Annotated in this window: 106 protein-coding genes and 1 riboswitch (2 of these 107 cut by a window edge); of the genes, 76 read left to right on the top strand and 30 right to left on the bottom strand. The window is 71.4% G+C overall.

Annotated features, from left to right (window positions below):
• Both IF54_RS0122485 and IF54_RS0122490 read right to left on the bottom strand, forming a co-directional pair.
• Positions 1–171: the 5' end (the start) of a DUF349 domain-containing protein gene (locus IF54_RS0122485; protein ID WP_030321472.1), read on the bottom strand. Its footprint begins 1,059 nt before the window's first position; the window shows 171 of its 1,230 coding nt (coding positions 1–171); it begins with the start codon at positions 169–171; its stop codon lies off the left edge, out of view.
• Between the two features lie 135 nt (positions 172–306).
• A complete protein-coding gene (locus IF54_RS0122490) occupies positions 307–1,125 on the bottom strand; it encodes a peptidylprolyl isomerase (RefSeq protein WP_020138077.1) in 819 nt (272 codons plus the stop codon).
• Between the two features lie 180 nt (positions 1,126–1,305).
• Here IF54_RS0122490 and IF54_RS0122495 point away from each other — a divergent pair, with 180 nt between their 5' ends.
• Together IF54_RS0122495 and hisS are read left to right on the top strand one after the other, a co-directional pair.
• Entirely contained in the window at positions 1,306–2,019 is a 714-nt protein-coding gene (locus IF54_RS0122495; RefSeq protein WP_030321475.1) for an MBL fold metallo-hydrolase, read from the top strand.
• Positions 2,020–2,030: 11 nt separating this feature from the next.
• On the top strand, positions 2,031–3,293 hold the full coding sequence (hisS, locus tag IF54_RS0122500; protein WP_030321477.1) for a histidine--tRNA ligase: 1,263 nt from the start codon (positions 2,031–2,033) through the stop codon (positions 3,291–3,293).
• A gap of 148 nt (positions 3,294–3,441) precedes the next feature.
• On the opposite strand, the gene IF54_RS0122505 is transcribed toward hisS, so the two are convergent.
• From IF54_RS0122505 to IF54_RS0122520, 4 genes are read right to left on the bottom strand one after another with little or no spacing between them, the layout of a single operon-like run.
• Positions 3,442–4,068 carry a response regulator gene (locus IF54_RS0122505; RefSeq protein ID WP_030321478.1) on the bottom strand — a complete coding sequence of 209 codons (627 nt, stop codon included), beginning with the start codon at positions 4,066–4,068 and terminating at the stop codon, positions 3,442–3,444.
• Positions 4,068–5,303, bottom strand: coding sequence for a sensor histidine kinase (locus tag IF54_RS0122510; RefSeq protein ID WP_234439034.1), 1,236 nt, complete (start codon positions 5,301–5,303; stop codon positions 4,068–4,070). Before IF54_RS0122510 ends, IF54_RS0122505 begins: the two co-directional genes overlap by 1 nt.
• Positions 5,261–6,106, bottom strand: coding sequence for an ABC transporter permease (locus IF54_RS0122515; protein ID WP_030321480.1), 846 nt, complete (start codon positions 6,104–6,106; stop codon positions 5,261–5,263). The genes IF54_RS0122510 and IF54_RS0122515 overlap by 43 nt, the downstream gene beginning before the upstream one ends.
• Positions 6,103–6,969 carry an ABC transporter ATP-binding protein gene (locus tag IF54_RS0122520; RefSeq protein WP_030321482.1) on the bottom strand — a complete coding sequence of 289 codons (867 nt, stop codon included), beginning with the start codon at positions 6,967–6,969 and terminating at the stop codon, positions 6,103–6,105. Before IF54_RS0122520 ends, IF54_RS0122515 begins: the two co-directional genes overlap by 4 nt.
• Positions 6,970–7,114: 145 nt before the next feature.
• On the opposite strand from IF54_RS0122520, the gene IF54_RS0122525 reads away from it, so the two are divergent.
• From IF54_RS0122525 to rpsD, 3 genes are all read left to right on the top strand, one after another.
• Entirely contained in the window at positions 7,115–7,777 is a 663-nt protein-coding gene (locus IF54_RS0122525; RefSeq protein WP_030321484.1) for a vitamin K epoxide reductase family protein, read from the top strand.
• Between the two features lie 46 nt (positions 7,778–7,823).
• Entirely contained in the window at positions 7,824–9,179 is a 1,356-nt protein-coding gene (locus tag IF54_RS0122530; protein WP_030321485.1) for a replication-associated recombination protein A, read from the top strand.
• A gap of 283 nt (positions 9,180–9,462) precedes the next feature.
• Positions 9,463–10,077, top strand: a complete 615-nt coding sequence (gene rpsD / locus IF54_RS0122535) for a 30S ribosomal protein S4 (RefSeq protein ID WP_020138086.1) — start codon at positions 9,463–9,465, stop codon at positions 10,075–10,077.
• Between the two features lie 31 nt (positions 10,078–10,108).
• Here the strand turns inward: rpsD and IF54_RS41345 are convergent, their stop codons facing one another.
• Positions 10,109–12,493, bottom strand: coding sequence for an ATP-binding protein (locus IF54_RS41345; RefSeq protein WP_030321488.1), 2,385 nt, complete (start codon positions 12,491–12,493; stop codon positions 10,109–10,111).
• Positions 12,494–12,643: 150 nt separating this feature from the next.
• Between IF54_RS41345 and IF54_RS0122545 the strand changes: the two genes are divergently transcribed.
• The 13 genes from IF54_RS0122545 to nusB all read left to right on the top strand — a co-directional run bounded on the left by IF54_RS0122545 (position 12,644) and on the right by nusB (position 25,760).
• A complete protein-coding gene (locus tag IF54_RS0122545) occupies positions 12,644–13,072 on the top strand; it encodes a DUF948 domain-containing protein (protein ID WP_030321490.1) in 429 nt (142 codons plus the stop codon).
• A 10-nt stretch (positions 13,073–13,082) separates the two neighbouring features.
• Positions 13,083–13,424, top strand: coding sequence for a hypothetical protein (locus tag IF54_RS0122550; RefSeq protein WP_030321493.1), 342 nt, complete (start codon positions 13,083–13,085; stop codon positions 13,422–13,424).
• Entirely contained in the window at positions 13,424–16,096 is a 2,673-nt protein-coding gene (gene alaS, locus IF54_RS0122555) for an alanine--tRNA ligase (RefSeq protein ID WP_030321495.1), read from the top strand. The genes IF54_RS0122550 and alaS overlap by 1 nt, the downstream gene beginning before the upstream one ends.
• Positions 16,096–16,560, top strand: a complete 465-nt coding sequence (gene ruvX, locus IF54_RS0122560) for a Holliday junction resolvase RuvX (RefSeq protein WP_030321497.1) — start codon at positions 16,096–16,098, stop codon at positions 16,558–16,560. The genes alaS and ruvX overlap by 1 nt, the downstream gene beginning before the upstream one ends.
• A 122-nt stretch (positions 16,561–16,682) precedes the next feature.
• Entirely contained in the window at positions 16,683–18,428 is a 1,746-nt protein-coding gene (gene mltG / locus IF54_RS0122565) for an endolytic transglycosylase MltG (RefSeq protein WP_030321499.1), read from the top strand.
• A 68-nt stretch (positions 18,429–18,496) separates the two neighbouring features.
• On the top strand, positions 18,497–19,336 hold the full coding sequence (locus tag IF54_RS0122570) for a shikimate dehydrogenase (protein ID WP_030321500.1): 840 nt from the start codon (positions 18,497–18,499) through the stop codon (positions 19,334–19,336).
• A 239-nt stretch (positions 19,337–19,575) separates the two neighbouring features.
• Positions 19,576–20,760: a chorismate synthase gene (gene aroC, locus IF54_RS0122575; protein WP_030321502.1), complete on the top strand. Its 1,185-nt coding sequence runs from the start codon at positions 19,576–19,578 to the stop codon at positions 20,758–20,760.
• 26 nt (positions 20,761–20,786) lie between these two features.
• On the top strand, positions 20,787–21,269 hold the full coding sequence (locus IF54_RS0122580; RefSeq protein ID WP_051135604.1) for a shikimate kinase: 483 nt from the start codon (positions 20,787–20,789) through the stop codon (positions 21,267–21,269).
• The gene (gene aroB, locus IF54_RS0122585; protein WP_030321504.1) at positions 21,266–22,357 is read left to right on the top strand and encodes a 3-dehydroquinate synthase; all 1,092 of its coding nucleotides are present in this window, start codon (positions 21,266–21,268) and stop codon (positions 22,355–22,357) included. Before IF54_RS0122580 ends, aroB begins: the two co-directional genes overlap by 4 nt.
• Before the next feature lie 234 nt (positions 22,358–22,591).
• Positions 22,592–23,515, top strand: coding sequence for a Pro-rich N-terminal domain-containing protein (locus IF54_RS0122590; protein WP_078852077.1), 924 nt, complete (start codon positions 22,592–22,594; stop codon positions 23,513–23,515).
• A gap of 83 nt (positions 23,516–23,598) precedes the next feature.
• Entirely contained in the window at positions 23,599–24,705 is a 1,107-nt protein-coding gene (locus tag IF54_RS0122595; RefSeq protein WP_030321509.1) for an aminopeptidase P family protein, read from the top strand.
• 51 nt (positions 24,706–24,756) lie between these two features.
• Complete coding sequence (gene efp, locus IF54_RS0122600; protein WP_020138098.1) at positions 24,757–25,323, top strand: elongation factor P; 567 nt, start codon at positions 24,757–24,759, stop codon at positions 25,321–25,323.
• Between the two features lie 2 nt (positions 25,324–25,325).
• The gene (gene nusB / locus IF54_RS0122605) at positions 25,326–25,760 is read left to right on the top strand and encodes a transcription antitermination factor NusB (protein WP_030321510.1); all 435 of its coding nucleotides are present in this window, start codon (positions 25,326–25,328) and stop codon (positions 25,758–25,760) included.
• A gap of 208 nt (positions 25,761–25,968) precedes the next feature.
• Here the strand turns inward: nusB and bldD are convergent, their stop codons facing one another.
• On the bottom strand, positions 25,969–26,469 hold the full coding sequence (bldD, locus tag IF54_RS0122610; RefSeq protein WP_003956405.1) for a transcriptional regulator BldD: 501 nt from the start codon (positions 26,467–26,469) through the stop codon (positions 25,969–25,971).
• 254 nt (positions 26,470–26,723) lie between these two features.
• Between bldD and pyrR the strand changes: the two genes are divergently transcribed.
• The 14 genes from pyrR to IF54_RS0122680 all read left to right on the top strand — a co-directional run bounded on the left by pyrR (position 26,724) and on the right by IF54_RS0122680 (position 43,289).
• Positions 26,724–27,299, top strand: a complete 576-nt coding sequence (pyrR, locus tag IF54_RS0122615) for a bifunctional pyr operon transcriptional regulator/uracil phosphoribosyltransferase PyrR (RefSeq protein WP_030321512.1) — start codon at positions 26,724–26,726, stop codon at positions 27,297–27,299.
• An 81-nt stretch (positions 27,300–27,380) separates the two neighbouring features.
• Positions 27,381–28,358: an aspartate carbamoyltransferase catalytic subunit gene (locus IF54_RS0122620; protein ID WP_030321514.1), complete on the top strand. Its 978-nt coding sequence runs from the start codon at positions 27,381–27,383 to the stop codon at positions 28,356–28,358.
• A gap of 5 nt (positions 28,359–28,363) precedes the next feature.
• Positions 28,364–29,650 (top strand): dihydroorotase, encoded by a 1,287-nt coding sequence (locus tag IF54_RS0122625; RefSeq protein WP_030321515.1) that lies wholly within the window; start codon positions 28,364–28,366, stop codon positions 29,648–29,650.
• Entirely contained in the window at positions 29,647–30,225 is a 579-nt protein-coding gene (locus tag IF54_RS0122630; protein WP_030321516.1) for a hypothetical protein, read from the top strand. Before IF54_RS0122625 ends, IF54_RS0122630 begins: the two co-directional genes overlap by 4 nt.
• The gene (gene carA, locus IF54_RS0122635; protein ID WP_030321519.1) at positions 30,222–31,376 is read left to right on the top strand and encodes a glutamine-hydrolyzing carbamoyl-phosphate synthase small subunit; all 1,155 of its coding nucleotides are present in this window, start codon (positions 30,222–30,224) and stop codon (positions 31,374–31,376) included. Before IF54_RS0122630 ends, carA begins: the two co-directional genes overlap by 4 nt.
• Positions 31,369–34,677, top strand: a complete 3,309-nt coding sequence (gene carB, locus IF54_RS0122640) for a carbamoyl-phosphate synthase large subunit (protein WP_030321524.1) — start codon at positions 31,369–31,371, stop codon at positions 34,675–34,677. The genes carA and carB overlap by 8 nt, the downstream gene beginning before the upstream one ends.
• Before the next feature lie 70 nt (positions 34,678–34,747).
• Complete coding sequence (locus IF54_RS0122645) at positions 34,748–35,848, top strand: quinone-dependent dihydroorotate dehydrogenase (RefSeq protein ID WP_030321526.1); 1,101 nt, start codon at positions 34,748–34,750, stop codon at positions 35,846–35,848.
• Positions 35,845–36,690, top strand: a complete 846-nt coding sequence (pyrF, locus tag IF54_RS0122650; RefSeq protein WP_030321527.1) for an orotidine-5'-phosphate decarboxylase — start codon at positions 35,845–35,847, stop codon at positions 36,688–36,690. The genes IF54_RS0122645 and pyrF overlap by 4 nt, the downstream gene beginning before the upstream one ends.
• Before the next feature lie 301 nt (positions 36,691–36,991).
• Positions 36,992–37,315: an integration host factor gene (locus IF54_RS0122655; protein WP_003977346.1), complete on the top strand. Its 324-nt coding sequence runs from the start codon at positions 36,992–36,994 to the stop codon at positions 37,313–37,315.
• 36 nt (positions 37,316–37,351) lie between these two features.
• Complete coding sequence (gene gmk / locus IF54_RS0122660) at positions 37,352–37,909, top strand: guanylate kinase (protein ID WP_030321530.1); 558 nt, start codon at positions 37,352–37,354, stop codon at positions 37,907–37,909.
• 51 nt (positions 37,910–37,960) lie between these two features.
• Positions 37,961–38,233 (top strand): DNA-directed RNA polymerase subunit omega, encoded by a 273-nt coding sequence (gene rpoZ, locus IF54_RS0122665; protein ID WP_003988945.1) that lies wholly within the window; start codon positions 37,961–37,963, stop codon positions 38,231–38,233.
• A 99-nt stretch (positions 38,234–38,332) separates the two neighbouring features.
• The gene (gene coaBC / locus IF54_RS0122670; RefSeq protein ID WP_030321531.1) at positions 38,333–39,535 is read left to right on the top strand and encodes a bifunctional phosphopantothenoylcysteine decarboxylase/phosphopantothenate--cysteine ligase CoaBC; all 1,203 of its coding nucleotides are present in this window, start codon (positions 38,333–38,335) and stop codon (positions 39,533–39,535) included.
• A gap of 240 nt (positions 39,536–39,775) precedes the next feature.
• Complete coding sequence (gene metK / locus IF54_RS0122675) at positions 39,776–40,984, top strand: methionine adenosyltransferase (RefSeq protein WP_030321533.1); 1,209 nt, start codon at positions 39,776–39,778, stop codon at positions 40,982–40,984.
• Positions 40,985–41,138: 154 nt separating this feature from the next.
• Positions 41,139–43,289, top strand: a complete 2,151-nt coding sequence (locus IF54_RS0122680) for a primosomal protein N' (protein ID WP_030321534.1) — start codon at positions 41,139–41,141, stop codon at positions 43,287–43,289.
• A gap of 57 nt (positions 43,290–43,346) precedes the next feature.
• Here the strand turns inward: IF54_RS0122680 and IF54_RS0122685 are convergent, their stop codons facing one another.
• Positions 43,347–43,754 carry a hypothetical protein gene (locus IF54_RS0122685; RefSeq protein ID WP_030321536.1) on the bottom strand — a complete coding sequence of 136 codons (408 nt, stop codon included), beginning with the start codon at positions 43,752–43,754 and terminating at the stop codon, positions 43,347–43,349.
• 122 nt (positions 43,755–43,876) lie between these two features.
• Positions 43,877–44,428: a hypothetical protein gene (locus IF54_RS0122690; RefSeq protein ID WP_030321538.1), complete on the bottom strand. Its 552-nt coding sequence runs from the start codon at positions 44,426–44,428 to the stop codon at positions 43,877–43,879.
• Between the two features lie 267 nt (positions 44,429–44,695).
• Here IF54_RS0122690 and fmt point away from each other — a divergent pair, with 267 nt between their 5' ends.
• Both fmt and IF54_RS0122700 read left to right on the top strand, forming a co-directional pair.
• Positions 44,696–45,628 carry a methionyl-tRNA formyltransferase gene (gene fmt, locus IF54_RS0122695; protein WP_030321539.1) on the top strand — a complete coding sequence of 311 codons (933 nt, stop codon included), beginning with the start codon at positions 44,696–44,698 and terminating at the stop codon, positions 45,626–45,628.
• Between the two features lie 152 nt (positions 45,629–45,780).
• Positions 45,781–47,217 carry an RsmB/NOP family class I SAM-dependent RNA methyltransferase gene (locus tag IF54_RS0122700; protein WP_030321542.1) on the top strand — a complete coding sequence of 479 codons (1,437 nt, stop codon included), beginning with the start codon at positions 45,781–45,783 and terminating at the stop codon, positions 47,215–47,217.
• A gap of 21 nt (positions 47,218–47,238) precedes the next feature.
• Here the strand turns inward: IF54_RS0122700 and IF54_RS0122705 are convergent, their stop codons facing one another.
• The gene (locus tag IF54_RS0122705; RefSeq protein ID WP_030321544.1) at positions 47,239–49,401 is read right to left on the bottom strand and encodes an MMPL family transporter; all 2,163 of its coding nucleotides are present in this window, start codon (positions 49,399–49,401) and stop codon (positions 47,239–47,241) included.
• A 134-nt stretch (positions 49,402–49,535) separates the two neighbouring features.
• Here IF54_RS0122705 and rpe point away from each other — a divergent pair, with 134 nt between their 5' ends.
• The 5 genes from rpe (at position 49,536) to IF54_RS0122730 (ending at position 55,143) form a co-directional block, all read left to right on the top strand.
• Positions 49,536–50,222, top strand: coding sequence for a ribulose-phosphate 3-epimerase (gene rpe, locus IF54_RS0122710; protein ID WP_030321546.1), 687 nt, complete (start codon positions 49,536–49,538; stop codon positions 50,220–50,222).
• Positions 50,223–50,300: 78 nt separating this feature from the next.
• Positions 50,301–51,344: a sugar-binding transcriptional regulator gene (locus IF54_RS0122715; RefSeq protein ID WP_030321547.1), complete on the top strand. Its 1,044-nt coding sequence runs from the start codon at positions 50,301–50,303 to the stop codon at positions 51,342–51,344.
• Between the two features lie 237 nt (positions 51,345–51,581).
• A complete protein-coding gene (locus IF54_RS0122720) occupies positions 51,582–53,024 on the top strand; it encodes a GuaB1 family IMP dehydrogenase-related protein (protein ID WP_030321549.1) in 1,443 nt (480 codons plus the stop codon).
• 198 nt (positions 53,025–53,222) lie between these two features.
• Positions 53,223–54,680, top strand: coding sequence for an amino acid permease (locus IF54_RS0122725; protein WP_030321551.1), 1,458 nt, complete (start codon positions 53,223–53,225; stop codon positions 54,678–54,680).
• Between the two features lie 10 nt (positions 54,681–54,690).
• Entirely contained in the window at positions 54,691–55,143 is a 453-nt protein-coding gene (locus IF54_RS0122730) for an Lrp/AsnC family transcriptional regulator (protein ID WP_020138123.1), read from the top strand.
• Here the strand turns inward: IF54_RS0122730 and IF54_RS0122735 are convergent.
• Together IF54_RS0122735 and IF54_RS0122740 are read right to left on the bottom strand one after the other, a co-directional pair.
• On the bottom strand, positions 55,136–55,594 hold the full coding sequence (locus IF54_RS0122735) for a hypothetical protein (RefSeq protein WP_030321553.1): 459 nt from the start codon (positions 55,592–55,594) through the stop codon (positions 55,136–55,138). The genes IF54_RS0122730 and IF54_RS0122735 overlap by 8 nt on opposite strands.
• 15 nt (positions 55,595–55,609) lie before the next feature.
• Positions 55,610–56,350: a GntR family transcriptional regulator gene (locus IF54_RS0122740; RefSeq protein ID WP_030321555.1), complete on the bottom strand. Its 741-nt coding sequence runs from the start codon at positions 56,348–56,350 to the stop codon at positions 55,610–55,612.
• Positions 56,351–56,577: 227 nt separating this feature from the next.
• Between IF54_RS0122740 and IF54_RS0122745 the strand changes: the two genes are divergently transcribed.
• The 8 genes from IF54_RS0122745 to IF54_RS0122780 all read left to right on the top strand — a co-directional run bounded on the left by IF54_RS0122745 (position 56,578) and on the right by IF54_RS0122780 (position 65,990).
• Complete coding sequence (locus IF54_RS0122745; protein ID WP_030321556.1) at positions 56,578–57,732, top strand: ABC transporter substrate-binding protein; 1,155 nt, start codon at positions 56,578–56,580, stop codon at positions 57,730–57,732.
• Positions 57,729–58,625, top strand: a complete 897-nt coding sequence (locus tag IF54_RS0122750) for an ABC transporter permease (RefSeq protein WP_030321558.1) — start codon at positions 57,729–57,731, stop codon at positions 58,623–58,625. Before IF54_RS0122745 ends, IF54_RS0122750 begins: the two co-directional genes overlap by 4 nt.
• Entirely contained in the window at positions 58,613–59,425 is an 813-nt protein-coding gene (locus IF54_RS0122755; RefSeq protein WP_030321561.1) for an ABC transporter permease, read from the top strand. The genes IF54_RS0122750 and IF54_RS0122755 overlap by 13 nt, the downstream gene beginning before the upstream one ends.
• A 3-nt stretch (positions 59,426–59,428) precedes the next feature.
• Positions 59,429–60,496, top strand: a complete 1,068-nt coding sequence (locus IF54_RS0122760; RefSeq protein WP_030321563.1) for an ABC transporter ATP-binding protein — start codon at positions 59,429–59,431, stop codon at positions 60,494–60,496.
• 76 nt (positions 60,497–60,572) lie between these two features.
• Complete coding sequence (locus IF54_RS0122765; protein WP_030321564.1) at positions 60,573–61,982, top strand: HAD-IA family hydrolase; 1,410 nt, start codon at positions 60,573–60,575, stop codon at positions 61,980–61,982.
• 105 nt (positions 61,983–62,087) lie between these two features.
• Entirely contained in the window at positions 62,088–63,311 is a 1,224-nt protein-coding gene (locus IF54_RS0122770) for an MFS transporter (RefSeq protein WP_037820404.1), read from the top strand.
• 115 nt (positions 63,312–63,426) lie between these two features.
• Positions 63,427–64,215: a carbon-nitrogen hydrolase family protein gene (locus IF54_RS0122775; RefSeq protein ID WP_030321567.1), complete on the top strand. Its 789-nt coding sequence runs from the start codon at positions 63,427–63,429 to the stop codon at positions 64,213–64,215.
• Positions 64,216–64,289: 74 nt separating this feature from the next.
• Positions 64,290–65,990 carry a flavin monoamine oxidase family protein gene (locus IF54_RS0122780; protein ID WP_030321569.1) on the top strand — a complete coding sequence of 567 codons (1,701 nt, stop codon included), beginning with the start codon at positions 64,290–64,292 and terminating at the stop codon, positions 65,988–65,990.
• A 178-nt stretch (positions 65,991–66,168) separates the two neighbouring features.
• Here the strand turns inward: IF54_RS0122780 and IF54_RS0122785 are convergent, their stop codons facing one another.
• Entirely contained in the window at positions 66,169–66,855 is a 687-nt protein-coding gene (locus IF54_RS0122785; protein ID WP_030321571.1) for a DUF5995 family protein, read from the bottom strand.
• 100 nt (positions 66,856–66,955) lie between these two features.
• On the opposite strand from IF54_RS0122785, the gene IF54_RS0122790 reads away from it, so the two are divergent.
• The gene (locus IF54_RS0122790) at positions 66,956–68,164 is read left to right on the top strand and encodes a glycoside hydrolase family 6 protein (RefSeq protein ID WP_420790496.1); all 1,209 of its coding nucleotides are present in this window, start codon (positions 66,956–66,958) and stop codon (positions 68,162–68,164) included.
• Positions 68,165–68,189: 25 nt separating this feature from the next.
• Here the strand turns inward: IF54_RS0122790 and IF54_RS0122795 are convergent, their stop codons facing one another.
• The gene (locus IF54_RS0122795; protein ID WP_030321575.1) at positions 68,190–69,395 is read right to left on the bottom strand and encodes an MFS transporter; all 1,206 of its coding nucleotides are present in this window, start codon (positions 69,393–69,395) and stop codon (positions 68,190–68,192) included.
• A 114-nt stretch (positions 69,396–69,509) separates the two neighbouring features.
• On the opposite strand from IF54_RS0122795, the gene IF54_RS0122800 reads away from it, so the two are divergent.
• The 10 genes from IF54_RS0122800 to IF54_RS0122845 all read left to right on the top strand — a co-directional run bounded on the left by IF54_RS0122800 (position 69,510) and on the right by IF54_RS0122845 (position 78,634).
• Complete coding sequence (locus IF54_RS0122800; RefSeq protein WP_234439035.1) at positions 69,510–70,943, top strand: ROK family transcriptional regulator; 1,434 nt, start codon at positions 69,510–69,512, stop codon at positions 70,941–70,943.
• 101 nt (positions 70,944–71,044) lie between these two features.
• Positions 71,045–71,175: riboswitch (FMN riboswitch) on the top strand.
• A 156-nt stretch (positions 71,176–71,331) separates the two neighbouring features.
• On the top strand, positions 71,332–71,940 hold the full coding sequence (locus tag IF54_RS0122805; protein WP_030321582.1) for a riboflavin synthase: 609 nt from the start codon (positions 71,332–71,334) through the stop codon (positions 71,938–71,940).
• Positions 71,937–72,578 carry a nicotinamide mononucleotide transporter family protein gene (locus IF54_RS0122810; protein WP_030321584.1) on the top strand — a complete coding sequence of 214 codons (642 nt, stop codon included), beginning with the start codon at positions 71,937–71,939 and terminating at the stop codon, positions 72,576–72,578. The genes IF54_RS0122805 and IF54_RS0122810 overlap by 4 nt, the downstream gene beginning before the upstream one ends.
• Complete coding sequence (locus IF54_RS0122815) at positions 72,575–73,864, top strand: bifunctional 3,4-dihydroxy-2-butanone-4-phosphate synthase/GTP cyclohydrolase II (RefSeq protein ID WP_030321586.1); 1,290 nt, start codon at positions 72,575–72,577, stop codon at positions 73,862–73,864. The genes IF54_RS0122810 and IF54_RS0122815 overlap by 4 nt, the downstream gene beginning before the upstream one ends.
• A 24-nt stretch (positions 73,865–73,888) precedes the next feature.
• On the top strand, positions 73,889–74,374 hold the full coding sequence (gene ribH, locus IF54_RS0122820) for a 6,7-dimethyl-8-ribityllumazine synthase (protein ID WP_020138141.1): 486 nt from the start codon (positions 73,889–73,891) through the stop codon (positions 74,372–74,374).
• Positions 74,375–74,408: 34 nt separating this feature from the next.
• Positions 74,409–74,681, top strand: a complete 273-nt coding sequence (locus IF54_RS0122825) for a phosphoribosyl-ATP diphosphatase (RefSeq protein ID WP_018534786.1) — start codon at positions 74,409–74,411, stop codon at positions 74,679–74,681.
• A gap of 44 nt (positions 74,682–74,725) precedes the next feature.
• The gene (gene hisG, locus IF54_RS0122830; protein ID WP_030321588.1) at positions 74,726–75,574 is read left to right on the top strand and encodes an ATP phosphoribosyltransferase; all 849 of its coding nucleotides are present in this window, start codon (positions 74,726–74,728) and stop codon (positions 75,572–75,574) included.
• Between the two features lie 14 nt (positions 75,575–75,588).
• Complete coding sequence (locus tag IF54_RS0122835; protein ID WP_030321590.1) at positions 75,589–76,047, top strand: PH domain-containing protein; 459 nt, start codon at positions 75,589–75,591, stop codon at positions 76,045–76,047.
• A 179-nt stretch (positions 76,048–76,226) separates the two neighbouring features.
• Entirely contained in the window at positions 76,227–77,561 is a 1,335-nt protein-coding gene (locus IF54_RS0122840; protein ID WP_030321592.1) for a hemolysin family protein, read from the top strand.
• Positions 77,558–78,634, top strand: coding sequence for a hemolysin family protein (locus IF54_RS0122845; RefSeq protein ID WP_030321594.1), 1,077 nt, complete (start codon positions 77,558–77,560; stop codon positions 78,632–78,634). Before IF54_RS0122840 ends, IF54_RS0122845 begins: the two co-directional genes overlap by 4 nt.
• A gap of 128 nt (positions 78,635–78,762) precedes the next feature.
• Here IF54_RS0122845 and IF54_RS0122850 read toward each other — a convergent pair whose 3' ends face one another.
• Entirely contained in the window at positions 78,763–80,625 is a 1,863-nt protein-coding gene (locus IF54_RS0122850; RefSeq protein WP_030321597.1) for an AAA family ATPase, read from the bottom strand.
• Positions 80,626–81,056: 431 nt separating this feature from the next.
• On the bottom strand, positions 81,057–81,677 hold the full coding sequence (locus IF54_RS0122855) for a uridine kinase family protein (protein WP_063754950.1): 621 nt from the start codon (positions 81,675–81,677) through the stop codon (positions 81,057–81,059).
• 232 nt (positions 81,678–81,909) lie between these two features.
• On the opposite strand from IF54_RS0122855, the gene IF54_RS0122860 reads away from it, so the two are divergent.
• From IF54_RS0122860 to IF54_RS0122870, 3 genes are all read left to right on the top strand, one after another.
• Positions 81,910–83,268, top strand: coding sequence for a peptidase C39 family protein (locus tag IF54_RS0122860; protein WP_030321602.1), 1,359 nt, complete (start codon positions 81,910–81,912; stop codon positions 83,266–83,268).
• 131 nt (positions 83,269–83,399) lie between these two features.
• Positions 83,400–83,540, top strand: coding sequence for an SCO1431 family membrane protein (locus IF54_RS42235; protein ID WP_107047873.1), 141 nt, complete (start codon positions 83,400–83,402; stop codon positions 83,538–83,540).
• A gap of 89 nt (positions 83,541–83,629) precedes the next feature.
• Complete coding sequence (locus IF54_RS0122870) at positions 83,630–84,304, top strand: TetR/AcrR family transcriptional regulator (RefSeq protein WP_030321604.1); 675 nt, start codon at positions 83,630–83,632, stop codon at positions 84,302–84,304.
• A 53-nt stretch (positions 84,305–84,357) separates the two neighbouring features.
• Here IF54_RS0122870 and IF54_RS0122875 read toward each other — a convergent pair whose 3' ends face one another.
• Positions 84,358–85,590: a glycoside hydrolase family 18 protein gene (locus IF54_RS0122875; RefSeq protein WP_030321607.1), complete on the bottom strand. Its 1,233-nt coding sequence runs from the start codon at positions 85,588–85,590 to the stop codon at positions 84,358–84,360.
• A 343-nt stretch (positions 85,591–85,933) separates the two neighbouring features.
• On the opposite strand from IF54_RS0122875, the gene IF54_RS0122880 reads away from it, so the two are divergent.
• The 3 genes from IF54_RS0122880 to IF54_RS0122890 all read left to right on the top strand — a co-directional run bounded on the left by IF54_RS0122880 (position 85,934) and on the right by IF54_RS0122890 (position 89,718).
• On the top strand, positions 85,934–87,106 hold the full coding sequence (locus IF54_RS0122880) for an acyl-CoA dehydrogenase (RefSeq protein WP_030321609.1): 1,173 nt from the start codon (positions 85,934–85,936) through the stop codon (positions 87,104–87,106).
• Between the two features lie 329 nt (positions 87,107–87,435).
• The gene (locus IF54_RS0122885; protein ID WP_030321611.1) at positions 87,436–88,548 is read left to right on the top strand and encodes a hypothetical protein; all 1,113 of its coding nucleotides are present in this window, start codon (positions 87,436–87,438) and stop codon (positions 88,546–88,548) included.
• Between the two features lie 75 nt (positions 88,549–88,623).
• On the top strand, positions 88,624–89,718 hold the full coding sequence (locus IF54_RS0122890; protein ID WP_030321613.1) for a phosphotransferase family protein: 1,095 nt from the start codon (positions 88,624–88,626) through the stop codon (positions 89,716–89,718).
• Between the two features lie 10 nt (positions 89,719–89,728).
• Here the strand turns inward: IF54_RS0122890 and IF54_RS0122895 are convergent, their stop codons facing one another.
• Positions 89,729–90,160 carry a hypothetical protein gene (locus IF54_RS0122895; RefSeq protein WP_020138155.1) on the bottom strand — a complete coding sequence of 144 codons (432 nt, stop codon included), beginning with the start codon at positions 90,158–90,160 and terminating at the stop codon, positions 89,729–89,731.
• Between the two features lie 269 nt (positions 90,161–90,429).
• Between IF54_RS0122895 and IF54_RS0122900 the strand changes: the two genes are divergently transcribed.
• From IF54_RS0122900 to fxsA, 4 genes are all read left to right on the top strand, one after another.
• Complete coding sequence (locus IF54_RS0122900; RefSeq protein ID WP_020138156.1) at positions 90,430–90,870, top strand: Lrp/AsnC family transcriptional regulator; 441 nt, start codon at positions 90,430–90,432, stop codon at positions 90,868–90,870.
• Between the two features lie 50 nt (positions 90,871–90,920).
• Entirely contained in the window at positions 90,921–92,507 is a 1,587-nt protein-coding gene (locus IF54_RS0122905; protein ID WP_030321616.1) for an amidohydrolase, read from the top strand.
• Between the two features lie 569 nt (positions 92,508–93,076).
• Positions 93,077–93,871 carry a polyprenol monophosphomannose synthase gene (locus tag IF54_RS0122910; protein ID WP_030321619.1) on the top strand — a complete coding sequence of 265 codons (795 nt, stop codon included), beginning with the start codon at positions 93,077–93,079 and terminating at the stop codon, positions 93,869–93,871.
• A 96-nt stretch (positions 93,872–93,967) separates the two neighbouring features.
• On the top strand, positions 93,968–94,537 hold the full coding sequence (gene fxsA, locus IF54_RS0122915) for an FxsA family membrane protein (protein ID WP_030321621.1): 570 nt from the start codon (positions 93,968–93,970) through the stop codon (positions 94,535–94,537).
• Positions 94,538–94,635: 98 nt separating this feature from the next.
• On the opposite strand, the gene IF54_RS0122920 is transcribed toward fxsA, so the two are convergent.
• From IF54_RS0122920 to IF54_RS0122935, 4 genes are all read right to left on the bottom strand, one after another.
• The gene (locus tag IF54_RS0122920) at positions 94,636–95,010 is read right to left on the bottom strand and encodes an RNA polymerase-binding protein RbpA (protein ID WP_003977404.1); all 375 of its coding nucleotides are present in this window, start codon (positions 95,008–95,010) and stop codon (positions 94,636–94,638) included.
• 268 nt (positions 95,011–95,278) lie between these two features.
• Positions 95,279–96,634 carry an MFS transporter gene (locus IF54_RS0122925; protein ID WP_030321624.1) on the bottom strand — a complete coding sequence of 452 codons (1,356 nt, stop codon included), beginning with the start codon at positions 96,632–96,634 and terminating at the stop codon, positions 95,279–95,281.
• Positions 96,635–96,684: 50 nt separating this feature from the next.
• Entirely contained in the window at positions 96,685–97,452 is a 768-nt protein-coding gene (locus IF54_RS0122930) for a glycerophosphodiester phosphodiesterase (RefSeq protein WP_030321626.1), read from the bottom strand.
• Positions 97,449–98,159 carry a YczE/YyaS/YitT family protein gene (locus tag IF54_RS0122935; RefSeq protein ID WP_420790500.1) on the bottom strand — a complete coding sequence of 237 codons (711 nt, stop codon included), beginning with the start codon at positions 98,157–98,159 and terminating at the stop codon, positions 97,449–97,451. Before IF54_RS0122935 ends, IF54_RS0122930 begins: the two co-directional genes overlap by 4 nt.
• 64 nt (positions 98,160–98,223) lie before the next feature.
• Here IF54_RS0122935 and IF54_RS0122940 point away from each other — a divergent pair, with 64 nt between their 5' ends.
• The gene (locus IF54_RS0122940) at positions 98,224–99,720 is read left to right on the top strand and encodes a PLP-dependent aminotransferase family protein (RefSeq protein WP_030321630.1); all 1,497 of its coding nucleotides are present in this window, start codon (positions 98,224–98,226) and stop codon (positions 99,718–99,720) included.
• Between the two features lie 112 nt (positions 99,721–99,832).
• Here IF54_RS0122940 and IF54_RS0122945 read toward each other — a convergent pair whose 3' ends face one another.
• Positions 99,833–101,425: an ABC transporter ATP-binding protein gene (locus IF54_RS0122945; protein WP_030321632.1), complete on the bottom strand. Its 1,593-nt coding sequence runs from the start codon at positions 101,423–101,425 to the stop codon at positions 99,833–99,835.
• A 40-nt stretch (positions 101,426–101,465) separates the two neighbouring features.
• On the bottom strand, positions 101,466–101,660 hold the full coding sequence (locus IF54_RS0122950) for a hypothetical protein (protein ID WP_007380617.1): 195 nt from the start codon (positions 101,658–101,660) through the stop codon (positions 101,466–101,468).
• Between the two features lie 218 nt (positions 101,661–101,878).
• On the opposite strand from IF54_RS0122950, the gene IF54_RS0122955 reads away from it, so the two are divergent.
• From IF54_RS0122955 to IF54_RS0122975, 5 genes are all read left to right on the top strand, one after another.
• On the top strand, positions 101,879–102,271 hold the full coding sequence (locus IF54_RS0122955) for an ankyrin repeat domain-containing protein (RefSeq protein ID WP_030321637.1): 393 nt from the start codon (positions 101,879–101,881) through the stop codon (positions 102,269–102,271).
• Between the two features lie 300 nt (positions 102,272–102,571).
• A complete protein-coding gene (locus IF54_RS0122960; protein WP_030321639.1) occupies positions 102,572–103,990 on the top strand; it encodes a hypothetical protein in 1,419 nt (472 codons plus the stop codon).
• A gap of 188 nt (positions 103,991–104,178) precedes the next feature.
• A complete protein-coding gene (locus IF54_RS0122965; protein WP_030321641.1) occupies positions 104,179–105,312 on the top strand; it encodes a glycosyltransferase family 4 protein in 1,134 nt (377 codons plus the stop codon).
• Positions 105,309–106,472 (top strand): glycosyltransferase, encoded by a 1,164-nt coding sequence (locus IF54_RS0122970; RefSeq protein ID WP_030321643.1) that lies wholly within the window; start codon positions 105,309–105,311, stop codon positions 106,470–106,472. Before IF54_RS0122965 ends, IF54_RS0122970 begins: the two co-directional genes overlap by 4 nt.
• On the top strand, positions 106,469–107,371 hold the full coding sequence (locus tag IF54_RS0122975; RefSeq protein WP_420790501.1) for an SGNH/GDSL hydrolase family protein: 903 nt from the start codon (positions 106,469–106,471) through the stop codon (positions 107,369–107,371). Before IF54_RS0122970 ends, IF54_RS0122975 begins: the two co-directional genes overlap by 4 nt.
• A gap of 42 nt (positions 107,372–107,413) precedes the next feature.
• Here IF54_RS0122975 and IF54_RS0122980 read toward each other — a convergent pair whose 3' ends face one another.
• From IF54_RS0122980 to IF54_RS0123000, 5 genes are all read right to left on the bottom strand, one after another.
• The gene (locus IF54_RS0122980) at positions 107,414–108,283 is read right to left on the bottom strand and encodes a biotin-dependent carboxyltransferase family protein (protein WP_030321648.1); all 870 of its coding nucleotides are present in this window, start codon (positions 108,281–108,283) and stop codon (positions 107,414–107,416) included.
• Between the two features lie 99 nt (positions 108,284–108,382).
• Positions 108,383–108,994, bottom strand: a complete 612-nt coding sequence (locus IF54_RS0122985) for a 5-oxoprolinase subunit B family protein (RefSeq protein WP_030321650.1) — start codon at positions 108,992–108,994, stop codon at positions 108,383–108,385.
• Positions 108,991–109,749 carry a LamB/YcsF family protein gene (locus IF54_RS0122990; protein ID WP_030321652.1) on the bottom strand — a complete coding sequence of 253 codons (759 nt, stop codon included), beginning with the start codon at positions 109,747–109,749 and terminating at the stop codon, positions 108,991–108,993. The genes IF54_RS0122985 and IF54_RS0122990 overlap by 4 nt, the downstream gene beginning before the upstream one ends.
• Before the next feature lie 39 nt (positions 109,750–109,788).
• Positions 109,789–110,580 (bottom strand): putative hydro-lyase, encoded by a 792-nt coding sequence (locus tag IF54_RS0122995; protein WP_030321653.1) that lies wholly within the window; start codon positions 110,578–110,580, stop codon positions 109,789–109,791.
• A 92-nt stretch (positions 110,581–110,672) separates the two neighbouring features.
• On the bottom strand, positions 110,673–111,956 hold the full coding sequence (locus IF54_RS0123000) for an MFS transporter (RefSeq protein ID WP_030321654.1): 1,284 nt from the start codon (positions 111,954–111,956) through the stop codon (positions 110,673–110,675).
• Positions 111,957–112,087: 131 nt separating this feature from the next.
• Here IF54_RS0123000 and IF54_RS0123005 point away from each other — a divergent pair, with 131 nt between their 5' ends.
• Together IF54_RS0123005 and IF54_RS0123010 are read left to right on the top strand one after the other, a co-directional pair.
• Positions 112,088–112,783 (top strand): GntR family transcriptional regulator, encoded by a 696-nt coding sequence (locus IF54_RS0123005; protein WP_030321656.1) that lies wholly within the window; start codon positions 112,088–112,090, stop codon positions 112,781–112,783.
• A gap of 136 nt (positions 112,784–112,919) precedes the next feature.
• Positions 112,920–114,281, top strand: the 5' portion of a protein-coding gene (locus IF54_RS0123010) for a hypothetical protein (RefSeq protein WP_030321659.1). 168 nt of this gene lie beyond the right edge of the window; 1,362 of the gene's 1,530 nt are visible here — the first part of the coding sequence; it begins with the start codon at positions 112,920–112,922; the stop codon falls past the right edge of the window.

A 114,281-nucleotide genomic window follows, 5' to 3' on the forward strand; every position in this document is an offset into this window, starting at 1 on the left:
CTTCTCGAGGAGGCCGATCTCGACAACCAGGCCCTCGTACTTGCGCTCGAAATAGGCCAGGGCTTCCTCGGGGGAACCCGCCTGCCAGGAACCGACGACCTGCTCGCCGTCGGCCGTACGCACGTACACGGTCCCCGTCTCGTCGACGCGGCCCCACGGGTCGCTGCTCACAGCGCCTCCTCCACATGATGCCCGCGGGAGGCTTCCGCGCCCCCGGGCATCGTCCACAGTTTCGTCACGGCCAACATAGGCGACCGGCGGGTGGCCTGTCCGCATCCCGCGCGACCGAAATTTCGCAGTTGGGGGTCAGGATTTGGTGACGGTCGCCTTGTTGATCACGACGGTCGCGTTCGGCGCGCCGTCGCCCGCGCCGGTGCTCTCACCGGCCGCGGCGATCTTCTTCAGCACCTTCATACCGGATTCCGAGATGGTGCCGAACGGGGTGTAGCTGGGCGGCAGCTGGCTGTCCTGGTAGACGAGGAAGAACTGGCTGCCGCCGGTGTGCGCCTGGCCGGTGTTCGCCATCGCGACGGTGCCCGCCGGGTAGGTGTTCGCCTTGAGGCTCTTGTCCTTCAGATTCTCGTCCGGAATGGTGTAGCCCGGTCCGCCGCTGCCGGAGCCCGTCGGGTCGCCGCACTGAAGGACGTAGATGCCGTTGGTGGTGAGCCGGTGGCACTTGGTGTGGTCGAAGAAGCCCTTGCCCGCGAGGAAGTCGAACGAGTTCACGGTGTGCGGGGCCGCCGACGCCTTCAGCGCGATGTCGATCGTGCCGCAGGTCGTCGAGAGGTCGAAGGTGTACTTCGCCGACTTGTCGATGGTCATCGCCGGCTCCTTCTTCCAGGTCTCCGTCTTGACCTTGCCGGGAGCGGCCTTCTCGCACGGGTCCGGCGCCTTCTTGGACGCCTGGGCGCTCGGGGTGGCCTCCGCGCTCGCGTTGGCCTTGTCGTCGTCCTTCAGGACCCCGGACGTGTAGAGCGCCAGGCTGCCCACCAGGATCACGCCGAGCACCGACCCGATCACAGAGTTGCGCAGACGGGCCTTGCGTCGCGCCTCCGTGCGCCGCTGCTGCTGCCGCAAGAACTTCTCCCGCGCGAGCTGCCGCTTCCGCTGTTCCTGGGTGACCACGGGGTTCTCTCCTCATGCGTCTCGTCCACCGACCGTTACGCATGCGTCCTATGAGCCGACCGCCTGCGTGTGCCCCGTACCGTATATGGGTTCGCTGAGGAATCGGCAGCGCCGGTAGGCTCTGACCACTGGGGCAGCCGCCCGGAAGACCGCCCGTACCCACACAAAACGAGGACGATCGTGCTCATTGCCGGGTTCCCCGCCGGGGCCTGGGGGACGAACTGTTATCTCGTCGCCCCCGCCGCCGGTGAGGAGTGCGTGATCATCGACCCCGGCCACCAGGCCGCCGAGGGAGTCGAAGAGGCGCTCAGGAAGCATCGGCTCAAGCCCGTCGCCGTCGTCCTCACCCACGGCCACATCGATCATGTGGCCTCGGTCGTCCCGGTGTGCGGCGCGCACGACGTGCCCGCCTGGATCCACCCCGAGGACCGGTACATGATGACCGACCCGTCGATGGGTCTCGGTCGCTCGATCGGCATGCCGCTGATGGGCGAGATCACCGTGGGCGAGCCGGACGACGTCCGGGTGCTGACCGACGGCACCAAGCTGGAGCTGGCGGGTCTGGAACTGTCCGTCGCGCACGCGCCCGGCCATACCAAGGGGTCGGTGACGTTCCGGATGCCCGAGACCGCGGAGATCCCCTCCGTGTTCTTCTCCGGGGATCTGCTCTTCGCCGGCTCCATCGGACGCACCGACCTGCCCGGCGGTGACATGGCCGAGATGCTCGACTCGCTGGCCCGCGTGTGCCTGCCGCTCGACGACTCGACCGTGGTGCTGTCCGGCCACGGCCCCCAGACGACCATCGGCCAGGAGCGCGCCACCAACCCGTATCTGCGGGAAGTGGCGGCCGGCCAGGGAGCGGGTCCGCAGACCCCTCCCCGACGAGGAATGTGACAAGAGACTTCGTGAGCACCTTTCAGGCCCCCAAGGGCACGTACGACCTGATCCCGCCGGACAGCGCCAAGTTCCTGGCCGTCCGCGAGGCGATCGCCGCCCCGCTGCGCACCTCCGGCTACGGCTACATCGAGACGCCCGGCTTCGAGAGTGTCGAGCTGTTCGCGCGCGGTGTGGGTGAGTCCACCGACATCGTCACCAAGGAGATGTACGCCTTCGAGACCAAGGGCGGCGACAAGCTGGCCCTGCGCCCCGAGGGCACCGCCTCCGTGCTGCGCGCGGCACTGGAGGCCAACCTGCACAAGGCGGGCAACCTCCCCGTCAAGCTCTGGTACTCCGGCTCCTACTACCGCTACGAGCGCCCCCAGAAGGGCCGTTACCGCCACTTCTCGCAGGTCGGCGCCGAGGCGATCGGCGCCGAGGACCCGGCGCTCGACGCCGAGCTGATCATCCTGGCCGACCAGGCGTACCGCTCGCTGGGCCTCAGGAACTTCCGCATCCTGCTCAACAGCCTGGGCGACAAGGAGTGCCGGCCGGTGTACCGGGCCGCGCTCCAGGACTTCCTGCGCGGTCTCGACCTCGACGAGGACACCCTGCGCCGGGCCGACATCAACCCGCTGCGCGTCCTCGACGACAAGCGCGAGTCGGTGCAGAAGCAGCTCGGGGACGCGCCGCTGCTGCGGGACTACCTGTGCGACGCCTGCAAGGCGTACCACGAGGAGGTCCGTGAGCTGATCACCGCGGCGGGCGTGGCCTTCGAGGACGACCCCAAGCTGGTGCGCGGCCTCGACTACTACACCCGTACGACCTTCGAGTTCGTCCACGACGGTCTGGGCTCCCAGTCCGCGGTGGGCGGCGGCGGCCGCTACGACGGGCTGTCCGAGATGATCGGCGGCCCCGCGCTGCCGTCCGTCGGCTGGGCCCTCGGCGTCGACCGCACGGTCCTCGCCCTGGAGGCGGAGGGGGTGGAGCTCGAACTCCCCTCCGCCACCAGCGTGTTCGCGGTCCCGCTGGGCGAGGAGGCCCGCCGGGTGCTCTTCGCCAAGGTCACGGAGCTGCGCAAGGTCGGCATCGCCGCGGACTTCTCCTACGGCGCCAAGGGCCTCAAGGGCGCCATGAAGAACGCCAACCGCAGCGGCGCCCGCTACACCGTCGTGGCCGGCGAGCGCGACCTCGCCGAGGGCGTCGTCCAGCTCAAGGACATGGAGTCCGGGGAGCAGTCGGCGATCGGCGTCAACGAGATCGTGGCGGAGCTGGAGTCCCGGCTCGGCTAGCAGGACGTCACGGAGGGCGCCGGTCGCGCGACCGGCGCCTGACGACAGGTCACAGCCGGCGCCTGACGGCAGGTCACAGCCGGCGCCTGACGACAGGTCACAGCCGGCGCCTGACGACAGGTCTCGACCGGCGCCCTGACGACCGCCCTCATTGGTCGAGAAGCCCGTACCGCAGGGCGCTGGTGACGGCGGCGGTGCGGTCGTCGACGCCCAACTTGGCGAAGACGCGCAGGAGATGGGTCTTCACCGTCGACTCGCCGATGAACAGCCTGCGGCCGATCTCCGCGTTGGTGCAGCCCTCCGCCACCAGACGCAGCACCGCGGTCTCGCGCTCCGACAGCCGCGGCCGTTCGGGCCTGGTGCGCAACTGGTCGACCAGCCGCGCGGCGACGGTCGGGGCCAGGACCGTCTCGCCGCGCGCGGCCGCCCGCACGGACTCGGCGAGTTCCGCCCGGGGCAGGTCCTTGAGGAGGTAACCGGCGGCCCCCGCCTCCACGGCCCGCAGGATGTCGCGGTCCGTCTCGTACGTCGTCAGCACGATCACCCGGCAGGGCAGCCCCGCCTCCGTCATCCGCACGATCGACTCCACCCCCGAGCCGCCCGGCATCCGCAGGTCCATCAGCACGATGTCGGGGCGGAGTTCGGCCGCCAGCGCCTCGGCCTGGGGCCCGCTGGACGCGTCGGCGACCACCTCCAGGTCCGGCTCGGCGGTCAGCATCGCCCGCAGGCCCTCCCGTACGACCGGGTGGTCGTCGGCCAGGATGATCCGGATCATCAACCACTCCTCGGGGGCGGTACGGGCAGCCGGACGGTGACCGTGGTGCCGCCGCCGGGCGCGCTGTGCACCCGGACCGCCCCGCCGACCTCGGTGGCGCGGGCCCGCAGCCCCGCGAGACCGTAGCCGTCGTGCGCGGCCTCGGGATCGAAGCCGTGCCCGTCGTCGCGCACCGACAGGGTGAGGCGGTCGTCGGCGTAGTCCAGACCGATGAACGCGGACGCCGAACTCCCGGCGTGTCTACGGCAGTTCGTGAGGGCTTCCTGGCATGCGCGCAGGGCGACGACCTCGGGCCCGGCGGGCAGCGGACGGGCCGGCCCGGTCACCTCGAGCTTCGCCGCGTGGCGGGCCGCGAGCCTGCCCAGCGCGTCCGGCAGCGAGGCGCCGTGCAGGTCCGCCGGAGTGCCACCGGCGACCAGGGCCCGGGCCTCGGCCAGGTTCAGCCGGGCCGTCTCGTCCATCAGCGCCAGATGCCGGCGGGCCCCTGCGACGTCGTGGTCGAGCTCCGCCTCGACGGCCTGGACCAGCATCAGCAGGCTGGTGAAGCCCTGCGCGAGGGTGTCATGGATCTCCCGGGCCATCCGCTCCCGCTCGGCCAGCGCCCCGTGCGCCGCCGACAGCCGGGACACCTCGTGCCGGCTCGTGTCCAGCTCCGCGATCAGGGCCGCCCGCTCCTGGCTCTGCTCGATGATCCGGATCACCCAACTGCCCACGGCCACCGAGAAGACGAGGGTGACCACCGCGAACAGCCCGTTGAAGAAGAGGGTTCGCTCGCTCGGCCACCACAACAGCGCCCAACCCGCCACGGGCGCCAGGTTGATGACGGCCACCATGGTGATCGCCCACCGCATCCGCAGGGTCATGAAGCACTGGGGGACCAGGGCGAAGGTCATCAACCGGGTCTCGCCCACCAGGATCGCCGAGGGCAGGAACAGGGCGATCATCGCGACCAGATAGCCGAGAGCCCGGCGCTCGGGCGGCGGATCCCCCCGCAGCAGCGGACGGCCCGTCCACGCGAACAGCGGGACCAGCGGCACCAGCAGCGCCGCCGCGGCGAGGCGCACCGGCCCGCCCGGCTGGTCCGCGCCGAGCACGAACGCCAGGGTGGCCAGCCAGATCAGGGCGAAGTAGGTGTCCCACAGCCGGAACGAACGCTCCCAGCTGTAGGCGCCGGACGCCCCCGTCGCAGCCGTCACCCGTCGCGCCGGTGCTTCCACCGGAAGGTCAGCAGGCACAGCAGCAATCCTCCGACGCACCAGGCCCCGAGCACCAGGGCCACGCGCCCGAACTCCCAGCCCCCGGCCTGCTCCAGGACCCGCGCCGAGTCCGGCAGGAACACCCCGCGCAGCCCCTGGCACATCCACTTCAGCGGGAACAGCGCGCCGATGTCCAGCATCCAGTCGGGGATGGTGCCGATCGAGATGTACACCCCGGAGATGAACTGGAGTACCAGGAACGGCAGGACGACCACGGAGGACGCGCTTTTGCTGGACTCGGGGACCGAACTGATCGCGATGCCCAGCAGCGCGCAGGCCGTCAGACCGAGCACGAAGACCCAGGCGAAGGTGAACCAGCGCCCGGCGTCCGAGGGCAGCTGGACGTCGTACAGCGTGGTGCCGACGAGCAGCAGGAGCGCCGTCTCCATGAGGCCGGTGACCAGAATCAGCCAGATCTTGCCCAGGAAATAGGCCGCAGGAGGCATCGGCGTCCCGCGCAGCCGGCGCAGCACCTTCTCGTCCCGCTCGACGGCGATCGAGATGCCCAGCGACTGGAAGCTCGTGGACATGATGCCGGCGGCCATCATCGCCGGGACGTACAGCTGCGAGGCCTTGATGCCCGCACCCTCCACGTCGTCGCTGAAGATCGACGCGAACAGGAACAGCAGGACCACGGGGAAGGCGAAGGTGAACACCACGTGGTCGCGCTGCCGGAAGAACATCCTGATCTCCAGGGCACCCCGTCGCAGCCCCAGTCCCCAGGCCCCCGGCAGCCGTACCCGGGCTCCGTCACGTGTTTCCCGTACGGCGGTCGTGGTCATCGCGCGTCCTCCTGTCCGGTGAGCCGGAGGTAGACGTCCTCCAGCGTGGGGCGGGTCACCGTCAGCCCCGGGATCTCGCCGTCGAAGCGGTGGGCCAGTTCGGCGACCGTCCTGGTCGGGGTGTCCGTGCGCACGGCGCGCGCGGTGCCGTCCGGCTCCGTCCACTCGACGGTGGCCCCGGTGCCGAACCGTTCCCGCAGGGTGGCCGGCTCGCCCGTGGCCACGACCCTTCCCCGGGCCACGACGGCCAGCCGGTCGGCCAGCGCCTCGGCCTCCTCCAGGTAGTGCGTGGTGAGCAGGATCGTGGTGCCCTCGACGGCCAGCTTGCGGATCAGGTCCCAGAACTGTCGGCGGGCCGCCGGGTCGAAGCCGGTCGTCGGCTCGTCCAGGAGCAGTAGCTCGGGCCCGCCGATCACACCGAGCGCCACGTCCAGGCGGCGCCGCTGGCCCCCCGACAGGGCCTTGATCCGGCTGTCCGCCTTGGTCTCGAGACCCACCAGGGCGATGACCTCCGCCGGGTCCCGCGGGGCCGGGTAGTAGCGGGCGAAATGCCGGACCGTCTCCGCGACCGTCAACTCGGCAGGCGCGGATTCGTCCTGCCAGACGATGCCGATCCGGGACCGCCACGCGCGTGTGCCGTGCGCCGGGTCCGCGCCGAGCACCGAGACCTCACCGGCGTCCCGGTCCCGGTCGCCCTGGAGGATCTCCACGGTCGTGCTCTTGCCCGCCCCATTGGGCCCGAGCAGGCCGAACACCTCGCCCGCGCGGATGCCGAGATCGAGTCCGTCGACCGCGGTCACGTCGCCGTAGCGCTTGCGCAGACCCCGAACATCCACCGCCAGTTCGTTCGTGTGTGTGGTCATGGCTCAGAGCGTCGGCCGGAACCGAACGTTCGGGGACGACCGTGCGTACTTCCTTATGTCCACCGAACGGTGGACGAGGCCCCGTGTGCGGCACAATGGCCCCTGCCAGAAGAAGGTCCAACTCTCAAGCAGACGGATCGGCGTGATGAGCAAGACGACAGTGAAAGACGTCTCCACGGAGTCCGAGCCCTCGTCGGCGGGCGTCGACACCGCGCCCCGCACCGTGGGCGGCAGCCGGGCCTTCGCCCTGCTGCTGGTGATCACCGGCGCGGCCGGACTGCTCGCCGCGTGGGTCATCACGATCGACAAGTTCAAGATCCTCGAGGGCAAGATCAGCGGCAAGACGTTCACGCCGAGCTGCTCCCTCAACCCGATCATCTCCTGCGGCAGCGTGATGGAGAGCAAGCAGGCCGCCGCCTTCGGGTTCCCCAACCCGATGCTGGGCCTGGTCGCCTACGGCATCGTGATCTGCGTCGGCATGAGCCTGCTGGCCCGCGCCACCTTCCCGCGCTGGTACTGGCTCACCTTCAACTTCGGCACCCTCTTCGGCGTGGCCTTCGTCACCTGGCTCCAGTTCCAGTCCCTGTACCGGATCAACGCCCTGTGCCTGTGGTGCTCGCTCGCCTGGGTCGCCACGATCACGATGTTCTGGTACGTCACCTCGTTCAACATCCGCAACGCCTTCCTGCCGTCACCGGGCTGGCTCAAGCGCTTCCTCGCCGAGTTCACCTGGGTCCTGCCCGTCACGCACTGCGGCATCATCGCGATGATGATCCTGACCCGCTGGGGCAGCAGCCTCTGGGCCTGACCGACGGTCGACGGCGTTGTCAGTGCCGTGAACTAGGGTTTCTGTCGTGGAGCCCGATCTGTTCACCGCGGCGGCGGAAGAGCGCCAGGAGAAGGACCCGGCCGGCAGCCCCCTGGCGGTCCGGATGCGCCCGCGCACCCTCGACGAGGTGGTGGGCCAGCAGCACCTGCTGAAGCCCGGCTCGCCGCTGCGCCGACTGGTCGGCGAGGGCAGCGGCGGTCCCGCCGGACCCTCCTCGGTGATCCTCTGGGGCCCGCCCGGCACCGGCAAGACGACCCTCGCGTACGTCGTCTCGAAGGCCACCAACAAGCGCTTCGTGGAGCTCTCCGCGATCACCGCCGGCGTCAAGGAGGTCCGCGCGGTCATCGACGGGGCCCGCCGTGCGACCGGCGGCTTCGGCAAGGAGACCGTCCTCTTCCTCGACGAGATCCACCGCTTCAGCAAGGCCCAGCAGGACTCCCTGCTCCCCGCCGTCGAGAACCGCTGGGTGACCCTGATCGCGGCCACCACCGAGAACCCCTACTTCTCGGTGATCTCCCCGCTGCTGTCCCGCTCGCTCCTGCTGACCCTCGAACCCCTCACGGACGACGACCTCAGGGGGCTCCTCAAGCGGGCGCTGAGCGACGAGCGCGGCCTGAAGGACGCCGTCACCCTCCCCGAGGACACCGAGGACCACCTCCTGCGGATCGCCGGCGGCGACGCCCGCCGCGCCCTGACCGCCCTGGAGGCCGCCGCCGGGGCCGCCCTGGACAAGGGCGATCCGGAGATCTCCCTCACCACGCTGGAGGAGACGGTCGACCGCGCGGCCGTGAAGTACGACCGCGACGGCGACCAGCACTACGACGTCGCCAGCGCGCTGATCAAGTCGATCAGGGGCTCCGACGTCGACGCCGCCCTGCACTACCTGGCCCGCATGATCGAGGCCGGCGAGGACCCCCGCTTCATCGCCCGCCGCCTGATGATCTCCGCCAGCGAGGACATCGGGCTGGCGGACCCCCATGCGCTTCCCATAGCCGTGGCCGCCGCCCAGGCCGTCGCCATGATCGGCTTCCCCGAGGCCGCCCTCACCCTGAGCCACGCCACCATCGCGCTGGCCCTCGCCCCCAAGTCCAACGCGGCGACCACGGCGATCGGCGCCGCCATGGCGGACGTGCGCCAGGGCCTGGCCGGCCCCGTCCCGCCCCACCTGCGCGACGGGCACTACAAGGGCGCCGCCAAGCTCGGGCACGCCCAGGGGTACGTCTACCCCCACGACCTGCCCGAGGGGATCGCCGAGCAGCAGTACGCCCCGGACGACATCAAGGACCGCGAGTACTACGAACCCACCCGGCACGGTGGCGAGGCGCGGTATGCCGACGCGGTGGAGTGGACCCGGAAGCACCTCGGTCGTAAGCGGTCCTGAGCAGCCTGTAGAATCCCTCGAAGTGCCGAGTCCCGCGCAGTCAGAGCGGGACACCCGGCCGGATCCCCCCAGGGGGCTCCAGGAGCGTCGCGCACCGTTCGAATGGTGTCGCGGGCAGCCCACCACCGTACGCGGTAGGTGGGCCACTCGCGTGCTGCACGTATGTGCCCAGACCAGGGGAGCGGCTGCCCACCAGGTCCCTCGCGGACCCGGCGGGTTTCCCCGGCTGCGGATTGCGACCTCCCTCAACCCTGACGAGCCGAACACTGAGAAATGAGAGATCGTGGCGAACCAGTCCCGCCCCAAGGTCAAGAAGTCGCGTGCCCTCGGCATCGCGCTGACCCCGAAGGCCGTCAAGTACTTCGAGGCCCGTCCCTACCCCCCGGGTGAGCACGGCCGCGGCCGCAAGCAGAACTCGGACTACAAGGTCCGTCTGCTCGAGAAGCAGCGTCTGCGTGCGCAGTACGACGTGTCCGAGCGTCAGCTCGTCCGCGCCTACGAGCGTGCCTCCAAGGTTCAGGGCAAGACCGGTGAGGCCCTGATCATCGAGCTCGAGCGCCGTCTCGACGCGCTGGTCCTGCGTTCGGGCATCGCCCGCACGATCTACCAGGCCCGTCAGATGGTCGTCCACGGCCACATCGAGGTCAACGGCCAGAAGGTCGACAAGCCGTCCTTCCGCGTCCGTCCCGACGACGTGGTGATGGTCCGCGAGCGCAGCCGCAGCAAGACGCTGTTCGAGGTCGCCCGTGCCGGTGGCTTCGCCCCCGACGGTGAGACCCCGCGCTACCTCCAGGTGAACCTCGGCGCCCTGGCGTTCCGCCTGGACCGCGAGCCGAACCGCAAGGAGATCCCGGTGATCTGCGACGAGCAGCTCGTCGTCGAGTACTACGCCCGCTGATCACCGGCAGGCCGTAGCACCACGCACCACCTCAGCCCGCCGTCTCCCCGCCCTTCCGGGTGGGTGAGGCGGCGGGTTCGTGCGTGTCGGGGGCCTTGTGGGTGTGGTGCACGGGCCCACGCGGTGCCGGCAGCCCGGCATGCGGGCGGGCCCGTCCCAGCGCCCGTGCCACCCCCGCCTCCCGCCCCAGGGCCCGCCCCTGTCGTACGCACTCCTCGTACCGTCCGTCGCCCAGCCGCTGCCGGGCCGTCGCCTCGCACAGCTCGTGCGGGGCGTTGTAGTAGGCGGAGCCGAACAAGGGAAGGCCCACCGAGGGCCACAGTGCGGCCGCCGCGCCCTGGAGCACCGCCGCCTCGGCAGGGTCGCCCTGGGTGGCCGTGACCAGGGCGAGCAGTTCGATCGACAGGACCGAGCCGAGCAGGTCGTGGAAGGCGTGCGCACAGCTCAGACAGTCGGTGAGCAGCGCACGCGCGCGTGCGGTGTCGCCCTCGCTCCAGGCCGTGTACGCCAGGACGTACAGCGCGTACGACTGGGCCCACCGCTCGCCGTGGTCCTCGCAGACCCGCCTGACCTCCTCGCACAGCCGCACCGCGCCCGGCAGATCCCCCCGGAAGGCGCGGGCCATCGCGAGCTCGACCTGACCCATCAGCACGTTGCTGTTGAGCTCGCCGATGTCCTCGTAGCGCGCCAGGGCCGAGCGCAGCAAGGTTTCCGCGCGGGGCATGTCGTCCGAGACCAGCGCCAGACAGCCGGTGCGGTGTTCGGCGTACGCCACCGCGGTCCGGTCCGCGGCCCGCTCGGCCTCCTCGCGGCACCGCTGGAGGGCCGCCAGCGCGGGGACGGTGTCGCCCTGGAGGATCGCCACATAGCCCAGCACCCACAGCGCCTTCAGCCGCGCGTGCTCACTGCCGGACCCCGGCTCCGGCAGGCCGTCAGGCTCGGGCAAGCCGTGCGGCCGGGGCTCGCGGTGCGCTTCCGGCTCTCTGTGCGGCTCGGGCTCGCGGTGCGTCCCCGGCTCACCGTGCACCCCTGGCTCACCGTGCGCCCCGGGTCCTCCGTGCGCCCCGGGTTCTCCGTGCGGCTCGGGCTCGCAGTGCGCCTCTGGCTCGCCATGCCCCTCGGGTTCCCCGTGCGGCTCGGGTTCCAGGCTGCGCTCCAGCCAGTGCCGCCCCTCCGAGAGCCGGCCGCAGCCGACCCAGCAGAACCAGAGGGATGCCGCGAGATGCCGGGCCAGCTCCATGCCGTCCGGTTCGGTCAGACAGTGTTCCAGGGCGCAGCGCAGGTTCGGCAGCTCGGCCTCGATCCGGGCGGCCACCTCGTTCTGCCGCGGGGAGAACCAGTCCAGCTCGCACCAGGTGGCCAGGCCCACGTACCAGTCGCGGTGCCGCCTGCGCAGCCGGACCGCGTCACCGGTCGCCTCCAGCCACTCGGCGCCGTACGCGCGCACCGTGTCGAGCATCCGGTAGCGGACACCGGTCGCGGTCTCCTCGCGGGCCACCACGGACTGGGCGAGCAGGGCGGACAGCACGTCGAGGACGTCGTCGCCGCGCAGACCGCCGCCGCTGCACACGTACTCGGCGGCCTCCAGGTCGAACCGCCCCGCGAAGACCGAGAGCCGCGACCACAGCAACCGCTCCTCGGGCGCGCACAGTTCATGGCTCCAGCCGATCGCCGTGCGCAGCGTCCGATGCCGGGGCAGGGCGTCCCGGCCGCCGCCGGCCAGCAGCCGGAACCGATCGTCGAGCCGCTCCAGCAGCTGATCCGGGGACAGTGCCCCCAGCCGCCCCGCGGCCAGCTCGACCGCCAGCGGGATGCCGTCCAGACGCCGGCACAGCTCCCGTACATGAGTGTCGTCCGCGACCGTCACGCCCCGGCGTCCGGCCCGTTCCCGGAACAGCTCCACGGCCTCGTCCTCGGACATCGGGCCCAGCGTGAGGAGCTGCTCGCCGGACACGGCCAGCGGCCTGCGCCCCACGGCGAGGACGGAGACTCCCGGCACCCGCTCCAGCAGCTCGACGACCAGGTCCGCGCACGCGTCCACCAGATGCTCGAAACCGTCCAGGACCAGCAGGAGCCGGCGCCCGGCGAGGTGGGCCAGGAGCGTCTCGCGCGGCGGCCGCGTGGTGTGGTCCGTCAGGCCGAGTGCCTCCACGACCGCGTGGTCGACGAACTCCGGATCGCGTACGGCGGCCAGCTCGACGCGCCACGTTCCGCCGGGCGGTGCGCACCCGCCGCCGGCCACCCGCGCCGCGAGCCGGGACTTGCCGATGCCGCCGGGGCCCGTCACCGTGACCAGCCGCGAGGAGCCGAGCGCCCGCGCCAGACCGCGGAGTTCGGCATGCCGGCCCACGAAGCCGTCGAGCTCCAGGGGGAGGTTGCCGTTCGCCCCGGTGTCCCCGGGCTGATGACCGCGCATGGAACACGGAGCGTACTCAAGCGTGTTCACTCCGTACAATCGCCGACGGCAACCCGGCCACGGGGGAGGGGTAATCCGGTGCGGAGCGCCGTGCTCGGCGCGATAGGCTCGGCTGCGTTATCTACAGGTGTTTATGAGAGCAGGTGTCAGGTGTCCGGTGGAGAGGTTGCCGGGATCCTGGTGGCCGTCTTCTGGGCGATCCTGGTCTCCTTCCTCGCCGTCGCGCTGGCGAGGCTGGCCCAGACGCTCAAGGCGACCACCAAGCTCGTCGCGGACGTGACCGACCAGGCGGTGCCGCTGCTGGCCGACGCCTCCACCGCCGTGCGCTCCGCGCAGACCCAGATCGAACGGGTCGACGCGATCGCCTCGGACGTCCAGGAGGTCACGTCGAACGCCTCCGCGCTGTCCACCACCGTCGCCTCCACCTTCGGCGGCCCCCTGGTCAAGGTCGCGGCCTTCGGCTACGGCGTGCGCCGGGCGCTCGGCGGCCGCAAGGACGACGAGGTGCCCGCGAAGGCCTCCCGACGTACCGTGATCGTGGGCCGGGCGGTATCCCGGGGCCGCGGGAAGAGGGACTGAGGCTCTAGAGATGTTCCGCCGTACTTTCTGGTTCGGCACGGGCGTTGCCGCCGGTGTCTGGGCCACCACCAAGGTCAACCGCAAGCTGAGGCAGCTGACTCCCGAGAGCCTCGCGGCCACCGCGGCCAACAAGGCGATCGAGACGGGCGCCCGCATCAAGGACCGCGCGGTCGGGTTCGCGCTCGACGTCCGCGACAACATGGCCCAGCGGGAGGCCGAGCTGACGGACGCGCTCGGTATCCGCGAGAGTCCCGAACTGCCCGCACCCCGGCGCATCGCCGCCATCGAGAACACCACGTACACCAAGAAGTCGTACAAGACGCACCCGTACAACCGGAATGAGGACCACTGATGGAGTCGGCCGAGATTCGCCGCCGCTGGCTGAGCTTCTTCGAGGAGCGCGGGCACACCGTCGTCCCTTCGGCGTCGCTCATCGCGGACGACCCGACTCTGCTGCTCGTCCCCGCCGGCATGGTGCCCTTCAAGCCCTACTTCCTGGGTGAGGTCAAGCCGCCCTTCGCGCGCGCGACCAGCGTCCAGAAGTGCGTGCGCACGCCCGACATCGAAGAGGTCGGCAAGACCACCCGCCACGGCACGTTCTTCCAGATGTGCGGCAACTTCTCCTTCGGCGACTACTTCAAGGAAGGCGCCATCAAGTACGCCTGGGAGCTGCTCACCAGCCCCCAGGACAAGGGTGGTTACGGCCTCGAGGCCGACCGGCTGTGGATCACCGTCTACAAGGACGACGACGAGGCCGAGCGCATCTGGCACGAGGTCGTCGGGGTGCCGAAGGAGCGCATCCAGCGCCTCGGCATGAAGGACAACTACTGGTCCATGGGCGTCCCCGGACCCTGTGGCCCCTGTTCCGAGATCAACTACGACCGCGGCCCCGAGTTCGGCGTCGAGGGCGGCCCCGCCGTCAACGACGAGCGGTACGTGGAGATCTGGAACCTCGTCTTCATGCAGTACGAGCGCGGCCAGGGCATCGGCAAGGACAACTTCGAGATCCTCGGCGAGCTGCCCAGCAAGAACATCGACACCGGCCTCGGACTCGAGCGCCTCGCGATGATTCTCCAGGGCGTGCAGAACATGTACGAGATCGACACCTCGATGGCCGTCATCAGGAAGGCCACCGAGCTGACCGGTGTCGCGTACGGCGACGCCCACGAGTCGGACGTCTCCCTGCGCGTGGTCACCGACCACATGCGCACCTCCGTCATGCTCATCGGCGACGGCGTCACCCCCGGCAACGAGGGCCGCGGTTACGTCCTGCGCCGCATCATGCGCCGCGCCATCCGGAACATGCGGCTCCTCGGCGCCACCGGTCCCGTCGTGCTCGACCTGATCGACACCGTGATCGCCATGATGGGCCAGCAGTACCCCGAGCTGGTGACCGACCGCGAGCGCATCGAGAAGGTCGCCGTCGCCGAGGAGAACGCCTTCCTCAAGACGCTGAAGGCCGGCACCAACATCCTCGACACCGCGGTCACCGAGACCAAGCAGGCCGGCGGGTCCGTCCTCGCCGGCGACAAGGCGTTCCTGCTCCACGACACCTGGGGCTTCCCGATCGACCTCACCCTCGAAATGGCCGCCGAGCAGGGCCTGTCGGTGGACGAGGACGGCTTCCGGCGCCTGATGAAGGAGCAGCGGGAGCGCGCCAAGGCCGACGCCCAGGCCAAGAAGACCGGGCACGCGGGCGCCGGTGCCTACCGGGAGATCGCCGACAAGACCGGCGAGACCGAGTTCATCGGCTACAGCGACACCGAGGGCGAGTCCACCATCGTCGGCATCCTCGTCGACGGCGTCTCCTCCCCGGCCGCGACCGAGGGCGACGAGGTCGAGATCGTCCTGGACCGCACCCCGTTCTACGCCGAGGGCGGCGGCCAGATCGGCGACACCGGGAAGATCAAGGTCGACTCCGGTGCCGTCATCGAGGTCCGTGACACCCAGAAGCCGGTCCCGGGCGTGTACGTGCACAAGGGCGTCGTCCAGTTCGGTGAGGTCACCGTCGGAGCCAAGGCCCACGCCTCGATCGACGGCCGCCGCCGCACCGCCATCGCCCGCGCCCACTCGGCCACCCACCTCACCCACCAGGCGCTGCGTGACGCGCTCGGCCCGACGGCCGCCCAGGCCGGTTCCGAGAACCAACCCGGCCGTTTCCGCTTCGACTTCGGCTCGCCGTCCGCCGTTCCCACGGCCGTGATGACCGACGTCGAGCAGAAGATCAACGAGGTCCTGGCCCGCGAACTCGACGTCCAGGCCGAGGTCATGGGCATCGACGAGGCCAAGAAGCAGGGCGCCATCGCCGAGTTCGGCGAGAAGTACGGCGAGCGGGTCCGCGTCGTCACCATCGGCGACTTCTCCAAGGAGCTGTGCGGCGGCACCCACGTGCACAACACCGCGCAGCTGGGTCTGGTCAAGCTGCTCGGCGAGTCGTCCATCGGCTCTGGTGTCCGCCGTATCGAGGCGCTCGTCGGTGTGGACGCCTACAACTTCCTCGCCCGTGAGCACACCGTCGTCGCCCAGCTCCAGGAGCTGATCAAGGGCCGCCCGGAGGAGCTTCCGGAGAAGGTCTCCGCCATGCTCGGCAAGCTGAAGGACGCCGAGAAGGAGATCGAGAAGTTCCGCGCCGAGAAGGTCCTCCAGGCCGCGGCCGGTCTCGCCGAGTCCGCCAAGGACGTCCGCGGGATCGCTGTCGTCACCGGTCAGGTCCCGGACGGCACCACCCCGGACGACCTGCGCAAGCTGGTCCTCGACGTACGCGGCCGCATCCAGGGCGGCCGGGCCGCCGTCGTGGCCCTCTTCACCGTCAACAACGGCAAGCCGCTCACGGTCATCGCCACCAACGAGGCGGCCCGCGAGCGCGGTCTCAAGGCCGGTGACCTGGTCCGTACGGCCGCCAAGACCCTCGGCGGCGGCGGTGGCGGCAAGCCGGACGTCGCCCAGGGTGGCGGCCAGAACCCGGCCGCGATCGGCGAGGCCGTGGACGCGGTCGAGCGCCTGGTCGGGGAGACGGCCAAGTAATGCGCAGAGGCCGTCGGCTCGCGATCGACGTCGGGGACGCCCGCATCGGGGTCGCCTCGTGCGACCCCGACGGGATCCTCGCCACTCCGGTGGAGACGGTCCCCGGGCGGGACGTTCCCGCAGCTCAGCGCCGGTTGAAGCAGCTGGTCGAGGAGTACGAACCGATCGAGGTGGTCGTCGGCCTCCCTCGCTCCCTCAAGGGGGGCGAGGGCCCGGCCGCGGTCAAGGTCCGGGGCTTCGCCCAGGAGCTGGCGAAGGGCATCTCACCCGTTCAGGTCCGGCTGGTCGACGAGCGGATGACGACCGTGACAGCAAGCCAGGGGCTGCGCGCGTCCGGGGTGAAATCCAAAAAGGGCAGATCGGTCATTGACCAGGCAGCCGCCGTGATCATCCTCCAGCAGGCCCTGGAATCCGAACGGGTGTCAGGTAAAGCACCCGGCGAGGGCGTCGAAGTGGTCATCTGATCGCGATACGGTAACGTTCCGCGCGACTGCGACACTGTTCGAACAGGTGCCGCACAGAGAGAGGCGGATCGGATGCCGGGCCACAAGCCGCGCGACTGCCGCCTCGCGGCTCTAGGGGATCGATGACTGAGTATGGCCGGGGCCAGGAAGGCTCCGAACCGTGGCATCCGCAGGACCCGTACTACGGGGACGGCGGATGGGAAGGGCAGCAGGCCCCCACCGGGCATCAAGCTGCCTACGGTGGCCAGCAGCAGTATCCCCAGGCCCAGCAGCAGGAGTACGGCGACTGGGGCAACGGTCAGCAGGGCGACTACGGACAGGCGCAGCAGCAGTACCAGCAGTACGACCCGAACCAGGGCTACGACCAGCAGGGTCAGAGCTACGACCAGCAGGGTCAGGGGTACGACCAGCAGGGCCAGGGCTACGACCAGCAGCACTACCCCGCTCAGCAGCACCAGCAGCAGTACGTGCAGCAGCAGTACGACAACGGCGGCTGGGGCGCCGGCACCCAGGTCCCGTACGCGGACCCCTCGGACCCGTACGGTCAGCAGGCCGCGGCCTACGCCCCCGGTGAGCAGCCCGACCAGTACGCCGCCCCCGACGCGTATCCGCCGCCGGAGCCGCCGAACCGTCGCCAGGCCGAGCCGGAAGCGCAGCCCACCGACTGGGATCCCGGCCCCGACGAGGGCGAACACGCCTTCTTCGCGGGCGGGGGCGACGACGAGGACGAGGTCGACGACGAGGGCGGCCGGGGCGACCGCCGGGGCCGCGGCGGCAAGAAACCCAAGAAGAGGCGCAGCGGATGTGCCTGTCTGGTGGTCCTGCTGGTGTTCGGCGGCGGGCTCGGCACGGTCGGGTATTTCGGCTACCAGTTCTACCAAAATCGTTTCGTCTCGGCGCCCGACTACACCGGTGACGGCACCGGCGACAAGGTGGCCATCACCATCCCCTCCGGTGCCAACGGAGCGGAGATGGGACGGCTCCTCAAGGCGGCGGGCGTGGTCAAGAGCGTCGACGCCTTCGTGGCCGCGTTCGCCCACAACAGCGACTCGGGCAAGATCCAGGCGGGTTCGTACCTCCTGAACAAGGAGATGTCCGCAGAGAGCGCCGTTGCGCTGATGCTCGACCCCAAGAGCCAGAACAACCTGATCGTCCGCGAGGGCGAGCGCAACACCACTGTCTACGCGGACATCGACACACGCCTGAAGCTGTCGAAGGGCACCACGGCGAAGGTCGCCAAGCAGAAGTACAAGGACCTCGGGCTGCCCGACTGGGCGCTCGGCCACTCCCAGCTGAAGGACCCGCTCGAAGGGTTCCTCTACCCGTCCGCCTACGCGATCCCCAAGGGCGGGAAGCCGGAGGACGTGCTCAAGGACATGGTCGGCCGGGCCAGCCAGAAGTACGAGGACTTCGGCCTGGAGAAGAAGGCCGAGAGCCTGGGCCTGGACGGCCCCTGGCAGCTGCTCACCGTCGCGAGCCTCGTGCAGGCCGAGGGCACCAGCCACGACGACTTCCGCAAGATGGCCGAGGTCGTCTACAACCGCCTCAAGCCGGGCAACCCGCAGACCTACGGCTCCCTGGAGTTCGACTCCACGTACAACTACGTCAAGAACCAGAGCAAGATCGACCTGACGATCGCCGAGCTCAAGCGGTACAACAACCCGTACAACACGTACTACGTCAAGGGTCTGCCGCCCGGGCCGATCGACAACCCCGGCGAGGAGGCCATCAAGGGGGCGCTCAACCCGACCCATGACGGCTGGTACTACTTCATCTCGCTGGACGGCAAGACCAGCAAGTTCACGAAGACGCTCGCCGAGCACGACAAGCTCGTGCAGGAGTTCAACGCGTCACGGAAGAAGGGCTGAGGACCGCACGTCACCGCAGGGCGGTCGGTCCCTGGTCCTCGCGTGACAACGGATCAAGGAACGGTTCCATGACATCTCGGGCCACCGCCGCCCGCCGGGCCGCCGTCCTCGGCAAGCCCATCGCCCACTCCCTCTCGCCGGTCCTGCACCGCGCCGCCTACGAGGAACTGGGGCTCACCGACTGGTCGTACGACCGCTTCGAGGTCGACGAGGCCGCTCTGCCCGGGTTCGTCGAGGGCCTCGGGCCCGAGTGGGCCGGGCTGTCGGTGACCATGCCGCTCAAGCGGGCGGTCATCCCGCTGCTCGACGGGATCAGTGAGACGGCCGCCTCGGTGGAGACGGTCAACACGGTCCTGTTCACCGAGGACGGCCGCCGCCTCGGCGACAACACCGACATCCCCGGCATGGTCGCCGCCCTCGGCGAGCGCGGAATCGAACAGGTCGACTCGGCGGCCATTCTCGGCGCCGGTGCCACCGCCTCCTCCGCGCTCGCCGCGCTCGCCCGGATCTGCACGGGTGAGGTCGTCGCCTATGTGCGCAGCGAGGCCCGGGCCGTCGAGATGCGGCAGTGGGGCGAGCGCCTCGACGTCGAGGTGCGCACCGCGGACTGGGCGGACGCCGCCGAAGCCCTGCGTGCCCCCCTGGTCGTCGCCACCACCCCCGCCGGCGCCACGGACGCGCTCGCCCACGCCGTGCCGGAACGCCCCGCGGCCCTCTTCGACGTGCTCTACGACCCCTGGCCCACCGAACTCGCGGCCCGCTGGTCGATGACCGGTGGGGCCGTGGTCAGCGGACTCGACCTGCTGGTGCACCAGGCGGTGCTCCAGGTAGAGCTGATGACGGGCCTCGGGCCGGCGCCCGTGGAGGCGATGCGCAAGGCGGGGGAGCACGCGCTCGCGGCCCGTTGACGTCGGTCCGGAGGCCGGGCAGCCCGCGCTCGCGGCCCGCTGACGTCGATCCGGGGGCGGGAGAGCCCGCGCTCGTGGGCCGCTGCCGTCCGTCTGCTGGACCTGTGACCGGTGGTGGGCGCCGGACGTGGGAGGATCGGAGGTGGCGGGCCGGGGCCGCGCACCTGGTCGCGCCGTTGCCGTACGCGAGGACGCGCGTAAGCAGGGCAGTACCAGGGCGCGAGCACTGAGGAGCACCGTTGAGCAGGTTGCGCTGGCTGACCGCGGGGGAGTCCCACGGTCCCGCACTCGTGGCGACGCTGGAGGGCCTTCCCGCCGGTGTGCCGATCACCACGGAGCTGGTGGCGGACCACCTGGCGAGGCGTCGGCTGGGCTACGGCCGCGGTGCCCGGATGAAGTTCGAGCAGGACCAGGTCACCTTCCTCGGCGGTGTCCGGCACGGACTCAGCCTCGGCTCCCCGGTCGCGATCATGGTGGGCAACACCGAGTGGCCCAAGTGGGAGCAGGTCATGGCGGCCGACCCCATCGACCCGGAGATCCTCGCCGGTCTCGCGCGCAACGCCCCGCTGACCCGCCCGCGCCCCGGCCACGCCGACCTCGCGGGCATGCAGAAGTACGGCTTCGACGAGGCCCGGCCGATCCTGGAGCGGGCCTCCGCGCGGGAGACCGCGGCCCGGGTGGCGCTGGGCGCGGTGGCCCGGTCGTACCTCAAAGAGACGGCCGGCATCGAGATCGTCAGCCATGTCGTCGAGTTGTGCTCCGTGAAGGCCCCGGCCGGGGTGTACCCGACCCCGGCCGACGTGGAGAAGCTGGACGCTGACCCGCTGCGCTGCCTGGACGCCGACGCGTCGAAGGCGATGGTGGCCGAGGTGGACCAGGCCCACAAGGACGGCGACACCCTCGGTGGCGTGGTCGAGATCCTGGCCTACGGCGTCCCCGTGGGCCTGGGCTCCCACGTGCACTGGGACCGCAAGCTGGACGCCCGGCTCGCCGGTGCGCTCATGGGCATCCAGGCGATCAAGGGCGTGGAGCTCGGCGACGGCTTCGAGCTGGCCCGGGTGCCCGGATCGAAGGCGCACGACGAGATCGTGAACACCCCCGAGGGCATCCGCCGGGTCTCCGGCCGCTCCGGCGGGACCGAGGGCGGGCTGTCCACGGGTGAGCTGCTGCGGGTGCGGGCGGCGATGAAGCCGATCGCGACCGTGCCGCGGGCCCTTCAGACCGTCGACGTCACCACCGGCGAGGCCGCGCAGGCCCACCACCAGCGCTCCGACGTCTCCGCCGTGCCGGCCGCCGGCATCGTGGCCGAGGCCATGGTCGCCCTCGTCCTCGCGGACGCGGTGGCGGAGAAGTTCGGCGGCGACAGCGTGCCCGAGACCCGTCGCAACGTGACCTCGTACCTCGAGAACCTGGCCATCCGGTGAGCCCCCTGGTGGTGCTCGTCGGTCCGATGGGCGTGGGCAAGTCGACGGTCGGGCGGCTGCTGGCCGAGCGGCTCGGGACCGGCTACCGGGACACCGACGACGACATCGTCGCCGAGCAGGGCCGCGCCATCGCGGAGATCTTCGTCGACGAGGGCGAGCCGGCCTTCCGTGCCATCGAGAAGGCCGCCGTGGCCCGCTCACTCGCCGAGCACGACGGCGTTCTCGCGCTCGGCGGCGGCTCGATCCTCGACGCGGACACCCGCGCCCTGCTGGCCGGGCAGCGGGTGCTGTACCTGTCGATGGACGTCGAGGAAGCGGTCAAGCGCACCGGCCTGAACGCGGCCCGCCCGCTGCTCGCGGTCAACCCGCGCAAGCAGTGGCGCGAGCTGATGGAGGCCCGGCGTTCGCTGTACGAGTCGATCGCCACGGCGGTCGTGGCCACCGACGGCCGCACCCCCGAAGAAGTCACCGACATCGCGCTGGACGCACTGGAGTTGAAGGAAGCATGAGCGAGGCAGTGACGCGCATCCAGGTCGGCGGCACCGCGGGCAGCGAGCCGTACGAGGTCCTGGTGGGACGTCAACTCCTGGGTGAACTGGGCGCGTTGGTCGGGGAGAAGGCCCAGCGGGTCGCCGTCGTCCACCCCGAGGCGCTCGCCGACACCGGTGACGCGCTGCGCGCCGACCTCGCGGAGCAGGGCTTCGAGGCCGTCGCCATCCAGGTGCCGAACGCGGAGGAGGCCAAGACCGCCGAGGTCGCCGCCTACTGCTGGAAGGCGCTCGGACAGTCCGGCTTCACCCGCTCCGACGTCGTGGTCGGCGTCGGTGGCGGTGCGACCACCGACCTCGCCGGGTTCGTGGCCGCGACCTGGCTGCGCGGGGTGCGCTGGATCGCCATCCCCACCACCGTGCTCGCCATGGTCGACGCGGCCGTCGGCGGCAAGACCGGCATCAACACCGCCGAGGGCAAGAACCTCGTCGGCGCCTTCCACCCGCCCGCCGGTGTCCTGTGCGACCTGGCCGCGCTGGACTCCCTGCCGGTCAACGACTACGTCTCCGGACTCGCGGAGATCATCAAGGCCGGCTTCATCGCCGACCCGGTGATCCTGGAGCTCATCGAGTCCGACCCCGAGGCCGCGCGGACCCCGGCGGGACCGCACACCGCCGAGCTCATCGAGCGCTCGATCCGGGTCAAGGCCGAGGTCGTCTCCTCCGACCTCAAGGAGTCGGGCCTCAGGGAGATCCTCAACTACGGCCACACACTGGCCCACGCGATCGAGAAGAACGAGCGGTACAAGTGGCGGCACGGCGCCGCCGTCGCCGTAGGCATGCACTTCGCCGCCGAACTGGGCCGTCTGGCGGGCCGGTTGGACGACGCGACCGCCGACCGTCACCGCACGGTCCTGGAGTCGGTGGGCCTGCCGCTGCACTACCGCTACGACCAGTGGCCCAAGCTGCTGGAGACCATGAAGGTCGACAAGAAGTCCCGCGGCAGTCTGCTGCGGTTCATCGTCCTCGACGGCCTGGGCAAGCCCACCGTTCTGGAGGGCCCGGACCCCGCCGTCCTGCTCGCCGCGTACGGAGAGGTCGGCCAGTAGCTCCCCGTGACGGGCGTCGCGTCGCGGACGGCGAGGCCGGCCGGTAGGTCCCGTGACGGGCGTTCCGCCGGATTCACCTTGCGCCAGGGGCACTTCGGGTCGTCCTCGGTCGTTGCACCGAATGCGGGTCCAGGGCGGTACCGTTCGGTGGCGAGCGGGGTAGGTACCACCCCGTAACCAGCGCCGGGCCCCGACGGGGCACGAGCCGACCAAGACGAGACGGAGTGGCACCGGATGCAGCACGCAGTGGGTTCTCCGCTGCCGCCGCCCCACCAGCCGGGGCACGGACCCGCCGGCGGCTGGACGCCGGCCGCACACCACCCGGGACCGCATCACCCGGGTGCGCACCAGGGTTCCGCCCCGGTGCCCCCACCGCCGCCGGCTCCGGGCTTCACCCCGGCTCCGGTGCCGCCGACGCCACCGCACGCCTCGGTTCCCCCGACGCCTCCGCATGCGTCGGTGCCGCCCGCGCCCCAGCACGCACCGGGCCCACCCGTGCCCCCGCACGGGCCGGGGCCGGTCCCCGACACCACCGGCCATGTTCCGCTGCCGCCCGGCGCCCCGGTGGGCGCGCCGCCCCCCACCGCGCCCGACTCCGCGGGCACCACCTTGGCCGTGCTGCTGATCGGTCCCGCGGGCGCCGGCAAGACGAGCGTCGCCAAGTACTGGGCCGACCACCGCCGCGTCCCCACCGCCCACATCAGCCTCGACGACGTCCGCGAATGGGTCCGCTCGGGCTTCGCCGACCCGCAGTCCGGCTGGAACGACCACTCCGAGGCCCAGTACCGCCTCGCCCGCCGCACCTGCGGCTTCGCCGCCCGCAACTTCCTCGCCAACGGCATCTCCTGCATCCTCGACGACGCCGTGTTCCCGGACCGCCCGGTGGTCGGCCTCGGCGGCTGGAAGCGGCACGTGGGGCCGGGCCTGCTCCCGGTGGTCCTGCTGCCCGGTCTGGAGATCGTCCTGGAGCGCAACGCGGAGCGGTCCGGCAACCGCCGCCTGACGGACGAGGAGGTCGCCCGGATCCACGGCCGGATGGCCGGGTGGTACGGCTCGGGCCTGCCGATCATCGACAACAGCCAGATGGACGTGGAGCAGACGGCGAAGGTGCTGGACGACGTCCTGGCGAGGTCGATAGCCAGCCCGCCGAGCTGGTAGCCGGGACGGCCGACGATCGGCGACCCACCCCACTCGGACTCTCTCAGACGGCGCCGCACCTGCGAAGCTCCTACGCTCAAGTCATGTCAGAGGTGTACGCCACCCGTAGAGCCCGCCTGCGCGACCGCTGCCAGGCCGGCGGCAGCCAGTCCGCGCTGATCTCCCGCCCGGCCAACGTCCGCTACCTCGCGGGCGCCGCGCCGCGGGGCAGCGTCCTGCTGCTCGGCAGGACCGAGGACCTGCTGGTGTGCGCCGGCCCTCCGGACGACCGTCCCGGCACCGGCCGGCCCGACGAGACCGTGCGACTGCACCACCTGCCCGGCGCCGGGGGAGACCCCGCCGTCGCCGCCGCCGACCTCGCCACCGGTCAGGGCGTGGACTCGCTCGCCGTGGAGGAGGAGCACCTCACGGTCTCCCGGCACCGGGCCATCCGCTCGGTCGTCCCGCGGCTGCGCCTCGGGGACCTCGCGGGCGCGGTCGAGCAGCTGCGCGTCATCAAGGACGAGGAGGAGATCTCCTGCCTGCGCATCGGCGCCGAGATCGCCGACCAGGCCCTGGGCGAACTCCTCGAGTCCATCCTCGTGGGCCGTACGGAGAGACATCTCGCGCTGGAACTGGAGCGCAGGCTCGTCGACCACGGCGCCGACGGCCCGGCCTTCGCCACTTCCGTCGGAACCGGTCCGAACTCCGGCCGCCGCGGCCACCGCCCCACCGACCGCCGGGTCGAGGAAGGTGATTTCCTCTCCGTCTGCCTGGGCGCGAGCTACCGCGGCTACCGCTGTGAGATCGGCCGTACCTTCGTCATCGGCACGTCCCCCGCCGACTGGCAGATCGAGCTGTACGACCTCGTCTTCGCCGCTCAGCGGGCCGGACGGGAGTCCCTGGCACCCGGTGCGGCCTACCGTGACGTGGACCGCGCGGCACGGCAGGTGCTGGAGTCCGCGGGGCACCACGAGGGTCTGTCATCCCTCACCGGACACGGTGTGGGACTCGAAATCGACGAGGACCCGCAGTTGGCCCCCGCGGCCATGGGTAAACTGGACGCTTGCGTGCCGGTCACCGTCGAACCGGGGGTCCACCTCCCGGGACGGGGCGGGGTCCGGATCGATGACACGCTCGTCGTACGCCCCGAGGCGGACGGCGGACCCGAGCTACTCACCATCACGACCAAGGAGCTGCTCGCCCTGTAGACAGAGGCGTGCGCCGGGGTCGTCCACGTCAGTCCAGGAGATTCCGCAACCGTGGCTTCCACGAACGACCTCAAGAACGGCCTGGTGCTCAAGCTCGAAGGCGGCCAGCTGTGGTCCGTCGTCGAGTTCCAGCACGTCAAGCCCGGCAAGGGCCCCGCCTTCGTGCGCACCAAGCTCAAGAACGTGCTGTCCGGCAAGGTCGTCGACAAGACGTTCAACGCCGGCGTCAAGGTCGAGACGGCCACTGTCGACAAGCGCGACATGCAGTTCTCGTACATGGACGGCGAGTACTTCGTCTTCATGGACATGGAGACCTACGACCAGCTGATGATCGACCGCAAGACGGTCGCCGACGCCGCGAACTTCCTCATCGAGGGCTTCACGGCCACCGTCGCGCAGCACGAGGGCGAGGTGCTCTTCGTCGAGCTGCCGGCCGCCGTCGAGCTGACGATCCAGGAGACCGAGCCGGGCGTCCAGGGCGACCGCTCCACGGGCGGCACCAAGCCGGCCACCCTGGAGACCGGTCACCAGATCCAGGTCCCGCTCTTCATCACCACCGGTGAGAAGATCAAGGTCGACACCCGCACGAGCGACTACCTCGGCCGGGTGAACAGCTAACCGTGGCTGCCCGCAACACGGCCCGCAAGCGCGCCTTCCAGATCCTCTTCGAGGGCGACCAGCGCGGCGCCGACGTCCTGACGGTCCTCGCGGACTGGGTCCGGCTGTCCCGGGAGGACACCCGGCAGCCTCCGGTGAGCGAGTACACGATGCAGCTGGTCGAGGGCTACTCGGTGCACGCGAAGCGCATCGACGAGCTGATCGCGCAGTACTCGGTGGGCTGGACGCTGGACCGGATGCCGGTGGTCGACCGCAACCTCCTGCGGCTGGGCGCCTACGAGCTGATCTGGGTCGACGAGACCCCGGACGCCGTGGTGCTCGACGAGATGGTGCAGCTGGCGAAGGAGTTCTCCACGGACGAGTCGCCCTCGTTCGTGAACGGCCTGCTGGGCCGGCTGAAGGACCTGAAGCCGTCCCTGCGCCGAGACGAGGCGTGAGCCGAGACCGCTGAGGCGACTCGAGACCAACGCAGTGCCTGAGGGCCCGCAGCGTCACCGCTGCGGGCCCTCAGGCGTACCGGTGCGCGGAAGCGGTGCACCGCGGTGCGTGGAAGCGGTGCGAGGCCCCTACAAAGCCGCCGGGGTGGCCGGAACCCTGAAGTTCCGGCCACCCCGGCGGCACGTTTCTGCTGAGGCGGGGAGAGGCTCAGCTCTCCTCGTGGGACACCGCGCGACGCGCGTCCGCGTCCAGCACGCCCCAGCTGATCAGCTGCTCGGTGAGGACCGAGGGCGACTGGTCGTAGATGACGGCGAGTGTGCGCAGGTCGTCCTGGCGGATCGAGAGCACCTTGCCGTTGTAGTCACCGCGCTGGGACTGGATCGTGGCGGCGTACCGCTGGAGCGGGCCCGCCTTCTCGGCCGGGACGTGAGCCAGCCGCTCCAGGTCCAGGACCAGCTTCGGCGGCGGCTCGGCGGCCCCGCCCGGAGTCGTGCCCGGGAGCAGCTCCTGCACCGGAACGCCGTAGAAATCCGCCAACTCGGCAAGGCGCTGCACGGTCACCGCGCGGTCGCCACGCTCGTACGAACCGACCACGACCGCCTTCCAGCGCCCCTGGGACTTCTCCTCGACACCGTGGAGGGAAAGGCCCTGCTGGGTGCGGATGGCCCGAAGCTTGGCCCCGAGCTGTTTGGCGTATTCGCTGGACATATAGCTCCCCGGACACTGGATCGACGCGACTTCAGTGGTCCCGAGCCGCGCGTCTGGTAACTCACTGTGAGGTTACGCAGCGTGACGCTCCTGCGTCAAGCCGAATGGTCCACACCGGCTCTTCCGTGGTCGCGGGGGCTGATTGCGCCAAGGGGGTGACGCGAGGCGCCCGAAAGGGCCTGCTACCGTGGATGGCGCAAATCCGACGTCCTTTAAGGTCCGTCCCGTGAGGCGGAGAAGGAGGTCCGTTTCGTATGGACAAGCAGGACACTTCTGATATGGGCGCGTCCGATGCCCGGCCCGTTCTCGAGGGCCCCGACATCGCCCGCGTACTGACCCGCATCGCCCACGAGATCGTCGAACGCGCCAAGGGCGCCGACGACGTGGTGCTCCTCGGCATTCCCACCCGGGGCGTCTTCCTCGCCCAGCGGCTCGCCGCGAAGCTCGAGGAGATCACCGACCGCAAGATCCCGGTCGGTTCGCTCGACATCACCATGTACCGCGACGACCTGCGCCTGCACCCGCCGCGCGCGCTGGCCCGCACCGAGATCCCCGGTGACGGCATCGACGGCCGGCTGGTAGTCCTCGTCGACGACGTGCTCTTCTCCGGCCGCACCATCCGCGCCGCCCTGGACGCCCTGAACGACATCGGGCGGCCCCGCGCGGTGCAGCTCGCGGTCCTCGTCGACAGAGGCCACCGCGAACTGCCCATCCGCGCCGACTACGTCGGCAAGAACCTCCCCACGTCGCTGCGGGAGACGGTCAAGGTCCAGCTCGCCGAGGAGGACGGTCGCGACACCGTGCTGCTCGGCGTGAAGCAGACCCAGTAGCGAGCCCCGGGGCACGCCGTGTGTCGGCATGCCCTCGCTTGCCCGGAATCTCCCTCTGAACTGCCTTACGGAGCCTGACAGATGCAGCGTCATCTCATCTCGGCCGCCGACCTCACCCGCGACGACGCCGTCCTGATCCTCGACACCGCCGAGGAGATGGCCCGGGTCGCCGACCGGCCGATCAAGAAGCTGCCGACCCTGCGCGGCCGCACGATCGTCAACCTCTTCTTCGAGGACTCCACGCGCACGCGTATCTCCTTCGAAGCCGCCGAGAAGCGCCTCTCCGCGGACGTCATCAACTTCACCGCCAAGGGTTCCAGCGTCTCCAAGGGCGAGTCCCTGAAGGACACCGCGCAGACCCTGGAGGCCATGGGCGTCGACGCCGTGGTCATCCGGCACGGTGCCTCCGGGGCGCCGTACCGCCTCGCCACCTCCGGCTGGATCGACGCCGCCGTGATCAACGCGGGCGACGGCACCCACCAGCACCCCACCCAGGCCCTCCTGGACGCGTTCACCATGCGGCGGCGGCTCGTCGGGCGGGACGCCGGGATCGGCCAAGACCTCTCCGGCCGGCGCATCACGATCGTCGGGGACGTCCTGCACAGCCGGGTCGCCCGCTCCAACGTCGACCTGCTGCACACCCTCGGCGCCGAGGTCACGCTCGTCGCCCCGCCCACCCTGGTGCCGGTCGGCGTCGAGACCTGGCCCTGCGAGGTGTCGTACGACCTCGACAGCACCCTCGCCAAGTCCGACGCGGTGATGATGCTGCGCGTCCAGCGCGAGCGCATGAACGCCGCGTTCTTCCCGACCGAGCGGGAGTACTCCCGGCGCTACGGCCTGGACGGCGACCGCATGGCGCGGATGCCCGAGCACGCCATCGTGATGCACCCCGGCCCCATGGTCCGGGGCATGGAGATCACCGCCGAGGTCGCCGACTCGGACCGCTGCACCGTCGTGGAGCAGGTCGCAAACGGAGTCTCCATCCGGATGGCCGTCCTGTACCTCCTTCTGGGCGGCAACGAGCCCGCCGTCAGCCACACCCGTATCGAGGAGAAGTAAGTCACATGAGCAAGATCCTGATCCGTGGTGCGAAGGTCCTCGGCGGCGAGCCGCAGGACGTGCTGATCGACGGGGCCGTCATCGCCGAAGTGGGCTCCGGGCTGTCCGCCGAGGGCGCCGAGGTCGTCGAGGCGGCCGGCAAGGTGCTGCTGCCGGGCCTCGTCGACCTGCACACCCATCTGCGCGAGCCGGGCCGCGAGGACTCCGAGACCGTGCTGACCGGCACCCGGGCGGCCGCGAGCGGCGGCTACACGGCCGTGTTCGCCATGGCCAACACCTTCCCGGTCGCCGACACCGCCGGCGTCGTCGAGCAGGTCTACCGGCTCGGGCAGGAGCACGGCTACTGCGACGTGCAGCCCATCGGTGCCGTGACCGTGGGCCTCGAGGGCAAGAAGCTCGCCGAGCTGGGCGCCATGCACGAGTCGGCCGCCGGGGTCACCGTCTTCTCCGACGACGGCAAGTGCGTCGACGACGCCGTGATCATGCGCCGCGCCCTGGAGTACGTGAAGGCCTTCGGCGGGGTCGTCGCCCAGCACGCGCAGGAGCCGCGGCTGACCGAGGGCGCCCAGATGAACGAGGGCATCGTCTCCGCCGAGCTGGGGCTCGGCGGCTGGCCCGCGGTGGCCGAGGAGTCGATCATCGCCCGTGACGTCCTGCTCGCCGAGCACGTCGGGTCCCGCGTCCACATCTGCCACCTGTCGACCGCCGGGTCCGTCGAGATCGTCCGCTGGGCCAAGTCCCGCGGCATCGACGTCACCGCCGAGGTCACCCCGCACCACCTGCTCCTCACCGACGAGCTGGTGCGGACGTACAACCCGGTGTACAAGGTCAACCCGCCGCTGCGCACCGAGCGGGACGTGCTGGCGCTGCGCGAGGCCCTCGCCGACGGCACGATCGACATCGTCGCCACCGACCACGCCCCGCACCCGCACGAGGACAAGGACTGCGAGTGGGCCGCGGCCGCCATGGGGATGGTCGGCCTGGAGACCGCGTTGTCAGTGGTGCAGGAGACCATGGTGGAGACGGGCCTGCTGGACTGGGCCGGGGTCGCCGCCCGCATGTCCGCCAAGCCCGCCGAGATCGGGCAGGCACAGGGTCACGGCCGTCCCGTCTCGGCAGGTGAGCCCGCCAACCTCACGCTCGTCGACACGGCATACCGTGGGTCGGTGGACCCCGCGGGCTTCGCCTCGCGCAGCCGCAACACCCCGTACGAGGGGCGTGAGCTGCCGGGCCGTGTCACCCACACCTGGCTCCGGGGCAAGGCCACGCTCGTCGACGGGAAGCTCACGTGACACCAGTAACCCTGCTCGCCGCCGGACTCGCCGCCGAGAAGAAGTCCGCCGAGGTCACCGACTGGGCCGCCCGTATCGGCTGGCTCGTCGGCCTCGCCCTGTTCGTCGCGCTCGTCTACTGGCTGATGCGCGAGGGCTGGAAGTGGCGCGGCACCCTCCAGGGCGACCTGCCCGAGCTCCCGACCGCGCCGGACGACCCGGGCCCGGCCAGACTGACCATGAGCGGCCGGTACCACGGCTCCACCACCGCCGGGCAGTGGCTCGACCGGATCGTGGCGCACGGCCTCGGCACCCGCAGCCGGGTCGAGCTCACGCTCACCGACGCGGGACTGGACGTCGTACGCCCCGGCGCGACCGACTTCTTCGTCCCCCGCGCGGCCCTGCGGGAAGCCGTGCTCGGCAAGGGCATCGCCGGCAAGGTCCTCACCGAGGGCGGGCTGCTCCTGGTGACCTGGGCGCACGGCGAACGGCTGATCGACTCAGGGTTCCGGTCCGACCGCGCGGCCGAGCACACCGAGTGGGTCGACGCCATCAACACCATGATCAACAAGACGGAAACGGAAGGCGCACGATGACGACCTCCACCAGGGGAACCGCGAAGGTTCCCGCCGTACTCGTCCTGGAGGACGGCCGGATCTTCCGCGGCCGTGCCTACGGGGCCGTGGGGGAGACCTTCGGCGAGGCCGTGTTCTCCACCGGCATGACCGGCTACCAGGAGACCCTGACCGACCCGTCGTACGACCGCCAGATCGTCGTCGCGACCGCCCCGCAGATCGGCAACACCGGCTGGAACGACGAGGACGACGAGTCCCGCCGCATCTGGGTCTCCGGCTACGTCGTGCGCGACCCCGCGCGCGTGCCGTCCAACTGGCGCGCCAAGCGGTCCCTGGACGACGAGCTGGTCGCGCAGGGCGTCGTCGGGATCTCCGGCATCGACACCCGCGCCCTCACCCGCCACCTGCGCGAGCGCGGCTCCATGCGCTCCGGGATCTTCTCCGGCGAGGCGCTCGCCGCCGACGCCGAGCTCGTCGCGCGCGTGCAGGCCCAGCCGCACATGAAGGGCGCCTCGCTCTACGAGGAGGTCGCCACCAAGGAGACGTACGTCGTCCCCGCGGTCGGTGAGAAGAAGTTCACCGTCGCCGCGATCGACCTCGGCATCAAGGGCATGACCCCGCACCGCATGGCCGAGCGCGGCATCGAGGTGCACGTCCTGCCCGCCACGGCGAGCGTCGAGGACGTCTATGCCGTGAACCCCGACGGCGTGTTCTTCTCCAACGGCCCGGGCGACCCGGCCACCGCCGACGGCCCCGTCGCGCTCATGACCGCGGTCCTGGAGCGCCGGACGCCCCTGTTCGGCATCTGCTTCGGCAACCAGATCCTCGGGCGCGCGCTCGGCTTCGGCACCTACAAGCTGAAGTACGGCCACCGGGGCATCAACCAGCCCGTGCAGGACCGCACCACCGGCAAGGTCGAGGTGACCGCGCACAACCACGGGTTCGCCGTGGACGCGCCGCTCGACAAGGTCAGCGAGACGCCGTTCGGCCGCGCCGAGGTCTCCCACGTCTGCCTGAACGACAACGTCGTGGAGGGCCTCCAGCTGCTCGACCAGCCGGCCTTCTCCGTCCAGTACCACCCCGAGGCGGCGGCCGGCCCGCACGACGCCGCCTACCTGTTCGACCGCTTCACGTCTTTGATGAGCACCGTCATGGAGGGCCAGCGTGCCTAAGCGCACCGATATCCAGTCCGTCCTGGTCATCGGCTCCGGCCCGATCGTCATCGGCCAGGCCGCCGAGTTCGACTACTCCGGCACCCAGGCGTGCCGGGTCCTGAAGGCCGAGGGCCTCAGGGTCATCCTGGTCAACTCCAACCCGGCGACGATCATGACCGACCCGGAGATCGCCGACGCCACCTACGTCGAGCCGATCACCCCGGAGTTCGTCGAGAAGATCATCGCCAAGGAGCGCCCGGACGCTCTGCTGCCCACCCTGGGCGGCCAGACGGCCCTCAACACCGCGATCTCGCTGCATGAGGCCGGCACCCTCGACAAGTACGCCGTGGAGCTGATCGGCGCCAACGTCGAGGCGATCAACAAGGGCGAGGACCGCGACCTCTTCAAGGGCGTCGTCGAGGAGGTCCGCAAGAAGATCGGGCACGGCGAGTCCGCCCGCTCGGTCATCTGCCACTCCATGGACGACGTCCTCGCGGGCGTCGAGACGCTGGGCGGCTACCCGGTCGTCGTCCGCCCCTCCTTCACCATGGGCGGCGCCGGCTCCGGCTTCGCGCACGACGAGGAGGAGCTGCGCCGCATCGCCGGCCAGGGCCTCACCCTCTCGCCGACCACCGAGGTGCTCCTGGAGGAGTCCATCCTCGGCTGGAAGGAGTACGAACTGGAGCTGATGCGCGACAAGCACGACAACGTCGTGGTCGTCTGCTCCATCGAGAACTTCGACCCCATGGGCGTGCACACCGGCGACTCGATCACCGTCGCGCCCGCCATGACGCTCACCGACCGCGAGTACCAGGTGCTGCGCGACGTCGGCATCGCGATCATCCGCGAGGTCGGCGTCGACACCGGCGGCTGCAACATCCAGTTCGCGGTGAACCCCGAGGACGGTCGCGTGATCGTCATCGAGATGAACCCGCGCGTGTCGCGCTCCTCCGCCCTCGCCTCCAAGGCCACCGGCTTCCCGATCGCCAAGATCGCCGCGAAGCTCGCCGTGGGCTACACCCTGGACGAGATCCCGAACGACATCACCGAGCAGACCCCGGCCTCCTTCGAGCCGACCCTCGACTACGTCGTGGTCAAGGCCCCCCGGTTCGCCTTCGAGAAGTTCCCCCAGGCCGACTCCACCCTCACGACCACCATGAAGTCGGTCGGCGAGGCCATGGCCATCGGCCGCAACTTCACCGAGGCCTTCCAGAAGGCGCTGCGCTCGCTGGAGAAAAAGGGCAGCCAGTTCACCTTCGTGGGCGAGCCCGGCGACAAAACCGCGCTCCTGGAGACGTCCGTACGGCCCACCGACGGCCGTATCAACACCGTCATGCAGGCCATCCGCGCGGGCGCCACGCCGCAGGAGGTCTTCGATTACACGAAGATCGACCCCTGGTTCGTCGACCAGCTCTTCCTGATCAAGGAGGTCGCCGACGAGCTGGCCGGGGCCGAGCGCCTGGACGCCGACCTCCTCGCCGAGGCCAAGCGGCACGGCTTCTCCGACCAGCAGATCGCCGAGATCCGGGGCCTGCGCGAGGACGTGGTGCGCGAGGTGCGGCACGCCCTCGGTGTCCGCCCGGTCTACAAGACCGTCGACACCTGCGCCGCCGAGTTCGCCGCGAAGACGCCGTACTTCTACTCCTCCTACGACGAGGAGAGCGAGGTCGCGCCGCGCGAGAAGCCGGCCGTCATCATCCTGGGCTCCGGTCCCAACCGCATCGGCCAGGGCATCGAGTTCGACTACTCCTGTGTGCACGCCTCCTTCGCGCTGTCGGACGCCGGGTACGAGACCGTGATGGTCAACTGCAACCCGGAGACCGTCTCCACCGACTACGACACCTCCGACCGGCTGTACTTCGAGCCGCTCACCCTGGAGGACGTCCTGGAGATCGTCCACGCCGAGCAGCAGGCCGGCCCCGTCGCGGGTGTCATCGTGCAGCTCGGCGGGCAGACCCCGCTGGGCCTGTCGCAGGCGCTCAAGGACAACGGCGTCCCGGTCGTCGGCACCTCGCCCGAGGCGATCCACGCCGCCGAGGACCGCGGCGCCTTCGGCCGGGTCCTCGCCGAGGCGGGCCTGCCGGCCCCCAAGCACGGCACCGCCACCACCTTCACCGGCGCCAAGGCCATCGCGGACGAGATCGGCTACCCGGTCCTCGTGCGGCCCTCCTACGTCCTCGGCGGCCGCGGCATGGAGATCGTCTACGACGAGACCCGCCTGGAGGCCTACATCGCCGAGTCGACCGAGATCAGCCCCTCGCGGCCGGTCCTCGTCGACCGCTTCCTGGACGACGCCATCGAGATCGACGTGGACGCGCTCTACGACGGCCAGGAGCTGTACCTGGGCGGCGTGATGGAGCACATCGAGGAGGCCGGCATCCACTCCGGCGACTCGGCGTGCGCGCTGCCTCCGATCACGCTCGGCGGCCACGACATCAAGCGGCTGCGGGCGTCCACGGAGGCCATCGCCAAGGGCGTCGGGGTCCGCGGACTGATCAACATCCAGTTCGCGATGGCCGGCGACATCCTCTACGTCCTGGAGGCCAACCCGCGCGCGTCCCGCACGGTCCCCTTCACCTCGAAGGCGACCGCGGTGCCGCTCGCCAAGGCCGCCGCGCGGATCTCGCTGGGCGCGACCATCGCCGAGCTGCGCGCCGAGGGGCTGCTCCCGGCCAACGGCGACGGCGGCGAACTCCCGCTCGACGCGCCGATCTCCGTCAAGGAGGCCGTCATGCCGTGGTCGCGGTTCCGCGACATCCACGGCCGCGGCGTCGACACCGTGCTCGGCCCGGAGATGCGCTCCACGGGCGAGGTCATGGGCATCGACTCGGTCTTCGGCACGGCGTACGCCAAGTCGCAGGCCGGTGCCTACGGCCCGCTGCCCACCAAGGGCCGCGCGTTCATCTCGGTCGCCAACCGCGACAAGCGCTCGATGATCTTCCCGGCCCGCGAACTGGTCGCCCACGGCTTCGAGCTGCTCGCCACCTCCGGCACGGCAGAGGTCCTCAAGCGGAACGGCATCAACGCCACGGTGGTGCGCAAGCAGTCCGAGGGCCCCGGCCCCAACGGCGAGAAGACCATCGTCCAGTACATCCACGACGGCGAGGTCGACCTCATCGTCAACACCCCCTACGGCACCGGCGGCCGCCTCGACGGCTACGAGATCCGTACGGCGGCCGTGGCGCGGTCGGTCCCGTGCCTGACGACGGTCCAGGCGCTCGCTGCCGCCGTCCAGGGCATCGACGCCCTCAACCACGGTGACGTGGGCGTCCGCTCGCTCCAGGAACACGCGGAACACCTGACCGCGGCCCGCGACTAGCGGCCCCGAGGGGGACACCGGAAACGGTGTCCCCCTCTTCGTGAGGACACCCATGTCGTCGTGAGGAACCATGTACAAGATCTTCTTCAACCTCGTCTTCCAGCGCATGGACCCGGAGAAGGCCCACCACCTGGCCTTCCGGTGGATCCGCCTCGCCGTCCGGATCCCCGTGCTGCGCACCTTCGTCGCGGCGGCCCTGGCCCCCCGGTACCGGGAGCTGCGCACCGAGGCCTTCGGGCTGCGCATGCACGGCCCCTTCGGACTGGCCGCCGGCTTCGACAAGAACGCGGTCGCCGTCGACGGCATGGCGATGCTCGGCTTCGACCACATCGAGATCGGCACGGTGACCGGGGAGGCGCAGCCCGGCAACCCCAGGAAGCGGCTGTTCCGCCTGGTGCCGGACCGCGCGCTCATCAACCGCATGGGCTTCAACAACGAGGGCTCGCTGGCCGTGGCGGCCCGTCTCGCGTCCCGCGAGCCGGTCTTCAAGACCGTCGTGGGCGTCAACATCGGCAAGACCAAGGTCGTCCCGGAGGCCGAGGCCGTCGGTGACTACGTGAAGTCCGCCGAGCGGCTCGCCCCCTTCGCCGACTACCTCGTGGTGAACGTGTCGTCGCCCAACACGCCCGGGCTGCGCAACCTCCAGGCCGTCGACCACCTGCGTCCGCTCCTGGCCGCCGTCCGTGAGGCCGCGGACCGCATCGTCGCGCACCGCCGGGTCCCGCTCCTGGTCAAGATCGCGCCCGACCTCGCCGACGAGGACGTCGACGCGGTGGCCGACCTCGCCGTCGAGCTCGGGCTGGACGGGATCATCGCCACCAACACGACCATCGCGCGCGAGGGCCTGAGGTCCGAGGCCTCCCTGGTGAAGGAGACGGGCGGGCTCTCCGGGGCGCCCCTCAAGGAGCGTTCCCTGGAGGTCCTCAGGCGCCTGTACGCGCGCGTGGGCGACCGGATCACCCTGGTGGGCGTCGGCGGCGTCGAGAACGCCGAGGACGTCTGGCAGCGCATCCTGGCCGGTGCCACGCTGGTCCAGGGCTACAGCGCGTTCGTCTACGAGGGCCCCTTCTGGAGCCGGGCCATCCACAAGGGGCTCGCCGCGCGCCTGCGCACGAGCCCCCACGCCACCCTCGCCGACGCGGTCGGCGCCGACGTGAGGAAGACGGCATGACCTCGTACGAGCCCTTCGGCGCCCGCCTGCGCCACGCCATGGACGAGCGCGGCCCGCTGTGCGTCGGAATCGACCCGCACGCCTCGCTGCTCGGTGAGTGGGGCCTGAACGACGACGTGGCCGGCCTGGAGCGGTTCAGCCGCACCGTCGTCGAGGCGCTGTCCGACCGGGTCGCCGTGTTCAAGCCGCAGAGCGCGTTCTTCGAGCGCTTCGGCTCGCGCGGTGTCGCCGTCCTGGAGCAGACGGTCCAGGAGGCGCGGGCGGCCGGGGCGCTGGTCCTCATGGACGCCAAGCGCGGCGACATCGGCTCCACCATGGCCGCGTACGCCGAGGCCTTCCTGCACAAGGACTCGCCCCTGTTCTCGGACGCGCTGACCGTGTCGCCGTACCTCGGCTACGGCTCGCTCGCGCCGGCGGTCGCGCTGGCGCGGGAGAGCGGCGCGGGCCTGTTCGTGCTCGCGCTCACCTCCAACCCGGAGGGCGGCGAGGTCCAGCACGCGGTCCGCGCGGACGGCCGTGACGTCGGCGCGACCATGCTGGCCCACCTGGCCGCCGAGAACACCGGGGAGCAGCCTCTCGGGTCCTTCGGCGCGGTCGTGGGGGCCACCCTCGGCGATCTGTCGTCCTACGACCTGGACATCAACGGCCCGCTCCTCGCGCCCGGTGTCGGCGCCCAGGGAGCCACCCCGGCCGATCTGCCCCGGGTCTTCGGCAGGGCGATCCGCAATGTCGTCCCGAACGTCAGCCGGGGAGTGCTGCGGCACGGTCCGGACGCCGGGGCGCTGCGCGCGTCCGCCGAGCGGTTCGCGGACGAGGTCCGTGCGGCGCTGCCGACCGGCTGAGAAGGTTCGATTTTCTCGTTCGAGTCCCCGGCAAGGGGTTCGACAGCCGGTTCGACGAGTGGTCACAGGCCTGCTTGAGCCTGAATACATCCTCAAATCCGGGGCAGTATGTCAGGAATGTCCGTCCTGACGGAGGCTGACCAGGACTTTTCCGCAGTTCTCGCTGACTCTGGCGGAGTTGGCCGCTAGTCTCCGAGCAGAGTCAACGGGCAAGTGTGTTGCTCGTGGCTCACCAGGTGTGGGGCGACTAGGTTCCTCACCGGTCCGTATCCGACAGTTCGACATCCGAGGTGACGTAGGCGTGGCTCTTCCGCCCCTTACCCCTGAACAGCGCGCAGCCGCGCTCGAAAAGGCCGCCGCGGCTCGCCGGGAGCGGGCCGAGGTCAAGAATCGACTCAAGCACTCCGGCGCCTCCCTGCACGAGGTCATCAAGCAGGGCCAGGAGAACGACGTCATCGGCAAGATGAAGGTCTCCGCCCTGCTCGAGTCCCTGCCGGGCGTGGGCAAGGTCCGCGCCAAGCAGATCATGGAGCGTCTGGGCATCTCCGAGAGCCGTCGTGTACGCGGCCTCGGTTCCAACCAGATCGCTTCGCTGGAGCGTGAGTTCGGCAGCACCGGTTCCTGAGCCCGGGCACCCCGGGTTTGCTGGAATAATCGCTGTATGAGTGAACGTCCGCGGCTGACCGTGCTCTCCGGCCCCTCAGGGGTCGGCAAGAGCACGGTCGTCGCCCATATGCGCAAGGAACACCCCGAGGTCTGGCTCTCGGTGTCGGCGACGACCCGCAAGCCCCGCCCCGGCGAGAAGCACGGTGTCCAGTACTTCTTCGTCACCGACGAGGAGATGGACAAGCTGATCGCCAACGGTGAGCTGCTGGAGTGGGCCGAGTTCGCCGGCAATCGCTACGGCACGCCGCGTGCGGCCGTGCTGGAGCGGCTGGAGGCCGGTGAGCCCGTCCTGCTGGAGATCGACCTCCAGGGTGCCCGGCAGGTCCGTGAGTCCATGACGGACGCCCAGCTGGTGTTCCTGGCTCCTCCCTCCTGGGAGGAGCTGGTGCGCAGACTCACCGGACGGGGCACGGAGCCGCCCGAGGTGATCGCTCGCCGCCTGGAGGCGGCGAAGGTCGAACTGGCGGCCGAAACCGAGTTCGATGTGACCTTGGTCAACACCTCCGTCGAGGACGTGGCGCGCGAGCTGCTAGCCTTGATGGATGTCCTGTGATCGTCAGCGGTCACTGACACTGATTCTTTCCCATCCATCGGAAGGTAGAGCGTGTCCTCTTCCATCTCCGCGCCCGAGGGCATCATCAACCCGCCGATCGACGAGCTCCTCGAGGCCACCGACTCGAAGTACAGCCTCGTGATCTACGCGGCCAAGCGGGCCCGCCAGATCAACGCGTACTACTCGCAGCTCGGCGAGGGCCTTCTCGAGTACGTCGGTCCGCTGGTGGACACCCACGTCCACGAGAAGCCGCTCTCGATCGCCCTCCGCGAGATCAACGCGGGTCTGCTGACGTCCGAGGCCGTCGAGGGCCCGGCGCAGTAGTACGTTCAGATTGCAGTTGGCTTTTCCACAGGCCCGGCAGCGCGACTGTCGGGCCTGTGGTGTGTCATGGAGTCGTTGCTTCGACGAAGGGGAGACCTGGTGGACAAGCCGAAGGTCGTGCTGGGCGTCAGCGGTGGCATCGCCGCCTACAAGGCCTGTGAACTGCTGCGCAGGCTGACCGAGTCCGGGCACGAGGTCCGCGTCGTCCCCACCGCCTCCGCGCTGCACTTCGTCGGCGCAGCCACCTGGTCCGCCCTCTCCGGCAACCCGGTCTCCACGGAGGTCTGGGACGACGTCCACGAGGTCCCGCACGTCCGTATCGGACAGCACGCCGACCTCGTGGTCGTGGCCCCGGCCACCGCCGACATGCTCGCCAAGGCCGCGCACGGCCTCGCCGACGACCTGCTCACCAACACCCTCCTCACCGCCCGCTGCCCGGTCGTCTTCGCCCCCGCGATGCACACCGAGATGTGGGAACACCCGGCCACGCAGGAGAACGTGGCGACCCTGCGGCGGCGCGGCGCGATCGTGATCGAACCCGCCGTCGGCCGGCTGACCGGCGTCGACACCGGCAAGGGCCGGCTGCCGGAGCCGTCCGAGATCTTCGAGGTGTGCCGCCGTGTGCTCGCCAGAGGGGTGCGGGAGCCCGACCTCGCCGGCCGGCATGTCGTCGTCAGCGCGGGCGGCACCCGCGAGCCCCTCGACCCGGTCCGCTTCCTCGGCAACCGTTCCTCCGGCAAGCAGGGCTACGCCCTCGCCCGCACCGCCGCCGCGCGCGGCGCCCGGGTCACGCTCGTCGAGGCGAACACCGGCCTGCCCGACCCGGCCGGCGTGGACATCGTCCGGGTCGGGACGGCCGTACAGCTGCGTGAGGCGGTCCTCAAGGCGGCGGCCGACGCCGACGCGGTCGTCATGGCGGCCGCGGTCGCGGACTTCCGGCCGCGGGACTACGCCACCGGAAAGATCAAGAAGAAGGACGGCCAGGACCCCGAGCCCGTCGTCCTGGTGCGGAATCCGGACATTCTCGCCGAGATCTCCGCCGAGCGCGCCCGCCCCGGTCAGGTCGTCGTCGGCTTCGCCGCCGAGACCGATGACGTGCTGGCCAACGGCCGCACGAAGCTGGAGCGCAAGGGCTGCGACCTCCTCGTCGTCAACGAGGTGGGCGAGCGCAAGACCTTCGGGTCCGAGGAGAACGAGGCCGTGGTGCTCGGTGCCGACGGCAGCGAGACCCCGGTCCCGTACGGACCGAAGGAGTTCCTGGCCGAAACCGTCTGGGACCTGGTGGCGGCGCGCCTCTCCTGAGTGTTTCCTTCGCTTCTCGGCCCCTTCACACCTCTGCCACGGAGGTGTGGCGCCCCTGGCCAAGCCCGCTCGGAATTGGGCACAATGCGCGTGCCGCAGGTCACAGCCCTCCCGAGAGGCGAGACAGGGAGGCCGATGGCCGAGCACGACCGATAAGCTGTTCTCGGACGACGCCGGGCGCAGCCCCCGAGCCCGTCCGACAATGATCAGACAGCAGCCGCTGCAACCCCAGGGAGCGTTGTGTCCCGTCGCCTGTTCACCTCGGAGTCCGTGACCGAGGGCCACCCCGACAAGATCGCTGACCAGATCAGTGACACCATCCTCGACGCGCTGCTCAAGGAGGACCCGACGTCCCGGGTCGCCGTCGAGACGCTGATCACCACCGGTCTGGTGCACGTGGCCGGTGAGGTCACCACCAAGACCTACGCGCCCATCGCCCAGCTGGTGCGCGAGAAGATCCTGGAGATCGGTTACGACTCCTCCAAGAAGGGCTTCGACGGCGCCTCCTGCGGTGTATCGGTGTCGATCGGCGCGCAGTCGCCGGACATCGCGCAGGGCGTCGACACGGCGTACGAGAACCGTGTCGAGGGCGACGAGGACGAGCTGGACCGCCAGGGTGCGGGCGACCAGGGTCTGATGTTCGGCTACGCGACGGATGAGACCCCGACCCTGATGCCGCTGCCGATCTTCCTGGCGCACCGGCTGGCCAAGCGCCTGTCCGAGGTCCGCAAGAACGGCACCATCCCCTACCTGCGTCCCGACGGCAAGACCCAGGTCACCATCGAGTACGACGGTGACAAGGCGGTCCGTCTGGACACCGTCGTGGTCTCCTCGCAGCACGCCTCCGACATCGACCTGGAGTCGCTGCTCGCGCCCGACATCCGCGAGTTCGTCGTGGAGCCGGAGCTCAAGGCGCTCCTGGACGAGGGCATCAAGCTGGACACGGACAGCTACCGTCTCCTGGTCAACCCGACCGGTCGCTTCGAGATCGGCGGCCCGATGGGTGACGCCGGTCTGACCGGCCGCAAGATCATCATCGACACGTACGGCGGCTACGCCCGCCACGGCGGCGGTGCCTTCTCGGGCAAGGACCCGTCCAAGGTGGACCGTTCGGCCGCGTACGCGATGCGCTGGGTCGCCAAGAACGTCGTTGCCGCCGGTCTGGCCTCGCGCTGCGAGGTCCAGGTGGCGTACGCGATCGGCAAGGCCGAGCCCGTCGGTCTGTTCGTGGAGACCTTCGGCACCGCGAAGGTCGACACCGACCGGATCGAGAAGGCGATCGACGAGGTGTTCGACCTGCGTCCGGCCGCGATCATCCGCGACCTCGACCTGCTGCGCCCGATCTACTCCCTGACGGCGGCGTACGGCCACTTCGGCCGCGAGCTGCCCGAGTTCACGTGGGAGAAGACGGACCGCGTGGAGGCGCTGCGCAAGGCCGCGGGGCTGTAGTACCGCAGAGCCCTTCGGTTGACGCGAGGCCCGGTGCCCCTTCGGGGGTGCCGGGCCTCGGCGTTTCACGGGCACGGTTCGCGCGGCAACGGGGCGGCGGGAACCGGGCTTCCGGCTGCGGCGGTTGTCAGTGGGGGCTGGTAAGAATGTCCGGGTGAGCAGCGAGAACGGGGTGACGGGCGAGGGGGCGGAGGGGGCGCCCCCCGAGCAGCTTGCGTTCATTCGGGAGAGTGTGCGGAAGGCCAAGGTGCCGCGGGCCAAGCCGCGGACCTGGCGGGGGGCCGCGCTCGCCAAGGAGCTGCCCGTCGCGCGGGTTCTCGTCGACAAGGGCGTGCTGCATCTCGACCGGTACTTCGACTACGCGGTGCCCGAGGAGCTCGACGCGGACGCGCAACCGGGGGTGCGGGTCCGGGTGCGGTTCGGGGCCGGGCGCGGACGGGTCAGGGACGGGCGGCGGGAGGGCGGCGGCCTGATCGACGGGTTTCTGATCGAGCGGCTCGCCGAGTCGGACTACTCCGGGCCCCTGGCCGCGCTCGCCCAGGTCGTGTCTCCGGAGCGGGTGCTCAGCGAGGAGCTGCTGGGGCTCGCCCGGGCCGTCGCCGACCGGTATGCGGGCAGCCTCGCCGATGTGCTCCAGCTCGCCGTGCCGCCGCGCAGTGCCCGGGCCGAACAGCGGTCCTCGCCCGCGCCCCTGCCACCCCCCGAGGCGCCCGAGGCGGGGTCCTGGGGGCGTTACGAGCGCGGGAGCGCGTTCCTGGAGTCGCTGGCCTCGGGAGGCACTCCCCGGGCGGTCTGGAACGCCCTGCCGGGGCCCGAGTGGAGCGAGGAGCTGGCGCGGGCCGTCGCCGCGACCCTGTCCTCCGGACGGGGGGCCCTGGTCGTCGTACCGGACGGCCGGGCCGTCGCGCGGGTCGACGCCGCGCTGACCTCGGTGCTGGGGGAGGGGCGGCACGCCGTCCTGACCGCCGACGCCGGGCCGGAGAAGCGGTACCGCGAGTGGCTGGCCGTACGGCGGGGGGCGGTGCGTGCGGTGGTCGGGACGCGGGCCGCCATGTTCGCGCCCGTGCAGGACCTGGGGCTCGTCGCCCTGTGGGACGACGGCGACGACAGCCACAGTGAGCCGCATGCCCCGCAGCCGCATGCGCGCGAAGTGCTGTTGTTGCGGGCCGCGCTGGACAAGTGCGCTTTCCTGCTCGGGAGTTGGAGCTGCACGGTGGAGGCCGCACAGCTGGTCGAGACCGGGTGGGCAGGGCCGCTCGTCGCCTCGCGGGAGCAGGTGCGGGCCGTCGCTCCGCTGGTGCGGACCGTCGGGGACCAGGATCTCGCGCGGGACGAGGCGGCGCGGGCGGCCCGTCTGCCGACGCTCGCCTGGCAGGCCGTCAGGGAAGGGCTGCGGCACGGGCCGGTGCTCGTGCAGGTGCCCCGTCGGGGGTATGTGCCGCGGATGGCGTGCGGCAACTGCCGTGCGCCGGCGCGGTGTCGGCACTGCTCCGGCCCCTTGGAGGGGCAGGAGTCCGGGGCGGCGCTGAAGTGCGGGTGGTGCGGGCGCGAGGAGGCGGCCTGGCACTGTCCGGAGTGCGGGGGGTTCCGGCTGCGGGCCCAGGTGGTGGGGGCTCGGCGCACCGCGGAGGAGCTGGGGCGGGCGTTCCCCGCTGTTCCGGTGCGCACGTCGGGGCGTGAGCATGTGCTCGACACCGTGCCGGGGGCGCCGGCCCTGGTGGTGAGTACGCCGGGGGCGGAGCCGGTCGCCGAGGGCGGGTATGCGGCGGCGCTGCTCCTCGACGGGTGGGCCATGCTCGGGCGGCCGGATCTGCGGGCCGGGGAGGACGCGCTGCGGCGGTGGATCGCGGCGGCTGCGCTGGTGCGGGGGCAGGGGGCCGGGGGGACGGTGGTGGTCGTCGCCGAGCCGACATTGCGGCCGGTGCAGGCGTTGGTGCGGTGGGATCCCGTGGGCCATGCGGTCCGGGAGCTGGGAGAGCGGGCGGAGCTGGGGTTTCCGCCGGTGTCCCGGATGGCCGCGGTGTCGGGGACGGGGGAGGCGCTGGCCGGGTTCCTGTCGGCGGTGGAGCTGCCTGCCGAGGCCGAGGTGCTGGGACCGGTGCCGTTGCCGGTGACGGCGGGCGCGGGGCCTCGGAGGGTGGGGGCACCGCCGGTGGGAGAACGGTGGGAGCGGGTGCTGGTGCGGGTGCCGCCCGGGCGGGGCGCCGCGTTGGCTTCCGCGCTGAAGGCCGCCCAGGCCGCGCGGATGGCCGCGCGGGGGGAAGGGGTGGTGTGGGTGCGGGTGGATCCGCCTGACATCGGGTGACATGGGTGACGGTCGTGTGCTGGAGCGCGGGTGGCGTTCGGCCGGTGATGTGCCGACTCAGGAAGACGCCAGAGCGTGGACCAGCAGCAACACCATGCTGAGGACCAGGGCCACGACGACCAGGCAGCCGAGACGGAACGCGAACAGGCTCCCCTTCTCGACCAGCCGACCGGCAGGAGTGTCGAGGCGCCAGGTCGACGGGATCTCGACGCCGCCCTCGGCGATGGTCGACGCGGCTCGCCGGGCATCCCCCGGGTGATAGTGGTGAAAGGTGGGTGCGGCTCCGTAGGTGCCCCGGCTCTCCCCGCCGAACTCGCGACTGCGGACGTCTGCGAGAGCGGCGACGCTCGGCAGCCAGTGCTTACGCACCTGCCACAGCTCGGAGACCTCGTCACTGTGCAGCCAGGGCTCCTCGTCTTCCTCGCGGTTCGACTCAGGTGCTCCCGGATCCGGCGTTCGCGACATGGTCCCCCACCCTCATATGCGGCCCTCAGTACACACCTCGGCCGTGCTGGTCGCCAGAGCGCCTGCGGCACGTACGTCTGCCCTCCCCGCAGAGGGAAGGGCAGAAGAGGGGACGGGCTGGGTCAGCCGTTGCGGGGGCTGGGGAAGGCGGTGGGCCTTGCGTCCTCGCGGAGGGCGGGGCTGCCCGCGGTGGGCTGGGTCGGCATGGAGCGGGCCGCGGGAACCGTGGGGACCGACGGGACCGCGGGGATGCCGGTGTTGACGCTGACCGTGCGGGTTCCCGTCGGCTCCGGGGTGCGCTCGGTGTCGGCCGGGGTCTGGGCCGCGGCCCTGCGGGCGCCGTAACGGCGGTGGACCGCCTGCTTGGTGACCCCGAGAGCGGAACCCACCGCGTCCCACGAGAAGCCGAGCGAGCGGTCGAAGTCGACCGCGGCCGTCACCAGGGTCTCGACGCTGTCCCGCAGCTCCTGCGCGAGACGGACCGTGGGGGCGGGCGCGCGTCCGTAGACGACGAAGCCCGTGGAGGGGCCGGAGCGGCGCGGGCGGTAGACGTTGCCCAGCTGGGCGGTCAGCGTGCGCAGTGCGTCCACCTGCCGGCGGACCCGCTCGATGTCCCGCACCAGCAAGTGCAGGCTGGCCCGAGCCTGGGCGTCGTGGGTTGCGTGGTCGGCCATGAACAAGCCTCTCGAACCGGCGTTGAAAAGGACGGGGCCGCGATCGCGGCCCGTTGTGGTCAACTCTTTCTTGACCAACGCGTCTACGCTCCGCTGGTCACGCAGTGGGGGCGTACCGGCATATGCGTGCGCCGGGGGCGGGGAGTGCGCGCCTTGGCCAAGGGTGCGGGGCGCTGCCGCGGGGGTTCCTCGCGGGCCCCGGGGGCGGGGCGCCATAGACTTGTGCGTCGCCCGTCGTCACCCTCGTCCGAGAGGTCCCGCCCACCCATGAAGCTCGTCTTCGCCGGTACTCCCGAGGTCGCCGTTCCCGCTCTGGACGCTCTCATCGCCTCCGGGCGGCACGAGGTCGCCGCCGTCGTCACGCGGCCTGACGCGCCGGCCGGACGGGGGCGCAGGCTGGTCGCGAGCCCCGTCGCGGAGCGGGCCGAGGAGGCGGGGATCGAGGTCCTGAAGCCGGTCAGGCCGCGGGACCCCGAGTTCCTCGAGCGACTGCGGGAGATCGCCCCCGACTGCTGCCCCGTTGTCGCCTACGGCGCCCTGCTGCCCCGGGTCGCCCTCGACATCCCCGCCCACGGCTGGGTCAACCTGCACTTCTCGCTGCTGCCCGCCTGGCGCGGTGCCGCTCCCGTGCAGCACTCGATCATGGCGGGGGACGAGATCACGGGGGCCTCGACCTTCCTCATCGAGGAGGGGCTGGACTCCGGGCCCGTCTACGGCACCGTCACCGAGGAGATCCGGCACACCGACACCAGCGGTGACCTGCTGACCCGGCTCGCCTTCGCCGGGGCCGGGCTGCTCGAGGCGACCATGGACGGGATCGCGGACGGCACGCTGAAGGCCGTACCGCAGCCGTCCGAGGGGATCACCGTCGCCCCGAAGATCACCGTCGAAAACGCCCGGGTGGACTGGTCCGCGCCGGCGCTGCGGGTGGACCGGGTCGTGCGCGGGTGCCACCCCGCGCCCGGGGCGTGGACGACGTTCCGCGGCGAGCGGCTCAAGCTGATCCAGGTCCGTCCGGCCGCCGACCGGACCGATCTCGCACCCGGCGCGCTCGCCGTCGGCAAGAACAGTGTCCACGTCGGTACGGGGTCGTACGGCGTCGAGCTGCTCTGGGTGCAGGCGCAGGGGAAGAAGCCGATGAAGGCCGCGGACTGGGCGCGGGGGGTCAGGATCGCGGACGGGGAGAACGTCGGCGGGTGACGCGGGGAGTGACGGCGGGTCGGTGACGCCGAGCGCCGTATGAGGAAACCGCCAGGGCCTCGTACGGTGAGGCGCCCCTCGGAGGGCGGCCCGGCCCCCGGCGGACGTACCCTTGGGGCGTATCCAGCCCATACCCCCGGAGCACCTTTTTCGTGAGCGAGCAGCCCAGTCGGCCCTCAAAGAACGGCAAGCCCGGCAAGACCGGCAAGCCCTACCGTCGGCCCCAGAAGGACCCCGTCCGTTTCCTTGCCTTCGAGGCGCTGCGGGCCGTGGACGAGCGGGACGCGTACGCCAACCTCGTCCTGCCGCCGCTGCTGCGCAAGGCACGGGAGAAGGGCGGCTTCGAGGGGCGGGACGCGGCGCTCGCCACCGAGCTCGTCTACGGGACACTGCGCCGGCAGGGGACGTACGACGCGATCATCGCCGAATGCGTCGACCGGCCGCTCCGCGAGGTCGACCCGCCGGTGCTCGACGTGCTGAGCCTCGGCGCGCACCAGCTGCTCGGGACACGCATCCCGACGCACGCAGCCGTGTCCGCCACCGTCGAGCTCGCCCGGGTCGTGCTCGGGGACGGACGGGCCAAGTTCGTCAACGCCGTGCTGCGCAAGGTCGCCCAGGACGATCTCGACGGGTGGCTCGCCAAGGTCGCTCCGCCCTACGACGACGACCCCGAGGACCACCTCGCCGTCGTGCACTCCCACCCCCGCTGGGTCGTCTCCGCGCTGTGGGACTCCCTCGGCGGCGGACGGGCCGGCATCGAGCGGTTGCTGGCGGCCGACAACGAGCGGCCCGAGGTCACGCTGGTCGCCCGGCCGGGCCGGTCCGGCACCGAGGAACTGCTGCGCGAGGAGGCCGCCGTCCCCGGACGCTGGTCGCCGTACGCCGTACGGCTGGCCGAGGGCGGTGAGCCCGGTGCCGTGGACGCCGTACGCGAAGGCCGGGCCGGGGTGCAGGACGAGGGGAGTCAGCTCGTCGCGCTGGCCCTCGCGAACGCGCCTGTGGAGGGCCGGGACGAGAAGTGGCTCGACGGCTGTGCGGGGCCGGGGGGCAAAGCCGCGCTGCTCGCCGCGCTGGCCGCCGAGCGGGGAGCCGTGCTGCTCGCCTCCGAGAAGCAGCCCCACCGGGCCGGGCTCGTCGCCAAGGCGCTCCACGGGAACCCGGGGCCGTACCAGGTCATCGCCGCGGACGGGACCCGGCCGCCCTGGCGGCCCGGCACCTTCGACCGGGTGCTGATGGACGTGCCGTGCACCGGGCTCGGGGCGCTGCGGCGGCGCCCGGAGGCGCGGTGGCGGCGCCGGCCCGAGGACCTGGAGGGGTTCGGGCCGTTGCAGCGGGAGTTGCTGAGCACCGCGCTCGACTCGGTGCGGGTGGGCGGGGTCGTCGGGTATGCCACGTGCTCGCCTCATCTCGCGGAGACGCGGGCGGTCGTGGAGGACGTGCTCAAGCAGTGGCCGTCCACTGAACTGGTCGACGCGCGACCGCTGTTCCCGGGCGTACCGGAGCTCGGCGAGGGGCCGGACGTCCAGTTGTGGCCGCATGTGCACGGCACCGATGCGATGTACATGGCGGTCATTCGCAGGACGGGGTGATCATCCGAGCGACAGGGAAACCTAGTCGTTCGTCTGCTGCGCCGTTTCGGCCGGTCGCGCAGTTCCCCGCGCGCCTGGGTGGGTCGGCTCAGCCCCCTCCTGGGCAAGACTGTGCGGCCACCAGATCTTCTTTCCCACGTCCAGGAACAGGGACGTCACCAGGACCGACCGCACGATGAACGTGTCGATGAGGACGCCCAGCGCCACCGCGAAGCCGATCTCCGCGAAGCCGACCATGGGGAGGGTGCCGAGAGCGGCGAAGGTGCCGGCCAGGACCAGGCCGGCGGAGGTGATGACCGCGCCGGTCGCGGCCAGGCCCGTGACCACACCCGGCCGTGTGCCGCGGTGGGCCGCCTCCTCGCGGATCCGGGTGGTCAGGAAGATGTTGTAGTCGATGCCGAGGGCGACCAGGAAGACGAAGACGAACAGCGGGAAGTCCGTCGACTCGCCCGCGTAGTCGAAGAGGTGGCGGAAGGCCAGGGCGCTGATGCCCAGGGCCGCCGTGAAGGACAGGATCACGGTCCCGATCAGCAGCAGCGGGGCGATCAGGGCGCGCAGCAGTCCGCACAGGATCATCAGGACGACCGCCAGCACCAGCGGGATGATCAGGATGTTGTCGTGCGTGGTGGCCCTGTCCATGTCCAGCAGCGCGGCCGTACCGCCGCCGACCCGGGCATGGGCGTCCGGGACCGCGTGGACGGCGTCCCGGACCCGCTCGACCGTCCGTTTCGCGGCCTCGCTGTCGGCCGGGGCCGTCATCGTCCCCTCGAACAGGACCTTCCCCTCGTACACCGGTTTCGTGCCCGGCGGCAGACCGAGGGACTCCGGCACCACACCCCGTGTCCCCGCGACCGCCTCGCCCACCTGGCGTGCCTGCGCCTGGTTGCTGACGATCACCAAGGGGTCGCCGCTGCCTGCCGGGAAGTACTTCGCGGACACCTCCTGGCCGGTGATCGAGTCCGGTTTGCCGGTGAACGCGTCCGCGTTGGAGATGCCCTCGGCGCGCAGCTGGATCAGGCCCAGCGAGCACACCGCGAGGACCAGCGCCGTGATGATCCAGACCATGCGGGGCCGCTGGGCGATCCGGCGCCCGGTGCGGGCCCAGACGCCGGTCTCGATGCGGTCGGGGGCGCCGAAGCGCGGGGTCGCCGGCCAGAAGATCCAGCGGCCGAAGATCACCAGCAGGGCGGGGAACAGGGTCATCATCGCGAGCAGGGCGACCATGACCCCGATCGCGGCGACCGGGCCCAGACCGCGGGTCGAGTTCATCTCGGCGGCCAGCAGCACCAGCATGCTCAGGACGACGGTCGCGCCGGAGGCCAGCACGGCGGGGCCTGCGCGGTACAGGGCGCGGGCCATCGCCTCGTGGCGGTCCTCGTGATGGTGCAGTTCCTCCCGGTAACGGGCGACCAGCAGAAGGGCGTAGTCGGTCCCCGCCCCGAAGACGAGGACCGTCAGGATGCCCGCGCTCTGGCCGTTGACCGTGAGGCCCGCGTGCCGGGCGAGCAGGTAGATGAAGGCCTGTGCCGTGAAGAGTGCCGCGACCACCGAGAGCAGCGGGACGAGGAGCAGGGTGGGGCTGCGGAAGGTGATGAGCAGCATGACGATCACGACGCCCATGGCCGACAGCAGCAGGGTCGAGTCGATGCCCTCGAAGGCCTTGGAGAAGTCCGCGGAGGTGCCGCCGGGGCCGGTGATGTGCACGGCGAGTCCGTCGCCGCCCTTGCCGACCACGTCACGGAGCGAGTCGACCGCCGGGGCGATCTCCTGCCAGCCCTTCTCGTCCATGGTGATCGGGACGATGATCTGGGCCGCGCGCGGGTCGCTCGGCCGGTCGTAGACCGGTCCCCGGGTCTCCGGTCCGCGGATGCCGTGCGCCGTCAGCCGCTTGATCTCGGCGACGTCCTTCGCGATGGTGGCCCGTTCCCGCGCCGTGAGACCGCTCTCGCGCGCGTAGACGACGACCGCGGGGATCTGTTCCGGCCTGAAGTCCTCGGAGATCTGGAGGACCTGGGTCGACTCCGCGGAGCCGGGCAGCCAGGAGGCCGCGTCGTTGTCCTGGGCGTCGGTCAGCTTGGAGGCAAGCGGTGCCGTCAGGAACAGCACCACCAGCCACAGGGCCAGTACCACCCATTTCGCACGCCGTCCGCAGACGAAGTGCGCGATGCCTCGATTTCCGGTCATGGCCACCCCCGGCGCCACCAGTCGAGTCGAGCAGCCGCCCAGCATGGCACGCACAGCTCGTTCACAACATCCGATGAACGGCTTAGGTCCGGACCGGCGCGCCCCGTCGGGCCTCGGCATGGGAGGCTTGGGGTATGGCCGCGCAGATCAACCCCAGCATCCTGTCCGCCGACTTCGCCCGCCTCGCGGACGAGGCGAAGGCGGTCGAGGGAGCCGACTGGCTCCACGTCGACGTCATGGACAACCATTTCGTCCCGAACCTCACGCTCGGCGTGCCGGTCGTAGAGTCGCTGGCCCGTGCGACGGACACCCCGCTGGACTGCCATCTGATGATCGAGGCCCCCGATCGCTGGGCGCCCCAGTACGTAGAGGCGGGGGCCTCCTCCGTCACCTTCCACGTGGAGGCGGCCGCCGCTCCGGTGCGGCTGGCCCGGGAGATCCGGGCCAAGGGCGCGCGTGCCTCCATGGCGCTGAGGCCCGCGACGCCGATCGAGCCGTACGAGGACCTGCTCCCCGAGCTCGACATGCTGCTGATCATGACGGTCGAGCCCGGGTTCGGGGGGCAGGCGTTCCTCGACATCATGCTCCCCAAGATTCGCCGGACCCGCGAGTTGATCAGGAAGCACGGCCTTGAGCTGTGGCTCCAGGTCGACGGCGGGGTCTCGGCCGGCACCATCGAGCGCTGTGCGGAGGCGGGGGCCGACGTCTTCGTCGCGGGGTCCGCGGTGTACGGGGCGTCCGACCCGGTCGAAGCGGTACGTGCATTGCGCAAGCAGGCAGAGGAGGCGACCGCCAAGGCGTCGTGGGCGTGCGACCACTGAGCGTCAGGAACGTGAACGGCTTCGATCAGGGCTGATCAAGTGCGCCGGATCTGCAAGGATGAACGGCGAATCCAGAGTGTGAACAGCAGTGAGGAGATCGCCGTGTCGGGTATGTCGGCGGGCCGGTCAGCCATGCGGATGGGACCCGCTGAGCTGGTGCAGGCGGCGGCCATGGCCCGCCGCTTCTACCTCGAGGGCAAGTCCAAGATCCAGATCGCGGAGGAGTTCGGCGTCAGCCGCTTCAAGGTGGCCCGGGTCCTGGAGACCGCCCTCGAACGGGATCTCGTACGGATCGAGATCCGCGTGCCGGCCGAACTGGACGCCGAGCGCTCCGACGCGCTCCGCGCCCGGTACGGCCTCAGGCACGCCGTCGTGGTCGAGTCCCCGGCCGATGTCGAGGAGTCGCCCGACCCGGAGAACCTGGGGGAAGTGGCCGCCGACCTGCTCGGCGAGCTGGTCAACGAGGGGGATGTGCTGGGACTGGCGTGGGGCCGGTCCACCATCCACATGGCGGCGGCCCTGGACCGGCTGCCGCCCTGCACGGTCGTGCAGTTGACGGGTGTCTACGACGCCGGGACCGCCGAGCGCGGCTCGGTGGAGGCGGTACGGCGGGCCGCCCAGGTGTCCGGCGGGGACGCCCACCCCATCTACGCGCCGATGCTGCTGCCGGACGCGGCGACCGCGGCCGCGCTGCGCAACCAGACAGGGATCGCCCGGGCCTTCGAGTACTTCGACAAGGTCACGGTCGCCTGTGTCTCCATCGGCTCCTGGGAGCCCGGCATCTCGACGGTGCACGACATGCTCAGCGACGAGGAGCGCGGCCACTACGCCTCGCTCGGTGTCGCCGCCGAGATGTCCGCCCACCTCTTCGACGCCGAGGGCCGCCGCGTCGGGCGGGACCTCGGCGAGCGGTGCATCACCGTCAAGGCCGACCAGCTCCGCCGTATCCCCGAGGTCGTCGCGATCGCGGGCGGACAGCGGAAGGCGGCCGCGATCGACGCGGTGCTGCGGTCGGGGCTCGTCACCAGCCTGGTGACGGACACCTCCGCCGCGGACTCCCTGATGACTGCGGGCCCCGCCCCGAAGCCGGCCCTCAGCCGGGCGGACCCGGACGGGTCCTGACGGCGGGGCATACCGGCATGGCAGGAGGGGCGGTCACCGTGCGGTGGCCGCCCCTCCGCGCTGCTCGGGAACGGTGACCGGCTCGTCCTTGGAGGTTCGTCCCAACGCGCCTCCGGCCGGTCTGGACGATTCGCCCGTGGGTGACGGCGCGGCCGACGTGGGAGAATGAAGTACGTGCTCTTTCCCCCTGGCTGACCTGACCGGGGGCCGCCTCCGATCGACTGGGATGTGCAGCACGTGCGTTTCCTCAACGACATCCAGCCCCCGTACGACCTGACGTACGACGACGTCTTCATGGTCCCGAGCCGCAGTGCCGTCGGCTCGCGGCAGGGCGTGGACCTCAGCTCCCCGGACGGCACGGGGACCACTATTCCGCTGGTCGTCGCCAACATGACCGCCATCGCCGGGCGCCGCATGGCCGAGACGATGGCCCGGCGCGGCGGCCTCGTCGTCATCCCGCAGGACATCCCGATCGAGGTCGTCACCGAGGTCGTGTCCTGGGTGAAGAGCCGCCACCACGTCCTGGACACCCCGATCGTGCTGGCCCCGCACCAGACCGTCGCCGACGCCCTGGCCCTGCTGCCCAAGCGGGCGCACAACGCCGGCGTGGTCGTCGACGAGGCCGGCCGGCCCGTCGGTGTCGTCACCGACCAGGACCTGACCGGCGTCGACCGCTTCACCCAGCTGGAGGTCGTCATGTCGCGCGACCTGCTGCTCCTGGACGCCGACATCGACCCGCGCGAGGCCTTCAACCGGCTCGACACGGCCAACCGCCGCTACGCCCCGGCCGTCGACGAGGACGGCAAGCTCGCCGGCATCCTCACCCGCAAGGGCGCCCTCCGGGCCACGCTGTACACCCCGGCCGTCGACGCGCAGGGCAGGCTGCGGATCGCCGCCGCGGTCGGGATCAACGGCGATGTGGCGGGCAAGGCCAAGCAGCTGCTCGACGCGGGCGTGGACACGCTCGTCATCGACACCGCCCACGGCCACCAGGAGTCGATGATCACCGCGATCAGGACGGTCCGGGCGCTCGACCCGCAGGTCCCGATCGTGGCCGGCAACATCGTGGCCGCGGAAGGCGTCAGGGACCTCGTCGAGGCCGGTGCCGACATCATCAAGGTCGGCGTGGGCCCCGGTGCCATGTGCACCACCCGGATGATGACCGGCGTCGGCCGGCCGCAGTTCTCCGCCGTGCTGGAGTGCGCGGCCGAGGCGCGGAAGTACGGCAAGCACGTGTGGGCCGACGGCGGTGTACGGCACCCCCGCGACGTCGCCATGGCACTGGCCGCCGGCGCGTCCAACGTCATGATCGGTTCGTGGTTCGCGGGCACCTACGAGTCGCCGGGCGACCTCCAGCAGGACGCGAGCGGGCGGCTCTACAAGGAGTCGTTCGGCATGGCGTCCGCGCGGGCCGTGCGCAACCGTACGTCCGAGGAGTCGGCGTACGACCGGGCCCGCAAGGCGCTCTTCGAGGAGGGCATCTCCACCTCCCGGATGTTCCTCGACCCGGCCCGCCCGGGCGTCGAGGACCTGATCGACTCGATCATCGCGGGCGTGCGCTCCTCCTGCACCTACGCGGGTGCGAACTCCCTGGCCGAGTTCGCCGAGAAGGCGGTCGTCGGCATCCAGAGCGCGGCCGGCTACGCGGAGGGCAAGCCGCTGCACGCCAGCTGGAGCTAGGTCCGTCGCGAACGGCCCCCGCCGGGATGCGGGGGCCGTTCGCGTGCCCGGTCAGGGGCGTGCGCAACGAAGGGCCGCCCTTCGGTGCGGAACGCAACGATCTTGCGAGTGCGTGCAAGGTTGCTGCATTACGGCTGTGACCCCCGGCCTCATAGGGTGCTTCGCTGTACCCACCTGCAACGACGAAGGAGTCAGCGCGTGCTCGACCAAGGCGCACCCCCGCGACAGCGCACCCCACAGGCGACGGGGCTCGGCGCGCGCCTCATGCGGCGCAAGCCGGTGGAACGCCTCGTCGCCGAGGGCGGCCAGGGCGACGGAGGCGCGCTGCGGCGCTCCCTCGGCCTCTGGCAGCTGACGATGATCAGCATCGGCGCCACCCTCGGCACCGGGATCTTCGTGGTCCTCGGCGAGGCCGTGCCGAAGGCGGGCCCGGCCGTCACGCTGTCCTTCGTGATCGCCGGCCTGACCGCCCTGTTCTCGGCCCTCTCCTACGCCGAGCTGGCCGGCACCATCCCGGTCGCCGGATCCTCGTACTCCTACGCCTACGCGACCATGGGCGAGCTCGTCGCCTGGATATGCGGCTGGTGCCTGGTCCTGGAGTACGGCGTCTCGGTCGCCGCCGTGGCCGTCGGCTGGGGCGAGTACCTGAACGAGCTGCTCGACGGGACCATCGGCGTCACCATCCCGGACGCGCTGTCCGCCCCGCCCGGCGACGGCGGGGTCTTCAACCTGCCCGCGCTGATCGTCGTCCTCCTCGCGATGGCGTTCCTGCTCGGCGGCGCCCGCGAGTCGGCCCGCGCCAACACCGTCATGGTCGTCGTCAAGATCGCCGCGCTGGTGCTGTTCTGCGCGATCGGCGTCCAGGGCTTCCGCTCCGGCAACTACGAGCACTTCATGCCGCTGGGCATGGCGGGCGTGAGCGCGGCCGGGGCCACGCTGTTCTTCTCCTACATCGGCTTCGACGCCGCCTCCACCGCCGGTGAGGAGGCCAGGAACGCGCAGCGCGACCTGCCGCGCGCGATCATGCTGTCGCTGGTCATCGTGACCGCGCTGTACGTCCTGGTCGCGGCCGTCGCGGTCGGCGCGAAGCCCTGGCAGCACTTCAACGACTCCGAGGCCGCGCTCGCCCAGATCATGCGGGACGTCACGGGGCAGAGCCTCTGGGGCACCGTGCTGGCGTTCTGCGCGGTCGTCGCCATCGCGAGCGTGGTGCTGACCGTGCTCTACGGCCAGACGCGCATCCTCTTCGCGATGTCCCGGGACGGACTCGTGCCGAAGGTGTTCGGGCGGGTCCACCCGAAGACGGGCGCGCCCCGGGCCAACACGGTGATCGTGTCCCTGTTCTGCGGAGTGCTGGCCGCGGCGATCCCGCTGGGCCAGCTCGCCGACGCCACCAGCATCGGCACGCTCTTCGCCTTCGCACTGGTCAACATCGCCGTGGTGGTGCTGCGCCGGACCCGCCCGGACATGCCCCGCACGTTCCGCGTCCCGCTCTCGCCGGTCCTGCCCGCACTGGGCCTCGGCTTCTGCGTCTGGATGATGGGCAGCCTGTCCACCGTCACCTGGGTGGTCTTCGGGGTCTGGATGGCCGCCGGGCTCGTGTTCTACTTCGTGTACGGCCATCGCCGCTCCCGACTCGCAACACCCGAAGGCTGACCCACCCACCGTGCTGAACGATCTCGACGAACGCATCGTGCACGCCCTCGCCGAGGACGCCCGCCGCTCCTTCGCGGACATCGGGCAGATCGTCGGTCTGTCCGCGCCCGCGGTGAAGCGGCGCGTGGACCGGCTGCGCGCGACCGGAGCCATCACCGGCTTCACCGTGCGGGTGGACCCGGCGGCCCTCGGCTGGGAGACCGAGGGGTTCGTCGAGATCTACTGCCGGCGCAACACCTCCCCGGAGACCATCCAGCGGGGCCTGGAGCGCTACCAGGAAGTCGTGGCCGCCTCCACCGTCACCGGGGACGCCGACGCGGTGGTCCAGGTCTTCGCCTCCGACATGCGGCACTTCGAGCGGGTCCTGGAGCGGATCGCGGGGGAGCCGTTCGTGGAGCGCACCAAGTCGGTGCTGGTCCTCTCCCCGCTGCTCCGCCGCTTCTCCTCGGGCTCACCTACCTGACCGGCCCGGCCCGCCGCCGGACCCCCGCCAGCAGTCGCCCGGTGAGCAGGGCGTGCGCGCCGGAGGAGATCACCAGGAACCGGTAGAGGGCACCGAAGGGGCCGGGGAAGCGGGCCCGGGACTCGGCCCGCAGCAGGATGCGGCCGCCGTCGCGCCCCTCCAGGCGGAAGATCAGGGCGTACGTGGAGAAGCGGTGCCGCCCGATGAGGACCAGATCCCGTCCCCGGACCGCTTCGGCCACCCGGAACCCGGGGAATGCCGAGCCCTCCGCGAGGGGCCGCGGTCCGGACGCCGTACGGTCGGCGACGCCCACGAGACGGGCGTAGCGGGCGGCGCGGGGGCGGCCGAAGGACTCCTCCAGGGTCTCGCAGAGTGCCCGCCAGACGTCGCCCACGTCGGCCTGGACCAGTGTGGTGTGCTCGTCGATCCGGGGCAGTGCGGGGATGTTCACCGGAACCTCCTTCGTCTACTCCGCTGTCTTGCGGGCCAGGGCGTTGTTGTCTATCGAGTTGTGGACGCTGAAGCTCACCGCGTCCGAGCGGTAGCGGTCGTCCGACCATTCCACCGGGCGGCCCTCGCGGGTCGTGGTGACCCGGCGGACCCGCAGGAGGGGGCTGGTGCGGCGGATCTCCAGCAGCTCCGCGTCCCGTGCCCCCGCCGCCACCGCGTCGATCACGTGCTCGCCGTAGGCGAAGACCAACCCCGTGTCGTCGTACAGGCGTTGGGTGACCGAGGGGCAGTCGGGCTCGATGGTCTCGACGGTCGGGGAGATCCAGTCGGCGTACACCGTCCGCTCCAGCAACACCGGTTCACCGTCCAGGCCGCGCACCCGCAGGACATGCAACACAGGTGTGCCGAAGGCCAGTTGGAGACGGATGGAGTCCTCCTTGGAGGCCGGCCGGTACTCCTGCGAGACGACCTGCCCGGTGGCCTCGCGCCCCATCGCCCGGGCCCACTCGGCGAAGCTGCGCAGTTCCGCGAAGCTCTGGCTGCGACGGCTGGCGAGCACCACGCGCCGGGCGCCCTGGCGGGAGCCGATGAGCCCCTCCGCGGTGAGCGTCGCGACCGCCTGCCGGACCGTTCCTCGCGAGACGCCGTACTGCGCCGCGAGCTCCGTCTCGGCGGGCAGCAGACTGCCGACGGTGTACTCCTCGCGGTCGATCGCCCGGCGCAGCTCGTCGGCGATCTCCTCGTGTCGCGTCGGCATGCTTCCCCTCTGAGTCGAATGCTGTGCACAGCGTGACCAGCCTAGTCGACGTTCCGGCGGGTTCCCGGGTGCCACGGATTGTGCGGGAATTCGGGGGCCGGTGTTTCGACAGTGTTTACGAACAGGACACCAGCGGCAGCCTTACTGAGGCCAACTTGTTCAGACAAGTTCTCTCCTTCTTGACTCCTGTATGGCTCCTGCACCCTCGCGCGTCCCCTGGAGAAGCCGTGACCGTGTCCCTGCCGAGAACCGCCGCCGCCGGTGTTCTCGCCACCCTCGCCGCCCTCGCCCTGAGCGCCTGCGGCGCCGCCCCCGACACCACGTCGACGACCGCCGACGGCAAGAGCGCCGCCACCGCCACCTCCGCGGCCGACTTCGGCGGCCTGGACAAGCTGGTCGCCGCCGCCAAGAAGGAGGGCACGCTCAACGCCATCGCGCTGCCCCGCGACTGGGCCAACTACGGCGCCCTGATCGACGGCTTCCAGAAGAAGTACGGCATCAAGATCTCGGACGAGAACCCCGACGGCACCAGCCAGGACGAGATCAACGCCGTGACCTCCCGCAAGGGCCAGGACCGGGCACCCGACGTCCTCGACCTGGGCAGCTCCTTCGCGCTCAGCGCGGCCCAGCAGGGCCTGCTCGCGCCCTACAAGGTCCAGTCGTACGACGACATCCCCGCAGGCCAGAAGGACACACAGGCCCGCTGGTACAACGACTACGGCGGCTACATCTCCATCGGCTGCGACGCCAAGCGGGTCAAGACCTGCCCCACCACCTTCGCCGACCTGCTCAAGCCGCAGTACAAGGGCCAGGTCGCCCTCAACGGCAACCCCACCAAGTCCGGTTCGGCCTTCGGCGGCGTCTACGCGGCCGCGCTCGCGAGCGGCGGCTCCTTCGACGACATCCAGCCCGGCCTCGACTTCTTCGCCAAGCTGAAGAAGAACGGCAACTACACGCCCGTCGAGTCCACCCCGGCCACCGTCGAGAAGGGCGAGACCCCGATCAGCATCGACTGGGACTACCTGAACGCCGGGTACGCCGACGAGTTCAAGTCCAAGGGCGTCGACTGGAAGGTCACGGTACCGAGCGACGGCCAGTTCTCGCAGTACTACTCCCAGGCCATCAACAAGGACGCCCCGCACCCCGCGGCCGCCCGCCTGTGGCAGGAGTACCTCTACAGCACCGAGGGCCAGAACCTCTGGCTCAAGGGATACGCCCGCCCGGCCCTGATGACCGCCCTGGAGAAGGCCGGCACCCTCGACAAGGCCGCCGCGGCCAAGCTGCCCGAGGTCAGCGGAACGCCCAAGTTCCCGACCGAGGCCCAGCAGGACAAGGCCAAGACGGTCATCGCCGGGGGTTGGGCGAAGGCCGTCTCCGGATGACGGCCACCGCCGTACGAGTGGACCCGGCGCCCGCCGCCCAGGCCGGTCGGCGGCGCCGGTCCCTCGGCTGGGTCGCCGTCGTGCCCCTGCTCGCGTTCGTCGCGGTCGCCTTCGGGCTGCCCGCGATCGCCATGCTGGACGGCGCGTTCACCGCCAAGGACCCGGCCACCGGGGCCACTTCGTACACCCTCGACAACCTGACGACCTCCCTCAAAGGCGCGTACCTCACCGCACTCCTCGGCAGCGTGAAGCTGTCGGCGGTCTCTGCCGCGCTCGGCACCCTGGTCGGACTGCCGCTCGCCCAGGCCGTGGTGACCTCCCGCTTCCGTGCCCTGCGCGAGGCTGTGCTCACCGCGTCCGGGGTCCTCGCGAACTTCGGCGGGGTCCCGTTGGCCTTCGCCTTCGTCGCCACCCTCGGCAACGCGGGTGTGCTGACCCGGCACTTCGGTCTCACCGACAAGGGCTGGGACCTCTACAGCTTCTGGGGCCTGGTCGTCGTCTACCTGTACTTCCTGATCCCGCTGATGGTCCTCACCGTCACCCCGGCGCTCGACGGACTGCGCGTCCAGTGGCGCGAGGCCGCCCGGAACAACGGGGCGACGGCCGTGCAGTACTGGCGTTTCGTGGCCCTGCCCGTGCTGCTGCCCACGCTGCTCGGCGGGTTCGTGCTGCTCTTCGGCAGCGCCTTCGCCGCCTACGCCACCGCCGCCGCGATGGTGGGCAGTTCGATCCCGCTGGTCACCCTCCAGATCGCCGACGCGATCTCCGGCAACGTGCTGGTCGGCCAGGAGAACGTGGCGCTCGCCCTCAGCCTCGACATGGTCCTGGTCGCCGGCCTGGTCATGGCCGTCTACCTGCCCCTTCAGCGAAGGAGCGCCCGATGGCTCGCCTGAACCTGTGGCGGTGGGGCGTGCTCGGCCTCGCCGGACTGTACTTCCTGGTGCCGCTGGCCGCGTCCGTCGTCTTCACCGTCGACGTGCCCGGCCAGGGGATCACCTTCGACGCCTACACCCAGATCTTCTCCACCGCCGGGTTCGTCTCCAGCCTGCTGCTCTCGCTGGAGCTGGCCCTCGCCACCATCGCCGTCGTACTGCTCCTGATGGTGCCCGCGATGGTAGCCCTGCGGCTCGGGGCGCCCCGGCTGCGGCCCGTCGTCGAGGTGGTGTGCTCGCTTCCCCTGGTCGTGCCGCCCATCGCGTTCGTCGCCGGCATCGGCACGGTCCTCAAATGGGGTCCCGACCACCTCTCCCGCACCCCGCTGTTCGAGACCTTCGTGGCGATCCAGAACCCCGACTTCCCCTTCGTCCTGGTCCTGGCCTACGTCGTGATGGCCCTGCCCTTCGTCTACCGGGCCCTGGACGCCGGTCTCCGGGCCGTCGACGTCCGCACCCTCGTCGAGGCCGCCCGCAGCTGCGGTGCCGGCTGGCCGCAGGCCCTGGTCCGGGCCGTCCTGCCCAACCTGCGGGGCGCCCTGCTCAACGCATCCTTCCTCACCCTGGCCCTGGTGCTCGGCGAGTTCACCGTGGCCCAGCTGCTGGGCTTCCAGCCCTTCGCGGTGTGGATCGTCAACGTCAGTGGCTCGCAGGCCCAGTTGTCCGTCGCCGTGTCCGTGCTCAGCCTGCTCGTGACGTGGGTGCTGCTCCTCGTCCTGGCCGGCTTCGGCGGCCGTACCCGTACCGCTTCCCGGGGATGACCCATGACCCTCCTTGACACGACCCAGACGACCGCGGCCACCGTCGAATTCCAGGGCCTCAGGAGGGAGTTCGGCGCGACCGTCGCCCTCGACGGACTCGACCTGACCGTGCGGCCGGGTGAACTCCTCGCGCTGCTCGGTCCCTCCGGCTGCGGCAAGACCACCGCGCTCAGGATGCTCGCCGGCTTCGAACACCCCGACTCCGGGCGGGTGCTGGTGGACGGCGAGGACGTGAGCCGCGTCCCGGCCCACCGCCGGGACGCCGGGATGGTCTTCCAGTCGTACAGCCTCTTCCCGCATCTCGACGCCCTCGACAACGTGGCCTTCGGACTGCGCATGCGCAAGGTCCGCACCGCCGAACGGCGGGCCAGGGCAGCGGAGTTGCTGGAACTCGTGGGGCTCGCCGACCAAGGCGGGCGGTTCCCGCACCAGCTCTCCGGCGGACAGCAACAGAGGGTCGCGCTGGCCCGCGCGCTCGCCCTGCGCCCACGCGTCCTGCTGCTCGACGAGCCCCTGTCCGCGCTGGACGCCAAGGTGCGGCTCAGCCTCCGTGAGGAGATCCGGCGCCTCCAGCAGGAACTCGGCATCACTGCCCTCTTCGTCACCCACGACCAGGAGGAGGCCCTGTCCATGGCCGACCGGGTCGCCGTGATGCACGCCGGCCGGCTCGAACAGTGCGCCACCCCGGGCGAGTTGTACGGCCGCCCCGCCACCGCGTTCGTCGCCGAGTTCGTCGGCACGATGAGCCGGATCCCCGGTCGGCTCGCCCAGGACACGGTCGAGGTGCTCGGGCAGCGGCTGCCGGTCGACGGTCCGGTGCCGGCGGCGACCGAGGTCGACGTGCTGGTGCGTCCGGAGGCCGTGCGGCTGCGGACCGAGGCCGACGGGACGTCCCGGGTGGTCGCCACGTCCTTCCTGGGCGCGGTCGTCCGCGTCACCGTCCGGCTCGCCGACGGCACCGAGGTCAAGGCCGATCTGCCCGCCCACGAGTCCGCCGAGCTCACCGCCGGGGCCGCGGTGACCGTGTCCCTGCCCGAGCGGCCGGTGCTGGTGGCGGAGCGCACGCGCTGACCGGTGCTGGTGGCGGAGCGCGTCCGCTGACCGTCGTACGACCGCCGATTCCCCCCCCCACACGAAAGAGATCACCGTGACTCGACTCCCGCTCCAGGCCGTCCTGTTCGACATGGACGGCACGCTCGTCGACACCGAGCGCCTGTGGTGGGAGGCGGTGGAACAGGTAGCCGGGCGGCCCCTGACCGGGGCGGACCGGCCGGACGTGCTCGGCCGCCCGGTCGAGCACACCGCCGCCTGGCTGGCCGCGGCCACCGGCAGTCCCGTCGGAGACCTCGCCGACACCCTCCACCGCGAGTTCGCCGATCGCGTCCGCACCGGAGTCGTGCCCCGCCCCGGCGCGCTCGACCTGCTCGACTCGCTGGCCCGCGAGGGCGTCCCGACCGCCCTGGTCACTGCGTCGCCCCGGGCCGTCGCCGAAGTCGTCCTCCAGGCACTGGGAGGCGCGAGCCGGTTCGCCGTCTCCGTCACCGCCGACGACACCGAGCACACCAAACCCGCCCCCGACCCCTACCTCACCGCCTGCCGCGCCCTCGGCGTGGACCCCGTGAACTGTGTTGCCGTCGAGGACACCGAGACCGGCGTCCGCTCCGCCGAGGCGGCCGGCTGCGCGGTCCTCGCCGTGCCCTCGCTCGCCCCCATCGAGCCGGCCCCGGGCCGTACGGTCCTCGAAGGGCTGGAGGACGTCACCGTGCCCCGGCTGCGCGCCCTGCTGCCGTACCGGCTCCGCGTGATGACCTGGAACCTCTGGTACGGCGGCACCAAGGTCCACGACCACCGCGCCAAGCAGCTCAAGGTCATCGCCGAGACCGGTGCGGACGTGGTCGGACTCCAGGAGACCTACGGCACCGCCGCCGAGGAGCTCGCCGAGGCGCTGGGCTGGCACCACCACAGCGCCGGACCCAACCTCGGCGTCATCAGCCGCTTTCCCGTCACGGCCGTGCTGGGCGACCCGGACGTCGGGTTCTACGGGGCCGCCGGCGCGCGGATCGCCGTAGAAGGCGAGGAGGTCGACATCTGGACGGCACACCTCGACGCCGAGCACTACGGGCCCTACGCGTCCGAGCCGCTCGCCCACGAGGAGGTACGGCTCGGACAGCTGCGGGAGGCGCTGCGCCGGATCGGGGACACCGCGCCCGCCGTCCTCGTCGGGGACTTCAACTGCCCCTCCCACCTGGACTGGCCGGACGTCGAGTGGCCGGTGACGAAGGCGGCGGAGGAGGCGGGGTTCCGGGACTCCTACCGGGAGGCGCATCCCGACGCCGAGCGGGAGCCCGGGCACACCTGGTCCCCGGTCCACGCCGAGCCCGAGCCCCAGGACCGGATCGACTTCGTGCTGCACCGGGGGCTGCGGGTCCTCGACTCACGGACGTACGTCACGGGCACGCCCCGGACCTGGCCGGATGTCGAGGACAACGACTGGCCCTCCGACCACGCCGCCGTGATCACCACATTTTCGCTGGGCAGCGGTCCCGGAACTGTCTAGCATCGGTCACATGACCTGGCGACATTGATCCACCAGCCGTGCCTCCCGAGGGCCGCCTCGGACGCCGTGCCCACGACGTCCGAACCGCCCTTCCGGGAAGGCCTCATGACACTCTCACCCGCACGTGTGCCCGCGACCGGCGTCCGCCGGCTGACGACCACGCTGTACGGCTACGCGTTCCTCGACGACCTTGTCCTGCTCTACCCGGTGTACGCGCTGCTCTTCGCCGACACCGGCCTGCCGCTGTGGCAGATCTCCTCGCTGTTCGCCCTGTGGTCCCTCACGGCCGTGGTCCTCGAGGTGCCCTCGGGCGCCTGGGCCGACACCGTCTCGCGCCGTCGGCTGCTGTGGATCGGCCCGCTGCTCACCGCGGCCGGCTTCGCGCTGTGGGTGACCGTCCCGTCGTACGGCGCCTTCGCGCTGGGCTTCGTCCTGTGGGGAGCCGGCGGTGCCCTCGGTTCCGGTTCGCTGGAGGCGCTGGTCTACGACGAGATGGAACGGCTCGGCGCCGCCGACCGGTACGCGCGCGTGATGGGACGCACCCGCGCGGCCCGGCTGCTGGCCGCCGTGGCCGCGATGGGACTCGCCGGACCGGTCCTCGCGCTCGGCGGCTACCCGGCCGTGGGCGCCGGCAGCGTCCTCGCCTGTCTGCTGGCCGCGCTGACGGCGACCCGGCTGCCCGAGCACCGGGTACCGGCCGCGAAGGGGAGCACGAGCTGGTCGGCGACCCTGCGGGCCGGAGTCGCCGAGGCCCGCGGCGACCGGGCGGTCCGGGGCGCCCTGCTGCTGATCCCGGCCGTCGCCGCGGTGTGGGGCGCACTCGACGAGTACGTCTCGCTGCTGATCCGGGACCTCGGCGTGGCCGAGACCACCGTGCCCTGGCTGGTCCTGCTGGTCTGGACGCTGGTCACCCTCGGCAGCCTGTTCGCCGGGCCCGCCGAACGCCTCGGCACCCGGGGACTCGCCGCGCTGATCGCCGCAGCCGCCCTCGCCCTGGCCGTCGGCGCGGGCATCCGCACCCCGGCCGGTATCGCCCTCGTCGGCCTCGCCTTCGCCGGCTTCCAGCTGGCCGAGGTCCTCGCCGACGTCCGCCTCCAGCACCGCATCGACGACGCCCGGCGGGCCACCCTCACCTCGGTCGCGAGCCTGGGCACGGAACTGGTCACGGTCGCCGTGTTCGGCGTCTACACCCTGCTCGGAACGTCGCTGCCACACAGCACGGTCTTCGTCATCCTGTCCGTGCCGTATCCGGTGACGGCACTGGTGCTGGCCCGGGGCCGCCGGCGTCCGCGCAACGAATCGCCGCAGGAGCGCCTGAGCACGCAATGAACCGCTCACCGGCGCGCAACGGCTCCTTCTTGTTCGCGCCGGTGAGCCGCCCGTACCTTCTATATGGCCCGCTACGTGGCCCCCACATCCACCCTCCGCCCGGTGAGGATCACGCATGCGCACCGCCCTGCTCCAGAGCTCCGGCCGCCCCGGTTCCGTCGAGACGAACCTCAAGGTTCTCGACGAGGCCGCGGCCTCGGCCGCCGCCGCGGGTGCCGCGCTGCTGGCCGCTCCGGAGATGTTCCTCACCGGGTACGCGATCGGCGACGACATCGCACGCCTCGCCGAGGAGGCCGACGGGGAGGGCGCCGACGCGGTCGCGGAGATCGCCGCACGGCACGGCCTCGCCGTCGCCTACGGATATCCCGAGCGGTCGGGCGACACCGTGTTCAACTCCGCCCAGCTGATCTCCGCCGACGGCACCCGCCTCGCCAACTACCGCAAGACCCACCTCTTCGGCTGCTTCGAGCGCGACCACTTCACGCCGGGGGAGCAGCCGGTGGTCCAGGCCGAACTCGGCGGTCTGCGCGTCGGGTTGATGATCTGCTACGACGTCGAGTTCCCGGAGAACGTCCGCGCCCACGCCCTCGCCGGGACCGACCTGCTCCTCGTGCCCACGGCCCAGATGCACCCGTTCCAGTTCGTCGCCGAGTCCCTGGTGCCGGTGCGGGCCTGGGAGAACCAGATGTACGTCGCCTACGTCAACCGGGTCGGCCAGGAAGGGGAGTTCGACTTCGTCGGTCTCTCCGTGCTGGCCGGCCCCGACGGAGTGGCCCGAGCCCGCGCCGGACGCGCTGCGGACCTGATCCTCGCCGACGTCGACCCCGCCTTCCTCGCCGCCTCCCGCGAGACCAACCCGTATCTGAAGGACCGCCGGCCCGGCCTCTACGGGTCCCTCGTCTGAACCACCCGCTCGCCTTCGGGTCCCAGGCCTGACCACCCGCCTGCCCCGAGCCCCCTTCAAGGAGCCCGTACCCCATGACGTCCACCGTGCCCAACGCCGTCGAGCACGCAGACGCGCAGCAGCCGCCGATCACCATGTTCGGGCCGGACTTCCCCTACGCCTACGACGACTTCCTCGCCCACCCGGCGGGCCTCGGACAGATACCGGCCACCGAACACGGCACCGAGGTCGCGGTGATCGGCGGCGGTCTCTCCGGCATCGTGGCCGCGTACGAGCTGATGAAGATGGGCCTCAAGCCGGTCGTCTACGAGGCCGACCGGATCGGCGGCCGGCTGCGGACCGTGGGCTTCGAGGGCCAGGGCACCGAGGGCCTGACCGCGGAGATGGGCGCGATGCGCTTCCCGCCCTCATCCACTGCCCTCCAGCACTACATCGACCTCGTCGGCCTGGAGACCCGCCCCTTCCCCAACCCCCTTGCGGAAGGCACCCCTTCGACGGTCGTCGACCTCAAGGGCGAGTCCCACTACGCCGAGACGATCGCCGACCTCCCGCAGGTCTACCGCGATGTCGCCGAGGCCTGGAACAAGTGCCTCGAAGAGGGCGCCGACTTCACCGACATGAACCGCGCCCTGCGCGAGCGGGACGTGCCGCGCATCCGCGAGATCTGGTCGCGGCTCGTGGAGAAGCTCGACAACCAGACCTTCTACGGCTTCCTCTGCGACTCCGAGGCGTTCCGCTCCTTCCGGCACCGCGAGATCTTCGGCCAGGTCGGCTTCGGCACCGGCGGCTGGGACACCGACTTCCCCAACTCCATCCTGGAGATCCTGCGAGTCGTCTACACCGAGGCCGACGACCACCACCGCGGGATCGTGGGCGGCTCGCAGCAGTTGCCGCTGCGGCTGTGGGAGCGCGAGCCGGAGAAGATCGTGCACTGGGCGTACGGCACCTCCCTGAAGTCCCTGCACGTGGACGGTGAACCGCGCCCCGCCGTGACCCGCCTGCACCGCACCGCGGGCAACCGGATCACCGTGACCGACGCCGGAGGGGACATCCGCACCTACCGGGCGGCGATCTTCACCGCCCAGTCCTGGATGCTGCTCTCGAAGATCGCCTGCGACGACTCGCTCTTCCCGATCGACCACTGGACGGCGATCGAGCGCACGCACTACATGGAGTCGTCGAAGCTCTTCGTCCCCGTGGACCGGCCGTTCTGGCTGGACAAGGACGAGGAAACCGGCCGGGACGTCATGTCGATGACCCTCACCGACCGGATGACCCGCGGCACCTACCTGCTGGACGACGGTCCGGACAAGCCGGCCGTCATCTGCCTCTCCTACACATGGTGCGACGACAGCCTGAAGTGGCTGCCGCTGTCCGCGAACGAGCGGATGGAGGTCATGCTGAAGTCCCTCGGCGAGATCTACCCGAAGGTCGACATCAGGAAGCACATCATCGGCAGCCCGGTCACCGTGTCCTGGGAGAACGAGCCCTACTTCATGGGCGCGTTCAAGGCCAACCTGCCCGGCCACTACCGCTACCAGCGGCGCCTGTTCACCCACTTCATGCAGGACCGGCTGCCCGCCGACAAGCGGGGCATCTTCCTCGCCGGCGACGACATCTCCTGGACGGCCGGCTGGGCCGAGGGCGCGATCCAGACGGCCCTGAACGCGGTCTGGGGCGTCATGCACCACTTCGGCGGCGAGACCGACGCGACGAACCCCGGCCCGGGGGACGTGTACGACGAGATCGCGCCGGTGGAACTGCCGGAGGACTAGACCTGGTCGTGTCCGGGTCGGTCCGGCACCGGGATTGCCCGAGGTCGGCCCGGCACCGGGATTGCCCGAGGTCGGTCCGGCAGCGAGTTAGCCCGAGGTCGGCCCGGCACCGGGGTAGCCCGAGACCGGTCCGGCAGCGGGCTAGCTCAAGACCGGTCCGGCAGCCGGCTGGCCGAGGTCAGTCCGGCAGCGGCGTCAGCAGCATGCGGCCCGCGAAACCCACCGCCGTGTCCAGGCGCTCCGTGAACTCCTCGGCCACGTCGGGCAGTCCGCGCAGCGCCCACAGGGCACGGGCCGCGGTCCAGGTGGCGTCCCGGGCGCGGTCCAGGCTCCAGGCGCCGAGCAGATGGGTGAGCGGGTCGGCGACCTGGAGGACGTCGGGGCCCGGCATCAGCTCTTCGCGGATCCTCTCCTCCAGCGAAACGAGGAGGTCGCCCACCCGGTCGAACTCGTCCTCCACGTCGGTCGGTTCGCAGCCGAGGCTACGACAGGTGTCCACCACGGCGAGCGCGAGGTCGTGCCCGATGTGCGCGTTGATGCCCGCCAACGCGAACTGTAGAGGCCGTACCCCGGGATGACGGCGGAACTGGAACAGCGGCCGCCAGCAGGCCGGCGGACGGTGTCCGCGGACGGCCGCGTCGACCGCGGTCAGATAGCGCTCCGCGAACCGCACGTCCAGCGTGATCGCGGCCCGCGCGTCCGCGAACCGGCCCGCGTCGACACAGCGGTCCACCGCCTCGGTGACGGCGAGGTAGACGCGGTTGAAGACCGCTACGCCGTCCCGTTCGGGAAGGACCTCGTCCAGGGCGCGCATACGGGAGACGACCGTGTCGAGGGGGGTGGTGAACTGTTCCGTTTGCACCATGACGGCAGGGTCCCAGTCCTAGGCTGGCCGGGGTACCGGCGGGCCCGACGCTTCCCCAGAACGGGGTAACGCCCCCGCCGTGCGAGGGGGGAGCGACAGGGTGTCAGGCTTACGTGCCCAGCGACTGGCCGCGCGCCGCGCCGCCCGCAGACGGGCCGTGGGTCGCGGTGTCCTGGTCGCGGTGGCCTCCGCGGTCGTCGCCGTCGCCACCGCGACCGGGATGCTCTCCGCGCTCGGCGGCCGTGACGGCTCCGACGAGGTGCGACCGGCTTCGGCCGGCGGCTCCCCGGGGCGGGCCGGCGTACGGGTCCTGCCCTCGGGCCCCGGCGCGCCCTCGGCCGCCCCCTCCGCCTCCGCGTCCCCCTCCGCCGAGCCGAGCGGGCCTCCGTCCTCGTCGCCCAAGAGCCGGAAGCCGAGCCCCGAGAAGCCCCGGCCCACCGCCGTCGGCCGTCTCTACCGCCATCCGTCCTCGCAGGTCCTCGACTGGGTGCAGGACAACCCGCGCGACTGGCGTGCCGATGTCATCCGGTCCCGTATCGCCGACCGACCGGCCGCGGTCTGGTTCGCCGACTACACCCCGGCGACGATCACCTCCCGGGTCCGCGCGGTCACCTCCGGCGCCGCCGCGCAGGGCCGGGTGCCGGTGGTCGTGGCGTACGCGGTCCCGGACCGTGACTGCGGAGGCGCGTCCCAGGGCGGGGCACCGGATCTCGGCGCCTACGACGCCTGGATCGACCGGTTCGCCGCGGGACTCGGCTCCCGCCAGGTGATCGTCGTGCTGGAGCCCGACTCGATCGCCCAGTCGGACTGCCTCTCCGAGGCCGGGCGGGCCGACCGCTTCGCCTCGCTGGCCCGCGCGGGCCGGGTCCTGAAGGCCGCGAACCCGAAGGCCCGCGTCTACTACGACGCCGGCCACTCCGGATGGAACCCGGCCGTGCAGCAGGCGACCCTGCTGAAGCAGGCGGGCGCCGCCTCGGTCGCCTCCTCCGACGGGATCTTCAGCAACGTCTCCAACTTCCACATCACGTCCGCCGAGATCGCCTACGACCGTCAGGTCCTCGCCGCCCTGGGCGGACCGTCCGGTCTGGGCGCCGTCATCGACACCAGCCGCAACGGCAACGGCGCCCCGCCGGACGGCGAGTGGTGCGACCCCGCCGGCCGGAGGATCGGACGCGCTCCGACCCTGGACACCGGTGAAGCGAGGATCGACGCCTACCTGTGGGTGAAGCTGCCGGGGGAGTCGGACGGCTGCAAGGGCGCACCGGGTACGTTCAGCGCGTCGTACGCCTACGACCTGGCCTCGCACTAGCCGGGGGTGACCCCGGACGCGGAAGTCACTGCCGCGGCTCGGAGACCGCCGCCGCCGGAGTGACGACCTTCCGGCGGTCGCCGGCCCGCAGCACCCCCGCGAAGGCCACGAGCCCGCAGGCCAGGACCGTCACCAGGGCGAACGACACCATCAGGCTGGTCGCCTGGGCCAGCGTGCCGATCGCGCTCGGGGCCACCAGTCCCGAGGTGTAGGTGATCGTCGCGACCCCGGCGATCGCCAGGCTGGGGTTGGATCCGCTGCGGCCCGCGGCGGCGAAGCACAGTGGCACGACCACCGCGATGCCGAGCCCCATCAGCGCGAACCCGCCCATCGCCACCGCAGGTTGCTCGGCGACGACGATGAGCAGCCCGCCGAGCACCGCCAGGACCCCGCTCGTCCGGACCGTGCGCACCGCGCCGAAGCGGTCCACCAGCCGGTCCCCGGCGATCCGCGCGACAGCCATCGTGAGCGTGAAACCGGTGGTGCACGCGGCCGCGAGCCCCGCCGAGGTCTCCAGCTGGTCCCGCAGGTACACCGCCGACCAGTCCAGGCTGGCGCCCTCCGCGAACACCGCGCAGAACCCGATCGCGCCGATGAGCAGCGCCGACTTCGGCGGCAGCGCGAACCGGGGCGGCGGCTCCTCGTCCTCGGGGGCCTGGAGGTCCAGCACCCAGCGGCAGGCCCCCAGACCGAGCAGGGTCAGGGTGGCCGACGCGAGGGCGTGGTGCAGCCGGGCGTCCGAGCCCAGGTGCGCGGCGAGGGTGCCGGCCGCGGAGCCGACCAGGGCGCCCACGCTCCACAGGCCGTGCAGCCCGGACATGATCGAACGGCCCATGCGGTTCTCGACCTCGACGCCGAGCGCGTTCATCGCCACGTCCGCCATGCCGGCCGTGGCGCCGTAGACGAACAGAGCCAGGCAGAGCGCCGGGAGGTTGGGGGAGAGGGACGGCAGGACCAGGGCCAGGGTCCACAGGGAGATCAGGCCGCGCAGTGCGTTCCGGGCGCCGAAGCGGTGACTGACGCGGCCGGCCAGCGGCATCGCCAGCGAGGCGCCGAGAGCCGGGAAGGCGAGTGCCAGGCCCAGTTGGCCGGCGCTGACCGAGGAGTGCTCCTGGATCCACGGCACCCGCGTCGCGAACGAGCCGGTCACGGCCCCGTGCACGGCGAACACGGCGGCCACGGCGTACCGGGCCCGCCGTACCTCTGCTGATGTGTGGACCACATCGCTCATCTTCGGGCCCCTCCCAGGATCCTCGTCCCGTCACAAGTCGCGGTGTAAATTATCAGGAACCCTGCCTGATAGATAGCGCATATCCGGCTCTGTGGATCTGAGAGGATTCCCGGCATGCCCGCATCCCCGAGCACCGCCCGGGCCATCAACGACCGGCTCGCCCTGCGTCTGCTCCAGCAGGAAGGCCCGCTGACGGCAGGCCAGTTGAAGCAGCTCACCGGGCTGTCCCGGCCGACCGTCGCCGACCTCGTCGAGCGCCTCGCCGCCGCCGGACTGATCGACGTGGTCGGGGAGTCGGGGGAGCAGCGCCGCGGCCCCAACGCCAAGCTGTACGGCATCGTCGCCGACCAGGCCCACCTCGCGGCCCTCGACGTCCGCACCGAGGGCGTCTCCGTCGTGGTCGCCGACCTGGTGGGGCGGGTGCTGGCCGAGGCGTCGGTGCCGATCGGCGGGGAGACGGGGACGGGTCCCGCGGTCGAGCAGGCCGTCGCACTGGTCGAGCGGACGGCGAAGGAGGCGCGGGTGGCCGGACTCCACACCGTCGCCATCGGCGCCCCCGGCCTGATCGACCCGGCCACGGGCGAACTCCGCGACTCCGGCGGCCTGCCCGCCTGGCACCGGCGACTGGTCCTGGCGCTTCAGGAACGCCTCCCGGAGACCCGCGTCCATGTCGAGAACGAGACCAACCTCGCGGCGCTGGCCGAACAGCGCGACGGGGTGGCCCGCGACCGGGACACCTTCGTCCTGCTGTGGCTGGGCCATGGCACCGGCGCGGCGGTGATCCTGGACGGCGTCCTGCGGCGGGGCGCCTCGGGCGGTACGGGGGAGATCGGGTTCCTGCCGGTGCCGGGGACGGCGGGACTGCCGTCGGCGGTGGACTGCGCGGGGGGTTTCCATTCGCTGGCGGGGTCGGCGGGGATCGTGCGGCTGGCGGAGGAGTGCGGTCTTGCGGTGGCCGGGGGTGGGGGTGGGGACTTGGACGAGGGCGGTCGCGGGGGTGCGGGTCTGGTGAGGGGAGCTGCGGCGGCCGCGGACGTGGTGCGGAGAGCGGTGGCGGCCACGGGCTCGGCGTCGGAGGCGGTGGCGGCCACGGGCTCGGCGTCGGAGGCGGTCGCGGCCACGGGCTCGGCGTCGGAGGCGGCGCACGAGGAGTCCCGTTTCCTGGACGCTCTCGCCGACCGGCTCGCCGTGGGGGTCGCGTCGGTCGTGGCGATCCTGGACCCGGGATGTGTAGTGCTGGGCGGCGAGGTGGGGCAGGCCGGCGGGGCGGAACTGGCCGCACGCGTGGAGCGAAGAGTCCGCCGCATGTCCCCGCTGGCCACCGAGGTGCGGGCCGGCCTCCTGGGCGGAGAGGCGGTCCTGCGCGGCGCGCTGCTCACCGCCAGGGACCAGGTGCAGGACGCCCTGTTCGCACCCCGTCAGCCGGACACCAGGCAGAGTCCGGTGCTGACCCGGCGCAGAAGACCCGGCGGCGGGCAAGGGCCGTCGTCACCGCCGCCGGGTCCGTCTCTGCGGGTGTCCACGCACGGCGACCCTAAAAAGGACTAGACCATTAGGTCAAGGTTTCCGGCCACGGGTTGTGAGCCACTGCACACGCATCGCCTGTATGGACCACGATCGGGCGTGGCAGACTGGCTGTGTACCAGAAGCAGCGCACTCCGGGGTCGGTGAAAGTCCGAACCGGCGGTTACAGTCCGCGACCCGACCGCTTCCAGCGGCCGGTTGACCAGGTGAAATTCCTGGACCGACGGTTAAAGTCCGGATGGGAGGCAGTGCGCGGCGGGCGGGCATACCTGTATGCGTGCCGCCGTAACAGGCTTCACCCTCGTGGGGGTGGGTCCCGTCCGGCGTCGCCCTCGGTGTCCCCACTCGCTGATTCTGTCGTAATCGACAGCCCCGGAGTCCGTGCCCGAATGAGGCAGGGAGGACCCGGGAAGTGTTCACCGGAATCGTCGAAGAGCTGGGTGAGATCACCGCTGTCGAGAACCTCGGTGACTCCTGTCGTTTCCGAGTGCGCGGCCCCGTCGTCACCGAGGGCGCGAAACACGGGGACTCCATCGCCGTCAACGGCGTCTGCCTCACGGTCGTCGAACACGACGCCGACTGGTTCACCGCCGATGTCATGGCCGAGACCCTCGACCGCTCCAGCCTCGGCGCCCTCGCCGAAGGCTCCCGGGTCAACCTCGAACGCCCGATGGCCCTGGGCGCGCGCCTCGGCGGACACATCGTGCAGGGGCATGTCGACGGCACAGGCCAGGTCCTGGAGCGCAAGCCCTCCGAGAACTGGGAGATCATCAAGATCTCGCTGCCCGCGGACCTCACGCGCTATGTGGTCGAGAAGGGCTCCATCACCGTCGACGGCATCAGCCTCACCGTGGTCGACGCCGGCCCGGACTACTTCACGGTCAGCCTCATCCCGACCACCCTCGCCCTGACCACGCTCGGCATCAAGCAGCCAGGCGACCCGGTCAACCTCGAGGTGGACGTCGTCGCCAAGTACGTCGAGCGCCTGCTCGCGAACAGCGGTCAGGGGGCCGGACAGTGAACTCCCTCAACACCGAGGCCTTCACCCTGTTCGGCCAGCACATCCTCTGGTCGGACATGATCGGCAACATCCTCGGCCTCATCGCCCTCGCCCTCGGCTGGCGCCGCAACCTGTGGAGCTGGCCGGTCCAGTTCGCCTCCGGCCTCATCCTCTTCGGCGCCTTCTACGGCCACCTCACCGGCAGTGCCGGCAAGCAGGCCGTCGTCATGCTCGTCGCCCTGTACGGCTGGTGGCAGTGGAACCGCAACAAGGGGCAGTCGGGCGACGGGCACATCGCCCCCCGGTTCGCCTCCTGGCGTGAGCGCGGGGCCCTCGTCGGCGCCGCCGCCGTCGGCACCGTCGCCGTCGCCCTGCTCTTCAAGGCCTACCCGAGCCTGTCCTGGGACCCCTGGCCGGACGCCTACATCTTCGTCGGCACCGTCGTCGCCATGTACGCCCAGGCCCGCGGCATGGTCGAGTTCTGGTTCGCCTGGCTCCTCGTCGACCTCGTCGGCGTCCCCCTGAACTTCACCAACGGCTACGCCTTCTCAGGCTTCGTCTACGTCATCTACGGCGCGCTCGTCCTGTGGGGCATGCGCGACTGGTGGCTGCGCTCCCGTGAGTCCGCGCGGCCCGTCATGGAAGGAGCGCCGGCATGACCGCCGCACCCATTCTGTACAGCACCGACGGGTTCGAGGACTTCGCGCTGGACCCCGTCGAGCAGGCCATCGCCGACATCGCGGCCGGCCGCCCCATCGTGGTCGTCGACGACGAGGACCGCGAGAACGAGGGCGATCTGGTCGTCGCAGCAGAGAAGATCACCCCCGAGATCGTGGCCTTCATGATGAGCGAGTGCCGCGGCCTGATCTGCGCCCCCATGGAGGGCGACGAACTGGACCGGCTGAAGCTCCCGCAGATGGTCGACGACAACACCGAGTCGATGAAGACCGCGTTCACCGTCTCCGTGGACGCGTCCGGCGCCCACGGGGTGACCACCGGTATCTCGGCCGCCGACCGCGCCACCACACTGCGGCTCCTCGCGAGCGGCGACGCCGATCACACCGACTTCGTCCGCCCCGGCCACATCTTCCCGCTCCGCGCCAGGGACGGAGGCGTCCTCACCCGCAACGGCCACACCGAGGCCGCCGTCGACCTCGCCCGCCTCGCGGGACTGCGCCCGGCCGGCGCGATCGTCGAGATCGCCGGCGAGGACGGCCGGATGCTCCGCCTGCCCGAACTGATCCCCTTCGCCCGCAAGCACGGCCTCACGATCATCTCCATCGAGGACCTGATCGCCTACCGCCGCACCAGCGAGCCCACGGTCCGCCGCGAGGCCGAGACCCGGCTGCCCACCACCCACGGCACCTTCACGGCGTACGGCTACCGCTCCAGTGTCGACGGCGTCGAGCACGTCGCCCTGGTCCACGGCGAGATCGGCGACGGCGAGGACGTCCTGGTCCGCGTCCACTCCGAGTGCCTCACCGGCGACATCTTCGGCTCCCTGCGCTGCGACTGCGGCCCCCAGCTGGACGCCTCCCTGGAGCGCATCCAGGCCGAGGGCAGGGGAGTGGTGGTCTACCTGCGCGGCCACGAGGGGCGCGGCATCGGCCTGCTCTCCAAGCTGCGGGCGTACGAACTCCAGGAGCAGGGCCACGACACCCTCGACGCCAACCTGGAGCTCGGCCTGCCCGCCGACGCGCGGGACTACGGCGCCGGCGCGCAGATCCTTCAGGACCTCGGCGTCCGCAGCCTGCGCCTGATGACCAACAACCCCGCCAAGTCCGACGCCCTCCTGCACCACGGCCTCAAGGTCACCGGCCGGGAGCCGATGGCCGTACAGGCGGGCGAGCACAACCTCCGCTACCTGCGCACCAAGCGGGACCGGATGGGACATGACCTGCCCTGGCTGGACACCGCCCCGGTGTCCACGTGCAGCAACCAGTAAGCACTTCGAGGAGAGTTCGAGAACGTGAGCGGCAAGGGTGCACCGGAGCTGTCGGTACGCAACGTGGGGGACCTGCGGGTCGCCGTCATCGCGGCGCAGTGGCACGAGAAGGTGATGGACGGACTGGTCGACGGCGCCCTGCGCGCCCTGCACGACCTGGGCATCGACGAGCCGACCCTGCTCAGGGTCCCCGGCAGCTGGGAACTCCCGGTCGTGGCCAAGGTCCTCGCGGGCCGCGGCTACGACGCGATCGTCGCCCTCGGTGTCGTCATCCGCGGCGGCACCCCGCACTTCGAGTACGTGTGCCAGGGCGTCGTCCAGGGCCTCACCCAGGTGTCCGTGGAGACCGGCGTCCCCGTCGGCATGGGCGTCCTCACCTGCGACACCGAGGAACAGGCCCTGGACCGGGCGGGCCTGGAGGGCTCCAACGAGGACAAGGGGCACGAGGCGGTGACCGCCGCGGTGGCCACGGCTGCCACCCTCCGCTCAGTATCTGAACCGTGGCACTGACGAAGGTGTCATTTGGCATAGGCTGAGCGACACCATGTCCAATAAGACGTTCGAGGAGCTCTTCACCGAGCTCCAGCAGAAGGCCGCCACCGGCGACCCCGCCACCTCCCGCACCGCAGAACTGGTCGGCAAGGGGGTCCATGCCATCGGCAAGAAGGTCGTCGAAGAGGCCGCCGAGGTCTGGATGGCCGCCGAGTACGAGGGCAAGGAAGCGGCCGCCGAGGAGATCTCGCAGCTGCTCTACCACGTCCAGGTGATGATGGTCGCGCGCGGGATCTCCCTCGACGACGTCTACGCCCACCTGTAAGCCAGTCGCCGAACACCCCCCTGAGAGCAAAGGAAGCCGACCTCATGCTGCGCATCGCCGTCCCCAACAAGGGTTCCCTGTCAGGACCTGCGGCGGACATGCTGCATGAGGCCGGCTACCAGCAGCGCCGCGAGTCCAAGGAACTGCGGACCGTCGACCCGGTCAACGACGTGGAGTTCTTCTACCTCCGCCCCCGGGACATCGCGATCTACGTCTCCTCCGGCCAGCTCGACATCGGCATCACCGGCCGTGACCTGCTGATCGACTCCGGTGCCGACGCCGAGGAGATCCTCCCGCTCGGCTTCGCCCGCTCCACCTTCCGCTTCGCGTCCAAGCCGGGCACCGCGAACGGCGTCGAGGACCTCAAGGGCAGGACGGTCGCCACCTCCTACGAGGGGATCGTGGCCGGACACCTCGCGGACCACGGCATCGACGCCGCCGTCGTCCACCTCGACGGCGCGGTCGAGACCGCCATCGAACTCGGTGTCGCCGAGGTCATCGCCGACGTCGTCGAGACCGGCACCAGCCTGCGCAACGCGGGCCTGGAGGTCTTCGGCGAGCCCATCATGAAGTCCGAGGCCGTCGTCATCCGCCGCACCGGTGCCGACGCCGAGGAACCCAAGGTCCAGCAGTTCCTGCGCCGCCTCCAGGGCGTCCTGGTGGCACGGACGTACGTGATGATGGACTACGACTGCCGCGTCGAGCAGCTCGAGAAGGCCGTCGCGCTCACCCCCGGCCTCGAATCCCCGACCGTCTCCCCGCTGCACAACGAGGGCTGGGTCGCCGTCCGCGCGATGGTCCCGGCCAAGGAGGCGCAGCGGATCATGGACGACCTGTACGACATCGGCGCGCGGGCCATCCTGACGACGGCCATCCACGCCTGCCGTCTCTGAGGGGCGTACCGCAGATGTCCTCCGAACCTCCCGCCCTGCCCGTCACGTTCCGGCCGGGCCGCACCCGTGCGGTCCTGCTCACCGCCGGAGTCGCGATCTTCGTGGTGATCACGGTGATCGCGCTGCTCCTCGAACAGCTCGGCCCCGGCGAGCGCCTGAGCTTCGTGTTCACCGCGGCCCTGCTCGCCGGTGTGCTGTTCCTGCTGGCCAGGGTGAAGGTCGTCGCCGACGAGTCCGGGGTCACCGTCCAGAACATCGCCAGCAGGCGGCGGCTGGAGTGGGCCGAGATCATCCAGGTGAACCTCCGCCCGGGCGACCCGTGGGTGTTCCTCAACCTCAGCGACGGCACCAGCCTGCCGGCGCTCGGCATCCAGCCGGGCATCGCGAAAGAGCAGGCCATCGCCGACGCGAGGGCCCTGCGGGCGCTCGCCGAGGCCCGTTCCACGGCCCGCTCCGACGAAGATCAGGGCTGACTCGGGGAACTCCACCCTGCCGCATCGGGCCCTGTCTTGATTAATCTGTTGGCGGAGGCGTTTTCACCACGCCTCCGCCTCTCGTTGTTCCTGCTACCCGAGGAGTGACTCCCTCCAGCGATGGACGGATCGTCCTGTAGTACCTGCGCTGCCCCCTCCCTACGTGTCGAGGCGGCAGCATGACCATCCCCCTGCTGCTCCTCGGAGCGGCGTTCCTGCTCATTCTCGCCAACGGCTTCTTCGTGGCGGCCGAGTTCGGCCTCGTCACCGTGGAGGCCACCGACGCCGAGAAGGCCGCCGCGGAAGGCGACCGGAGGGCCCGCCGGGTCGCCGATTCGCTCAAGGAGCTGTCGTTCCAGCTCTCCGGCACCCAGCTCGGCATCACCATCACCTCCCTGGTCGTCGGCATGCTCGCCGAACCGGCTCTCGCGGAACTGCTGCACGCCCCGTTCACGGTCATCGGCATCCCCGAGGGAGCGGTCTCCGGCGTGGCCGTCGTCGTCGGCATGCTGCTGGCCTCCGCCGTGCAGATGGTGATCGGCGAGCTCGTGCCCAAGAACTGGGCGGTGTCCAAGCCGATGCAGGTCGCCCGCTTCGTCGCGGGCCCGCAGCACGCCTTCGCTCGGCTGTTCCGGCCGGTCATCGCCGCGCTCAACGCGGTCGCCAACCGCCTCGTCCGCGCGCTCGGCATCGAGCCCGCCGAGGAGCTGGCCTCCGCCCGCACCCCTGGCGAGCTGGTCTCCCTGGCCCGGCACTCCGCCCAGGCCGGCGCCCTGGAACAGGACACCGCGGACCTCTTCGTGCGCACCCTGTCCCTCGGCGAGCTCACCGCGCAGCACGTCATGACCCCGCGCGTGAAGGTCAGCTCGCTCCAGGCGTCCGCGACCGCCGAGGACGTCGTCAACCTCACCCGTGCCACCGGTCTGTCCCGTTTCCCGGTCTACCGGGAGAAGATCGACGAGATCGTCGGCATGGCCCACCTCAAGGACGCCCTCGCCGTCCCCTCCCAGGACCGGCTGCGCACTCCCGTGGGCCGGATCGCCCGTCCGGCGCTGCTGGTGCCCGAGACGCTCCCGGTCCAGCCCCTGCTGGCCCAGCTGCGCAGCGAGCAGCCCATCGCCGTCGTCGTCGACGAGTACGGCGGCACCGCCGGCGTGGTCACCCTGGAGGACATCGTCGAGGAGATCGTCGGCGAGGTCCGCGACGAGCACGACGGCCAGGACATCCCCGAACTCGCCGCCGCCCCGCCCGAGGACGGCCGCCTGGCCTGGGACGCCGACGGCAGCTGCCGGGTCGACATCCTCCAGCGCATAGGTCTCGACGTGCCCGAGGGACCGTACGAGACGGTCGCCGGGCTGGTCGCCGACCTGCTCGGCCGTATCCCCGCCGTCGGGGACCGGGCCGAGCTGCCCGGCTGGCGGCTCACCGTGCGCCAGGTCGGGCACTACCGCGCCGAGCGGGTCCGCCTGGTCCGCACGGTCCCCGCGGTCAACGTCATGGAGGCCGCCCGATGAGCGTGCTCCAACTCCTCTTCGCAGCCCTGCTGGTGCTCGCCAACGGCTTCTTCGTCGGCGCCGAGTTCGCGCTGGTCTCGGTGCGCCGCAGCCAGATCGAACCGCTCGGCACCGCACGCGCCCGCCAGGTGCTGTACGGCCTGGAGCGGCTCCCACAGATGATGGCGGCCGCCCAGTTCGGCATCACGGTGTGCTCCCTGACGCTCGGCGCGGTCGCCGAGCCGACGGTCGCGCATCTGCTGGAGCCGGTGTTCGAGTGGATGCACCTGCCGCACGGCATGATCCACCCGCTGGGGTACGTCATCGCCCTGGCCGCGGTTGTCTTCTTCCACCTCGTCATCGGTGAGATGGTCCCGAAGAACCTCGCGATGGCCGCGCCCGAGAAGGTCGCGCTCTGGCTCAGCCCGGGCCTGGTGGCCTTCGCGCGGCTGTGCCGCCCCATCACCCTCGCCCTCGGCGCCTGCGCCGCCGCCATCCTGCGGCTCTTCCGCGTCGAGCCCAAGGACGAGGTCGAGGCGGTCTTCACCAGCGAACAGCTCAACCGGCTGGTCGAGGACTCCGGCCAGGCGGGTCTGCTGGACCCCGAGGAACAGGAACGCCTGGAGGACGCGCTGGAACTGGGCTCCCGCCCGGTCACCGACGTCCTGCTCAAGCGCGAGTCCCTGGTGACGGTCCGCCCCTCGGTCACCCCGGGCGAGATCATCGAACTCACCGGGCGCACCGGGTACTCCCGCTTCCCGATCGCCGCGGACAACGGCGTGTTCATGGGGTACCTGCACGTGAAGGACGTACTCGATCTGGAGGAGTCCCAGCGGGCGGTGCCGCAGCAGGTCTGGCGACCGATGACGAAGCTGCGTTCGGATCTGCCGCTGGACGACGCGCTGACGGTGATGCGCCGGGCCGCCACTCACCTGGCCCAGGTGGCGGACGGGTCCGGCAAGGTACTGGGCCTGGTGGCCCTGGAGGACGTACTGGAACTGCTCGTCGGTGAGGTACGGGATCCGGCGCACCGGGAGCTGCCGGAGGTACGCGTCACCGAGCCTCGGAGCAGCGAGGAGGCGTTGGCGTCGTAGGTTCGGCCGCGGGTTCGTCGTGGCTGGTCGCACAGTTCCCCGCGCCCCTGAGTAGGTGACCGCACCCACTCGTTTTCAGGGGCGCGGGGAACTGCGCGGGAAGCCCCACCGGCCCGCAGCCGAACACCTCACGTGGCCGACGGATCCTGAGGTCCCCGGCCCGACAAGACCTCCCCGTACGCCTGCATCAGATCCGGCAACCGCAGCGTCGACAGGTCGTCCCGGCTCAGCATCCCCGGATACACCGACAACCGAAGATCCCGGTACGCACAGCTCTTCTCGTACAGCGTCCGCAGGAACCGCCCGTTGCCCAGTTCGTCGATCCACCCCTGGTCCACCACGTGCCCCGCGATGGAGCGCAGCTCGTCCAGGGCCTCCTCGTCCCACACGTCCCCGTTCTCGGCGGCCAACACCTCACCGATGGAGGTGAGTTCGAGCGGGCGGTAGGACGGGAAGTCGACGCGGGTGGTGAAGCGGGACGACAGGCCGGGGTTCGCGGTGAGCAGCCGGTCCATGCCCTCCGGGTAACCCGCGAGGATCACGACCAGGTGGTCCCGGTTGTCCTCGGCCCGCTTCAGCAGCACCTGGAGCGCCTCGTCGCCGTACGCATCGCCCTTCCCGTAACCGGAGTTGGAGAGCGAGTAGGCCTCGTCCACGAACAGGACCCCGCCGAGCGCGGAGTCGATCAGTTCGTTCGCCTTGACCGCGGTCTGGCCGAGGTACTCCCCGACCAGGTCCGCCCGCTGCGCCTCCACGAGATGGTCGCCGCCGAGCAGCCCGAGGGCGTAGAAGACGCGCCCGAGGATGCGGGCCACCGTGGTCTTGCCGGTGCCGGAGGGCCCGGAGAAGACGAAGTGACGTTTGGGCGGCTGGACCGGGAGCCCCTGCCCCGCGCGCAGGCGGGCCATGTTCAACTGCGCGGACAGCGCTTTGACCTGGCGCTTCACCGGTTCGAGGCCCACCATGCGCTCGAGTTCGGCGAGCGCCTCCTCCAGGAGGACGGGGTCGGTGGGCCCGGCGGGCAGTGCACCTGCCAGGGTGCCGGACCGCTCCCGCCCGGCCGGGTCCGTCATCGTGGGCAGCGGCCCGGTCGGCGGCTGCGGATCGGAGAGCTTCACGTCCCGCCCCTCGACACCGAACAGCGGCTCGATCCCGTCGGGCCCTTCCAGCACGTCCTGTCCGAACCCGGTGAGCGTGATCGACGCGAGGTCGGCGGGGTCGTCGTACCCGTCCCCCTCGGCGATCGCGGCGAGCCGGGCCGAGGTGTCCATGAAGGCGGGGTCGACGCGGTGCACCGCCCGGTAGAGAGGGAGCGCGGCGGCGGACCGGCCGGTGCCCTCGTGGGCCCGGGCCAGCCAGTACCGCAGTTCCTTGCGCTGGGGCTGTTCGCTGCGGCAGCGCATCAGGGCCGCCGAGAGGAGCGGTTCGGCCTGCCCGAACATCTCCAGGCGGACCCGGGCCATGCCCCCGAACAGACCGGCCTCGATGCCGAGCATGGCGTCGTCGATCAGTGGGTCGGTGTGCCGGACCAGTTGCTCCCAGTCCTTGACCAGGTAGGCGCGGCAGGCGTGCAGGAAGCGGACCTGGTGGTCGGTGTCCACCGGGGGCAGCCCCGCGAGGGCCCGGTCGAGCTCCGGGACGTGCCGGCCGTCCAGCCAGTGCGAGGCGTGCGCGAGCAGCAGGTCACGCGGGCTCTCGAGGACCGGCTGCACCCACCAGCCCAGCCAGTACCAGGAGTTGAGGTTACGGCGGTGGCGTGTACGTTGCTCGCCGAAGCGCTCGCGGTGCCGGAACATCCGGAGCAGCGCGGTCGTCGTGTCGACGCGCAGCGCGTGCAACCCGAGCCAGCCGTCGGCCATCCCGGGGTCGATCCGCACCGCGGCCCGGAACTCCTCCTCCGCCTGTGGGTAGGCGCCCATCGTGTAGGCGTCCACACCCCGCAGCCAGGCGAGGTCGGCCGGGGCCTCGGGGCCCTGCGTGCCGAAATCCATCACGTCCCCCACAAACCGTGCCCCCGTGGTTCACCACCGGGCCGACGCCCGATGGCCGCCTTCGTCCAACCGCTGTGCCGCGGACCGGAGTTGCAACGGTGCGCAGAGCAGCTGTCCGTAGGTCGCACCGAGGGCATCGTACCTGCGGTGGTGTCGCTCGCCGTAGGGTGCCGCACGGGCCGTTTGACGAGGTGGGAGCAGATGGGGCGCACCGCGGACGGTGACCGAGGGTGAGCGGATGACGTCTCACCGCGTGCATATTTCTGTGTGAGGGCAGAACGAAGCCCCCGATCACGGGGGAACAACCGGGGGCTTCGCGACTGCGGGCGACCTGCATCGGCCGCACATTGAGAACGTAAGACCTGTACGGCCCCTCGGTCAAGCGGAGTTGGGCGACTCAGGCAAGTTCTTACCGGTGGTTCTTCACAGCTTCAACACATCGCCGTTGGGTCGTCACCGTGTGTGATGTCGTGGTCCGGTCCAGGAGTCACAGCAGGCCCGTCAGTTGTCTCGTACCCCTGCCCGCACTGGCGTACCAGCGCATCGGCGAAGGGCCGGGAGGGGTCTTCGGCGAAATGCCGTTGTTCCGCCAGGACCCATCCCTCCCAGAACTCCCGCTGTTCCTCCCCGTCCCGGGATCGCCCTCTGGCCCAGGACTCCTCACGGGGCAGGTCCATCCACAGCAGGCATGCGAGGTGCGGTCTGAGCGCGCGCCGGCCCGCGCCGACGCCCTCGAGCAGGACCACGGGCACCGGCGGCAGATCCCGGGGCGGTCCGAAGCGCCGGGTGTGCCAGTCGTAGGGGGCGTAACGTGCGGTCTCGCCGCGGCCGAACGGGGTGATCACCTCGCGCAGCAGCCGTCCGGTCCAGTCGAACAGTTCGTCGTGGCTGGCGATGTCGTCGAGATGCAGGACCGGCGCTCCGTCGAGGGCGTCGGCCAGCCGTCCGGCGAACGTGGACTTCCCCGAGCCGGCGTGGCCGTCGACGCCGACCAGCCGGACCGGGCCGCAGGACGGGGGGAGCCGGCGGAGCCGGGAGGCGAGGGCGTGGATGACGATTCCTGGAGGCGCTCATACGGACGGGCGGTCTGGCCCGTCCAGTGTAGTGAGGGGCCCGCACTCGCTGCCGGAACCACAGCTTCCCAGGTCATGCCAGTGGTCGAGACCAATATTGGTGGGCGTGGCACGGCCGGAAGTGCTGGCAGGAGCATGGCGCCTCATCCATAGTTGGCGCACAACCGTGCATCGGATCCGTCCCGAAGGACACCTGGGGGTCTTCCCACCCATGAGCAGAGCCGAACAGCCGTCCCGCAGAACCGTTCTCGCCGTCGCGGTCGCCGCCGCGGTGGCCGGCGGCACGGGCCCCGCGGCCGCAGCCGGCACCACGGCCGACGCGGATCACGACGAGCCCGCCCGACTGGTCGACAACCATGCCTGGACCACCTACGGCGACTGGCGCGCCGGCACCGCGAACGGCACCCGTGCCCTCGCCGGCCGGCGTCCCGGCGTGGTGATCAGCACTCCCGCGGGCACCACCGACTACACCGATCCGCACACCGGGACCACCGCCCCCTGGGAGTACGCGACCTGGACCTCCCCGGTGCACCGGCTCGCCGTGCCCTCGACCGAGGTGATCGCCTCCTGGAACGCCCATACCCCGGCCGGCACCTGGATCCAGATCGAGCTCCAGGGGACGTACTCCGACGGCACGGCCACCCCGTGGTACGTGATGGGCCGCTGGGCCGCCGGAGACGGGGACATCAGGCGGACCTCGGTCGACGACCAGAGCGACGACAAGAGCAGCATCTGGACCGACACCTTCGCGATCGACGCCCCGGCGACCGGGCTGCGTCTGGCGTCGTACCAGTTGCGGCTCACCCTGTACCGCAAGCCGGGCGCGAAGAACACCCCGACCGTGTGGCGCCTGGGCGCCATGGGCTCGGACGTCCCCGACCGCTTCACCGTCCCGGCCTCCACGCCGGGCGTCGCCCGCGAACTGATCGTCCCGCGCTACTCGCAGGAGATCCACAAGGGCCAGTACCCCGAGTACGACAACGGCGGTGAGGCCTGGTGCAGCCCCACCTCCTCGCAGATGATCATCGAGTACTGGGGCGGCAGGCTCACCAAGGAGCAACTGGCCTGGGTCGACCCGTCGTACGCCGACCCGCAGGTCTGCCACGCGGCCCGGTACACCTACGACTACCAGTACGCGGGCTGCGGCAACTGGCCCTTCAACGCGGCCTACGCGGCCACCTTCAAGGATCTTCAGGGCGTGGTCACCCGGCTCGGCTCGCTGACCGACCTGGAGACGCTGATCGCGGCCGGCATCCCGGCCATAACGTCCCAGTCGTTCCTCAAGGAGGAGCTCACCGGGGCCGGTTACGGAACCTCCGGTCACCTCATGACGGTGATCGGCTTCACCGCCGAGGGTGACGTGATCGCCAACGACCCGGCCTCGCCGAGCGACCAGGAGGTCCGGCGCGTCTACAAGCGGCGCGAGTGGGAGAACATCTGGCTGCGCACCAAGCGGTACAACGCCAGTGGCAAGGTCGTCTCCGGTACCGGGGGCGTCTGCTACCTGTACTTCCCCGCCTGCCCGACTCCGCGCCAGCGCAAGGCGCTGGAGGTGGTGGGCGTGCGCTGAGGTCCGGCACAGGGCCCCGGGGTGGCGGGGGCCCTGTGACCAAGCTCTCTGCCGCAAAAGCCCCTTTCGGTGGCAAGGTGGACGGACCGGTGGGGGGAGTCCACCCAGTCGTCCGAGAGCAGCGAGACACCATGACCGCACAGTCAGCCACCGCCGCCCGTACCCGCACCGGCGGCCCCCGCGACGACGGCCCGTCCGTCGTCGAACACCTCGCGGGCTGGGTCCTCGTCGCCGTCATCGCGATGCTCGTCACGCAACTCGGTCTGCTGTGATCTGACTCATCCGGCTGCTGTGACCTGACTCAAAGGCGACCTGACATACTGCGCTTGTCCCGCCACCAGCCCGAGACCAGGGTCGAAATTTGAATATCAGTGATCAGCGTGAAGCCGCCCGGCCGCGGGCCCGCGGCACCGAGCGCTCGGTTGCGCGCCGTGCCGAACTCATCGCCATCGGGCGGAAGTTGTTCGCGGACACCTCCTACGACGCGCTCTCCATGGACGACATCGCCAAGCAGGCGCATGTCGCCAAGGGGCTGATCTACTACTACTTCCAGTCCAAGCGGGGTTACTACCTGGCGATCATCCAGGACTCCGTCACCGACCTGGTCACCTACGCGGCGAGCGGCCTCAGGCTGGAAGAGGAAGTGGGGCAGGTGGAACACGTCCACCGCACCCTGGACAGCTATCTCCGGTACGCCGAGCACAACCAGGCCGCCTACCGCACGGTCGTCAGCGGCGGGGTCGGTTTCGACGCCGAGGTGCACGCGGTCCGGGACGGTGTACGCGAGGCGATCGTCGCGACCATCGCCCAGGGGGCGTACGGCCGTACCGACATCGCCCCGCTGGCCCGCATGGGACTGCTCGCCTGGGTGTGCAGCGTCGAGGGCGCCACCCTGGACTGGATCGACGGCCCGCCCCAGCTCTCCCGCGACACCCTGCGCGACCTCCTGGTGAAGGCCCTCGGCGGCTCCATGCGCGCCATCGAGGAGATGGACCCCAACTACCCCGCGCCCCGGCCCGCCCGCAGGGACGGCTGACGGCAAGGGGCGGAGGCTCGTGGTCCCCCGCCCCAAGTCCCGGTTCGGGTCGGCTAGTTGATCGCCTTGATCAGCTCACCGCCCGAGGTGTCACCGCTCAGCTCCCAGAAGAAGGTGCCGCCGAGGCCCTGCTGGTTCTTGTAGGTCATCTTCGTCGCGATGGTCGCGGGGGTGTCGTAACTCCACCAGTTGGTGCCGCACTTGGCGTACGCCGTGCCGCCGACCGTCCCCGTCGCCGGGCACTTGGACTTGAGCACCTTGTAGTCGTCGATGCCCTGTTCGTAGGTGCCCGCCGCCGGGCCCGTCGCGCTGCCACCGGGTGCCGACTGCGTGACCCCGGTCCAGCCGCGGCCGTAGAAGCCGATGCCGAGCAGCAGTTTCGAGGCCGGGATGCCGAGCCCCTTGAGCTTGGCGATCGTCGCCGAGGTGTAGAAGTTCGCCTTCGGGATGCCCGAGTAGCTGTTCAGCGCCGAGTGCGGGGCCGTCGGTCCCGAGGCGTCCCAGGCGCCGAAGTAGTCGTACGTCATCGGGTTGTACCAGTCGACGTACTGTGCCGCGCCCGCGTAGTTCGCCGCGTCGATCTTGCCGCCCGCCGTGGCGTCGGCGGTGATCGCGGCGGTGACCAGCGAGCCGCTGCCGAACTTCGCGCGCAGCGCCGCCATCAGGTTCTTGAACGCCTCCCGGCCGCTGGTGTCACAGGTGTTGCCGCACGCGTTCGGGTACTCCCAGTCGATGTCGATGCCGTCGAAGACGTCGGCCCACTTGGAGTTCTCGACCAGGTCGTAGCAGGACTGCGCGAACGCGGCGGGGTTGCGGGCGGCCTCGCCGAAGCCGCTCGACCAGGTCCAGCCGCCGAACGACCAGATGACCTTCAGCCCCGGGTGCTTCTTCTTCAGCTCCCGGAGCTGGTTGAAGTTGCCCCGCAGCGGCTGGTCCCAGGTGTCGGCCACGCCGTCCACCGACTCGGCCGCGGTGTAGGTCCGGTCGGTCGCCGCGTAGGCGTCGCCCATCGCGCACTTGCCGCCGGTGACGTTGCCGAAGGCGTAGTTGATGTGCGTCAGCCTCGCCGCCGAGCCGGAGGTCTCGATGTTCTTGACGTAGTACTTGCGGTCGTAGGTGCCCCATTCGGTGAAGTAGCCGACGACCTTGGAGCCGGCCGCCCTCGGTGTCGCCTCGCGGGCGGCCGCGGTCGCGCTGCTCGCGCCGGCCAGCAGGCCCGCGCCGAGGACCGCGCAGCACGCGGCGGAGATCAGCGCCCGGAACCGGGCGCGCTGGGGGAGGTGCATCGGTGTCTCCTCGTGGGGGAGAGGGGAACGCCAGGGGATTGGCATGAACGCGGTAAAGCGTTGCCGGAACAGTAGGAGGACTAGACCACCGCGTCAATGGTTCGGACCAATTCCGGCACGCTCGCGCGGCCGCTTGTCGGTGCCCTGGGCTATCTTGAAGTAAGCGGTCGTTAACCAGTGACCAGGGGTCCCCGATCGGGCATACTCACAGGGCGCAGCCGCTGGTCAGCAGCTTCCGTGACCCGGGAGACGCGAGCAGCGACAGGCGTCCAGTGAGACCGGCGGAGCCGCCCCACCCCACGGCGTGCGTCCGCCAGCGCCCTACAGGGAGGAGAGCGTCGCCATGCCCGACCGCGCCCCGCAGCCGGTGGACCGGCAACTGCCCACGGACGAGGCCCGGGAACTGATCTCGCTCGTCCGCGACATCGCGCAGGCCGAGATCGTCCCGAAGGCGGCCGAGGAGGAGGACGCCGGGCACTTCCCGCGCGAGATCTTCACCCTGCTCTCCCGGACCGGACTGCTCGGTCTGCCCTACGACTCGGAACACGGCGGCGCCGACCAGCCGTACGAGGTCTACCTCCAGGTCCTCGAAGAGCTCGCCGCGGCCCGCCTCACCGTCGGCCTCGGCGTCAGTGTGCACACTCTCGCCTCCTACGCGGTGGCCACCTACGGCACCAAGCAGCAGCAGGTCGAACACCTGCCCGCGATGCTCGGCGGCGGGCTTGTCGGGGCTTACTGCCTCTCGGAGCCGTCCTCCGGATCCGACGCGGCCTCGCTGCGCACCAGAGCGGTCCGGGACGGCGACGACTGGGTGATCAACGGCACCAAGGCCTGGATCACCCACGGCGGGATCGCGGACTTCTACACCGTCATGGCGCGCACCGGCGAGGAGGGCCCGCGCGGGATCACCGCGTTCCTGGTCCCCGCCGACGCGGACGGCGTCAGTGCTGCCGCGCCGGAGAGGAAGATGGGCATGAAGGGCTCGCCCACCGCCCAGGTGCACTTCGACGGCGTACGGGTCCCCGATGCGCGGCGCGTCGGCGACGAGGGCCAGGGCTTCGCGATCGCCCTGTCCGCCCTGGACTCGGGACGGCTCGGCATCGCGGCCTGTGCGATCGGGCTGGCCCAGGCGGCCCTCGACGAGGCGGTCGGCTACGCGACCGGGCGACAGCAGTTCGGGCGGCCGATCGCGGACTTCCAGGGGCTGCGCTTCATGCTCGCCGACATGGCGACCCAGATCGAGGCCGGCCGGGCGCTGTACCTAGCGGCGGCGCGGTTGCGGGACGCCGGGCGGCCCTTCGCCAAGCAGGCGGCCATGGCGAAACTGCACTGCACCGACACCGCGATGAAGGTCACCACCGACGCCGTCCAGGTCCTCGGCGGCTACGGCTACACCGCCGACTTCCCGGCCGAGCGGTACATGCGCGAGGCCAAGGTCCTTCAGATCGTCGAGGGCACCAACCAGATCCAGCGGATGGTCATCGCCCGTCACCTGGCGGGTCCTGAGACGCGCTGAACTGCCCCGGCCTGACCTGCGGCGCCGCGAGCCGGGCCCACTCCGGGTCGTGGCGCCCCGGCAGGGTGCGGCCGCCGACGGCCCAGGTCCGCATCAGATCGCGGTAGATGGGCGGGTCCTGAGGCGGCGGCGGAGCGGGCCGGTAGGAAGGGGGAACCGATTCGGCGACCGGCGCGTAGGCAAGGGTCATGCCGGGGCAACGCGACACCCCGCGACCTGGTCACCGCTCCCCGCAATCGAGCGTGAGTTCACCGGCGTCCGGCCGAACATCTGGCCACCGACGCCTCCCTGACGTACCGTCAGCCCCCACTCAGGCAGGGAGGTTGACCGTGACCGACGACCGCCCGGTACCGCTCGACGAGTACCCCGTGCACCAGGTCCCCCTGTCCATGAAGTACGTGGCGACGGGCGACCGCAACGCCTACGACCGCTGCATCTTCCACGTCCTCGACCACGAGGGACAGGCCCTGCTGATCCTCGGGCTCGGGGTGTACCCCAACCTCGGGGTCATAGACGCCTACGCCACCCTGCGCCTCGGCGACACCCTGCACGCGGTGCGCGCCTCGGACGCCCTGCGGGACGACGCCCGGACCGACCTGGGCGTGGGCCCGCTGCGCATCCTCGTCGAACGCCCGCTGCGCGACTTCGTGGTGAGCTGCGAGGCCGCCCCGGACGACCCGGACGGACTGTCGTACGAGATCACCTGGACCGCCGACTTCCCCGCCCTGTGGGAACCGCACCACCTCCAGCGGCGGGGCGGCCGGCTCACCCTGGAGGGACGGCGGTTCGTGCAGGCCGGGCACTGCGACGGGTGGATCCGGGTGGCCGGGCGCGAGATCCGGGTCCAGGGCTGGACCGGGACCCGCGACCGCAGCTGGGGCGTGCGCCCCGTGCCGGGGGAGGAGGGCGGCCGGTTCGCCGAGGAGCATCCGACCGAGGGCTTCCACTGGATCTGGTGCCCCGTCCGCTTCGAGGACCGGTTCCTCATGGTGATCGTCCAGGAGGACGCCGACGGCCACCGCTCGCTGAACGACGCGACCCTCGTCCGCCCCGGCCACCGGGACCGCCAACTCGGCTGGCCACAGGCCGAGATCACCTACCGAGCCGGTACTCGCCACCCCGAACGCGCCCTCGTCCACCTCGGTGACGTCCGCAAGCCCATGGAGCTGGAGGTGGAGGTCCTCACCTCCTCACCCCTCGCCCTCGGCGCCGGCTATCCGCCTGCGGACGACTGGCAGCACGGCACCTGGCAGGGCCGCGACTGGACCGACCGCCGCACCTACGACCTCTCGCGGGAGCACCCCCTGGCCGCGTTCGGCGTCACCGACCACGCGGCCCGCTTCCGTCTGGACGGCAGGGTCGGCCACGGCATCTTCGAACACGGCTCGTTCGGCCGCCACGACCCGAGCGGCTTCACCGGATTCGACTCCGCCGCACCGTAAGGCGACTCCGCCGCACCGTAAGGCGACTCCGTCGCACCGTAATGCGACTCCGCCGCACCGTAAGGGGACGAGCTCATGGCCACGGCACCCCGCCCGCGCACCACCACCCGCGACCCCGAGGAACTCGCCGGCCGCCTCACCGCCTGGCTCGGCGCCCGTCTCCCCGGAGCCAGGGCGACGGACATCACCGTCCCCGCCTCGAACGGCATGTCCAGCGAGACCCTGCTCTTCACCGTCGAACATCCCGCACCGCCCCTGCGGGAGTGCGCGCTCAGGCTGGCGGCGGACCCGTCGGCGTACACGGTCTTCCCGGTGTACGACATGGTCCGCCAGTACCGCACGATGCGGACGGTGGCGGAGTTCTCCGACCTCCCGGTGCCGAGGGTGCAGTGGTTGGAGGAGGACCCCGGCCCACTGGGAGCGCCCTTCTTCGTCATGGAGCGCGTGGCAGGACGCGTTCCGCCGGACGTCATGCTCTACACCTACGAGGGCAACTGGCTGCACTCCGCGAGCGACGCCGAACGCGCACACCTGGAGGCTGCATCAGTAGGTCTGCTGGCGCGCCTGCACGACCAAGTCCCTCTGAAGGAGGTCGAGTTCCTGGCTCTGCCCGGCCAGGGTGACGCACTGCGCCGACACGTCACCGCCCAACGCGCCTACTACGACTGGGTGGTGACCGGTCTCGCCCGCTCACCCCTCATCGAGCGGTCCTTCGACCGGCTGGAGGAGATCTGGCCGCGCGACCCGGGTCCGGCCGTCCTCAACTGGGGCGACGCACGCATCGGGAACGTCGTCTACGACGGCTTCGACCCCGTCGCCGTACTGGACTGGGAGATGGCGGCCCTGGCCCCGCGTGAGGTCGACCTCGGCTGGACGGTCTACCTGCACCGCTTCTTCCAGGACCTCACGGTCGGCTTCGGGCAGCGCGGGCTGCCCGACATCCTGCGCCGCGACCGGATCGAGGCCCGCTACGCCGAACTCACCGGCCACACGCCGCGCGACATGGACTTCTTCACCCTGTACGCGGCGCTGCGGCACGCGATCGTCATGCTGAGGATCGCCTACCGCCAGGTGCACTTCGGCGAGGTGGTCGTACCGGACGATCCCGACACGCTGATCCTGCACCACGGCAGTCTGCGAGCCATGGTGCAGGGCGACTACTGGGGCTGAGCGAAGCGGCTCAGGCGGCCTGGCGGCGGATCACCGGCACCCGCATGGGGCGCGAACCGGGGCCGCCCACGTGCGAGAACGGCTGGGTCCGCCAGTCGAGACCCTGAGGGAGCGTCAGCAGCAGGGCCGTGTCCTGCTCCTGGGGCTCCGCGGACTCGTCCGCCGAGCCGGCCTCGGCGGCCCGGCGACCCGTGCCGGCACACACCGTCAGGCCGAAGGGGTTCCACGGCGAGGCGCACAGCGCGTGTTCCGGCAGCACCTCCTCGTCCGCGAGGAGCGCGATGGGCTGCGCGCAGTCCGGGCAGATCACCCGGTACATCTCGAAGGTGTCGTACGCGTCGAACTCGTCGTCCAGGGCGTCGAGTTCGACGCCCTCCGGCTCGGGCTCGACGACTGCCAGGCGCTTGGGCGCGGTACGACCAGGACGCTTAAGACTCTGCATTGGGTTCTCCCCCTCGGGCTGGGCCGTGAAGGCACTGCGGCCTCGACCACAGCAAGCACTTCCCGTCCGGTCACGGAGGTAATCACGAGAACATCACGGAGGCTCCCGCAGGGGTGTGGCCTTCGTCACATGCCGCTCGCAGGTGCCCGTGGCGGTCGCTTTGTCCCCCCGGACGGCGCACCGGCGGCGCCCGCTCACATCACGAACCGGGCATGACCTGGGCCGCTCAGGTATCCGAGGAGATCAGGCGCACTGTAGGTTCTAGCGCCATGGAGGAGCTGGACCGACAAATCGTGCAGCTGCTCGTCAAGGACGGGCGGATGAGTTACACAGACCTGGGCAAGGCCACGGGCCTGTCCACGTCGGCCGTGCACCAGCGGGTGCGACGGCTGGAGCAGCGCGGTGTCATCCGCGGGTATGCCGCGGTGGTCGACCCGGAGGCGGTGGGCCTGCCCATGACGGCCTTCATCTCGGTGAAACCCTTCGACCCCAGTGCCCCCGACGACATCGCGGAACGCCTGGCGGGCGTTCCCGAGATCGAGGCGTGCCACAGCGTGGCGGGCGACGAGAACTACATCCTGAAGGTCCGGGTGGCCACTCCGCACGAGCTGGAGGAGCTGCTGGCACGGCTGAGGACCCTGGCGGGCGTCTCGACCCGCACCACGGTGGTGCTGTCGACCCCGTACGAGGCGCGTCCGCCGAGGATCTGATCCGGCGGCCCGCGCCCGTACGGCGGGACGGCCCCTGAAACACTGTCCTCATGAGTGAACAGCAGACGGTGCTCCTGCGCCGAGGCGAGGTCCACAGCCCCGCCGACCCCTTCGCCACCGCGATGGTCGTCGAGCGTGGACAGGTGGCGTGGGTCGGATCGGAAGGCGCCGCCGACGCCTTCGCCGACGGAGTCGACGAGGTCGTGGACCTGGACGGCGCGCTGGTCACCCCCGCGTTCACCGACGCACATGTGCACACCACCGCGACGGGCCTCGCCCTCACCGGCCTCGACCTCTCCGACGCCCCCTCCCTGGCCGCGGCTCTGGAGCTCGTACGCGACTTCGCGACCGCCCGCCCGGACGACCGCGTCCTCCTCGGTCACGGCTGGGACGCGGCCCGCTGGCCGGGTGGCCGCCCGCCCACGCGCGCCGAGCTGGACGAGGCCACCGGCGGTCGCCCGCTGTACCTGAGCCGCATCGACGTCCACTCGGCGGTGGTGACGACGGCACTTCTCGACATGACGGCCGTGGGGCACCCGGACGGCCCTCTCACCGCCGACGCCCATCACGCCGTACGCGCGACGGCTCTCGCCTCCGTCTCCCCGGCCCAGCGCACGGAAGCGCAGCGCGCCGCGCTCGCCCACGCGGCCTCCCTCGGCATCGGGACCGTTCACGAATGCGCAGGACCGGAGATCTCCTCGGAGGAGGACTTCACCGGGCTCCTGCGGCTCGCGGGCGGCGAACCCGGTCCACGTGTCGTCGGCTACTGGGCCGAGCGGGACGTCGACAAGGCGCGCGAGCTCGGCGCGGTCGGCGCCGCCGGCGACCTCTTCGTGGACGGCGCCCTCGGCTCCCACACCGCGTGCCTGCACGAGCCGTACGCCGACGCCGACCACACCGGTATCGCCTACCTGGACGCCGACGCCGTGGCCGCCCATGTCGCCGCCTGCACCGAGGCGGGCCTCCAGGCCGGTTTCCACGCCATCGGGGACGCGGCCGTGACCGCCGTGGTCGAGGGGGTCCGCGTCGCCGCGGAGAAGCTCGGCCTCGCCCGTGTCCGTGCCGCCCGGCACCGCGTCGAGCACGCCGAACTGCTCACCCCGGAGGCCGTCGCCGCCTTCGCCGAACTCGGTCTCACCGCCTCCGTGCAGCCCGCCTTCGACGCCCTGTGGGGCGGCGAGGAGGGCATGTACGCCCGCCGCCTGGGCCGGGAGCGGGCGAGCTGTCTGAACCCCTTCGCGGCCCTCCTGCGCGCCGGTGTCCCGCTCGCCTTCGGCTCCGACAGCCCGGTGACCCCCCTCGACCCGTGGGGCACGGTCCGTGCGGCCGCCTTCCACCACACCCCCGACCACCGGGTCTCGGTGCGCGCCGCCTTCACCGCGCACACCCGCGGCGGCTGGCGGGCGATCGGCCGGGACGACGCCGGCGTCCTGGTGCCCGGCGCCCCCGCGGACTACGCGGTGTGGCGCACCGACGAACTGGTCGTCCAGGCCCCCGACGACCGCGTGGCCCGCTGGTCCACCGACCCGCGCTCCGGCACTCCCGGCCTGCCCGACCTGACGCCGGGCCGTGACCTGCCCGTCTGTCTGCGCACGGTGGTCGGCGGACGGACGGTTTTCGTACGGCCGGGCGAGTGATCTCCAGGGGTGGCAAGGAACCGCTCACCCGTCCCCACCCTGTCGCGCGACCTGCGCATCCTCCCCACTGACCAGGGCATTGACGACGGAGCCGCAGGTCAAACGGCTGTTGACAGGCGACGGCAGGGGGCCGGTAGGTTCGGCCGGGTCCACCACCGGACGCCCGACCGCGGAACCTCCGCCCAGTCGTCGCAGCGCCGCTGGGTCAGGGACGGTGTGCCGCACCGGGGCACCGCCACTGGGAGCCAGGCTCAGCGCTCGCGCCACGGCGAGGGAACGTTCCGTCCGGCCGGGAAGGTGTGACCCGGGTGGGGCCCGGACGTTCAGTAGACAACGGCTTTCGGTCGACCCGCAGCCAGCGGGCCCCAGGTCGGCCCGAAGGGCGCCGGGCCCCCATCCGCAGTGCGGCGGCCGCCGTCGGTGGGGGGTCACATTTCGCCACAGGGGCCGAAAATCGTACTCTTACCCCGCTCTTGTGGAAACGACACCAGCATACGAACGCCTTGTCACGTCATCGCAGGCCGTGAGCACTATGGTGGACGCCTGCGCAATGACTCGAAGGGGCAGCAGTGAACGACGGTGACGGGGCCCGCACGGCCCAGGAGAGACGGTTCGGCCCGCTCGGCACCGCCTTGGTGATCATCCCGACCTACAACGAGGCGGAGAACGTCAAGTCGATCGTCGGCCGGGTGCGGGCGGCCGTCCCCGACGCCCACGTCCTCGTGGCCGACGACAACAGCCCCGACGGCACCGGCAAGCTCGCCGACGAACTCGCCGTCGAGGACGACCAGGTCCACGTCCTGCACCGCAAGGGCAAGGAAGGGCTCGGCGCCGCCTACCTTGCGGGCTTCCGCTGGGGTCTGGAGCACGGCTACGGCGTCCTGGTCGAGATGGACGCCGACGGCTCCCACCAGCCCGAGGAGCTGCCCCGGCTGCTGACCGCCCTCAAGAACGCCGACCTGGTGCTCGGCTCGCGCTGGGTGCCCGGCGGCCGGGTCGTGAACTGGCCCAAGTCCCGCGAGGTCATCTCCCGGGGCGGCAGCTTCTACTCCCGCGTGGCCCTCGACCTGCCCCTGCGGGACATCACCGGCGGCTACCGCGCGTTCCGTCGCGAGACCCTCGAAGGCCTCGGCCTGGAGAACGTCGCCTCGCAGGGCTACTGCTTCCAGGTCGACCTGGCCCGCCGTGCGGTCAAGGCGGGCTTCCAGGTCGTGGAGGTGCCGATCACCTTCGTCGAGCGCGAACTCGGCGACTCCAAGATGAGTCGCGACATCCTGGTGGAGGCCCTGTGGCGGGTCACCACCTGGGGCGTGGGCGAGCGGATCGGCCGGATCACCGCGCGGGGCAAGCGCCCGCAGGCGTAGCCCCAGGGCCTGCTGGACGCAAAGGGCCGCGGGTCCACAGATCCGGCTGATCGTCCCCTTATGCCGTGCTGAGCCGTGCCCAGGCACACTGGACGTATGACGACAGGCGCTTCGACCCCCACGTACCCGGCCCGGCCCCGCCGTTCCCGTGTCCGCACCTTCCTGCCGCTGGGCGTCGCCGCCTGGCTGGTGCTGGAGATCTGGCTGCTGACCCTGGTCGCGGGCGCGGCGAGCGGGTTCGCGGTGTTCCTGCTCCTGGTCGCCGGCTTCGTGCTCGGCTCGGTGGTGATCAAGCGCGCCGGCCGCCGCGCCTTCCGGAACCTGAACGAGGCGCTCCAGCGGGGTGGCGCCCCGTCGGACTCGGACAGCGGTGGCAACGGCCTGATGATGCTGGGCGGCCTGCTCCTGATGATCCCGGGCCTGATCTCCGACGCGGTGGGCCTGCTCCTGCTGGTCCCGCCGGTCCAGAAGGCCGTCGGCCGCTATGCCGAGCGCACCTTCGACCGCAAGCTCCGCACCGCCGCGCAGGGCAGCCTGGGCGACGCCTTCCAGCAGGCCCGCATGCACCGCCCCGACGGCAAGGTGGTCCAGGGCGAGGTCATCCGCGACGTGCAGGACCGACCGGAGGACACCCCGGAGGACCGCAGGCCGCCTCTCACCCGCTGACAGCGCAAAACCGCGGGCGCCGTACGTGAATCTCACGTACGGCGCCCGCGGTTCTACACGTGCACTTGTGCTGCTATGCGGCCCAGTCCCCGCGGGGACTACGCCGACTTGCGGCTGTCCCGGGGATGAACGGCGATGTTCATCGCCCCGGATCGCAGAACCGCCAGACGCTCCTCGAGGACCTCTTCGAGCTCCTCGCGGGTGCGTCGCTCCATCAGCATGTCCCAATGGGTACGCGCGGGCTTGGCCTTCTTTTCCTCAGGGCCGTCGCCGTCGACCAGGAGTGCCTGGGCCCCGCAGACCTTGCACTCCCACTCCGGCGGGATCTCCGCCTCGACCGAGAAGGGCATCTCGAAGCGATGCCCCTTCTCGCATGCGTACTCCACGGCCTGGCGCGGGGCCAGGTCGATGCCGCGGTCCGTCTCGTAGCTGGTCACCACGAGGCGCGTGCCGCGAAGAGCTCGCTCACTCATGAATCGTGCCTCCCGGGCTTGTCGCCCACAGGACAGGTGTCGCTGTCGTCGTCATACCGGTCAACGTCCGGTCGGCGGTAAAGATTCCCGTTCCGGGTCCCGTCCCGGGCAATGCGTCGCCGTCGTAGCCGCCCCTTGTTGTACCCACCAGCGCCCGGTTTGTCACATCTGCTAGCAGATGTCACCCAGCGTTTCAGCATCTTTGACGCGCAGTAACGGTACGCCTGGCAGGCCAAACGCGTACACTACAGCGCTTTGGTGTTGAACGCTAAATCCTTTCGGGTACGGGATTGCCCGCGTCGCTGATCGCCTGCCGTACCGGAACCCTCGCGAGCAGGGCGAATCCGATGACGAAGAAGGCCACCAGGGAGATGATCGCGTCCCGGTAGCTTCCCGTCAGCTGGTAGGTGATCCCGAACAGCAGCGGTCCCAGCCAGCTCATGCCCCGGTCGCTCATCTCGTACGCCGAGAAGTACTCGGCCTCCTTGCCGGGCGGGACGAGATGGGAGAACAGGGAGCGGGACAGGGCCTGGCTGCCGCCGAGCACCAGCCCGATCCCGGACGCCAGGACGAAGAACCACACGGGCGCGCCGGCCGGCAGGAAGAACCCGGCCGCGAGGATCACCGCCCAGGCCACCAGCGAGCCGAGGATCGTGCGCTTGGCCCCGTGGGTCCGTGCGAGCCGGCCCAGCGCCAGCGCCCCCGCCACCGCGAGCACCTGGACCAGGAGCACGGCCGCGATGAGGGTCGACTGGCCGAGACGCAGCTCCTCCGAGCCGTAGACCGACGCCTGGGAGATGACGGTCTGGATGCCGTCGTTGTAGATCAGGTACGCCAGCAGGAAGGCGAGCGTGAGCGGGTGGCGGCGCATGCCGCGGACGGTGGCGGCGAGCTGCCGGAAGCCCGGGGCCGTGGGCTCCCTCGTCTCCCCGGCGGCAGACCTGCGGTCCCGCAGCCGGCGTAGCGGAATCAGCGCGAAGGCGCCCCACCACAGCCCGGCCGAGGCCAGGCAGATGCGGACCGCGGCGCTCTCGGAGAGGCCGAAGGACGCGTGGCCCATGTACAGGACGAGGTTCGCGACCAGGACCAGGGCGCCCGCCGCGTAGCCGAAGGCCCAGCCCTTGGAGGAGACCGCGTCGCGCTCCTCGGGCGTGGCGATCTGCGGGAGGTAGGAGTTGTAGAGCATCATCCCCACGGACTGCGCCGCGTTCGCGACGACCAGGAGGAAGCCACCGAGCAGATAGCGGTCGCCGCCGAGGAAGAACATGCCGGTCGTGGCCACGGCCCCGGTGCAGGCGGCGGCCGCGAGCAGCGGCTTCTTACGGCCGCTCCTGTCGGCGGCGGCGCCCACCAGGGGCATCACGAGCACGGCCACGATCACCGAGAGGGACACCGAGTAGGCGAAGAAGGAGCCCGCCCGCACCGGGATGCCCAGCGGATGGACGTAACCGTCCGCGTCCGCCGCGTTCTTGGCGACCGACGTCAGATACGGGCCGAGGAACACGGTGAGGACGCTCGTCGAGTAGACGGAGCACGCCCAGTCGTAGAAGTACCAGCCGCGCTGCTCGCGCCGCCGTTCGGCGGCCTCGTCGGCCGAACCCGCCCGCACGGTGTCGGTGCCCACCCGTGCCCTCGCTTCCCGGTGGTGCATGCGCGGGCCGGTGCCGGGACGGGTCAGACCCAGGTGCCCCGGTCCTCCATGACCTTGCGCAGAGTGTCGATGTGATCGGTCATGATGCCATCGACTCCCAGGTCAAGGAGCCGGTGCATGCGATCCGGTTCGTTGACGGTCCACACGTGCACCTGGAGCCCGTGTGCGTGGGCGGCGCGCACGAAGCGTTGGTCGACCACCGGGATGCCGGACTGGGCCTCGGGCACCTGGGCGGCGACGGCCGAGCGGCGCAGCGCCGCGGGCATTCCCCAGGAGCGCAGCCGCAGATTGAGCACGCCTCTCGTGCCGTACGAAGTCGCCAGGCGCGGCCCGGCCAGTCGCTGGGCGCGCATCACGCGCGCCTCGGAGAAGGAGCCGACGCAGATCCGGTCCCAGGTGTCGGTGCGCTCGGCGAGCTCCAGGAGTGGCAGGAGGGCCGGCTCGGCCTTGACGTCGATGTTCCAGCGGGCCTCGGGGAAGGTTTCCAGGAGCTCCTCGAAGAGCGGCACCGGCTCCTTGCCCGCCACGCGCGCGTGCCGTACGTCGGCCCATGGCAGGTCCGCTATCCGGCCCGCGCCGTCGGTCACCCGGTCCAGCGTGGCGTCGTGGAAGGCGACCAGCCTGCCGTCGGCGGTGGCGTGGACGTCGGTCTCCAGATAGCGGTAGCCGGCCTCGACCGCCTGCCGGAACTGGAAGACGGTGTTCTCCAGACCGTCCGCCGCCCCGCCCCGGTGAGCGAAGGGGATCGGGCCGGGATGGTCGAGGTAGGGGTGGCGTATCCGCGGGGTCACGGTCGCAGTATCGCTCCCCGTGGTTGCCCGGCGGCAACGACCGTGCTGCCGTCGGATGCCGGGGACACGGCGAACACCCGCAGGAAGAGCTGGGCGAGCGGGCCGATGGACACTGCGTAGAGGACGGTGCCGACGCCGATGGTGCCGCCGAGGGCGAACCCGGTGACCACGACCGCCATTTCGATCCCGGTCCGCAGCAGCCGGATCGAGCGCCCCGTGCGCCGGTGCAGCCCCGTCATCAGACCGTCCCTCGGCCCCGGGCCGAAGCGGGCCGCGATGTAGAGGCCGGTGGCCACCCCGTTGAGCAGGATGCCGGCCAGCAGGACAGGTGTCCGTACGGCGAGACCGTGCACGTCGGGGACGGCGGCCAGGGTGGCGTCCATGGCGATGCCGACCACGAAGACGTTGGAGACGGTGCCGAGCCCCGGCCGCTGGCGCAGCGGGATCCACAGCAGCAGCACCGCCGCGCCCACGATGATCGACACGACCCCGATGGACACACCGGTGAGCTCGGCGAGGCCCTGGTGCAGCACGCCCCAGGGCTCCAGGCCCAGGCCCGCCTCGACGAGCAGCGCGGAGCTGGCCCCGTAGAGGGCGAGTCCGACGTACAGCTGGATCAACCGTCGCCCGAGACGGCTCTGTGCGGACAAGGCGGGTTCCCCCTGATCGTGGACTGAATGCGAGGTGGTGCGGGTGGCCTGACACATGACACCCTGTGGCTTGGGATGACAAGCCATCCATGGCCAATTCGGGGAAGGTGGACTGATTTCAATGGCGCAGTGGACCTCGGCGGTGGGTGCCGCGCAGCTCGCCCGGCTCCTCAACTCCCAGCAGGACCGCCCGGCGGGCGCCGCCACGCGCCGCCCGCCGGCCTACCGCGCCCTCGCCGACGGCATCCGCCTGCTGGTCCTGGAGGGCCGGGTCCCGGTGGCCGCCCGGCTGCCCGCCGAACGCGAGCTGGCCCTCTCCCTGTCCGTCAGCCGTACGACGGTCGCGGCGGCGTACGAGGCGCTGCGGACCGAGGGGTTCCTGGAGTCCCGGCGCGGCGCGGGCAGCTGGACCGCCGTCCCGGCCGGGAACCCGCTTCCCGCCCGCGGCCTGGAACCCCTCCCGCCCGAGACCCTCGGTTCGATGATCGACCTGGGCTGTGCGGCCCTGCCCGCCCCCGAGCCCTGGCTGACCCGTGCGGTGCAGGGCGCCCTGGAGGAGCTGCCGCCGTACGCCCACACCCACGGCGACTACCCGGCGGGGCTTCCCGCCCTGCGCGCGATGATCGCCGAGCGCTACACCGCGCGCGGGATCCCGACCATGCCCGAGCAGATCATGGTCACCACGGGTGCGATGGGCGCGATCGACGCCATCTGTCATCTGTTCGGCGGACGCGGCGAGCGCATCGCGGTCGAGTCCCCCTCCTACGCCAACATCCTCCAGCTGATGAGGGAGGCGGGCGCCCGGCTGGTGCCCGTCGCGATGGCGGAGGGGCTCACCGGCTGGGACATGGACCGCTGGCGCCAGGTCCTGCGGGACGCGGCACCCCGGATCGCCTATGTCGTCGCCGACTTCCACAATCCGACCGGTGCGCTGGCCGACGAGGACCAGCGGCGCCGGCTGGTGGAGGCGGCGCGGTCCGCGGGAACCGTGCTGGTGGCCGACGAGACGATGACGGAGCTGTGGCTCGACGACGTCTCGATGCCGCGCCCGGTGTGCGCCTTCGACCCGGCCGGTTCCACCGTGGTCACCGTCGGCTCGGCCAGCAAGGCGTTCTGGGCGGGGATGCGCATCGGCTGGGTACGGGCGGCACCGGACGTCATCCGCAGCCTGGTCGCCGCGCGGGCCTACGCCGACCTCGGGACGCCGGTCCTCGAACAGCTGGCCGTGAACTGGCTGTTCAGCACCGGGGGCTGGGAGCACGCCGTGGAGCTGCGCCGAGGCCAGGCCCGGGAGAACCGGGACGCGCTGGTGGCGGCGGTGCGCAAGGAGCTCCCGTCCTGGGAGTTCGAGGTCCCGCAGGGCGGACTGACGCTGTGGGTGCGGGCCGGCGGACTGTCCGGCTCGCGGCTGGCGGAGGTGGGGGAGCGGGTCGGGGTCCGGGTGCCCTCCGGTCCGCGCTTCGGGGTCGACGGGGCTTTCGAGGGGTATGTGCGCCTGCCGTTCACCGTGGGAGGCGCGCTGGCCGAGGAGGCGGCGACACGGCTGGCCGCGGCGGCCAGGGTGGTGGAGAGCGGCGGCTCGGGCGGCGGGGAGTCACCGCGCACCTTCGTGGCGTGAGAAGGCCGACTGGACCCACCCAGGGGCGCGGGGCTGTGCTGAATGTGCGGCTACCGCCGCGTGGGCGCGACCAGCCCCCACCGGCCGGCAGGCGCAGGACCGGCCGTCACCCCTACGGCGCTTCCGCGACCACCGCTTCCGAAGCAACCGCTTCCGCGGCCACCGCGTCCGACGGAACCGTCTCCCCGTCGGCCGGAGTCGTCCGTTCCGGCAGCAGCGCCAGGACGGCCTGCCGGTCCGCCTCGCTCGTCGCGTCGTCGTAGGGATCCGGGGTCGCGGGAACCTGGAGCCGGTGCACGGGCCCCGTCCCGAGGCGGGCGTACCCCCGCCCGGGCGGCACCTGTGCCACGGGAGTCGTGTGCGGCGGCACCCCCAGCACGGCCTCCAGCTGCTCCGCGGTCGCGGGCCCCAGCACGACCCGCGCGCGCGTGTGCTGCCGTACCGGATCGCTCAGCGCCTCCGCGCTGTCGAACTGATCGGCCACCACCACCGTGACGTTCGCCGCACGGCCGTGCCGCAGGGGGACCTGGAGCAGGGACTGCGGATCCTTGCGGCCGTCCGCGGCGGCGAGGTGGGTGAAGGCTGTGGGACGGTCGAGCAGTACCCACAGGGGGCGCTTGGTGTCGTCCGGTGCGGGCCGGCCCGCCTGCCGGGCGCTGTTGACGGCGATCAGACGGCGCTCGGTCTCGGTCGCCGCCCATTCCAGGCTCGCCAGCGCCCCCGCAAGACCGCACTCGACCGCGAGGACGCCGTCCCGCCCGGTCAGGCACGCGTACTCGCCGGTGCCGCCGCCCTCGACGATGACGACGTCGCCGTACTGAAGGGCCTGGAGCGCGATCGAGCGCAGCAGGGTCGAGGTGCCGCTGCCCGGCTGGCCCATGACCAGCAGATGCGGCTCGGTGGAGCGGATGCCGGTGCGCCAGACGACCGGCGGGACGTCGAGCTGCCCGTCGCCGTAGCCGAGCGGGAGCGTGCGCTGGACCTGGGTGGGGTCGGTGAAGCCGAGGACCGTCTCGCCCGGGGCGGTGACGAACCGCTGGGCGGCGATGTCGGTGGGGAGCGGGGCGAGGACGGTCACGGTGAGTTCGTTGCCCTCCTCGTCCCAGGCGAAGTGGTACTCGCGGCCGCGGCCCGACTTGGCGTGCAGCAGCTGCTCGATGCGAGCCCGGGACTCTGCCTCGCCGTCGGTGAAGTAAGCGGGGTAGCGGACGAGAAGATGCGTGATGCGGCCGGTGGCGTCGAAGTCGTAGGCGGGGAAGGCCTTCTCCCACTCGCCGCCGTGCGTGTACAGCGGGTCCGGGTCCTCGGCGGCCGAGAAGTACGGGACGAGCGCTTCGTACAGCGACTGGAGGCGCTGGGTCTGCGACTCGTCGGGGCCTTCCGGCTCCGGGGACTTTCGCTCCCGGCCGTGCCAGGCCGCCGCCGCCATCAGGCTGATGACGGCGAGCAGCGGGCCGTACGGGACGAGCGCGACGACCAGGACCACCGAGGCCACCAGGAACAGCAGCGGCCCGCGTCTGTCCTTGGGGGTCTCGGCCCATCTGCGCCGTCCGGCCGAGGCCAGCCGGCGCAGACCGCGGGTGATCGTGATCAGCGGGTGGAGGACGTCGGTGGCGCTGTCGGCCGCCGTCCGGGCCAGCTCCCGGCTCCGGGCGATCTGCGCGCTGCCTGTGCTCAGGATGCGGGGGAGGGGGCGGCGGGCCACGGCTGTCTCCTGTAGGTGCGTACGGACGGGAGTGACGACGTCAGAACTTGATGCCGCCGAGGAGGCTCGCCAGGCTCTCGCCGCCGGCCTTGATGCTCGGGGCGATGGCCGTGCTGGCCAGGTAGAACCCGAACAGCGCCGAGATCAGGGCGTGGGAGGCCTTGAGTCCGTCCTTGCGGAAGAAGATGAAGACGACGATGCCGAGCAGTACGACACCGGAGATGGAGAGGATCATGTGAGTGCTCCTGGTTCGTGGGGACAGTCACCATGAGTACTTCCAGCATCACAGCATGTATCCATACGACAAAAGGTGCAAATGGGTGAAATTCTTTTGATTTCACCGGGTTGGCGGAGCCGTGGTGATCCTTACGTCCGGCACTTCGGGTCATGTGCGGCGCGAGCCAGTACCCTTGCGGTTCACCTGAACGGTTGTATTGAGAGGCGGTCCGGCCGATGAGCGAAGCCCCCGACCCCGAGGTCGTGGAGCTGGCGACCAAGATCTTCGATCTGGCCCGGCAGGGGCAGACCGAGGCGCTGGTTGCGTACGTCGACGCGGGTGTTCCGGCAGGCCTCACCAACGACCGCGGGGACTCGCTCGTGATGCTCGCCGCCTACCACGGCCACGCGGACGCGGTACGCGCCCTCGTCGCCCGCGGGGCGGCGGCCGGCGGCGTCAACGACCGGGGGCAGACACCGCTCGCGGGAGCGGTCTTCAAGGGCTCCGAGGGGGTCATCAAGGCCCTGCTCGAGGGCGGCGCCGACCCGGCCGAGGGCACCCCCTCGGCCGTCGACACCGCCCGGATGTTCGGCCGGACGGAGCTGCTCGAGCTGTTCGGCGCGCACTGATCCACATGTTCTGACCAGCGAAAACACACACAACGGGGGAGGCGGTACAGGGCCGCCGAAATTTCGGTCGCGGCAGACGGAAGTGCCGGGTCATCATGACGTCGTGGTTCACGGACGTGATGGCTGGGCAGGTGAGGCCGCACCGCGTGGACCGTGAAACGGTCCGCATGGGCCACCGACGAGAGGCAGAGGAAGATGGCTTACAGCAAGCAGGAAACGGCGGGCACCCCGACGTGTTGGCACGCGGCCAGGTAATGCACGTCCCCGGTTGCGTCGACGCTTGATGTGAGGCTGTTTCCCATGTTCGATCCGGTCATAGCGCCCAGCGGTACGCTGCTCGGCCTGCTCCAGCGGGGCCGCGGCGACGGCACACTGCACGCGCTCACCGCCCCGCGCGCCGAGGCGCTCGCGGCCCTGAACCACTGCGTGCTGCGCGATCCCCGCCACGACTGGCAGGTGGAGAACCGCTCCCTCTACTACGCCCGTCTCTACCTCGACCTGAACGGCGAGCTGGACGAGATCGAGGCGCACCTCTTCGAGGTGGACGACGTCTTCGACACCGAGGAGTCACGCACGGGCCTCGCCCTCGCCGTCCTCGGCCATCTCGCCTCCTACGGCAGGCGCGACGCGCTCGAACTCCTGCGCAGGTACGCCGCCTCGGGCTCGAACTGGGCCTGGGCGCTGGACGAACTCGCGCTGCGGGACGACGACGCGGGTCTGCGGGCCCTCGCCGCGCCCGTGCTCGCCCGGTTCGGCACCGATCCCGAGGGCGAGGCCGAGCTGGCCGTCGCCGTCCGGGACGCCTTCGAGCCGAGGCCCTGGCGGTTGTGGGCCGACGATCCCCGCGAATCCGTCTCCACGCGTGTGCGTGCCGCTCAGGAGGCCGGCTGTTTCGACCGCTGGCAACGCCAGATGCGACCTACCGGGCCCCGTCCGGGGTGGAGCGTGCGGGCCGTCTTCGAATGGGCCCAGCAGGGCGTCGAGCGGGGGGCCGCGCTGCATGTGCCCGCCGCCCGCTGTCTGGCCGCCGTGGCCGGACCCGAGGACCGGCCCGAGATCCTCGCGACCGCCGAGGACGGCACCGACGGGGCGCGCAGCACCGCTCTGCGCTACCTCGCCGACAGCAATGACGCCGCCGCCCTCGATCTGATCGAACGGGCCGTGGCGACCGGCCCCGCGGCCGTCGTGGAGGCCGCGCTCGACTCATTCGAACGCATGCGCAGTATCGCCGCCGTCGACCGGGCCCGGAGCTGGGCGCGACGGCCCGATCCGCTCGGAGCCGCCGCCGGACGCATGCTCGCCTGTCTGGGCGGAGCCCAGGACCGCGACCTCGTGCTCGCGACCCTCAGGGAGGCCGTCCGGGGCGAGGGCCCCGACGCACCCACCCTGTGGACCCTCGTCGACGGCGCCGGACGGCTCGGCATCGCCTGCGCCGCCCCCGTGCTGCGCCACGTCTACCGGGAGACGGCCTCCTCCCATCTGCGTGGCCGCGCCGCCCACGCGCTCGCCGCCACCGATCCCTCCTTCCCCACCGGCTTCGCGGTCGAGTGCCTCTGGGACTGCGAGGAGACCACCCGCGAGATCGCCGCCCGGCACGCCGAGACCGGCGACGCCCGGGTGGTGGAACGACTGCGCAGGCTCGCCGCCGACCCGGCCGAGGAGGCCGAGGTCCAGACAGTCGTCCGCAGCCGCATCGGACCGGACACCGCCGCCATGTGACACCGGCCCCGGGAGGGGACCGCCGGGCACCGTCCCGCCCGGCCGGTGAACACGCGGTGACCCGTGGGTCAGGTCGGCATGGACACGGCCTGACCTGCTCGGGTGCGCAGCGGAACGCTCATGGGACGTTCACCGTTCGCAAAGATCCACGTTGACGCGGGCACGTCCAGTACGGCGACAACACCGGTATGCGTGTCGTCATAGTGACCGAATCCTTTCCCCCCGATGTGAACGGCGTGGCCCACTGCGCGCTCCAGACCGCCCGGCACCTCGTAGATCGCGGTCACCTCCCGCTCGTCGTCGCGCCGGCCACCGCGTCCGGCCCCGGGCCCGGCGTGGACGCCCTCGCGCCCTGCCCCGTCGTCCGTGTCCCCTCCCTCCCGCTCCCGGGCTACCCCCAGGTCCGCGTCGCCCTCCCCAGCAGGCGCGTGGCCGCGGCGATCGCCGAGCACCGCGCCGACGTCGTCCACCTGGCCAGCCCCTTCGTCCTCGGCGTCCGCGGCATGGCCGCCGCCGCCCGGCTCGGCATCCCCGCCGTGGCCGTCTACCAGACCGACCTCGCCGGATACGCCCGCACCTATGTGCACGCGGGCGAGGCCGCGGCCTGGCGCCGCATCCGCTCCGTGCACGCCGCCGCCGACCTCACCCTCGCCCCGTCCAGCGCCTCCCTGCGCGACCTGGAGGCGCACGGCGTGCCCCGGGTCAAGCTGTGGCCGCGGGGCGTCGACACCGTCCGGTTCCGCCCCGAACTGCGCGACGAGACCCTGCGTCGGCAGCTCGCCCCGAACGGCGAGACGATCGTCGGATACGTCGGCCGGCTCGCCCCCGAGAAGCACGTCGAACTGCTGGCCGACACCTGCCGCCTGGAGGGCGTCAAGGTCGTGGTGGTCGGCGACGGACCGAGCGAACCCGCGCTCACCGAAGCCCTGCCCGGCGCGGTCTTCCTGGGCCGCCGCACGGGCGACGACCTGGCCCGGATCTTCGCCTCCTTCGACGTCTTCGCACACACCGGGCCCTTCGAGACCTTCTGCCAGACCGTGCAGGAGGCCATGGCCAGCGGGGTGCCGGTGGTCGCGCCCGCCTCGGGCGGACCGCTGGACCTGGTCGCCCACGGGCGCACCGGGTTCCTTGTCCCGCCGCGCGACCCCGCCGCCGTACGGGACGCGGTGCGGTTCCTGGCCGCCGACCCCGGCCTGCGCGCCGCCTTCGGCTCCGCCGCGCGGGCCCTGGTCGAGGGGCGTACCTGGGCGGCCGTCGGCGACCAGCTGATCGGCCACTACGGTGCCGTCCTCGCCGGCCGGAAGACGGCGGTGGCGGCATGAGCGGCCAGTCGCTGCGGATCGTCCGGCTCGCCAACTTCGTCGCCCCCGCCTCGGGCGGCCTGCGCACCGCCCTGCGGGAACTCGGCAAGGGCTACCAGGAGGCCGGACACGAGGCGGTGCTCGTCGTGCCGGGCGACCGCGCGAGCGACCGGCAGACCGAGCAGGGACGCGTCATCACCCTGCCCGGACCGCTGCTCCCCGGCACCGGCGGTTACCGCGTCCTCGCCGACAAGCCCCGCGTGGCCCGGCTCCTGGAGGAACTCGCCCCCGACCGCCTGGAGGTCTCCGACCGGACGACCCTCAGATGGACCGGCAAGTGGGCCCGCCGCGCCCGGGTCCCCGCCGTGATGGTCTCCCACGAGACCGCTGACGGCGTCCTGCGCACCTGGGGACTGCCGGAGAACGCGGCCCGGCGCGCCGCCGACGCCCTCAACGTCCGTACGGCGCACACGTACGCGCGCGTGGTGTGCACCACGGAGTTCGCGGAACGGGAGTTCGTACGGATCGGGGCCCGGAACGTCGTACGGGCCCCGCTGGGTGTCGATCTGGTCGCGCGGCACCCGGCACTGCGTGATGCGGGCCTCAGGAGCCGGTACGCGCGCGAGGACGAGACACTGCTCGTGACGTGCACCCGGCTCTCCGTCGAGAAGCGGCCGAGCACCGCCCTGGACGCCGTCGAGTCCCTGGTGCGCCGGGGCCGGCGCGCGGTGCTCGTGGTGGCCGGGGACGGGCCGCTGCGGCCGCGCCTGGAGCAGCGGGCGCGTGAACGCGGGCTGCCGGTGACCTTCCTCGGGCACATCGCGGACCGCGGGCTGCTCGGCGGGCTCCAGGCCTCCGCCGACGTGTGCCTGGCCCCCGGGCCCGCCGAGACCTTCGGGCTCGCCGCGCTGGAGGCCATGGCCTGCGGCACCCCGGTCGTGGTGAGCGCCTCCTCCGCGCTGCCGGAGGTGATCGGTTCCGCCGGGGCCGTCGCCGCCGACCGCGGGGAGGCGTTCGCAGACGCCGTGGACCAGCTGCTGGAAGGTCCGGAGGCCGAGCGTCGCGGGATCGCACGCGCGCGTGCGGAGTGCTTCGGGTGGGACACCGCGGTGCGGGCCTTTCTCGCCGCGCACGACACGGAGGCACTCGTACGGCGGTCCGTGCCCGGGGGTGTGGCATGAGCGGGGGGCCTGTCGTGAGCGCGGTGGATGTCGTGAAAGGCCGTGTCGCGAGAGGCCCGCGCTTCGTCGCCCTCGGTGACTCGCTCACCGAGGGCGTCGGGGACCCCGTCGGTGACGGGTGGCGCGGCTGGGCCGCCCTGCTCGCCGACGGGCTGTCCGATGCGGACGTCGAGTTCACCAACCTCGCGGTGAGCGGGGCGCAGACGCGGGACGTGCTGGAGAAGCAGCAGCCGGTGGCGCTCGCACTGCGGCCGGATGTCGTGTCCGTGGTGGTCGGCGTCAACGACACCCTGCGCTGCACCTTCGACATCCACGCGGTCGCCGCCCGCCTGGACCGGGTGTACGCGGCCTTCAGCGAGCAGGGCGCCCTGCTGCTCACGGCTTGTCTGCCCGATCCGGGGACGATGCTCGGGTTGCCGGGTGCGCTGTCCCGGCCGCTGGCCCGGCGGCAGCGGTCGGTCAACACCGTGGTGCACGCGCTGTCGGAGCGGTACGGGGCGGTGCATCTGCACGCGGCCGAGGGCGAGTGGACCACCGAGCGGACCATGTGGAGCGCCGACCGGCTGCATCCCGGGGAACGGGGGCACCGGCAGCTCGCGGCGAGGTTCCACGCGTTGCTGGCCGAGCGCGGTCGGGCCACCGGCCCCGCGCCCTCACCCGAGCCGGAGTTCCCGGTCCCCACGAGGGCGAGGAGTCTGTGGTGGCTGGCGACGGCCGGTACGGGGTGGGTCGTCCGGCGGTGCACGGATCTGCTGCCCCAACTGCTGGCGCTGGCCGCCGACGAGACGCGGCACCAGGTGCGGGGAACCAGCGCCAGGCTGGACCTGCGGACGGCCCACGCGGTCTCCACGGCGCTGGCGGCACTGTCCGTGGCCGAGCAGCGGCCGGAGGCGGCATAGGGGCTCGGCGGGGGCCCTCAGGTATCGCCCTCGCCCGGAGCCCTACCGCCGTCGTACCGCCAGGAAGCGCACGGGCGTTCCCGGTACCGCCTGGGCCGCCGCAGACAGGTCCGGTTCGCGGACCACTCCGATCACCGGGTAGCCACCGGTGGTCGGGTGGTCGGCCAGGAAGACCACCGGTCTGCCGTCGGGCGGCACCTGGACCGCGCCCAGGACCATTCCCTCGCTGGGGAGTTCGCCCCTGAGCCTGCGCTCCAGGGCGGGGCCTTCCGTGCGCAGGCCGATCCGGTTGCTCGCCGAGGACACCCGGAAGCCGCGAGTCGTGAAGTCCCGCACCGCTTCCGGCGTGAACCAGTCGTTCCGCGGGCCCAGGGTGACCCGCAGGAGCAGCTCGGTGGGGGGCGCGGGCTGCGGTGCCGTGTCCACGCGCGTGTGGAGCGGTTCCGGGGTGCCCAGGGGCAGTATCGCGCCGTCCGAGAGGGGAGGCGGGCCCAGGCCCGACAGGAGGTCGGTGGAGCGGCTGCCGAGGACCGGCTCCACGGTGACGCCGCCGGAGACGGCCACATAGCTTCGTACCCCGTACAGGGCCGAGCCGACCGTCAGCAGCGCTCCCGCCGGTACGTGCACCGGGGCGGCCCAGGAGGCCGGGCGGCCGTCCACCGTGACCGGGCAGGGGGCGCCCGTGACGGCCACGGTGACCGTCGAACGGGGGCGCAGCGCGCAGCCGTTGAGCGTGGTCTCCAGGACGGCTGCCTCGGGGCGGTTGCCGACCAGACGGTTGGCGAGGGCGGCCGCGGGGCCGTCGAGCGCCCCCGAGCGGGGCACGCCGAGGTGGGCGTGACCGGGGCGGCCCCGGTCCTGGACGGTCGTCAGGGCGCCGGCCCGGGCGACGAAGAGGGCGCGGTCGCTCATGGCGCCTCCACGGGGGCGACGAAGAGGGCGCGGTCGCTCATGCCGCCTCCACGGGACGGTGGGGCTGTTCCGCCGCCGGCGTCCTGAGGGTCCGGTTCCTCATGGCGCCTCCACGAAGCGGACCCGGGTGCCCGGTGACAGGAGAGCGGCCGGGACGCGCGCGTGGTCCCACAGGACGGCGTCCGTGGTGCCGATGAGCTGCCAGCCGCCCGGGGACGAGCGCGGGTACACGCCCGTGTACGGGCCGGCGAGCGCCACCGAGCCCGCTGGCACGGCTGTGCGAGGGGTGTCCCGGCGCGGGACGTGGTACCGGGCGGGCAGACCGGTGAGGTAGCCGAAGCCGGGGGCGAACCCGCAGAAGGCCACGGTGAATTCGGAACCGGCGTGGATGCGGGCCACCTCCCGGGGCGGGACGCCCCAGTGCGCTGCCACGTCGGCCAGGTCCGGGCCGTCGTAGCGCACCCGGAGTTCGACGGCCTCACGCGCGCGCGGGGGAGCGGGCGGTACCTCGGCGGCGGTGAGCTCGGCGGCCAGACGCGCCGGGTCCGCGAGACCGTCGAGAAGGACCGTCCGGGCGGCCGGGACGATCTCGCCGACCGACAGCGAGCCCTCCGCGCGGCGCCGCACCAGCTCGGCGTGCAGGGCCTGGGCCTCCTCGCCCGAGGAGACCTCGACGAGCAGGGCGTGGTCCCCGACCGGCAGCGTCCTCATACGAAGGCCTCCACGCGGATCCCCGAGGACTCCAGCCGCTCCCGGACCCGGCGGGCCAGGTCCACCGCGCCCGGTGTGTCCCCGTGCAGGCACAGGGAGCGAGCGTCGACGTCGACGCGGGCCCCCGAGCGGGCGGTGACCGTGCGGTCCCGGGCCAGGCGCAGCGAGCGCTCCACCACTGCTTCCGGGTCGGTCACCACAGCGCCCTCCTGCCCGCGTGGCACGAGGGTGCCCTCCTCGGTGTACGCGCGGTCCGCGAAGGCCTCCGTGACGCCCGTCAGGCCCGCCGCGCGGGCCGCTTCCAGGAGGCGCGAGCCGGGCAGCCCGAGCACGGGCAGAGCGTCGTCGGCCAGGAGAACGCCCGCGACGACCGCCGCGGCCTGCTCCTCGTCGTGCACGACCCGGTTGTACAGCGCTCCGTGCGGCTTGACGTAGGACACGCGCGTGCCCGCGGCCCGGGCGAAGACCTCCAGGGCGCCGATCTGGTAGGCCACCTCGGCCGTCAGCTCGGCGGACGGCACGTCCATCGCGCGCCGCCCGAAGCCCGCCAGGTCCCGGTAGGAGACCTGGGCGCCGACCCGCACCCCGCGCGCGGCCGCCAGCTCGCACACCCGCCGCATGGTGACCGCGTCCCCGGCGTGGAACCCGCAGGCCACGTTGGCGCTGGTGACGACGGTGAGCAGTTGCTCGTCGTCGGTCAGTCGCCAGCGGCCGAAGCCCTCGCCGAGGTCGGCGTTCAGATCGATCGAGGTCATGGAACTCTCGGTTCTCCTCACGGGGACTCGAGCGGCTTCTCAGGCCACTCGGTACTGCTCGTCGCGGGCGTCGGTCAGGAACATCTGGCCTGGTGCGTGGGTGAGCGCGAACGGCGGGCGGGAGGCCATGACCGCGGCCTGCGGGGTCACTCCGCAGGCCCAGAACACCGGGATGTCGTCCGGTTCGGCGGCCACCGGGTCGCCGAAGTCGGGACGGCCGAGGTCGTCGATGCCGAGCGCGGACGGATCACCGCAGTGCACGGGGCTGCCGTGCACCGCCGGAAGCAGGCTGCTCTCCCGGATGGCGGCTGCCAGGTGCTGAGGAGGTACGGGGCGCATCGACACCACCATGGGTCCGTGCAGCCGCCCCGCGGGACGGCACTGTCGGCTGGTCACGTACATGGGAACGTTCCGGCCCTGCTCGATGTGCCGGATCGGGACGCCCGCCCCCGAAAGTGCCCACTCGAAGGTGAAGCTGCACCCGATCAGGAATGAAACCAGGTCGTCGCGCCAGTAGGCGCGCACGTCCGTCGGCTCGTCCACCAGCTCGCCGTCCTGCCACACCCGGTAGCGCGGCAGATCGGTGCGCAGGTCGGCGCCGTCCGCGAGCACGGTGGTCCACGCTCCTGCGTCCGTGACGTCGAGGACCGGGCACGGCTTGGGGTTGCGCTGGCAGAAGAGCAGCATGTCGTACGCCCAGTCGGCGGGCACCGAGATCAGGTTCACCTGGGTGTGGCCGGCCGCGACACCGGCGGTGGGGCCGGCCAGACCCGCGCGGAAGCGGGTGCGGGCCTGTGCCGGGCTCCACGCGTGCGCGTGCTCGTCGACCAGGGTGAGGGGGCGGTCCTCGGCCGGTCGGGCCTGTGCGAGGGCGAGGCGGCGGTCCTCGGTCGTGCGGGCCGGTGCCAGGTCTTCCGTGCGGTTCACGCGAGTTCCTTTCCACGGGTCTCCGGCAGTCCGAGCAGGGCCAGTGCGGCGATGCCGTAGCCGATGGCGCCGAAGACCAGCGCCCCGCCCACCCCCCAGCTGTCCGCCAGGAAGCCGACGGTGGTCGGGAAGACCGCGCCGACCGCACGGCCGGCGTTGTACGTGAAGCCCTGGCCCGAGCCGCGCACCGCTGTCGGGTACAGCTCGCTCAGATAGGAACCGAAACCGCTGAAGATCGCCGACATGCAGAACCCGAGGGGGAACCCGAGCACCAGGAGCCAGGTGTCGGCTCCGCTCGGGAGGTTGCCGTAGGCCACGATGCAGACGGCCGAGAGCAGCGCGAAGAGCCAGATGTTGCGCCGGCGGCCCAGCCGGTCGGTCAGGTAGCCGCCGGTCAGATAGCCGAGGAAGGCCCCGGAGATCAGGAAGGTCAGATAGCCGCCCGTGCCGACCACCGACAGCCCGCGGTCGCTCTTCAGGTACGTCGGCACCCAGGTGGCCAGCGTGTAGTAGCCGCCCTGCACTCCGGTGGACAGCAGCCCCGCGAAGATTGTCGTACGCAGCAGGTCGGGCTTGAAGATGGCCGTGAAGGACCCCTTGCCGGCGCTCTTCTCACGCACTGCGACCGCCTCGGGGGCGTCCTGGACACGGCGGCGCATCCACACCACCAGCAGTGCGGGCAGCGCCCCGGTCCAGAACATCACGCGCCAGGCCGTGCCGTCGTCGAAGACCGAGAAGACCAGCGTGTACATGATCGCGGCCATGGCCCAGCCCACGGCCCACGAGCTCTGGATCGCGCCCAGGGTGCGGCCCCGGTGCCTGGCGCTCGCGTACTCGGCGACCAGGATCGCGCCGACCGCCCACTCGCCGCCGAAGCCGAGGCCCTGGAGAGCGCGGAAGACCAGCAGCGACTCGAAGTTCGGGGCGAAACCGCAGGCCACGGTGAAGATCGCGTACGTGATCACCGTGATCATCAGCGCCCGGACCCGGCCGGCCCGGTCGGCCAGCACTCCCGCCAGCGCGCCGCCGATCCCGGAGGCCAGCAGGGTGACGGTGGTGAACAGGCCGGTCTGGCCGCTGTCCAGGCCGAAGTACGCGGCCAGCGCGACCATGCTCAGCGGGAGCGTGAAGTAGTCGTAGGAGTCGAGGGCGTAGCCGCCGAACGCGCCGGCGAAAGCGCGCCGGCCACGCGGACCGAGCGCCCGGAACCAGCCCAGGGCGCCGTCTTCGGTCGTGGTGGCGCTCTCGTGCCGGGTCTGAGGGGGACGGGTTGTGCTCATGGGCACCTCGCAGGAGGAGGACGGAGGGTGCGGAGCTGAACCGTGCGGTGTGCCAGCAACGTAGAGGATCGTTCAACGATCCTTCAATACCCCTGTTGTTTCGTTCTCCTCACTGCGGTTGAATTCCGGGCATGGCAGAGCAGCTGAGCGGACTGGCCGACGACCGTGCCCTCCTGGGCCGCACCAGCACGGCCGAGCGGGTCTCGGACATCCTGAGGAGCCGCATCGCCGAGGGCTATTTCCCGCCAGGGACACGCCTCTCGGAGGACAGCATCGGAGGCGCGCTCGGGGTCTCCCGCAACACCCTGCGTGAGGCGTTCCGGCTGCTCACACACGAGCGCCTGCTGGTCCACGAACTGAACCGGGGCGTGTTCGTGCGGGTCCTGACCGTCGAGGACGTCGACGACATCTACCGCACCCGCGCCCTCGTCGAGTGCGCCGTCGTCCGCGGTCTCGGCGAGCCGCCGTACGCCCTGGACGCGCTCGCCGAGGCGGTCGCCGAGGGGCAGCGCGCGGTACGCGAAGGTGACTGGAAAACGCTGGGCACGGCCAACATCCACTTCCACCGCGAACTCGTCGCCCTCGCCGGCAGCGACCGCACCGACGAACTGATGCGCAGCGTCTTCGCCGAACTCCGCCTGGCGTTCCACGTGGTGGACGACCCGAAGTCCCTGCACGAGCCGTACCTGGCCAGAAACCAGCAGATCCTGGAGGCGCTGGAGGCGGGCGACCGGAAGGAGGCGGAACGGCTGCTGGCCGTGTACCTCGCGGATTCGTTGGGGCGAGTGGTCGAGGTGTACAGACGAAGGGTGGGCGAGGACACCTAGTCAGGGGCGCGGGGAACTGCGCGATCAGCCCCCACCGGACCGCAGGCGATCGGCAACAGGTAGTCGCCCGCCCTACCGCCGGAGGCGATCCGCGTCGTTTGGGGAGTTGTCAGACCCAGCACCTAGTCTGTGCACCGTGACTTCGCCTGCATCGACGGACAGCGTTCCGCCCCAGTTCAGCGCGGGGCCGCGCCCCGCACCGGGCCCGGCCGCCGACGAGGGACTGGCGCGGCGGCTGCGCGCGCTCGCGTGCACCGCGCCGCTGCACGACCTGGACGCGCGCAAGGCGAACCTCGCCGGTGAGTACTCGGTGTACGGCATGGCCGAGGTGGCCCTCGCCGGCATCGACCTGGTCACCCTGAACATGGACTTCGACACCGGCGCCGACCACGACCAGATCGTCGCCCGCCTCATCCCGCGCATCGCCGCCCAGGCCCCCCAGCGGCCCGTCGCCGAGCACGAGCGCGTGGCCCGCTGGGTGCTGGAGAACCTGATCAACGTCGGCAGCGTGGACCGCGGATTCCGGGCGGTCTACGGCACATTCGCCCCCGACGGCACCTATGTCCGGCGCGACTACGACTTCAAGCTGATCGAGGAGGTCCCTGGCCCCGGCGGCTCGGTCTACCTCCGCACGACCGACGAGGCGGTCAACGTCCTGGTCGGCGCCCTGGACACCGATGTCACCAGCGCCCAGATCGCCGCCGAGGTCAAGCTGGAGGTGCTGATCAGCCGCGGCCGCCTCGCCGACGCCCAACTCGCCGCCGAGCAGGCCCGGTACCGGACCGTGCAGTACTCCGAGACCCTGCGCAGGGCGCTGGACGCGACCCGGCGCAATGTCCGGGCCGTCGACTGGCTGAACTCCGTGCCGGACATGATCGCCGAGGCGCTGGACCACGTCGCCGACCGGTACCGCCACGAGAACGCGATCCTCACCAACATCCGCAAGGCACGGGACGAGTCCGAGGACCCCGAGCAGAAGCGCCGGGCCGCCGAACTCGTCGACATCGTCAAGGACTGCATCCGCCGCCACACCCAGCTCCAGTCCCGGCTCCTGGAAGCGGGCCCGCTGTTCCGCGCCGAGCAGGACCGCCAGGCCTTCGCCACCCCCATGACCACGGCGGGGATAGACCTCTACGGCCACCTCGTCGCGCCCGTGCTGCCCCTGCCGCTGGAACAGGCCACGCGGGTCACGGACGCCTTCTTCGCGCGCGGGACCGGCATGCGCACACCGGTGTCGGTGCGGGTGGGCGACCTCGTCGACATACTGCTGACCCCGCCCATGGAGCGGGAGCACCTGGGCGCGGAAATGCCGGAGCCGGACCTGATCGCCACCCCCGACGACAGCCGGTTCAGCGAGGAGCAGCTGGCGGCCGCGAAGGAGCTGCTGGACCTGCCGGCGGACGCACCCCGGCGCCTGTCGGGACTCCTTGCGGATGCCCGCCGGGCCGGTGGCTTCGACCTGGCCTACCTGGTGGCCCTGATGTCGCTCCACGCGGCC

This window comes from Streptomyces sp. NRRL B-3229 (genome assembly GCF_000719505.1).
GTDB classification, from domain to species: Bacteria; Actinomycetota; Actinomycetes; order Streptomycetales; family Streptomycetaceae; genus Streptomyces; species Streptomyces griseorubiginosus.

Bases quoted from the DNA above. Each gene is read 5' to 3' on its own strand.
- IF54_RS0122505 (WP_030321478.1), bottom strand. From the start codon at position 4,068: ATGATCCGGATCATCCTGGCCGACGACCACCCGGTCGTACGGGAGGGC.
- IF54_RS0122515 (WP_030321480.1), bottom strand. From the start codon at position 6,106: ATGACCACGACCGCCGTACGGGAAACACGTGACGGAGCCCGGGTACGG.
- IF54_RS0122520 (WP_030321482.1), bottom strand. From the start codon at position 6,969: ATGACCACACACACGAACGAACTGGCGGTGGATGTTCGGGGTCTGCGC.
- IF54_RS0122525 (WP_030321484.1), top strand. From the start codon at position 7,115: ATGAGCAAGACGACAGTGAAAGACGTCTCCACGGAGTCCGAGCCCTCG.
- IF54_RS41345 (WP_030321488.1), bottom strand. From the start codon at position 12,493: ATGCGCGGTCATCAGCCCGGGGACACCGGGGCGAACGGCAACCTCCCC.
- IF54_RS0122550 (WP_030321493.1), top strand. From the start codon at position 13,083: ATGTTCCGCCGTACTTTCTGGTTCGGCACGGGCGTTGCCGCCGGTGTC.
- alaS (WP_030321495.1), top strand. From the start codon at position 13,424: ATGGAGTCGGCCGAGATTCGCCGCCGCTGGCTGAGCTTCTTCGAGGAG.
- ruvX (WP_030321497.1), top strand. From the start codon at position 16,096: ATGCGCAGAGGCCGTCGGCTCGCGATCGACGTCGGGGACGCCCGCATC.
- mltG (WP_030321499.1), top strand. From the start codon at position 16,683: ATGACTGAGTATGGCCGGGGCCAGGAAGGCTCCGAACCGTGGCATCCG.
- IF54_RS0122570 (WP_030321500.1), top strand. From the start codon at position 18,497: ATGACATCTCGGGCCACCGCCGCCCGCCGGGCCGCCGTCCTCGGCAAG.
- IF54_RS0122580 (WP_051135604.1), top strand. From the start codon at position 20,787: ATGGGCGTGGGCAAGTCGACGGTCGGGCGGCTGCTGGCCGAGCGGCTC.
- aroB (WP_030321504.1), top strand. From the start codon at position 21,266: ATGAGCGAGGCAGTGACGCGCATCCAGGTCGGCGGCACCGCGGGCAGC.
- IF54_RS0122590 (WP_078852077.1), top strand. From the start codon at position 22,592: ATGCAGCACGCAGTGGGTTCTCCGCTGCCGCCGCCCCACCAGCCGGGG.
- IF54_RS0122595 (WP_030321509.1), top strand. From the start codon at position 23,599: ATGTCAGAGGTGTACGCCACCCGTAGAGCCCGCCTGCGCGACCGCTGC.
- bldD (WP_003956405.1), bottom strand. From the start codon at position 26,469: ATGTCCAGCGAATACGCCAAACAGCTCGGGGCCAAGCTTCGGGCCATC.
- pyrR (WP_030321512.1), top strand. From the start codon at position 26,724: ATGGACAAGCAGGACACTTCTGATATGGGCGCGTCCGATGCCCGGCCC.
- IF54_RS0122620 (WP_030321514.1), top strand. From the start codon at position 27,381: ATGCAGCGTCATCTCATCTCGGCCGCCGACCTCACCCGCGACGACGCC.
- IF54_RS0122625 (WP_030321515.1), top strand. From the start codon at position 28,364: ATGAGCAAGATCCTGATCCGTGGTGCGAAGGTCCTCGGCGGCGAGCCG.
- carA (WP_030321519.1), top strand. From the start codon at position 30,222: ATGACGACCTCCACCAGGGGAACCGCGAAGGTTCCCGCCGTACTCGTC.
- IF54_RS0122645 (WP_030321526.1), top strand. From the start codon at position 34,748: ATGTACAAGATCTTCTTCAACCTCGTCTTCCAGCGCATGGACCCGGAG.
- pyrF (WP_030321527.1), top strand. From the start codon at position 35,845: ATGACCTCGTACGAGCCCTTCGGCGCCCGCCTGCGCCACGCCATGGAC.
- gmk (WP_030321530.1), top strand. From the start codon at position 37,352: ATGAGTGAACGTCCGCGGCTGACCGTGCTCTCCGGCCCCTCAGGGGTC.
- IF54_RS0122685 (WP_030321536.1), bottom strand. From the start codon at position 43,754: ATGTCGCGAACGCCGGATCCGGGAGCACCTGAGTCGAACCGCGAGGAA.
- IF54_RS0122690 (WP_030321538.1), bottom strand. From the start codon at position 44,428: ATGGCCGACCACGCAACCCACGACGCCCAGGCTCGGGCCAGCCTGCAC.
- fmt (WP_030321539.1), top strand. From the start codon at position 44,696: ATGAAGCTCGTCTTCGCCGGTACTCCCGAGGTCGCCGTTCCCGCTCTG.
- IF54_RS0122705 (WP_030321544.1), bottom strand. From the start codon at position 49,401: ATGACCGGAAATCGAGGCATCGCGCACTTCGTCTGCGGACGGCGTGCG.
- rpe (WP_030321546.1), top strand. From the start codon at position 49,536: ATGGCCGCGCAGATCAACCCCAGCATCCTGTCCGCCGACTTCGCCCGC.
- IF54_RS0122740 (WP_030321555.1), bottom strand. From the start codon at position 56,350: ATGCCGACGCGACACGAGGAGATCGCCGACGAGCTGCGCCGGGCGATC.
- IF54_RS0122750 (WP_030321558.1), top strand. From the start codon at position 57,729: ATGACGGCCACCGCCGTACGAGTGGACCCGGCGCCCGCCGCCCAGGCC.
- IF54_RS0122755 (WP_030321561.1), top strand. From the start codon at position 58,613: ATGGCTCGCCTGAACCTGTGGCGGTGGGGCGTGCTCGGCCTCGCCGGA.
- IF54_RS0122760 (WP_030321563.1), top strand. From the start codon at position 59,429: ATGACCCTCCTTGACACGACCCAGACGACCGCGGCCACCGTCGAATTC.
- IF54_RS0122770 (WP_037820404.1), top strand. From the start codon at position 62,088: ATGACACTCTCACCCGCACGTGTGCCCGCGACCGGCGTCCGCCGGCTG.
- IF54_RS0122775 (WP_030321567.1), top strand. From the start codon at position 63,427: ATGCGCACCGCCCTGCTCCAGAGCTCCGGCCGCCCCGGTTCCGTCGAG.
- IF54_RS0122780 (WP_030321569.1), top strand. From the start codon at position 64,290: ATGACGTCCACCGTGCCCAACGCCGTCGAGCACGCAGACGCGCAGCAG.
- IF54_RS0122785 (WP_030321571.1), bottom strand. From the start codon at position 66,855: ATGGTGCAAACGGAACAGTTCACCACCCCCCTCGACACGGTCGTCTCC.
- IF54_RS0122795 (WP_030321575.1), bottom strand. From the start codon at position 69,395: ATGAGCGATGTGGTCCACACATCAGCAGAGGTACGGCGGGCCCGGTAC.
- IF54_RS0122800 (WP_234439035.1), top strand. From the start codon at position 69,510: ATGCCCGCATCCCCGAGCACCGCCCGGGCCATCAACGACCGGCTCGCC.
- IF54_RS0122815 (WP_030321586.1), top strand. From the start codon at position 72,575: ATGACCGCCGCACCCATTCTGTACAGCACCGACGGGTTCGAGGACTTC.
- IF54_RS0122825 (WP_018534786.1), top strand. From the start codon at position 74,409: ATGTCCAATAAGACGTTCGAGGAGCTCTTCACCGAGCTCCAGCAGAAG.
- hisG (WP_030321588.1), top strand. From the start codon at position 74,726: ATGCTGCGCATCGCCGTCCCCAACAAGGGTTCCCTGTCAGGACCTGCG.
- IF54_RS0122835 (WP_030321590.1), top strand. From the start codon at position 75,589: ATGTCCTCCGAACCTCCCGCCCTGCCCGTCACGTTCCGGCCGGGCCGC.
- IF54_RS0122840 (WP_030321592.1), top strand. From the start codon at position 76,227: ATGACCATCCCCCTGCTGCTCCTCGGAGCGGCGTTCCTGCTCATTCTC.
- IF54_RS0122845 (WP_030321594.1), top strand. From the start codon at position 77,558: ATGAGCGTGCTCCAACTCCTCTTCGCAGCCCTGCTGGTGCTCGCCAAC.
- IF54_RS0122850 (WP_030321597.1), bottom strand. From the start codon at position 80,625: ATGGATTTCGGCACGCAGGGCCCCGAGGCCCCGGCCGACCTCGCCTGG.
- IF54_RS0122860 (WP_030321602.1), top strand. From the start codon at position 81,910: ATGAGCAGAGCCGAACAGCCGTCCCGCAGAACCGTTCTCGCCGTCGCG.
- IF54_RS42235 (WP_107047873.1), top strand. From the start codon at position 83,400: ATGACCGCACAGTCAGCCACCGCCGCCCGTACCCGCACCGGCGGCCCC.
- IF54_RS0122875 (WP_030321607.1), bottom strand. From the start codon at position 85,590: ATGCACCTCCCCCAGCGCGCCCGGTTCCGGGCGCTGATCTCCGCCGCG.
- IF54_RS0122880 (WP_030321609.1), top strand. From the start codon at position 85,934: ATGCCCGACCGCGCCCCGCAGCCGGTGGACCGGCAACTGCCCACGGAC.
- IF54_RS0122890 (WP_030321613.1), top strand. From the start codon at position 88,624: ATGGCCACGGCACCCCGCCCGCGCACCACCACCCGCGACCCCGAGGAA.
- IF54_RS0122895 (WP_020138155.1), bottom strand. From the start codon at position 90,160: ATGCAGAGTCTTAAGCGTCCTGGTCGTACCGCGCCCAAGCGCCTGGCA.
- IF54_RS0122900 (WP_020138156.1), top strand. From the start codon at position 90,430: ATGGAGGAGCTGGACCGACAAATCGTGCAGCTGCTCGTCAAGGACGGG.
- IF54_RS0122905 (WP_030321616.1), top strand. From the start codon at position 90,921: ATGAGTGAACAGCAGACGGTGCTCCTGCGCCGAGGCGAGGTCCACAGC.
- fxsA (WP_030321621.1), top strand. From the start codon at position 93,968: ATGACGACAGGCGCTTCGACCCCCACGTACCCGGCCCGGCCCCGCCGT.
- IF54_RS0122920 (WP_003977404.1), bottom strand. From the start codon at position 95,010: ATGAGTGAGCGAGCTCTTCGCGGCACGCGCCTCGTGGTGACCAGCTAC.
- IF54_RS0122935 (WP_420790500.1), bottom strand. From the start codon at position 98,159: ATGTGTCAGGCCACCCGCACCACCTCGCATTCAGTCCACGATCAGGGG.
- IF54_RS0122940 (WP_030321630.1), top strand. From the start codon at position 98,224: ATGGCGCAGTGGACCTCGGCGGTGGGTGCCGCGCAGCTCGCCCGGCTC.
- IF54_RS0122950 (WP_007380617.1), bottom strand. From the start codon at position 101,660: ATGATCCTCTCCATCTCCGGTGTCGTACTGCTCGGCATCGTCGTCTTC.
- IF54_RS0122955 (WP_030321637.1), top strand. From the start codon at position 101,879: ATGAGCGAAGCCCCCGACCCCGAGGTCGTGGAGCTGGCGACCAAGATC.
- IF54_RS0122960 (WP_030321639.1), top strand. From the start codon at position 102,572: ATGTTCGATCCGGTCATAGCGCCCAGCGGTACGCTGCTCGGCCTGCTC.
- IF54_RS0122965 (WP_030321641.1), top strand. From the start codon at position 104,179: ATGCGTGTCGTCATAGTGACCGAATCCTTTCCCCCCGATGTGAACGGC.
- IF54_RS0122970 (WP_030321643.1), top strand. From the start codon at position 105,309: ATGAGCGGCCAGTCGCTGCGGATCGTCCGGCTCGCCAACTTCGTCGCC.
- IF54_RS0122975 (WP_420790501.1), top strand. From the start codon at position 106,469: ATGAGCGGGGGGCCTGTCGTGAGCGCGGTGGATGTCGTGAAAGGCCGT.
- IF54_RS0122980 (WP_030321648.1), bottom strand. From the start codon at position 108,283: ATGAGCGACCGCGCCCTCTTCGTCGCCCGGGCCGGCGCCCTGACGACC.
- IF54_RS0122985 (WP_030321650.1), bottom strand. From the start codon at position 108,994: ATGAGGACGCTGCCGGTCGGGGACCACGCCCTGCTCGTCGAGGTCTCC.
- IF54_RS0122990 (WP_030321652.1), bottom strand. From the start codon at position 109,749: ATGACCTCGATCGATCTGAACGCCGACCTCGGCGAGGGCTTCGGCCGC.
- IF54_RS0123000 (WP_030321654.1), bottom strand. From the start codon at position 111,956: ATGAGCACAACCCGTCCCCCTCAGACCCGGCACGAGAGCGCCACCACG.
- IF54_RS0123005 (WP_030321656.1), top strand. From the start codon at position 112,088: ATGGCAGAGCAGCTGAGCGGACTGGCCGACGACCGTGCCCTCCTGGGC.